Source organism: Nonomuraea sp. NPDC003707 (assembly GCF_053587055.1).
In genome coordinates, this window is sequence record NZ_JBSFNK010000001.1 from 283,551 (window position 1) to 397,375 (window position 113,825).

At 71.4% G+C, this 113,825-nt stretch carries 100 protein-coding genes and 1 pseudogene (1 of these 101 only partly in view); 37 read left to right on the top strand and 64 right to left on the bottom strand.

The annotated features are described in order from the left end of the window. The 5 genes in view from ACWDRB_RS01260 to ACWDRB_RS01280 are tightly spaced (at most 14 nt apart) and all read right to left on the bottom strand, a layout consistent with a single transcriptional unit that may run on beyond the window. A protein-coding gene (locus tag ACWDRB_RS01260) for a winged helix DNA-binding domain-containing protein (RefSeq protein ID WP_449891386.1) crosses the window boundary here: on the bottom strand, positions 1-679 show its 5' portion. 272 nt of this gene lie to the left of the window's left edge; only the first 679 of its 951 coding nucleotides appear in the window; its start codon is at positions 677-679; the stop codon falls past the left edge of the window. An 8-nt stretch (positions 680-687) separates the two neighbouring features. Then, on the bottom strand, positions 688-2,853 hold the full coding sequence (locus ACWDRB_RS01265; protein WP_449891387.1) for a DUF3488 and transglutaminase-like domain-containing protein: 2,166 nt from the start codon (positions 2,851-2,853) through the stop codon (positions 688-690). Further along, on the bottom strand, positions 2,850-3,968 hold the full coding sequence (locus tag ACWDRB_RS01270; RefSeq protein WP_449891388.1) for a DUF58 domain-containing protein: 1,119 nt from the start codon (positions 3,966-3,968) through the stop codon (positions 2,850-2,852). The genes ACWDRB_RS01265 and ACWDRB_RS01270 overlap by 4 nt, the downstream gene beginning before the upstream one ends. After that, a complete protein-coding gene (locus ACWDRB_RS01275; RefSeq protein ID WP_350722330.1) occupies positions 3,969-5,018 on the bottom strand; it encodes an AAA family ATPase in 1,050 nt (349 codons plus the stop codon). Between the two features lie 14 nt (positions 5,019-5,032). Beyond that, positions 5,033-7,174 carry a hypothetical protein gene (locus ACWDRB_RS01280; protein ID WP_449891389.1) on the bottom strand — a complete coding sequence of 714 codons (2,142 nt, stop codon included), beginning with the start codon at positions 7,172-7,174 and terminating at the stop codon, positions 5,033-5,035. Between the two features lie 163 nt (positions 7,175-7,337). On the opposite strand from ACWDRB_RS01280, the gene ACWDRB_RS01285 reads away from it, so the two are divergent. Genes ACWDRB_RS01285 through ACWDRB_RS01295 form a run of 3 tightly spaced genes read left to right on the top strand, consistent with a single transcriptional unit; the run spans position 7,338 to position 13,753 of the window. Beyond that, positions 7,338-8,534: a hypothetical protein gene (locus ACWDRB_RS01285; protein ID WP_449891390.1), complete on the top strand. Its 1,197-nt coding sequence runs from the start codon at positions 7,338-7,340 to the stop codon at positions 8,532-8,534. Further along, a complete protein-coding gene (locus ACWDRB_RS01290) occupies positions 8,534-10,312 on the top strand; it encodes a hypothetical protein (RefSeq protein WP_449891391.1) in 1,779 nt (592 codons plus the stop codon). Before ACWDRB_RS01285 ends, ACWDRB_RS01290 begins: the two co-directional genes overlap by 1 nt. A 57-nt stretch (positions 10,313-10,369) precedes the next feature. After that, on the top strand, positions 10,370-13,753 hold the full coding sequence (locus ACWDRB_RS01295) for a chromosome partitioning protein ParA (protein WP_449891392.1): 3,384 nt from the start codon (positions 10,370-10,372) through the stop codon (positions 13,751-13,753). 126 nt (positions 13,754-13,879) lie between these two features. Here ACWDRB_RS01295 and ACWDRB_RS01300 read toward each other — a convergent pair whose 3' ends face one another. Continuing rightward, a complete protein-coding gene (locus tag ACWDRB_RS01300) occupies positions 13,880-15,175 on the bottom strand; it encodes a citrate synthase (protein ID WP_449891393.1) in 1,296 nt (431 codons plus the stop codon). Between the two features lie 85 nt (positions 15,176-15,260). Between ACWDRB_RS01300 and ACWDRB_RS01305 the strand changes: the two genes are divergently transcribed. Together ACWDRB_RS01305 and ACWDRB_RS01310 are read left to right on the top strand one after the other, a co-directional pair. Beyond that, positions 15,261-16,481, top strand: a complete 1,221-nt coding sequence (locus tag ACWDRB_RS01305) for a LeuA family protein (RefSeq protein WP_449891394.1) — start codon at positions 15,261-15,263, stop codon at positions 16,479-16,481. 155 nt (positions 16,482-16,636) lie between these two features. Further along, entirely contained in the window at positions 16,637-17,923 is a 1,287-nt protein-coding gene (locus ACWDRB_RS01310; protein ID WP_449891395.1) for a sialidase family protein, read from the top strand. Between the two features lie 57 nt (positions 17,924-17,980). On the opposite strand, the gene ACWDRB_RS01315 is transcribed toward ACWDRB_RS01310, so the two are convergent. Next, positions 17,981-19,270, bottom strand: a complete 1,290-nt coding sequence (locus ACWDRB_RS01315; protein WP_449891396.1) for an MFS transporter — start codon at positions 19,268-19,270, stop codon at positions 17,981-17,983. An 87-nt stretch (positions 19,271-19,357) separates the two neighbouring features. Between ACWDRB_RS01315 and ACWDRB_RS01320 the strand changes: the two genes are divergently transcribed. Beyond that, positions 19,358-19,993 (top strand): HAD family hydrolase, encoded by a 636-nt coding sequence (locus ACWDRB_RS01320; RefSeq protein WP_397365315.1) that lies wholly within the window; start codon positions 19,358-19,360, stop codon positions 19,991-19,993. Between the two features lie 4 nt (positions 19,994-19,997). Here ACWDRB_RS01320 and ACWDRB_RS01325 read toward each other — a convergent pair whose 3' ends face one another. Genes ACWDRB_RS01325 through ACWDRB_RS01335 form a run of 3 tightly spaced genes read right to left on the bottom strand, consistent with a single transcriptional unit; the run spans position 19,998 to position 25,580 of the window. After that, the gene (locus tag ACWDRB_RS01325) at positions 19,998-20,891 is read right to left on the bottom strand and encodes an NAD-dependent epimerase/dehydratase family protein (protein ID WP_449891397.1); all 894 of its coding nucleotides are present in this window, start codon (positions 20,889-20,891) and stop codon (positions 19,998-20,000) included. Between the two features lie 54 nt (positions 20,892-20,945). Beyond that, the gene (locus ACWDRB_RS01330) at positions 20,946-24,470 is read right to left on the bottom strand and encodes an AAA family ATPase (RefSeq protein ID WP_449891398.1); all 3,525 of its coding nucleotides are present in this window, start codon (positions 24,468-24,470) and stop codon (positions 20,946-20,948) included. After that, the gene (locus ACWDRB_RS01335; protein WP_449891399.1) at positions 24,471-25,580 is read right to left on the bottom strand and encodes an exonuclease SbcCD subunit D; all 1,110 of its coding nucleotides are present in this window, start codon (positions 25,578-25,580) and stop codon (positions 24,471-24,473) included. A 107-nt stretch (positions 25,581-25,687) separates the two neighbouring features. Here ACWDRB_RS01335 and ACWDRB_RS01340 point away from each other — a divergent pair, with 107 nt between their 5' ends. Next, entirely contained in the window at positions 25,688-27,181 is a 1,494-nt protein-coding gene (locus ACWDRB_RS01340; RefSeq protein ID WP_350722352.1) for an alpha/beta hydrolase family protein, read from the top strand. On the opposite strand, the gene ACWDRB_RS01345 is transcribed toward ACWDRB_RS01340, so the two are convergent. Next, positions 27,154-28,077 carry an alpha/beta hydrolase gene (locus tag ACWDRB_RS01345; RefSeq protein WP_449891400.1) on the bottom strand — a complete coding sequence of 308 codons (924 nt, stop codon included), beginning with the start codon at positions 28,075-28,077 and terminating at the stop codon, positions 27,154-27,156. The genes ACWDRB_RS01340 and ACWDRB_RS01345 overlap by 28 nt on opposite strands. Before the next feature lies 1 nt (position 28,078). Next, positions 28,079-28,966, bottom strand: coding sequence for a crotonase/enoyl-CoA hydratase family protein (locus ACWDRB_RS01350; RefSeq protein WP_449891401.1), 888 nt, complete (start codon positions 28,964-28,966; stop codon positions 28,079-28,081). An 89-nt stretch (positions 28,967-29,055) separates the two neighbouring features. Between ACWDRB_RS01350 and ACWDRB_RS01355 the strand changes: the two genes are divergently transcribed. Next, complete coding sequence (locus tag ACWDRB_RS01355; protein ID WP_449891402.1) at positions 29,056-30,492, top strand: LCP family protein; 1,437 nt, start codon at positions 29,056-29,058, stop codon at positions 30,490-30,492. Positions 30,493-30,539: 47 nt separating this feature from the next. Here the strand turns inward: ACWDRB_RS01355 and ACWDRB_RS01360 are convergent, their stop codons facing one another. Genes ACWDRB_RS01360 through ACWDRB_RS01375 form a run of 4 tightly spaced genes read right to left on the bottom strand, consistent with a single transcriptional unit; the run spans position 30,540 to position 33,841 of the window. Next, a complete protein-coding gene (locus ACWDRB_RS01360) occupies positions 30,540-31,484 on the bottom strand; it encodes an asparaginase (RefSeq protein WP_449891403.1) in 945 nt (314 codons plus the stop codon). Then, a complete protein-coding gene (locus ACWDRB_RS01365) occupies positions 31,477-32,292 on the bottom strand; it encodes an amino acid ABC transporter permease (RefSeq protein ID WP_449891404.1) in 816 nt (271 codons plus the stop codon). Before ACWDRB_RS01365 ends, ACWDRB_RS01360 begins: the two co-directional genes overlap by 8 nt. Continuing rightward, positions 32,289-32,933: an amino acid ABC transporter permease gene (locus ACWDRB_RS01370; RefSeq protein WP_355194806.1), complete on the bottom strand. Its 645-nt coding sequence runs from the start codon at positions 32,931-32,933 to the stop codon at positions 32,289-32,291. The genes ACWDRB_RS01365 and ACWDRB_RS01370 overlap by 4 nt, the downstream gene beginning before the upstream one ends. After that, positions 32,933-33,841, bottom strand: coding sequence for a glutamate ABC transporter substrate-binding protein (locus tag ACWDRB_RS01375; protein WP_449891405.1), 909 nt, complete (start codon positions 33,839-33,841; stop codon positions 32,933-32,935). Before ACWDRB_RS01375 ends, ACWDRB_RS01370 begins: the two co-directional genes overlap by 1 nt. Before the next feature lie 106 nt (positions 33,842-33,947). Here ACWDRB_RS01375 and ACWDRB_RS01380 point away from each other — a divergent pair, with 106 nt between their 5' ends. The 3 genes from ACWDRB_RS01380 to ACWDRB_RS01390 are packed head-to-tail and all read left to right on the top strand — an operon-like array spanning position 33,948 to position 37,140. Beyond that, positions 33,948-35,084 (top strand): ROK family transcriptional regulator, encoded by a 1,137-nt coding sequence (locus ACWDRB_RS01380; protein WP_350722365.1) that lies wholly within the window; start codon positions 33,948-33,950, stop codon positions 35,082-35,084. A gap of 23 nt (positions 35,085-35,107) precedes the next feature. Then, on the top strand, positions 35,108-35,440 hold the full coding sequence (locus tag ACWDRB_RS01385; RefSeq protein ID WP_449891406.1) for a hypothetical protein: 333 nt from the start codon (positions 35,108-35,110) through the stop codon (positions 35,438-35,440). Between the two features lie 23 nt (positions 35,441-35,463). After that, the gene (locus tag ACWDRB_RS01390) at positions 35,464-37,140 is read left to right on the top strand and encodes a substrate-binding domain-containing protein (RefSeq protein WP_449891407.1); all 1,677 of its coding nucleotides are present in this window, start codon (positions 35,464-35,466) and stop codon (positions 37,138-37,140) included. A gap of 88 nt (positions 37,141-37,228) precedes the next feature. On the opposite strand, the gene ACWDRB_RS01395 is transcribed toward ACWDRB_RS01390, so the two are convergent. Continuing rightward, positions 37,229-38,221 (bottom strand): serine hydrolase domain-containing protein, encoded by a 993-nt coding sequence (locus tag ACWDRB_RS01395; protein WP_449891408.1) that lies wholly within the window; start codon positions 38,219-38,221, stop codon positions 37,229-37,231. Continuing rightward, entirely contained in the window at positions 38,118-38,582 is a 465-nt protein-coding gene (locus ACWDRB_RS01400) for an Lrp/AsnC family transcriptional regulator (RefSeq protein ID WP_449891409.1), read from the bottom strand. Before ACWDRB_RS01400 ends, ACWDRB_RS01395 begins: the two co-directional genes overlap by 104 nt. A 103-nt stretch (positions 38,583-38,685) precedes the next feature. On the opposite strand from ACWDRB_RS01400, the gene ACWDRB_RS01405 reads away from it, so the two are divergent. Then, positions 38,686-39,213, top strand: a complete 528-nt coding sequence (locus ACWDRB_RS01405; RefSeq protein ID WP_449891410.1) for an RBBP9/YdeN family alpha/beta hydrolase — start codon at positions 38,686-38,688, stop codon at positions 39,211-39,213. Between the two features lie 28 nt (positions 39,214-39,241). Here the strand turns inward: ACWDRB_RS01405 and ACWDRB_RS01410 are convergent, their stop codons facing one another. The 3 genes from ACWDRB_RS01410 to ACWDRB_RS01420 form a co-directional block, all read right to left on the bottom strand. Beyond that, positions 39,242-39,961 carry a hypothetical protein gene (locus tag ACWDRB_RS01410; RefSeq protein ID WP_449891411.1) on the bottom strand — a complete coding sequence of 240 codons (720 nt, stop codon included), beginning with the start codon at positions 39,959-39,961 and terminating at the stop codon, positions 39,242-39,244. Further along, entirely contained in the window at positions 39,958-41,325 is a 1,368-nt protein-coding gene (locus ACWDRB_RS01415; protein ID WP_449891412.1) for an alpha/beta fold hydrolase, read from the bottom strand. The genes ACWDRB_RS01410 and ACWDRB_RS01415 overlap by 4 nt, the downstream gene beginning before the upstream one ends. Before the next feature lie 322 nt (positions 41,326-41,647). Continuing rightward, entirely contained in the window at positions 41,648-42,073 is a 426-nt protein-coding gene (locus tag ACWDRB_RS01420; RefSeq protein WP_449891413.1) for a hypothetical protein, read from the bottom strand. A gap of 119 nt (positions 42,074-42,192) precedes the next feature. Between ACWDRB_RS01420 and ACWDRB_RS01425 the strand changes: the two genes are divergently transcribed. After that, positions 42,193-42,837 (top strand): dienelactone hydrolase family protein, encoded by a 645-nt coding sequence (locus ACWDRB_RS01425; RefSeq protein WP_449891414.1) that lies wholly within the window; start codon positions 42,193-42,195, stop codon positions 42,835-42,837. 265 nt (positions 42,838-43,102) lie between these two features. Here ACWDRB_RS01425 and ACWDRB_RS01430 read toward each other — a convergent pair whose 3' ends face one another. Then, entirely contained in the window at positions 43,103-45,532 is a 2,430-nt protein-coding gene (locus ACWDRB_RS01430; protein ID WP_449891415.1) for a molybdopterin cofactor-binding domain-containing protein, read from the bottom strand. A 59-nt stretch (positions 45,533-45,591) separates the two neighbouring features. On the opposite strand from ACWDRB_RS01430, the gene ACWDRB_RS01435 reads away from it, so the two are divergent. After that, the gene (locus ACWDRB_RS01435) at positions 45,592-46,461 is read left to right on the top strand and encodes an FAD binding domain-containing protein (RefSeq protein WP_449891416.1); all 870 of its coding nucleotides are present in this window, start codon (positions 45,592-45,594) and stop codon (positions 46,459-46,461) included. After that, positions 46,458-46,937 (top strand): (2Fe-2S)-binding protein, encoded by a 480-nt coding sequence (locus ACWDRB_RS01440; protein ID WP_449891417.1) that lies wholly within the window; start codon positions 46,458-46,460, stop codon positions 46,935-46,937. Before ACWDRB_RS01435 ends, ACWDRB_RS01440 begins: the two co-directional genes overlap by 4 nt. A gap of 29 nt (positions 46,938-46,966) precedes the next feature. On the opposite strand, the gene ACWDRB_RS01445 is transcribed toward ACWDRB_RS01440, so the two are convergent. Continuing rightward, a complete protein-coding gene (locus ACWDRB_RS01445; protein ID WP_449891418.1) occupies positions 46,967-47,632 on the bottom strand; it encodes a GntR family transcriptional regulator in 666 nt (221 codons plus the stop codon). A 129-nt stretch (positions 47,633-47,761) separates the two neighbouring features. Between ACWDRB_RS01445 and ACWDRB_RS01450 the strand changes: the two genes are divergently transcribed. Together ACWDRB_RS01450 and ACWDRB_RS01455 are read left to right on the top strand one after the other, a co-directional pair. Further along, complete coding sequence (locus tag ACWDRB_RS01450; RefSeq protein ID WP_449891419.1) at positions 47,762-49,069, top strand: MFS transporter; 1,308 nt, start codon at positions 47,762-47,764, stop codon at positions 49,067-49,069. A gap of 91 nt (positions 49,070-49,160) precedes the next feature. After that, the gene (locus ACWDRB_RS01455; RefSeq protein WP_355194782.1) at positions 49,161-49,364 is read left to right on the top strand and encodes a hypothetical protein; all 204 of its coding nucleotides are present in this window, start codon (positions 49,161-49,163) and stop codon (positions 49,362-49,364) included. Here the strand turns inward: ACWDRB_RS01455 and ACWDRB_RS01460 are convergent, their stop codons facing one another. From ACWDRB_RS01460 to ACWDRB_RS01480, 5 genes are all read right to left on the bottom strand, one after another. Continuing rightward, positions 49,365-50,012 carry a class I SAM-dependent methyltransferase gene (locus ACWDRB_RS01460; RefSeq protein ID WP_449891766.1) on the bottom strand — a complete coding sequence of 216 codons (648 nt, stop codon included), beginning with the start codon at positions 50,010-50,012 and terminating at the stop codon, positions 49,365-49,367. Beyond that, positions 50,012-51,352, bottom strand: a complete 1,341-nt coding sequence (locus tag ACWDRB_RS01465; RefSeq protein WP_449891420.1) for a hypothetical protein — start codon at positions 51,350-51,352, stop codon at positions 50,012-50,014. The genes ACWDRB_RS01460 and ACWDRB_RS01465 overlap by 1 nt, the downstream gene beginning before the upstream one ends. A 23-nt stretch (positions 51,353-51,375) precedes the next feature. Beyond that, entirely contained in the window at positions 51,376-52,380 is a 1,005-nt protein-coding gene (locus ACWDRB_RS01470; protein ID WP_449891421.1) for an enolase C-terminal domain-like protein, read from the bottom strand. An 11-nt stretch (positions 52,381-52,391) separates the two neighbouring features. Further along, complete coding sequence (locus ACWDRB_RS01475; protein WP_449891422.1) at positions 52,392-53,765, bottom strand: MFS transporter; 1,374 nt, start codon at positions 53,763-53,765, stop codon at positions 52,392-52,394. 73 nt (positions 53,766-53,838) lie between these two features. Next, on the bottom strand, positions 53,839-54,570 hold the full coding sequence (locus tag ACWDRB_RS01480) for a TetR/AcrR family transcriptional regulator (protein WP_449891423.1): 732 nt from the start codon (positions 54,568-54,570) through the stop codon (positions 53,839-53,841). A gap of 97 nt (positions 54,571-54,667) precedes the next feature. On the opposite strand from ACWDRB_RS01480, the gene ACWDRB_RS01485 reads away from it, so the two are divergent. Beyond that, positions 54,668-56,113, top strand: a complete 1,446-nt coding sequence (locus tag ACWDRB_RS01485) for an MFS transporter (RefSeq protein WP_449891424.1) — start codon at positions 54,668-54,670, stop codon at positions 56,111-56,113. A 30-nt stretch (positions 56,114-56,143) separates the two neighbouring features. Here the strand turns inward: ACWDRB_RS01485 and ACWDRB_RS01490 are convergent, their stop codons facing one another. From ACWDRB_RS01490 to ACWDRB_RS01510, 5 genes are read right to left on the bottom strand one after another with little or no spacing between them, the layout of a single operon-like run. Continuing rightward, entirely contained in the window at positions 56,144-57,283 is a 1,140-nt protein-coding gene (locus ACWDRB_RS01490; RefSeq protein ID WP_449891425.1) for a VWA domain-containing protein, read from the bottom strand. Further along, positions 57,280-59,547, bottom strand: a complete 2,268-nt coding sequence (locus ACWDRB_RS01495; RefSeq protein ID WP_449891426.1) for a DUF5682 family protein — start codon at positions 59,545-59,547, stop codon at positions 57,280-57,282. Before ACWDRB_RS01495 ends, ACWDRB_RS01490 begins: the two co-directional genes overlap by 4 nt. Positions 59,548-59,591: 44 nt before the next feature. Then, positions 59,592-60,656 carry an ATP-binding protein gene (locus ACWDRB_RS01500; RefSeq protein WP_192786357.1) on the bottom strand — a complete coding sequence of 355 codons (1,065 nt, stop codon included), beginning with the start codon at positions 60,654-60,656 and terminating at the stop codon, positions 59,592-59,594. Next, on the bottom strand, positions 60,653-62,137 hold the full coding sequence (locus tag ACWDRB_RS01505; protein ID WP_449891427.1) for a DUF5691 domain-containing protein: 1,485 nt from the start codon (positions 62,135-62,137) through the stop codon (positions 60,653-60,655). Before ACWDRB_RS01505 ends, ACWDRB_RS01500 begins: the two co-directional genes overlap by 4 nt. Next, positions 62,134-63,537 (bottom strand): SWIM zinc finger family protein, encoded by a 1,404-nt coding sequence (locus tag ACWDRB_RS01510; RefSeq protein WP_449891428.1) that lies wholly within the window; start codon positions 63,535-63,537, stop codon positions 62,134-62,136. Before ACWDRB_RS01510 ends, ACWDRB_RS01505 begins: the two co-directional genes overlap by 4 nt. A 112-nt stretch (positions 63,538-63,649) precedes the next feature. Here ACWDRB_RS01510 and ACWDRB_RS01515 point away from each other — a divergent pair, with 112 nt between their 5' ends. The 5 genes and pseudogenes from ACWDRB_RS01515 to ACWDRB_RS01535 all read left to right on the top strand — a co-directional run bounded on the left by ACWDRB_RS01515 (position 63,650) and on the right by ACWDRB_RS01535 (position 68,350). After that, positions 63,650-64,195 carry a cupin domain-containing protein gene (locus ACWDRB_RS01515; RefSeq protein ID WP_355194760.1) on the top strand — a complete coding sequence of 182 codons (546 nt, stop codon included), beginning with the start codon at positions 63,650-63,652 and terminating at the stop codon, positions 64,193-64,195. Positions 64,196-64,323: 128 nt separating this feature from the next. Further along, positions 64,324-64,535: pseudogene (gene tnpA, locus ACWDRB_RS01520) on the top strand (IS200/IS605 family transposase); the annotation flags it as partial. Further along, on the top strand, positions 64,535-65,830 hold the full coding sequence (locus ACWDRB_RS01525; RefSeq protein WP_449891429.1) for an RNA-guided endonuclease InsQ/TnpB family protein: 1,296 nt from the start codon (positions 64,535-64,537) through the stop codon (positions 65,828-65,830). The pseudogene tnpA and the gene ACWDRB_RS01525, both read left to right, overlap by 1 nt. 31 nt (positions 65,831-65,861) lie before the next feature. Beyond that, complete coding sequence (locus tag ACWDRB_RS01530; RefSeq protein WP_449891430.1) at positions 65,862-66,734, top strand: UTP--glucose-1-phosphate uridylyltransferase; 873 nt, start codon at positions 65,862-65,864, stop codon at positions 66,732-66,734. Positions 66,735-66,811: 77 nt separating this feature from the next. Further along, on the top strand, positions 66,812-68,350 hold the full coding sequence (locus ACWDRB_RS01535; RefSeq protein WP_449891431.1) for an aldehyde dehydrogenase family protein: 1,539 nt from the start codon (positions 66,812-66,814) through the stop codon (positions 68,348-68,350). A 61-nt stretch (positions 68,351-68,411) separates the two neighbouring features. On the opposite strand, the gene glnII is transcribed toward ACWDRB_RS01535, so the two are convergent. From glnII to ACWDRB_RS01550, 3 genes are all read right to left on the bottom strand, one after another. After that, complete coding sequence (gene glnII / locus ACWDRB_RS01540) at positions 68,412-69,431, bottom strand: glutamine synthetase (RefSeq protein WP_350722416.1); 1,020 nt, start codon at positions 69,429-69,431, stop codon at positions 68,412-68,414. Between the two features lie 160 nt (positions 69,432-69,591). Further along, positions 69,592-72,564, bottom strand: a complete 2,973-nt coding sequence (locus ACWDRB_RS01545) for an AAA family ATPase (protein ID WP_449891432.1) — start codon at positions 72,562-72,564, stop codon at positions 69,592-69,594. A 10-nt stretch (positions 72,565-72,574) separates the two neighbouring features. Beyond that, positions 72,575-73,255, bottom strand: a complete 681-nt coding sequence (locus ACWDRB_RS01550) for a hypothetical protein (RefSeq protein ID WP_449891433.1) — start codon at positions 73,253-73,255, stop codon at positions 72,575-72,577. Positions 73,256-73,534: 279 nt separating this feature from the next. Here ACWDRB_RS01550 and ACWDRB_RS01555 point away from each other — a divergent pair, with 279 nt between their 5' ends. Then, positions 73,535-73,870, top strand: coding sequence for a carboxymuconolactone decarboxylase family protein (locus ACWDRB_RS01555; protein WP_449891434.1), 336 nt, complete (start codon positions 73,535-73,537; stop codon positions 73,868-73,870). Here the strand turns inward: ACWDRB_RS01555 and ACWDRB_RS01560 are convergent. After that, positions 73,830-74,984 carry a PQQ-dependent sugar dehydrogenase gene (locus ACWDRB_RS01560; RefSeq protein ID WP_449891435.1) on the bottom strand — a complete coding sequence of 385 codons (1,155 nt, stop codon included), beginning with the start codon at positions 74,982-74,984 and terminating at the stop codon, positions 73,830-73,832. The genes ACWDRB_RS01555 and ACWDRB_RS01560 overlap by 41 nt on opposite strands. Before the next feature lie 25 nt (positions 74,985-75,009). Here ACWDRB_RS01560 and ACWDRB_RS01565 point away from each other — a divergent pair, with 25 nt between their 5' ends. Then, the gene (locus ACWDRB_RS01565) at positions 75,010-75,759 is read left to right on the top strand and encodes an SDR family NAD(P)-dependent oxidoreductase (protein ID WP_449891436.1); all 750 of its coding nucleotides are present in this window, start codon (positions 75,010-75,012) and stop codon (positions 75,757-75,759) included. Positions 75,760-75,877: 118 nt separating this feature from the next. Here the strand turns inward: ACWDRB_RS01565 and ACWDRB_RS01570 are convergent, their stop codons facing one another. Beyond that, entirely contained in the window at positions 75,878-77,092 is a 1,215-nt protein-coding gene (locus ACWDRB_RS01570) for an ABC transporter ATP-binding protein (RefSeq protein ID WP_355194744.1), read from the bottom strand. Positions 77,093-77,270: 178 nt separating this feature from the next. On the opposite strand from ACWDRB_RS01570, the gene ACWDRB_RS01575 reads away from it, so the two are divergent. After that, complete coding sequence (locus ACWDRB_RS01575; RefSeq protein WP_449891437.1) at positions 77,271-78,329, top strand: LacI family DNA-binding transcriptional regulator; 1,059 nt, start codon at positions 77,271-77,273, stop codon at positions 78,327-78,329. Here the strand turns inward: ACWDRB_RS01575 and ACWDRB_RS01580 are convergent. From ACWDRB_RS01580 to ACWDRB_RS01590, 3 genes are all read right to left on the bottom strand, one after another. After that, the gene (locus ACWDRB_RS01580; protein ID WP_350722431.1) at positions 78,326-79,459 is read right to left on the bottom strand and encodes a M29 family metallopeptidase; all 1,134 of its coding nucleotides are present in this window, start codon (positions 79,457-79,459) and stop codon (positions 78,326-78,328) included. The genes ACWDRB_RS01575 and ACWDRB_RS01580 overlap by 4 nt on opposite strands. Before the next feature lie 68 nt (positions 79,460-79,527). Next, complete coding sequence (locus ACWDRB_RS01585; protein ID WP_449891438.1) at positions 79,528-80,310, bottom strand: SDR family oxidoreductase; 783 nt, start codon at positions 80,308-80,310, stop codon at positions 79,528-79,530. A gap of 47 nt (positions 80,311-80,357) precedes the next feature. Further along, entirely contained in the window at positions 80,358-80,843 is a 486-nt protein-coding gene (locus ACWDRB_RS01590; protein ID WP_363965584.1) for a glutathione peroxidase, read from the bottom strand. A 213-nt stretch (positions 80,844-81,056) separates the two neighbouring features. On the opposite strand from ACWDRB_RS01590, the gene ACWDRB_RS01595 reads away from it, so the two are divergent. Then, complete coding sequence (locus tag ACWDRB_RS01595) at positions 81,057-81,572, top strand: GNAT family N-acetyltransferase (protein WP_449891439.1); 516 nt, start codon at positions 81,057-81,059, stop codon at positions 81,570-81,572. A 416-nt stretch (positions 81,573-81,988) separates the two neighbouring features. Next, positions 81,989-82,438, top strand: coding sequence for an aggregation-promoting factor C-terminal-like domain-containing protein (locus tag ACWDRB_RS01600; RefSeq protein WP_350722438.1), 450 nt, complete (start codon positions 81,989-81,991; stop codon positions 82,436-82,438). 27 nt (positions 82,439-82,465) lie between these two features. Here the strand turns inward: ACWDRB_RS01600 and ACWDRB_RS01605 are convergent, their stop codons facing one another. Further along, positions 82,466-83,113, bottom strand: coding sequence for a TetR/AcrR family transcriptional regulator (locus ACWDRB_RS01605; RefSeq protein WP_350722440.1), 648 nt, complete (start codon positions 83,111-83,113; stop codon positions 82,466-82,468). 89 nt (positions 83,114-83,202) lie between these two features. Between ACWDRB_RS01605 and ACWDRB_RS01610 the strand changes: the two genes are divergently transcribed. Continuing rightward, on the top strand, positions 83,203-84,315 hold the full coding sequence (locus ACWDRB_RS01610) for a ferritin-like domain-containing protein (RefSeq protein ID WP_449891440.1): 1,113 nt from the start codon (positions 83,203-83,205) through the stop codon (positions 84,313-84,315). Here the strand turns inward: ACWDRB_RS01610 and ACWDRB_RS01615 are convergent. Further along, positions 84,312-85,649 carry a sensor histidine kinase gene (locus tag ACWDRB_RS01615; RefSeq protein ID WP_449891441.1) on the bottom strand — a complete coding sequence of 446 codons (1,338 nt, stop codon included), beginning with the start codon at positions 85,647-85,649 and terminating at the stop codon, positions 84,312-84,314. The genes ACWDRB_RS01610 and ACWDRB_RS01615 overlap by 4 nt on opposite strands. Positions 85,650-85,701: 52 nt before the next feature. After that, entirely contained in the window at positions 85,702-86,175 is a 474-nt protein-coding gene (locus tag ACWDRB_RS01620; RefSeq protein ID WP_449891442.1) for a nucleoside deaminase, read from the bottom strand. Positions 86,176-86,353: 178 nt separating this feature from the next. Here ACWDRB_RS01620 and ACWDRB_RS01625 point away from each other — a divergent pair, with 178 nt between their 5' ends. Both ACWDRB_RS01625 and ACWDRB_RS01630 read left to right on the top strand, forming a co-directional pair. Next, on the top strand, positions 86,354-88,138 hold the full coding sequence (locus ACWDRB_RS01625; protein ID WP_449891443.1) for an ABC transporter ATP-binding protein: 1,785 nt from the start codon (positions 86,354-86,356) through the stop codon (positions 88,136-88,138). Further along, positions 88,135-89,967 carry an ABC transporter ATP-binding protein gene (locus ACWDRB_RS01630; RefSeq protein ID WP_449891444.1) on the top strand — a complete coding sequence of 611 codons (1,833 nt, stop codon included), beginning with the start codon at positions 88,135-88,137 and terminating at the stop codon, positions 89,965-89,967. Before ACWDRB_RS01625 ends, ACWDRB_RS01630 begins: the two co-directional genes overlap by 4 nt. A gap of 4 nt (positions 89,968-89,971) precedes the next feature. Here the strand turns inward: ACWDRB_RS01630 and ACWDRB_RS01635 are convergent, their stop codons facing one another. The 4 genes from ACWDRB_RS01635 to ACWDRB_RS01650 all read right to left on the bottom strand — a co-directional run bounded on the left by ACWDRB_RS01635 (position 89,972) and on the right by ACWDRB_RS01650 (position 91,994). Beyond that, the gene (locus ACWDRB_RS01635) at positions 89,972-90,292 is read right to left on the bottom strand and encodes a hypothetical protein (RefSeq protein WP_355194725.1); all 321 of its coding nucleotides are present in this window, start codon (positions 90,290-90,292) and stop codon (positions 89,972-89,974) included. Between the two features lie 586 nt (positions 90,293-90,878). Beyond that, positions 90,879-91,214 (bottom strand): YidH family protein, encoded by a 336-nt coding sequence (locus tag ACWDRB_RS01640; protein WP_350722453.1) that lies wholly within the window; start codon positions 91,212-91,214, stop codon positions 90,879-90,881. Between the two features lie 17 nt (positions 91,215-91,231). Then, positions 91,232-91,558, bottom strand: coding sequence for a YidH family protein (locus ACWDRB_RS01645; RefSeq protein WP_185077672.1), 327 nt, complete (start codon positions 91,556-91,558; stop codon positions 91,232-91,234). Between the two features lie 46 nt (positions 91,559-91,604). After that, positions 91,605-91,994 carry a hypothetical protein gene (locus ACWDRB_RS01650; RefSeq protein WP_350722455.1) on the bottom strand — a complete coding sequence of 130 codons (390 nt, stop codon included), beginning with the start codon at positions 91,992-91,994 and terminating at the stop codon, positions 91,605-91,607. Positions 91,995-92,066: 72 nt separating this feature from the next. On the opposite strand from ACWDRB_RS01650, the gene ACWDRB_RS01655 reads away from it, so the two are divergent. The 4 genes from ACWDRB_RS01655 (at position 92,067) to ACWDRB_RS01670 (ending at position 95,537) form a co-directional block, all read left to right on the top strand. Further along, positions 92,067-92,654: a winged helix-turn-helix domain-containing protein gene (locus ACWDRB_RS01655; protein WP_449891445.1), complete on the top strand. Its 588-nt coding sequence runs from the start codon at positions 92,067-92,069 to the stop codon at positions 92,652-92,654. Then, complete coding sequence (locus tag ACWDRB_RS01660) at positions 92,647-93,900, top strand: MFS transporter (protein WP_449891446.1); 1,254 nt, start codon at positions 92,647-92,649, stop codon at positions 93,898-93,900. Before ACWDRB_RS01655 ends, ACWDRB_RS01660 begins: the two co-directional genes overlap by 8 nt. Positions 93,901-93,996: 96 nt before the next feature. Then, positions 93,997-94,914 (top strand): class A beta-lactamase, encoded by a 918-nt coding sequence (gene bla / locus ACWDRB_RS01665; RefSeq protein ID WP_449891447.1) that lies wholly within the window; start codon positions 93,997-93,999, stop codon positions 94,912-94,914. A gap of 239 nt (positions 94,915-95,153) precedes the next feature. After that, positions 95,154-95,537, top strand: coding sequence for a hypothetical protein (locus ACWDRB_RS01670; protein WP_449891448.1), 384 nt, complete (start codon positions 95,154-95,156; stop codon positions 95,535-95,537). A gap of 60 nt (positions 95,538-95,597) precedes the next feature. On the opposite strand, the gene ACWDRB_RS01675 is transcribed toward ACWDRB_RS01670, so the two are convergent. The 6 genes from ACWDRB_RS01675 to ACWDRB_RS01700 all read right to left on the bottom strand — a co-directional run bounded on the left by ACWDRB_RS01675 (position 95,598) and on the right by ACWDRB_RS01700 (position 102,278). Continuing rightward, positions 95,598-96,887, bottom strand: coding sequence for an ABC transporter substrate-binding protein (locus ACWDRB_RS01675; protein WP_397365266.1), 1,290 nt, complete (start codon positions 96,885-96,887; stop codon positions 95,598-95,600). 13 nt (positions 96,888-96,900) lie between these two features. Further along, positions 96,901-98,001 carry a branched-chain amino acid ABC transporter permease gene (locus ACWDRB_RS01680; protein ID WP_449891449.1) on the bottom strand — a complete coding sequence of 367 codons (1,101 nt, stop codon included), beginning with the start codon at positions 97,999-98,001 and terminating at the stop codon, positions 96,901-96,903. Between the two features lie 62 nt (positions 98,002-98,063). Beyond that, complete coding sequence (locus ACWDRB_RS01685) at positions 98,064-98,951, bottom strand: branched-chain amino acid ABC transporter permease (RefSeq protein WP_350722469.1); 888 nt, start codon at positions 98,949-98,951, stop codon at positions 98,064-98,066. After that, the gene (locus ACWDRB_RS01690; protein ID WP_449891450.1) at positions 98,948-100,768 is read right to left on the bottom strand and encodes an AMP-dependent synthetase/ligase; all 1,821 of its coding nucleotides are present in this window, start codon (positions 100,766-100,768) and stop codon (positions 98,948-98,950) included. Before ACWDRB_RS01690 ends, ACWDRB_RS01685 begins: the two co-directional genes overlap by 4 nt. Further along, positions 100,765-101,529, bottom strand: coding sequence for an ABC transporter ATP-binding protein (locus tag ACWDRB_RS01695; RefSeq protein ID WP_397365262.1), 765 nt, complete (start codon positions 101,527-101,529; stop codon positions 100,765-100,767). Before ACWDRB_RS01695 ends, ACWDRB_RS01690 begins: the two co-directional genes overlap by 4 nt. Further along, positions 101,517-102,278 carry an ABC transporter ATP-binding protein gene (locus ACWDRB_RS01700; protein ID WP_355194710.1) on the bottom strand — a complete coding sequence of 254 codons (762 nt, stop codon included), beginning with the start codon at positions 102,276-102,278 and terminating at the stop codon, positions 101,517-101,519. Before ACWDRB_RS01700 ends, ACWDRB_RS01695 begins: the two co-directional genes overlap by 13 nt. A 125-nt stretch (positions 102,279-102,403) precedes the next feature. Here ACWDRB_RS01700 and ACWDRB_RS01705 point away from each other — a divergent pair, with 125 nt between their 5' ends. Further along, positions 102,404-102,661, top strand: coding sequence for a UBP-type zinc finger domain-containing protein (locus ACWDRB_RS01705; protein WP_350722476.1), 258 nt, complete (start codon positions 102,404-102,406; stop codon positions 102,659-102,661). 19 nt (positions 102,662-102,680) lie between these two features. On the opposite strand, the gene ACWDRB_RS01710 is transcribed toward ACWDRB_RS01705, so the two are convergent. Together ACWDRB_RS01710 and ACWDRB_RS01715 are read right to left on the bottom strand one after the other, a co-directional pair. Then, entirely contained in the window at positions 102,681-104,255 is a 1,575-nt protein-coding gene (locus ACWDRB_RS01710) for a Na+/H+ antiporter (RefSeq protein WP_449891451.1), read from the bottom strand. Positions 104,256-104,289: 34 nt separating this feature from the next. Continuing rightward, positions 104,290-105,588 carry a hypothetical protein gene (locus tag ACWDRB_RS01715; protein ID WP_449891452.1) on the bottom strand — a complete coding sequence of 433 codons (1,299 nt, stop codon included), beginning with the start codon at positions 105,586-105,588 and terminating at the stop codon, positions 104,290-104,292. A 230-nt stretch (positions 105,589-105,818) separates the two neighbouring features. Here ACWDRB_RS01715 and ACWDRB_RS01720 point away from each other — a divergent pair, with 230 nt between their 5' ends. Beyond that, positions 105,819-107,819 (top strand): ATP-dependent DNA helicase, encoded by a 2,001-nt coding sequence (locus tag ACWDRB_RS01720; RefSeq protein WP_449891453.1) that lies wholly within the window; start codon positions 105,819-105,821, stop codon positions 107,817-107,819. Between the two features lie 247 nt (positions 107,820-108,066). On the opposite strand, the gene ACWDRB_RS01725 is transcribed toward ACWDRB_RS01720, so the two are convergent. The 8 genes from ACWDRB_RS01725 to ACWDRB_RS01760 form a co-directional block, all read right to left on the bottom strand. Further along, positions 108,067-108,819: an SGNH/GDSL hydrolase family protein gene (locus tag ACWDRB_RS01725; RefSeq protein ID WP_397365257.1), complete on the bottom strand. Its 753-nt coding sequence runs from the start codon at positions 108,817-108,819 to the stop codon at positions 108,067-108,069. Beyond that, positions 108,816-109,250: a type II 3-dehydroquinate dehydratase gene (gene aroQ, locus ACWDRB_RS01730; RefSeq protein WP_357731248.1), complete on the bottom strand. Its 435-nt coding sequence runs from the start codon at positions 109,248-109,250 to the stop codon at positions 108,816-108,818. The genes ACWDRB_RS01725 and aroQ overlap by 4 nt, the downstream gene beginning before the upstream one ends. Then, positions 109,247-110,317 (bottom strand): 3-dehydroquinate synthase, encoded by a 1,071-nt coding sequence (gene aroB, locus ACWDRB_RS01735; protein WP_449891454.1) that lies wholly within the window; start codon positions 110,315-110,317, stop codon positions 109,247-109,249. The genes aroQ and aroB overlap by 4 nt, the downstream gene beginning before the upstream one ends. Continuing rightward, positions 110,314-110,814: a shikimate kinase gene (locus ACWDRB_RS01740; protein ID WP_350722490.1), complete on the bottom strand. Its 501-nt coding sequence runs from the start codon at positions 110,812-110,814 to the stop codon at positions 110,314-110,316. Before ACWDRB_RS01740 ends, aroB begins: the two co-directional genes overlap by 4 nt. Continuing rightward, the gene (aroC, locus tag ACWDRB_RS01745; RefSeq protein WP_350722492.1) at positions 110,811-111,992 is read right to left on the bottom strand and encodes a chorismate synthase; all 1,182 of its coding nucleotides are present in this window, start codon (positions 111,990-111,992) and stop codon (positions 110,811-110,813) included. The genes ACWDRB_RS01740 and aroC overlap by 4 nt, the downstream gene beginning before the upstream one ends. 43 nt (positions 111,993-112,035) lie before the next feature. Further along, a complete protein-coding gene (locus ACWDRB_RS01750; RefSeq protein WP_355194698.1) occupies positions 112,036-112,638 on the bottom strand; it encodes an A24 family peptidase in 603 nt (200 codons plus the stop codon). A gap of 221 nt (positions 112,639-112,859) precedes the next feature. Beyond that, a complete protein-coding gene (locus tag ACWDRB_RS01755; protein ID WP_449891455.1) occupies positions 112,860-113,390 on the bottom strand; it encodes an SseB family protein in 531 nt (176 codons plus the stop codon). Positions 113,391-113,466: 76 nt separating this feature from the next. Beyond that, positions 113,467-113,817, bottom strand: coding sequence for a PadR family transcriptional regulator (locus tag ACWDRB_RS01760; protein WP_449891456.1), 351 nt, complete (start codon positions 113,815-113,817; stop codon positions 113,467-113,469). Positions 113,818-113,825 lie beyond the last annotated feature (8 nt).

A 113,825-nucleotide genomic window follows, 5' to 3' on the forward strand; every position in this document is an offset into this window, starting at 1 on the left:
CGGGCGGCGGAGGGGCGGCGCTCAGGCGCCAGGCCGTGCGGGCCTCGCCGAGCGGCAGGCCCGACCAGGCGGCCAGGTCCTCGGGCTCGGCGGGCCGGTGGGCTCGGCGGTAGCGGGTGCCCAGCTCCGTGAGCGCGCGGTCCCGGTCGGGTTCGGGGGTGATGGGGGCGCCCAGCCAGTCGGCTGCGTGCACGTACGTGGGCTTGCCCGCGCGGAGCGGGCCCAGCACGGCCAGGCCGTGGTGCGCGGCCAGCCCCACCAGGTGCACGACGCCCTGGCCGGTGGCCCGGCCCGCCAGGCGCTCCTCCAGGTCGGCCTTGGTGAGCGGGCCCTGGCCTTCGAGGGCGCCGGCGATGAGCCCGAGCAGGTCGTCGCCGGTGACGCCTTCCTCGTGGAGGCGGCGCAGGGTGTTCGTGGCGCGGGCGGTGAGGGCGTGCAGCCAGGGCAGGTCGTCGGCGTGCGCGAAATGGAGGGTGCCGCGCGGGCCCCAGGTTCTGACGATCTCGCGGGAGGTCACCGCGGCCTCGACGTCCTGCCTGGTGAGGGTGGCGGAGCGGGCGCGGAAGGCGAGCAGGGCGGAGGGGACGTCCTGGGCCTGCATCGCCGCCAGATGTCTGACGATCTCGCCGGCCGCCAGGCCCGGGGGGCGGTGCAGGAGCTGGGACTCCACGCTTCTCATGTTCACCGTCATCTCAGCAGGAGGCGATTGCGCAGGCGGGTGGTCAAGGGGGTTCTGGCGCGTACGGCTCTGCGGATGGCGTCGCTGCGCTGCCAGGCCGCGGTGGCGGCGTCCTCGGTGACGGCGTCGGGGGCGTACCGGACGAAGTTCGAAATTTCAGCCAATGGCTGGATGTGCGTGGAAATATCACCCGAGCCTGCCTGCCCGGCGACGACGTCCGCCGCCGTCAGAGCGTACCGGCCCCTCAGCCCCAGGTCGTCGCAGGTCTGCCGCCACGCGCCGAGCACCCGCTGCTCGGGCCCCTCGGCCCGGCGGCGCTTGCGCCTGCGCCACCACGGCAGGGCCACCACCACCCCGGCGTACGCCACCAGCAGCGCCCCGCCCGCCACCGACGCGATCAGCCAGACCGCCGGGCCGTTCGACGGCTCCTCGCCGTTCCCCGTGGCCTGCGGCCGGGAGGTCTTCGGCCGGTCGCTCCCGCCCTGGGTGAACTCGCCCTCCAGCTCCTCGCTCTCCTCGATGGCCGAGGACACGACGTCATGGTCGTCCTTGGCGCCGCTGCGGCCCGGCGTGGGGTAGAACGGCCGCCAGCCCAGCCGGTCGAACTTGATCTCCGCCCACACCATCACATGGCCAGATTTAACGTGATAAATCCCGCCGGACGTCTGGCCCGGCCTGAACCCCACCACCACCCGCGACGGCAGCCCGAGCGTCCTGGCCATGAGCGCGAACGTGGTCGCGAACTGCTCCGACGTCCCCCGGTGCGTGGTCTGCAGGAAGAACTCCAGCCCCTTGAGCGAGTGCCCCGGCGGCGCGGTGACGTCGTAACTGGCGTTGGTGCGCAGGTACTTCTGCAGCCGGTACGCCCGCGTGATCGGCGCGGTCGCGCCCTTGGTGGCCTCCTGGGCGAGCTTGCGGAACAGCCGCTGCTGCGGCCCGGCCGGGAACGCGGTCAGCCCCGGGTCGTCGGCGGGCGTGGCGTCGAGCAGTTCCTGCTTGGACGGCCGGGGCACCTTCGAGGTCACCTCGTAGCTGAACCCCTTGGCGGGCTTGGCACCGGCCAGCAGCGCGCCGCTCTCGGGGTCCACCACCAGCCCCCGCACGCCCTCGACCCGCTCCGGCCGTTCGGCGGCGGGCAGCCAGGTGCCCGGGAGCCCGTCGAACGTCACCTTCTGATGGACGACGTCCGCCTTGCCCGTCCAGTCCGCCTCGGGCACCCGGCCGCCGGTGGGCTGGAACCGGGCTCCGGTGGTCCATCGGACGCCGTCGTACCGGTCGAGCACGGCCAGCCGCCAGTTGAGCGGTTTGTCGGCCTTGACGGTGAACAGCTCCCTGTCGGGGATCTGCAGCCACGCCGAGACCCGGTCCAGCGGGCTGACGCTGTCGACGCGCCGCGGCGGAGGGAGGTCGGCGTCCTGCCGGGGGTTGTACGGGTGCGCGGCGATGGGCAGCAGCGGGCCCACGACCAGCGCCAGCGCGGCCAGCGCGGCGGCGGCCGGCAACCCGGCCAGGAGCCAGAGCGGGGAACGGTCGTCGCGCAGCAGGGCCAGCGCGGCGATCAGCACGAACAGCGCGCCCGCCACGGGGACGTTCGAGCCCTCGCCGTCCACGCCCAGCACGAGCGCCGTGCCGTAGACGACCAGCGCCGGGACGGCGGCGGCGATCCTGGTGCGGGTGCGGGCCAGCGTCTCGGCGCCGATGACGGCGGCCGCCCAGACGAGGGTGTGGACGAGGACGAGGAGGTGCGGCTCGGGCTGGGCGGGGAGGAGGGTGGTGAGCAGGGCGTGCCAGGAGTTCGCCACGTCGGCGAACACACCCGGGTTCGGGGCCTGGTAGAGCAGGACGGTGCCGGCGAACCAGAGGACGACGTCCAGGAGCAGGGCCAGCCAGAGGGGACGCCGGCCGAGGGTCGCGGCGACGACGGCGGGGGCGGTGGCCGCGGGGATCACGGCGGTCAGCAGCTCGGTGCCGGGGAACACCCGATGGAACCCCCACCCGGCCACCCCGGCGACGGCCGCGACCAGCGCCGCCCCCGCCATCCGCCGCCACAACGCCCCACCCGCCACGCCCCCGGACGGCGCACTGCCCGTCCGGCCTCCGGCCGCCTCGCCAGGCGTGACCGCGTCCGGCGCGCGCCCGTGCCGGCGGCCGCGCCTGGGGGTCTGGGTGGTCATCGGGATCCCCACGCGAGCGGGAGCGCGTCCAGGGAGCCGATCGGCAGGACCGCCACCCCGGGGACCGCGACCGCCCCGGGGCCCACGTAGACGCAGATGACGCGGTCGAAGCGGCGGCGCACCCCCGCGACGCGCCCCGCCTCCGCCGGGTCCGAGGTGACCAGGACCAGGGAGCCGCCGCCCCGGGCCAGGCGCGTCGGCTCCGTGACGCCGCCCGTGCCCGTCGACACCAGGGCCAGGCGGTCCAGCACCGTCTCGGGGTCCTTGGCGTCCGGCACGGGCCCGTCGCCGGTGACGAGGCGTACCGGGAAGCCCGCCGTGGCGGCGGCGAGCGCGACCGAGGCGGCGGCGTCCACGGCCAGCTCCGTGAGGTCGCGGGTGTCCAGGACGACGGTGGTGGTCGGGAGGCTGGCGTCGATGAGCTGGCGGACCATGAGCGTCCCGGTGCGGGCGCTCGACCGCCAGTGGACGTGGCGCAGGTCGTCGCCGACGACGTACTCGCGCAGGGTGTGGAAGGTGACCGTGCCGCTGGGGGCGTTGTCGCTGGTGGGGCCCTCCAGGTGGTGGGCCCGGCCGGACGGGGGGACGGGGAGGGCGACCGTGCGGGGCCGTACCAGGAGGGTGACGGGCGAGCCGTACGCTCTGACGCGGCGCGTGAGCCCGAACGGGTCGGCCCGGACGAGCAGCAGCGGCCCCACCGGGATCTCGCCGCGGGCGTCCGTCGGCAGCGGGTACGACACCGTGCGGACGGCCCCCTTCGGCAGCCTGGGCAGGTCGACGGTGTGCTCCGCCGCGCCGATCCGGTCCTGGGCGCGCAGGCCGGACAGGCCCCGGCGGCCGAGGTTGGTCACGTTCAGGACGGCGACGGCGGCCTCCCCGCGCGGCACCTTCAGGGGCGTGACCTCGCGCCGCACCTCCAGCCTGGGCCTGGGGGCGGTCCACGCGAGCGCGGCGGCCAGCGCGAGCAGGCCGCCGGTGGCGAGCACGACGGGCTCGGGGTAACCGAGCGCGAACCCCGCCGCGTACAGCGCGAGGGACCCGGCGAGGGTCCCCCAGCCCAGCGGGGTCAGCACCGCGGTGAGCCGCTGCCAGGGAGCCGGTGGCGGGGTGGGCACCTACGCCGCCTGCGGCACCGGCATCCCGGCGAGGATCTCGCCGAGCGCGGCCGCGGCGGTGACCTCGCGCAGCTCGGCCTCGGGCGTGAGGATCAGCCGGTGCGCCAGCACGGGCGCGGCCAGCGCCTTCACGTCCTCCGGCACGACGTAGTGCCGACCGGCCGCGGCGGCCTTGACCCGGGACGCGCGCAGCAACGCCAGGCTGCCCCGAGGGCTGGCCCCGAGCCGCAGGTGAGGGCTGGTACGGGTGGCCGAGCACAGCGCGACGATGTAGTCGTACACGGCATCGGCCACGTGGATCCGGGAGGCGAAGTCGATCATCCCGGCCACGTCCGACGACCGCGCCACCACCGGCAGCCGCTCGACCTGCGGCCCCGTCGGCATGCCCTTGAGCACCTCCACCTCGGAGACGTGGTCGGGGTAGCCGACGGAGATCTTCATCAGGAAGCGGTCGAGCTGGGCCTCGGGCAGCGGGTACGTACCGTCCATGTCGACCGGGTTCTGCGTGGCCACCACCATGAACGGCCTGGGCACCGGATGCGGCTCGGCGTCCACCGTGACCCGGCGCTCCTCCATGACCTCCAGCAGCGCGGCCTGGGTCTTCGGCGAGGCGCGGTTGATCTCGTCGGCGAGCACGATGTTCGCGAAGACGGGCCCGTGGTGGAACTCGAACTTCTGGTGCGCCTGGTTGAAGATCGACACGCCGGTGATGTCGCTGGGCAGCAGGTCAGGCGTGAACTGGATGCGCCGCCACTCGGCGTCCACGCTGGCCGCGAGCGACCTGGCCAGCGTGGTCTTGCCGGTGCCGGGCACGTCCTCGACGAGCAGGTGCCCCTCCGAGAACAGGCTGATCAGCGCCAGCTCGATCGCCTCGTGCTTGCCCCGGATGATGCGCTCGATGTTGCCGGCGAGCAGCTGGAAGCGCTGCGCGAACTGCCCGGCCAGCTGCGCGCTCTGCTGCGGCTGCTGCTGGTAGGACTGCTCCAGCCCCTGCTGCTGGTACGGCTGCACGGTCTGCTCGAACTGGTCCTGATAGTTGTACTGGGTCAACTGAGCCCCCCTCCTCAGTCGGTGCACTCGAAGAGCGGCCCCTCGGGGAAGCCGCCGTCCGGAGTCGCCACCAGAGTGTCGCTGAGCCACCCGTTCCCGTACTGCGTTTCAACTTTGTTCCAAATGTCACTGGTGCTGCCGTCTTGCGACTCGGTGACAGACTGGCCCTTGACCTGGCAGATCACGGTCACCGTGATGTACTGGTCCTTCGGGATCTTTCCGACGTTGTCGTCGCCGTTCTTGGCGGGAGTGGGCCGGATCAGGGTGTTGGTCTGGGCGTTGTTCTTGTTCTTGTACTGCTGCCTCGGGTAGGCCAGGTCCACCTCGGTCGTGGCCACGTCCGGGCTCTCCCCCGCCGCGTTCCTGGCCTTGAGCTTGAACGCGTGCTTCTGGTTGTTCTTCAGCCCGTCCACCGTGAACGACGTGCCCTTGATGCCGTTGTTGGTCGCCGCGCCGGTCAGCTCGTACGTGACGCCGTCGTCGGCGTTCGCGGGGGCGCTCCAGCTCAGCTCGGCGCCCCGGTTCTTGGCCTTGGCGGCGAAGCCGGTCGGCGAGCCGGGCGCCACGCAGGGCTTGGCCCCGGCGCTGGGCTGGGACTCGACCTCGCCGCCCGCCCAGTGCGCGACCACCACGAACGTGTACTCGTTCGCGCAGTCCCCGCCCGTGAACTCGAACTGGAACGGCCCGTTCGCGTCCACCGACTGCGGCACGGACCGGCCGGCGCCGGACGAGGTCTTCAGGGTGTACCGCTCGACCTTGCCGCCGGTGGCCGGGCTGAAGGTCACCGTCACCTTGCCGGGCCCGGACCTGGCGCTGACCGCGCCGGGCGCGGACGGCGCGCTGGGCGACGGGGTCGGCGTGGGCGACCTGGTGGGCTCGCGGCTCGGGGTCGGCGTGGGCTCGGCCTCGCGGGTCGGCTCGGCCTCACGGGTCTCCGTGGGGCGCGGCTCCGTCCTCGTGGGCACGGGGTCGGGCCGGGCGTCCGTCTTGGACGGGTCCGGGCGCGGCGTCTGCTTGGGCTTGGGCGTGCTGGTCGGTCCCGGTACGTCGGAGTCGTCCTTGTCGACGTCGTGCTTGCGGCCCTCGGGGTCGATGACGACCGCCTTGTCGCCGTTCTCGTCGTTGGCCCAGAGCAGGCCGTCCTTGACGAACACGTCCACCGGGCCGGGCGCCTGGGTCACCTGGAGCGTGGTGGGCCGGCCGCCGGCCGCGCTGTCCCAGACGATGAGGGAGCCCTTGCCCTGGTCGGGCACGTACACCTTGCTGCCGAGCACCTGCGGCACCCCGAGTTTGGCGGGGTCCTGCGACTCGAACTTGGTGCTCAGCACCGAGTTGGACGAGGTGTCGATCACGACGAGCAGCCCCGAGCCGCCGGGTGTGAGGATCGGGACCAGCGGGCCTTCGGTCGTGGCCGGGGTGAGCGCGCCGCCCTTGGCGGCCTGGGCCACGCCCTTGGGCAGGGTGATCTCGCCGACCCCGCCGTCCGCGCCGATGACCGTGGCGGTGGCGGCCCGGCTGTTGACCACGACGGGCAGGCCGCCGGCGATCGTGATCGCCAGCTCCTCGCCCGCCTCGCCGACCTTGAGCGGGCTCGCCGCGGCGCCGTTCGACACCGGTACGACCTGGCCCTTCGCGGTCACGGGAACCCACAGGCGGCCGCCGCCGTCGATGCGGGCCGCGCCGAGCGGTCCGGGGAGGGTGATCGGGGCGCCGACGGAGTTGAGCGTGGCCGGGTCGATCCGCTGGACCTTGCCGGACGCCGGGTCCACCGCGTACGCGGTGTCGCCGGACACCGCGATCTGCAGGCCGGCCGCGCCGAGGTCGCGGGTCTGGGAGACCGTGAGCTGGCTGGGCTCGACGCGGCTGACGTAACCGGTGGCGTCGTCGACGAGCAGCACGTTGCCGCCGTCCTGCACGACGCGCAGCTGCCGGCCGGCCTTGTCGCCGAGGTAGCCGTCGACCTCGCCGGACAGGCCGTTGACGTGCACGATCTTGCCCTTGGCCCGGGTCCAGAGCCAGGCGCCGACATCGGCCAGCTTCGGGTTGGCGCTGGACACGCCCACGCCGAACCACGCCGCCGCGGCCACCAGGACCACGGCGGCCACCCCGGCGATCACGGCCGTGCTTCGGTCACCTCGGAGCATGCGCAACTGCACGCGTAACTCACCCCGTATGTACGATTACAGAGCGTTTGCCCCCGTATTATCGGGCATCACACTAGCGCTCACCGGTCGCTTGTGCGTATGTACCGGCTGGTAGGGCTCGTGAGGTGGTTGTGGTGTGCCGAGACTGTCGGCGCGAAGCCGTACCTTAGTGCCCGTGTCCGAACAGCCCCTGACCCTCGACGCCGTCCTCACCGACGAGGCGGTCCTGTCGACCTACCGCCGGATGTTCGCCGCGCTGGCGCGCGACAGCGGCGCGGTCGTCGACGACCCCGCCCTGGTCGACATCGCCGAGACGCTGTTCTCGGCGTTCGCGGAGGCGGGCGAGGAGTGGATGACGCACGAGCAGATGCGCTTCGTGTGCCGGGCCTATCCGGGCGACCAGTTCGACAACCGGCTGCGGGTGCTCAAGGGGCTCGGGGCCATCCGCGAGGTGTTCCCCAAGCCCAACCAGCTGCGTTACCGGGCCTCGTTCACGAGCGTGGTCGGGCTGATGTTCATCCGGCGGATGATGTCCGACGGCGGGCAGTCGGAGATGCACCGGCTGCTGGCGCTCGAAGACCTCAATGTCGCCGACCCCCGCACGACGATGGAGGAGGCCAGGCAGAGCGCGGTCAACCTGGCGCGGGCGTTCCGGCTGTGGGCGCTGGAGCTGATCACGCTCACCACGGGCACCATCGAGGAGCTGCGCGAGCAGGCGCCCAAGCTGTGGGGCACCGAGGAGATCGCCCGGCGCGCGCAGGGGCTGCACGGCACCATCCTGACCCGATGGCCGGAGCTCGACCGGGTCTGCACCGACCTGCGGGCGGCCATCTACGCCTACAGCGACGCCTCCCGCCGCGCCGCCGGACGCCTGGCCGACTCGGCGGGCACCACCCGCAACCTGACGTTGCTGCCCACCGAGACGTGGCGCACGTTCTCGCAGACCGCGTCGCGGGAGCAGCTGGCGGCGGTGCTCGACGGGTTCGTGTTCGACGTGCCCGCGCCGTGGCACGATCCGGCCGCCATCGCCCGCGCCGTGGACGAGGCCCCGCGCCCCGCTCCCGCCCAGCCCACTCCCCCGCGCTCCAACCTGCCCGACCCCGGTCCCGGCGACTCGCTCGACACCTCGCTCAGCGCGGCCATGGAGCGGCTGCGGGAGGTGGCGGAGTCGCTGCTGGGCGACGCCCCTCGGGTGGCGCTGGCCGACGTGCTGGGCTCCGACTGGCCCTCGGCGCGTCGCGTGCTGGCCGACCTGACGACCGTGGACCTGCGGCCTGAGCTGCCTTACCGGCTGGCGTGGTCCGACGGGATCTCGATCGATCCGGACCGCGAGCCGGCCTGGCTCTCCAAGGGCTACTTGGAGCGCACCTGATGCCCACCCCGAACCCCACCCACCCGGAGGCCGGCCGTCCGGATGCGGCCGCGCCGGACGCTCCTGCGCTCTCGGCGGGCGACGCCCCGGCCGCACGGGACGAGCCCCGGCCCGCTGACCAACCGGCCCCGCACACCCCGGAGACGCCGCACCCCCCGGAGGCGAGCACGTCGGCGCGCGGGCACGACGGCGCCCGTGCGGGGGGTCGTCCGAAGGGCGCCGCGAGGACGCGGGCTCGGGCGGGTGCCCTTGACGGGCCCACCGCGCATGTGCGGGTGCGCTCGGGTGGGCCGCTGTGGCTGGCGGCCGGGGAGCCCGCGCCGCCGGGCATGGCGCGGCTGACGCGGCCCGACTCCACCGGGCAGGCTCTGCCGGTGTGGCCCGACGGGGTGACGCCGTCGCTGCTGGAGGAGTACCAGGTGTCGCCCGTTCCGGTGGAGCGGTCCGGCGAGACCAGGCGAGTGCTGGCGGCGGTGCTCAAGTGCTGCTGGACCGACCTGTCCGTGGACCCGTGGCCGGGCGAGCCCGCGCCCGTGGAGCTGGTGCTCGACACGTACCGGGCGCTGATCGGCCGCACCGACGACCTGATGCGCAACTGGGCGATCGGCGCGATGCGGCGCCTGCACGACTCGGCGTGGGTCGTCGTGGACGACGGCGTGGTCACCCTCGGCCCGCGCTGTGCGCTGTGGCCGGTCGAGTCGCACGCGCAGTTGCAGGAGCTGGTCCGCCGCCTGCCCGAGCCCGAACGCCCCGAGCTCACCGTGGTCGGCGACGCCGACATCGTGGCCGCCGCCCACCCGGCCGAACCCGTCCCCGACCCGGAGGCAGGGCTCGGGGGGCGGGTCGAGGGCGGGTCCGCGGAGTTCGACGACCTGCTGGGGGCTTATGACGAGCGGCGGCGGGCGGAGCTGGTGGCGGCGTTCATGGTGGTGGAGCACGCCGCCGAGCCGGTGCAGGAGGTCCGCTTCGCCGCCCTGCGCGACCCTGCGCTGCGCCATACGGTGAGCGAGATGCTGGCCAGGCGCGGCCGTACGCTGATCCAGCACCGCGACCGCTGGACCTCCGGCTACGACGACACCCGAGCCGCCACCCTCACGGCATCCGCAACCGAGGCCCCGCATAAGGACACGCACAAGGACACGCACGAGATTCCACGCGGGGCCCGGCGCGAGGTCGCGCACGAGGTCCCGGGCGGAGCCGCGCACGGTGCTTCTGCCGGTGCCGGCTCGGCTCCGGTGGAGAGTCCCGCAGGCACGGTCATCCCCAGAGAAGCGGGCGCGGCTGCCGTCGGGGAGGCGGGCGGGGCCATCTCCGGAGAGGCGGGCGAGGGTGGCGTTCGGGCGGGCGGTGGCGATCCGGGGGCCGTGCGGGCGGTGGCTCCCGGCGTCCGGGCCGCTGTTCCGGCGGGCCCGCGGCTGGGGGTGAGCGAGCGGGCCGTGCTGACGCTCGTCCTGGTGCACTCCGTCGCCATCCCGAGGGCCGAGGGGCTGTTGCCCGAGGACTCGTGGTTGTCGCCGCACCCCACGCCGGTGGACGAGCTGCGCCGCCACACCCAGCTGCCGATCGGCGAGCTGGAGGCGGCGCTGCGGACGTTGCGGCACGCGGGGCTGATAGGGCAGGTCAAGGCCGGGGAGGAGGCGGGCGGTTACGTGCCGGGGCCGCAGTTCCACCGGCTCACTCCGGCGGCCCGGCGGCGGTTGCAGGAGGAGCTGATCCTGGCGGCCGGGCCCAACACGCCGCTGGCGGCCGCCGTACGAGCCCGAAGATCGGCGAAGTGACCGCGACGGCACACAGATTCAGCGTCATGACTGATGGAAGGACTACGGGGGTAACAGGTGTCGCAGGTGGAGAACGTCGTCGGAGACCGGGTGCTGATCGCTGTGCAGGCGGTCAACATTTCGCGGCTCTCGACCCATCCGGTGCCCACCGTCCCCGGCACGCTCATCGTCGTGGCGGGCGCCGGGCCCAAGGACTCCAACGGCGCGGGCAAGTCATCGTTCATCGCCTCGATCACGGCGTTGCTCGGGGACGAGCAGTGGCGCTTCGCCTCGGGCGCCAAGGCGGTGTCGGAGCTGCTCTTCAACGCCGAGCTGGCCAGCGGCGCCGGATCCCGCCAGTGGGCGAGCGCCGACCACGGCTACATCGTGGGCGTCTTCGGCCCGCCCGGCATGGACGGCTTCGCCCCGTACGACTCGGCGGAGGCGACGGGCGCCGTTCCGGCTGGTGCGGAGCACGGTGACTCGTCGGACCGCGCCCGAGCCGGCACCACACTCCAGGGTGGCGCGACGCCGACCGGTGCGGCAGGCGACGGAGCGGCCACGGGTGGCGCAGCCGTTTCAGGGGGTGGCGAGTTCGCGCTCGAGAGTCAGGTGGCCGGGGATGAGCTGAGCGGTGAGCTGTTCGAGGTGCCCGACACCTCGGGCGGGGCGCTCACCGTGTGGCTCAAGGTCAACCAGGAGGCGCCGCACCTGGAGATCCGGTGGCGGGAAGGGGTGCATCTGGCGGCTTCCCCGTCCGAGGCCGAGCGGGTGGCACGCGCCGACGAGATCTGGGCGACGCTGCCGAAGTCCGCAGGGCGGCGCGACGTGGTGGCGCGCGACCTCACCAAGGTGCTCTACGGCGACCGGGTCCGGTGTGTGTCGTTCCTGTCCACCTCCGTACGCAGCAAGGTGGCCACGAACCTGCTCTCCCAGCCGCTCAACGAGATCTCGCCCGAACGCGTCTTCGAGGCCATCGCGGCCCTCACCGGCCTCGACGCCGAGTTGGAGCAGGAGCGGGAGGCCCGCCGCGACGAGCACGCCAAGCGGGTGCGCGCCGCGCAGGCGGCCGAACGGCTGGCGGAGTTCGAGACGGAGTCGAAGGCGCTGGTGACCACGTTCGACCGGCGTGATCAGGCGAGGATCCGGCTGGCGGACGCGCTGCGGTGCTGGCGCGGCAGGCAGGCGCGCAAGCTGGCCGATGCGGCGGGCAAGGACGAGGCGCTGGCCGCCGACCTGGAACGGCACCACGCGGCCGGTGAGGCGGCGGCCGAGGCGATCGCCATGGTCAAGGCGGAGATCGGCACGCTGCGGGAGGACACCCTCGACAGGCAGGTCTCGCAGGCCCGTAAGGAGCTGGCGGCGCAGCAGGCGCGGGCGGCCAAGCTGGACGCCGACCGCGCGGTGGCCGAGAACTCCGCCGACGAGCTGCGCGGTCTGATCCCGGCGTTGGAGGAGACGCGCAGGTTCGCGGACGGGCGTGACGTGCCCACGGCCGAGCGGGAGCTGCGGGAGGTCCGGCTGCGGCTGAACGAGGCGCTCAAGTCGCTCGGGGTGGCCGACCAGGAGGTGTCCTCGGCGCAGGCGGCGCTGGACGACGCCGAGGGCGGTCCGGCGGCGGCCCAGCTCAACACGCTGGCGGCGGCGGGCATCGGCGCGACCGGCCTGCTGGACGCGCTCGACGTGGCCGAGCAGGCCCGCGACGCCGCCCACGCACCCCCGGCACAGTCCGCCGGCGGAGGCCGGGCACTACGCGGGACGACCGGAGCGACCTCGGCCGCCCCCGGAACGACCTCGGCCGCCGCTGGGGCGACCGGGGCTGCTGCTGGGTCGGGCGATGCCGACGCGCTCGGCGCCACCCTCAAAGCACGCTACGGGAAGGCGCCCGGCAGCGACGCGGTGAGTGGTACCGGTGGACGGTTGGCCGGGGTCGCGTTGGGGGATTTGCGGGGGTGGCCGAACGAGCATGCGGTGATCGTGGATGCCGCGCAGCTCGACGCCGCCGCTGCCGCCCTGGCCGAGTTGCCCGGGTCCGTGCTGGTCAGCTCGGCCGGGGTGAGCGTCGTGGGGGCGTTCGACGGGGTGGCGACCGGGCGTGAGGCTCGGATCAAGGCCGCCGAGCTGCGGCTCAACCGGGCCAAGGACGTCCAGGAGACGGCGGCGCAGGCCGTACGTGACGGAGAAGAGGACGTCGCGGAGGCGCAGCGTCGGCTGGAAGGGGCCAGGGCCGGGGTGCGCCTGGCCGAGCTGGAGGAGAAGCTGGGCGAGCGGCGGGCCAGGCTGACCGAGCTGAACGCGGCGATCGGGGAGCTGGCGCCGAAGGTGGCCGAGGCCGAGCGGCACGCCGGTGCGCTGGACTTCCGGGCCAGGACCAGGGACATGGAGATCGAACGCCTGGAGGGGCGGCGGCACCGGCACGAGGCCGAGCGAACGCAGGCACGCGACCAGGAGACCAAGGTCGGCGCCGAGCGCGAGGCGCTCAAGCTCGACGCGCTGGCCGCCGACTGGGGCGGCACGGTCGAGACGGCCCGCGAATGGCTGCACGCGCTGCCCGAGGAGGAGCGGCCACGTGCGGCCGAGGAGTGGTGGCGGGTCGCCGAACGCCACTTCGACCAGGCCTTGCGCGACACGTTCCCGGAGGAGGACGCGGAGATTCCCGAGGAGCTGCGGTTCCTGCTGAGCGAGCGGGGCGGGAGCACGGCGCGGGAGCAGGCGACGTTCGCGGCGGTGTGCGGGGCGCTGGCCTCCTACCTGCGGGGCCAGGAGGAGTACGAACGGCACCAGCGCCGCCAGATCGAGGCGCAGGTCGTCACCCGGCAGCGCGACCTGTCGGCGGCGGCCAGGGGAGCCGAGGAGGCGGCGCAGTCGACGGCCGTGCACCGGGCGGCGCTGACGGCGGCGATCAAGGCGCGGCTCACGCGGGTGGCCGAGGAGTTCGAGAAGCTCGACACGTCGTACGGGGGTTACGGGGCGACGCTGGAGTTCCCGGTGCCGCCCGCGCCGGCCGATCCCGAGCAGCGCTGGCAGTGGCGGGTGACGCCGAAGTGGCGGCGCGGCGAGGGACAGGGGTTCGTGCCGTACAACCGGCGGGCCAACACCGCGCTCATGGACGAGAAGGCCGTCAAGCTGGTGTGCGCGGCGGCCATCGCCTCGTCCGGGGGCGGTCACCTGTGCCTGGTGCTCGACGAACTGGGCCGCAACCTGGGCAAGGAGCACCGCAGGGAGGCGGTCGCGCTCTTCAGGCGGATCGGGGAGACGTACGGGATCACGGTGATCGGGGCGCTGCAGGACGACATGGAGCCGTACGCGATCGACGCCTGCGGGCAGTACATCAAGCTGCGGCGGTCGTCGGACGCGATGCCGTACAACGAGCCGCCGGTGATCGTCGGGCACGACCAGCACGCCGACCGGGTGCGCGCCCTGGCCGCCTACGTCGACAGGACGACGGCGGCGCTCACTTGACGGCCGGCCCTGAGGGTGGCCACTTGACGGGGCGCCCTGTGGGCATTCACCTGACGAGAGGCGTGAGGGCGCCCATCTGACGGGCGGCCCTGAGGGTGCCCACCTTCCGGGCGGGCCCGAGGGCGGTCACTTGACGGGCGGGCCCGTGTAGGAGGCGCGCAGGCGGAGCAGGGCGCCTCGGTCGTACTCCTCCATCGCGTGCGCCAGCCACCCCGCCGCCCTGGCCACCGCGAAGATGGCCTCGCCCGCGCCGCTCACCATGCCGCTGACGGCGGTGAGGATGGCGAGGGCGAAGTCTACGTTGCGCTCCGGGAGGCGGCGCCTGCGCATCTCCTCCAGGACGGCCGTCCCGGCGGCGATCCGGTCGTGCCCTGGCGCCGCCTCCTTGACCAGGTCGAGCAGGAGGGCGCCGCGCGCGTCGCCGTTCTTGTAGACGCTGTGGCCGAAGCCGGGGATGCGCTCGCCTCGGCGTACCCGTTCGGCGATCGCCCGGGCGGCCTGGTGCGGCTCGGCGACCTCGGCGAGCAGGCGTTCGGCGCCGTACGACGCGCCGCCGTGCAGCGGGCCGCCCAGCACGCCGAGCCCGGTCAGCACGACGGCGTACGGGTCGGCCTTGGCGGAGGCGGCGACCCTGGCGGCCAGGGTGGAGGCGGCGAGCTCGTGGTCGGCGAGCAGGACCAGGGCGGCCTGGACGGCGTTCAGGAGGCCGGGGGTGGCGGGGTGGGGGCACAGGCGGGACCAGAGCCGCTCGGCGATCGAGTCGCCTTGGGGCTCGCTGAGCTGCGGGAGCGCGTCGACCAGGCCCGCGATCATGCGGCGGCCGGTCGCGGCTACGGAGGCGGGGTCGAGCTGGTAGCGCAGGGAGTCGGAGGCGCCCAGGACCGTGGTGATCACCTGCAGCCGGTCGAGGGGCAGGAGGTCGTCGGGGAGGCCGCGCTGGGCGGTCACGGCCGCCCGCAGCGCATCGTCCTCGCACCGCCACGGCTCCGGCCAAAGGTCCCCTTGGCGGGCGGGGGTGGCAGACGGGCGTGGGTCCGCCGGGGTGGTGGGTGGGTGTGGGGGTGCTGGGGTGGTGGGGGTGGGAAGGGGTGGGGGAAGCCAGAGGGAGGGGTCGGCGGTCCAGAGCCAGGCGGCGACCGTTTCGAAGTCGCTGGTGAGCGCCAGCCCCAGCGCGTCGAGGCCCCGGTAGTGGGGCCGGTCCACGCCCAGGGCCGTGATGGCCGACTCGATGACGAGCTCCGGCGGCTGGCTCCGGGGACGGCCGCGGCGGGCGAGGCGCTCGATCTCCTCCGCCGAGAAGAGGCTGCGCCGCCCGTCCTCGCTGTGCCGCCGCTGCAGCACCCCCCGGCTCACGTACGCGTACAAAGTGGCCGGTTTGACGCCGAGACGCTCGGACGCCGTGGCCGCGTCGATCCACTCCACGTCGGCGAATTCCTCCGAACCCCAACAGGATGGTTGATGAAAATCAATATTGATACACGTTGAAAGAGCATGTCAACGTGAAGGCATGCCAAAAGTTCACTTCCTCGATGTGACCAACCGGGACGGCGTGCAGACCGCGCGCACCGGCCTGTCGAAGTTCGGCAAGACCATGGTCAACTTCTATCTGGCCAAGCTCGGCGTGGCGCAGTCCGAGATCGGGTTCCCCTTCCTGTTCCACGAGGTCCCGTACGTCAAGGCGCAGGTGGCGCTGGCCGAGGCGGGGGCGTTCGGCGGGTTGCGGCTGTCGGGCTGGTGCCGGGGTGTGCCGCAGGACGTCGAGAAGGCGGCCCCGCTCGGGCTCAGGCACTACAACCTGTCCATCTCGACGTCCGACTACATGATCCAGAACAAGTTCCGGGGACGGCTGGACAGGGGCGCGATCGTCAGGGAGATGACGGCCGCGGTGCGCACGGCCAAGGCCGCGGGCGCCGAGACCGTGGGGGTCAACGCCGAGGACGGTTCGAGGACGGACGACGGGTTCCTGCTGGAGTTCGCGCTGGCGGCCAAGGAGGCGGGCGCCGACCGGGTGCGTTACTGCGACACGATCGGCGGCGACACGCCCGACAGGATCCGCGAGCGCCTCGCCAAGCTGGCCGCCGCCACCGCGATGCCGGTCGAGACCCACTGCCACAACGACCTGGGCATGGCCGTGGCCAACTCCGTCTCGGGCGCCCTCGGCGACCTCGACGCCGGGCAGGACGCGTGGATCAACACGTGCGTGAACGGCATCGGCGAGCGCTCCGGCAACGCCGACCTGCTCTCGACCGTCCTGGCCTTCCGGCACGGCTTCGGGCTCGACGCGGAGATCGGCGACACCCTCGACCTGTCATGGGCGCGCAGGTTCGGTCTGTGGGCCGGTTACGCGTTCGGGCAGCCGCTGCCGTACAACCAGGTCGGGGTGGGACGCAACGCGTTCGCGCACGAGAGCGGCATCCACGCCGACGGCGCGCTCAAGGACCACGGCAACTACGAGCTGTACGACGAGGCCACGCTGGGCCCGTTCCCGCAGGACTGGCACGCGCGGGACGGCCGGGTGGTGCTGACCGGCGAGTACGGCGGCAAGGCCGGCTTCCGGCACGTCATGGACGGGCTGGGCGTGGAGGTCCGCGAGGAGGACCTGGCGTTCCGGCTGGTGCAGCTCTGCAACGCCATGACCGGTCGCCCGCTCACGGACGACGAGCTGCGCCTGATCGCCGCGTACCCGCGGGAACTGTCCCTGCTGTTCCCCGGCCACGACAACCCCTAGCACGCGCAGGAAGACAAACGGCGAGCTCACACCCCGACCCGGCAGTTCGGCCATCTTTCCGAGCGTGCGGAAGTACTGCCGCGCCGCACACCTAGTTGTTGGCCCCTTCTGTCCCGGACTTCCCACGATCAACAGGTAGTTGTACTTTTCGCACGGTGAGCCCTTCATGTGTCCGATCGCTCGCGGCCATCGCGCTGGTCGCCGCGAGCCTTCTCGTAGCGACTCCGGCCGACGCGGCGTCCACGCCCTCCGCGGAAGTGCTCTTCGACGGAGGCAACGAGGCCTACGTCAACGGCGCCTACCGGGTCGACTACCACTCCTTCCGCGCGCCGGCCGTGATCCGTACCAAGGGGAACACGGTCATCGCCTTCGCCGAAGGCCGGGTCGGCGACAACGACGACTACGGCAACATCGACCTCATCTACAAGACCTCCAGGGACTCCGGCAAACCCGGCACCTGGTCCGGGATCAAGGCGGTGGCCACCGGGTGGCCGGACGCCGTCGGCAACCCCACCGCGGTCTTCGACGGGCAGACCGTCTACCTGTTCTTCAACCGGATGGCGGCCAGTTGGACGAGCGTCGGCGACTTCGACAGCTGGGACGACCGCGCGGTGTGGGTGGCCTCGTCAGCCACCGACGCCAACGGCCTGCCCACCGGCGGCTGGACCCTCACCGACAAGACCGACACGCTCAAACCGCACAAGGACCCGAGCGATCCGTTGAACAGGAAATGGTTCAACGACTCGATCGGCCCCGGCGCCGGCATCAGGATGACCGACGGAACGCTGGTCATCCCGGCCAAGTGGCGCAACATCTACAAGCGGCCAGGGGATACTGACTGGCACTACCAGGAGTTGACGAACACCGACGTCACCAAGACCGACGAGGCCACGATCCTGCAGCGGTTCAGCGGCGACCTGTATCGCAACGATCGTGCCAGGTTCGCCAACGCCAGCGATCCGCCGCTGCTCAAGCGGCTGGTCGCCACCGGCACCCTCGACGGCGGCTTCTCCGGCTACACCGATCACCTCGAGCCGGACGGCCGTGTCCTGCCCGATCCCGACTGCCAGGCCTCGACGCTGCGCTTCGCCGGGTCGCCGAACCGGATCCTGTTCCTCGGCCCCCACCCGGGCAGCGGCTCCCGAAGCCGGACCCCCATGCGCGTCTGGATGAGCTACGACGACGGCGTCGGCTGGCCGTACACCCGCCTGCTCGGCGACTTTCCCGCGCCCCAGCCGAAGGGACGGGACGGCAGGCCGAACGTGAACGGGGTCGAAGGGGGCTACTCCAGCATGCTGCAGACCGCCGACAATCAGGTCGGCGCGGCCATCGAGTGGGGCGAGCAGAACAGTTCGGGCAGCGACAAGAACATGAGCATCATCTTCCGCCGCTTCCACCCCACCTGGGTCGCCAACGGCCGCCCGGAACCGCCGCCGGCATAGTCGTCGCCTTGGCTGCCGCAGCGCTCACCGCCCACGACGCGCCGACCTGACAAAGCGCTACTGGAGGCTGTCCTCGCCCGTCTCGGGGAGGGCGAGCAGGCAGAGCAGGCTCAGCAGGGCCATCGCCGAGACGTACGCGCCGACGCCCATCACGCCCACCCCGCCGGCCTGCAGGCTCGTGGCGACCAGCGGGGGCACCGCGCCGCCGAGCACGCCGCCCAGGCTGTAGGCCACCGAGGCGCCGCTGTAGCGGTACTGGGTCTTGAAGAGCTCCGGCAGGTACGCGCCCATCGGCCCGAAGACCAGCCCCATCAGGCCGAGCGCCCCCGCCAGCGCCACGCCCACCAGGAACACGGACCTGGTCTCCATCAGCGGGAACATCACCAGCCCCCACACGACGGCCACGCCCGTCCCGGTGAGCAGGGTGCGGCGACGGCCCAGCCGGTCGGAGACCATCGCGGAGACCACCGTGCCCGCGGCCATGAACACGACCCCGACCATGGTCAGGCCGAGCATGGTGGTCTTCGGGATCTTGAGCGCGGTGGTGCCGTACGCCAGGCAGTAGGTGGTGGCGGTGTAGAAGAGCGTGTAGGCGACGGTCATGGCGCCGGCGCCGAGGAGCACGCGCCGCCACTGCTGCCGCAGGAGGGCCACGATCGGCACCTTGGCGATCCGGTGCTGGTCCATTGCCGCCTGGAAGACCGGCGTCTCGGAGATCTTGAGCCGTACGTACAGGCCGACGATCACCAGCAGCAGGCTCGCCACGAACGGCAGCCGCCACCCCCAGGCCCCGAACTGCTCATCGCTGAGCGTCTCCCCCAGCACGAGGAACAGCCCGTTCGCGACGATGAACCCGGCCGACGGGCCGAGCTGCGGGAACATCGCGTACAGCCCGCGCCTGCCGGGCGGCGCGTGCTCGGTGGCCAGCAGCGCCGCGCCGCCCCATTCGCCCCCGAGCCCGATGCCCTGCGTGAACCTCAGCAGCACCAGCAGCACGGGCGCGATCACGCCGATGGCCGCGTAGCCGGGCAGCAGCCCGATGGCGACCGTGGAGAGCCCCATCACCAGCAGCGACACCACAAGCATGGACTTGCGGCCGACCCGGTCGCCCCAGTGCCCGAACAGGGCCGAGCCGAGCGGGCGCGACAGGAACGCCACCGCGAACGTCGAGAACGCCGCCAGGTTGCCCGCCACCGGGTCCATGCCGGGGAAGAACGCGGTGTTGAGCACCAGGGCCGCCGCGGTGCCATAAATGTAGAAATCATAGAATTCGATCGCCGTGCCGATGAGGCTGGCGGCCGCGATCCTTGACCGGCTGGGTGCGGCGACTTGGGGGGACGTTGTCACATTTGTCTCACTATGCGGAATAGCGTCTTGTGAAGCGATACGAAGAAGCTATCACCAGCGAAAAGAGACCTCCGAAAGGAACGGGTTTTGGCTGTCGATCTTGTCATCTTCGACTGCGACGGAACGCTTGTGGACAGCGAGCCGATCTCCGTACGCGTGGGCACGGCGGCGCTGCGCCGCCTGGGCTGGTCGATTGACGAGACGGAGTACATCGAGCGGTTCGTGGGCTGCACGAACGACTACTGGGAAGAGCAGGTGGGCGAGACGCCGCCGGGCTGGCGCGATCAGCTCAGAGCCGAGTACATGGCGGCGGTCAAGGCTGAGCTGCGCACGGTCCGAGGCATCGAGGAGGCGCTCGACCGGCTCACCGTGCCGAGCTGCGTGGCCTCGAACGGCCGGCACAGCGTGATCCGCCACAGCCTCGAGCTCGTGGGGCTGGCCGGGCGGTTCGACGGGCGGGTGTTCAGCGCCGAGGACGTCGCCAGGGGCAAGCCGGAGCCGGACCTGTTCCTGCACGCGGCGGCCACGCTGGGGGCCGAGCCAGAGCGGTGCGTGGTGGTGGAGGACAGCCCGTTCGGGGTGACCGCGGCGATGCGCGCGGGCATGCGCTGCCTGGCCTTCGCCGGCGGCCTCATCCCCGGCGACCGCCTCGCCGGTCTGGGCGCCACCCTGTTCCACGACCCGGCCACGCTGCCGGAGCTGATCACCTCCCTCGAACGCTGAGTCGTCACCCCTGGCGGGTACGGCCGTTCTCGTCCAGGTAGTCGCGCCACGACCGCTTCGGGGTCCAGCCCAGCAGGCGGTGGGCTTTGTCGCACGAGATGCCCGAGGAGTCCGGACGGGAGATCGGCCGCAGCTCGATCCGGTCGCCGTAGTGCTCCCGCAGCTTGACGGCGAAGTCGTGCCCGCCCGCGTTGTCGGGCGCGGCGATGTAGAACACCTCGTGCCCGGGCAGGCCGGACTCGACGGCCAGGACGATCGCGTCCGCGAGGTCGTACACGTCGGTGTAGCTCCACAGCCCCGCGCCGATCAAGGAGGCGTCGCGGACCTGCGGTCCGATGTTGCGCTCGTAGTTGCCCTCGTGCTGCACCCAGCTCGGCCGCAGCGAGATGCACCTGATGTCGGAGCGGCGCACCGCGGCGTCCATGAGCTGCTCGCCGAAGTGCTTGGACAGCGCGTACGGGTCCTGCGGCCGAGCCGGGTGCTCCTCGTCCACCGGCGCGTAGTCGGGCAGGAAGGGCCGGTCGGCGAAGAAGTAGCCGGGGACGGTCTCGCTGGAGATGTTCACGAAGCGGGGGACGCCCAGGCGGATCGCCGCCTCGATCATGTTGAACGTGGCCATCAGGTTGTTCTGGAAGACCACGTGCGGCGCGTTGGCGGTGGGGTCGGGGATGGCGGCGGCGTGCACGACCGCGTCGGCCCCGTGGACCACGGCGTACGCCTGCCCGGCGTCGGTCAGCTCGGCCTGCTTGTAGGCCGGTTCGCCGGGCTCGTGCCGCTCCCAGATCGGGCGCGTGAGATCCACGCCGGTCACCTCGTGACCGGCCTCGGCCAGCGCCTTGACGGCCGCCCGGCCGACCTTGCCATGGGCTCCGGTGACGACGACGCGCATGGGTTCCACTCCTTCATGGGGTTCGTGCGAGCAATCTACGCGAGATCGCTCCGCCGTCGCCGCTCAGCCCACCCCTGTCAGCGACAGGGTGGATCCGGCGCGGGTCTTGGTGACCTTGAGCTGCGCCGTGATCCTCGACCGCAGCTCGGCGACGTGGCTGACGATGCCCACGGCCCGCCCGCCGTCGCGCAGCCCGTCGAGGATGTCCAGCACGCCGTCGAGGGTGTCCTCGTCGAGGGTGCCGAAGCCCTCGTCCACGAAGAGCGTGCCCAGCTCGGTGCCCCCGGCCTCGGCCGTGACGACGTCCGCCAGCCCCAGCGCCAGCGCCAGTGACGTGATGAAGCTTTCACCGCCGGACAGCGTGGCCGGGTCGCGGTCGACGCCGGTCCACCCGTCGGCCACCCGCAGCCCCAGCCCGCCCCCGGAGCGCCCCCGGGACCCCGCCGTCTTGCGCAGGTCGTGGCGCAGCAGGTAGCGGCCTGCCGACATGTGGTCGAGCCGTTCGTTCGCGGCGTCCACCACCTGCCGCAGCCGCTCCCCCAGCACGTATGACGACAGGCTCATGCTCCACTGGTTGTCGCCGGACGTGCCGCTGGCCAGCGCCGCCATGCGCTCGGCCAGCCGGTGCCGCTCGGCCGCCGGGCGCCAGCGCTCGATGCGATCGGACAGCTCGCCGTGCAGCTGGGCCAGCCGCTCCGCCCTGGCCACGGCCCGGTCGCGCGCGCTCGACAGCCTCGTGTGCGCCTCCTCCAGCCGGTCGCGCTCGCTGCCGATCGAGCCCAGGTCGGGCGCGGGCGCGGCGGCGGCCGCGACCAGCTCGGGGTCGGCCAGGACGCTCGTGACGGCGGCGTGCTCGTCGTCCAGCCGCCGCAGCGCCTCCGCCCGCCGCTCCCGCTCCACGGGACTCCGGAACGCCGCCTCCGCCTCCGGCACATCCGCGAACCCGGCCTCGGCAGCCGCCTCCTCCGCGGCCCGCCGGGCCCTGCCCAGCTCGTCGATGGACGCCACCGCCGCCTGCGTGGCCTCCAGGGCCTCCCGCAGCAGCCCGGCCTCGTCGTGCAGCCTCGACAGGCGCGCGGTCAGGGTGGGATCGTCGCCCCGCGCCGCGTCCAGCCGGGCGCCGAGCCGTCCGGCGTCGCCGCTCAGCTCCTCATGACGGGTGCGGTACGAGGCCAGCCGCGCCTCGACCCGGCGCCTCTCCTCCTCCAGCTCCAGGCGCTCCCGGCCGAGCGCCGCCGCCTCCCGCGCCAGCACCGGCTCCCCGTCCGCCGACGCCCGCAGCCTGCGCAACTCCCGCTCGGCCCGCGCCAGCACAGCCGGCCCGTCCAGACGTGCGGACTCCGGGTCCAGGTCTGCGGTGGGCAGGGTCGTCTGGAGGAGGCGGGTGCGTTCGGACTCCAGGTGGGTGTGGTGGGCGCGGTGGCCGGCGAGGGTCTCGGCGATCTCCCTGGCCTGGTCCCTGACCCGTTCCCGCTCGATCTCGACGCGTTCGAGCGCCGCGGCCAGGGCGGGCTCGCGGTCGGCCACCGCCTCGAGGCGGGCCAGCTCCTGCTCCGCCCCCAGCACCTGCGCCTCGGCCGTATCGACGTCCAGACCCCCGGTGGCCTCGACCGCGTCGGCATGCCGGGACTCGAGGGAGGCCAGGGCGCGTTCGGCGGCCTCGCGCTGGGCCAGGGCGGCTTCGTGGGCGCTCTCGGCCTCGTGCTCGTCGTCGGCCGACGGCGCGCTGGGGACCGGGGAGGCGGGATCGGGGTGGTGGTCGGAGCCGCAGACCGCGCAGGGCCGGCCGTCGGACAGGTCACGGGCCAGCTCCGCCGCCATGCCGTCGATGCGCGCCTGGCGCAGGTCGAGCCAGCGTTCGCGGAGCGCCTGGGCGTGGTCCACGAGCGCCTGGTGGGCGGCGGCGGCCGCCTCCAGCTCAGCGGCGAGGGCTTCGCGGCGGTGGGTGGCCTCCAGCGCGGCCCTGGCGGCGTCGAGGCCCGCGGACGCCGCGGGGATGGCCGCCGCCTGCGTCTGCACGTCGGCGAGGGCCGCGGCGGCGTCGGCGATCCGCTCGGGCAGCTCGGCCTCGGCGGCGGACACCTCGGCCTCGCGCTGGGCCAGCGCGTCGAGCTCGGCCGCCAGCCTGGCCAGCTCGTCGTCGATCTCGATCAGGTGGGCGGCGGCGTCGCGTACGGCCTGCGCGGCCGGGATCCTGGCGGCGTCCATGCGCGCCTCGGCCAGCCTGCCCTCGGCCCGCTCGATGAGGGCGGGCAGGGCGGCCAGCCGCGCGCTGACGGCCTCGTCGGCGCCGACCAGCTCGGCCAGCTCCTCCTCCACGCGCAGCAGGTCACGCCGGACCACCGACAGCCGGGCCTCCTCGGTGAGCAGCTCCGACAGCCGCGCGATCTCGGCCTGCCGCTCCCGCTCCAGCGCGGCCAGCTCGGCCGCCGACGGCTCACCTGCCGACCGCCCGCCCGGCACGGGCCCGACGACAGCTGAGCCCTCCGAAGCCGAGCCGCCCGGTGAGTGGCCGGTGGCGTCGGCCGCCTGCCGGGCGAGGAGGGGGTGGGCCCGGGCGAGGGCGTCGGCGGCGAGGGCGCGTGCCTTGGCGGCGGCCTCCGAACGCTGCCTGACCGCCGTGATCAGAGGCAGCACCCGATCGGCCCTGGCCGCGTCGTCGAGGATGGCCTGCAGGTCGGCCCGTTCGTCCGCCCGCTCGTCAAGGGTGCGGCGCATGGTGAGCGCCTCGGCGTGCCGGCGCTGCCGGTCGGCCAGCGCGGCGGCCTGCTCGAACCGCAGCCGCACCGAACGCGCGGCCTGCCCGGCCGTCTCGTGCTCCTCGCCCGCCCGGCCCACGACGGCCCGCGCGGCGTCGAGCAGCGCCCCCGCCCACCGCAGGGGATCGTCCTCGGGCTCGGAGGCCTCGTCCAGGTCGTCGCCCGCCGCCTCCTCGACCCGCTGGACGGCGAAGTCGACCTCCTGCCGGAGCTCCTGCGCCTCCCGGAAGGCCAGCTTGCGGTGCTCGGCCAGCCACGACTCCGCCTGGGTGAAGACCTTGACCGAGAACAGCCGCTCCAGCAGCCTGCGGCGCTCCTCCCCCTCGGCCCGCAGGAACTTGGCGAAATTGCCCTGAGGCAACATCGCCACCTGGCAGAACTGGGCGGCGTTCATGCCCAGCAGCCCGCCGATCAGGTCGCCCGCCTCGTCCAGCCGGGTGGTCAGGCCCTGCCACTCCGACCCGCGCCACTCCGAGACGACGACCTTGGGCTTCTCCTCGGTGAACCCCGTCCCGCGCAGCTTGGGCCGCTGCCAGGACGGCGAGCGCTGGATGCGGAGTAACCGCCCGCGGATGGTGACCTCCAGCGTGACCGAGGGCCCGGCCGAGGGCGGGGCGTGGTCGCAGCGGAGACTGCGGGCGTCGTTGCGCTGCGGGTCGGGCACCTGACCGTAGAGGCCGAAGCAGAGCGCGTCGAGGATGGTGGTCTTGCCCGCCCCCGTGGGCCCCTGGATCAGGAACAGGCCGGCCTCGGCCAGCGCGTCGAAGTCGACCGTCTCGGTGCCCGGGAACGACCCGAACGCCGTCAGCGAGAGCCGGTGCGGCCGCATCTACGCCATCGTCTCCTTCACCCTCGACGCCTCGATGGCCTGTCTTAGCAGGTCTTCCTCGTCACGTGCGGCAGGCTCGCCGCGTACTTCCCTGACGAAATCGAGGGCCACCTCCGCCTCCGGCCGCCCGCTCACCTGAACGGGCTGGGCGGCGGGCGCGGCGCCGACCGGGTCGAAGGAGAGGGCGAGGGTGTGGGGGAAGCGGGCGCGGAGCCGGTCCATGGCCGATTTGGGGCGGACGGCGTCGGTGAGGGTGACGTGCAGCCAGTGGTCCTCGTACGGGGTGTGCCGGGCAGAGGTCAGCAGCTCCTCCAGATCGCCCCGCAGCCGCCCCACGGGCCGCGGCACCGGCGCCGGCACGAAGTCGGCCCCCGAGCCGAGCGTGACCAGCCACGAGCCCTTGACATGGCCGACCTCCGAGAACGAGTACGCCAGCGGCGACCCCGAGTAACGCACCGTCTCCGACATGCGCTGCCGCCCGTGGAGGTGGCCCAGCGCGACATAGGACACCCCGTCGAAGGCCGACAGCGGCACGTGGGCCACCCCGCCCACGCTGATGTCGCGCTCGCTGTCGCTGGCCTGGCCCCCGACGACGAAGCAGTGCGACAGCACCACCGAGGCGCGGCGTCGGGCGGCGTCGGCCCTGACGCGGTCCATCGCGTACGTGAGGGCGGCCGTGTGGCTCCGGTCGGGCAGCTCCCAGGCGTGGCGGACCAGCTCGGGCTCCAGGTAGGGGATGCCGTAGAAGGCCACGTCGTCGATCAGCACCGGCTCCCAGGAAAGGTCGGGCGAGGTGCGTACGTGCACCCCGGCGGCCTCGAAGAGGCCCGAGCCGAAGCGCAGCCGCAGCGCCGAGTCGTGGTTGCCGCTGATCAGCACCACCCGCGCCCCCGCCGCGCGCAGCCGCCCGAGCGCCGAGTCCAGGAGCGCGACCGCGTCGACCGGCGGCAGCGCGCGGTCGTAGACGTCGCCCGCGACCGCCACCACGTCGACCCGCTCCGCCCGGACCGTCTCCACCAGGTGGTCGACGAACGCCTCCTGCGCCGAGAGCAGGCTCTCGCGATGGAACGAGCGCCCCAGATGCCAGTCTGAGGTGTGCAGGATCCGCATGTCGCAGGAAGCTAACAGCTCTCACCGACAAATGCGGCCTCATCTGTCCCGCAGGCCGGGAGTAGGCTAGAAGATCGGCGGGCAAACCAACGCACATGGGGAGGCCGATGCGCACTGGCCGTGGCACCTTGAGCGTCGCCGCCGGTCTGGTGCTGGTGGCTCTCGCGACGGTCGGATACGTGCTGCCGCCCGCGTTCGATCCGCCGCCGCTCAAGGTGGATCCAGCCTTCCAGACGATCCCGGCGCAGCCCACGAGTGAGCTGCGGCCGGTGGTGGCGGTCGATCCCGTCCGCAGGGAGGAGATCTCCGTCTCGGCGGAGGGTCAACGCCTGGACGGGACGCTCCGGCTGCCGGTGACGCCCGGGCGGCACCCGGCGATGGTGTTCGTGTCGGGGTCGGGCAACGGGTCGCGGACGGAGTTCACGCCGCAGGCGGAGTTCCTGGCCAAGGCGGGCGTGGTGACGATCGCGTTCGACAAGCGCACGGTCGGCTACAACTTCCGCCAGCGGGACTTCTCGCTGCTCGCCGACGACGCCCTGCGCATGGTGGAGCTCCTGCGCACGCGCCCCGAGGTCGACCCGGCCCGCATCGGCCTGTGGGGGGTCAGCGAGGGCGGCTGGGTGGTGCCGATCGCCGCGGCGAAGAGCACGGCGGTGGGGTTCGTGATCCTGGTGTCGTCCCCGAACGTCTCCCCGCTGCGCCAGGTCGCCTGGGCGCTGAACGAGCAGCTGCTCCGGCTGCGGGCCCCGATCGGCGCCCGCGACCTGCTGACCCGGGCCATGGGCGGGGTCGGCTTCAACTTCCTCAGATATGACGCGCTGCCGGCATTAAGCGGGATCAAACAGCCGGTCCTGGCCTTCTACGGCACCACCGACCCCTCGATCCCGTTCGTCGAGTCCACCCAGGCGCTCGTCAAGGGCATGAACAGAGCAGGCAACGACGACTACACGATCCGCTTCATGGCCAAGGGCGACCACGCCATGCGGGTGAACGGCGGCCCCTTCACCAAGGGCTACCTGGAAACGTTGGCCAACTGGATCACCGGCCTGCCCGGCACCGCGCGGCCCGCCCTGCACATGGCGGGCGCCACGCCGGTGCAGCGGTTCGAGGCCAGCGACGTGCCGGCCGCCCCCTGGTACGCGGGCGGCACGATGCTCGGGCTGACGATCTGCCTGGCCGCCGTCGGCTACGTGGCGGGCCCCGTCGCGGCCATGGTCGTACGCCTGCGCGGCCGTCCCCAGGTCCCCGCCGAGACGAACGCCAGGCTGTGGCCCCCGATCAGACGCCGGCTCAGCCGGATGGTCTGGACGGGCCTGGGCCTGCTGGCCTCGGTGATCGCGTTCATCACCTTGCTGGTGCTGTTCTCGGTCAACCAGGCGGGCGCCTGGCCGGCCGTGCTGGCCGGCTGGCTGATCGTGCGGCTGCTCGCGGCGCTCATGCTGATCCAGGAGGTGACGGCGGTGGCGGCGTTCGTGTCGGCGCTGCGCGAGGGCATGCGGCCCGGCCGCTGGCAGCACGTGGCGGTCGCCGGCGTGCTGGGCGGCACGGGGCTGCTGCTGGTGGCGGCGGCCTACTACGGGCTGTTCTCCTTCCCCTGGTAGACGTACGCGTCCATCCAGCGGTCCAGTTCGGCGAAGACCTGCTTGCGCGCCGGCTCTGCCGACAGCACCAGGTCGTGCAGGCCGTCCGGGATGCGCACGCACGTGACGTGCGGGCCGAGCGAGGTGGCCCAGCGGGCGATGTGCTGGGGATCGAGCACGATGTCCGCCGAGCGGGCCTCCGGGACGAGGTCGCGTACCCGCAGCCCGTTGGTGGAGGCCAGCACGAGGACCGGCACGTCCACCGCCAGCCCCGCCTGCAGCCGCCGCTGCGCCCGGCGGATGGCGGCCAGCCACATGGCGTGCACGGAGAAGCCGCCCAGCGGCTTGAGCTCCAGGTCGTAGTCCCACTCGCCGCCCTCGCTGCGGTGCAGCGTCTGCCCGTAGACGGTGCTGACCCCCAGCGGGAGCGCCCACCGCGTGTACGAGAGGGGCGTCTTGAACAGGTCGGCGGCCATGCGCAGCGGGGCGGGCACGTTCAGGTCGAAGAACGGGCTGTTGAGCGCCATCCCCTGCACCAGCCCCCGCCCGCGGACCCGGTCGGCCCACAGGGAGGCGACCAGGCCGCCGGTCGAGTGGGCGTTGATCGTCAGCTCGTCGTGGTCCTGCCTGACGATGCGGACGGCCTCGTCGATCTCGGGGAAGTAGTCGGTGACGCTCCTGATCAGGCCCCTGGTCTGGTGCGGCAGCAGCGAACGCCCGTATTTGCGCAGGTCGAGAGCGTAGAAGTCGATGCCGCGCTGGATGTAGTGGTCGGCGAGGTGGTCCTGGAAGAAGTAGTCGGTGAACCCGTGCAGGTAGAGCACCGCCCTGCGGGATCCCGCCTTCCTGGAGACCAGCGTCGCGACGACCTCCCCCTCGAAGTCGTCCGGCAGCTGCAGCACGGTGATCTCGTACATGCTAGACACCATAAGGATTGTCCGGCCATGACGGGACACCGGGCGGCAGATCCTCGCTCACCCGCATCGGGAAGTCCGCCGGGCGCTTCTCCAGGAACGCCGTCACCCCCTCGACAGTGTCGGGCGCGCCGCCCAGCTCGGCCATGACGCGCGAGTCGGCCGCGTGCGCCTCCCACGGCGAGGACGCCGACAGGCCCGACCACATCAGCCTGCGGATGGCGGCCACGGAGACGGCCGAGGTGTTGTCGGCGATCTCGCGGGCCAGCGCGTACGCCGCCGGCAGCAGCTCCTCGGGCGGATACACCCGCGAGACCAGCCGCCCTTCGAGCGCCTCGGAGGCGGGGAAGACCCGGCCGGTCGCGGCCCATTCCATGGCCTGGGCGATGCCGGCGATCCTGGGCAGGAACCAGCTCGACGCGGCCTCGGTGACGATGCCGCGCCGCGCGAACACGAACCCGAACCGCGCCTGCGCCGAGGCCAGCCGGACGTCCATGGGCAGCGTCATCGTCAGCCCGACGCCCACGGCGGGGCCGTTGATCGCGGCGATGACCGGCTTGAGCGAGCGGGCGATCCTGAGCGCGACCGTGCCGCCGCCGTCGCGCGGCACCCCGTCCACCAGCTCGCCGCGGGCGCCGTCCGCGCCGTGCGCGAAGGTGTCCCCGCCGCCGCTCAGGTCCGCCCCGGCGCAGAACGCGCGGCCCGCCCCGGTGACCACCACCGCCCGCACCCCGTCGTCGGCGTCCGCGCGGTCGAACGCCTCGATCAACTCTCCGCGCATCGCAAAGGTGAAGGCGTTCAGCCGCTCCGGGCGGTTCAATGTGACGGTGGCGATCCGGTCGGCGACTTCGTACGCGATTTCGGTGAAGTCTGTTCGGCTACTGATGTTCATCCTCCGATAAAGACATATTTCGTATTAGGTGCGTAGGCTGCCGCCTCTGTAAGAGGCCTATTGTTGTAATTCGGGGAAACGGGGAAGGCGTGCGGCAGGCAAAGGAACCCTCGAGCGCCGGAGCGGTTCTCGGGTGGCTGGCGCTGGCGGCGCTGGCGCCCGGGGCGGCCCATCTGCGCGCCGGTTGGCGCAAAACCGGCCTCGCCCTGATCTCCTGCTACGTCGTCGGCCTCCTGGCGCTGGTCGCGTTCGCGCTGACGACCGACAACCTGGTGGGCACGCTCATCGAGCGGATGACGACGATCATCGTGAGCGCCGCCGTGCTGGGCGTGACCTGGTTCGCCGTGATCGTGCACTCGTTCATCGTGCTGCGGCCGGGTCGGCTGCCACAAGGCGGGCAGATCGTCACCGGGACGCTGGCGGGGCTCCTCGCCGTCGCCGTGGTGCTCCCCTTCGGCGTGGTCACGCAGTACGTGTGGACCTTGCAGAGCACGGTCAACGACATCTTCCAGGAGACCCCGTCCGACGCCCCGCCGTCCGACGCCGCCGCCGCGGAGCGGCCGGAGGACCCGTGGGCGGGGCGGCAGCGGGTCAACATCCTGCTCCTGGGCGGCGACGCCGACGACAACCGGATCGGCGTACGCACCGACAGCATGAACCTGGCCAGCGTCGACGTGAAGACCGGCAACACCGTGCTGTTCAGCCTGCCGCGCAACCTGGAGAACGTGCGTTTCCGCCCTGGCACGCCGATGGCCCAGCACTTCCCCAACGGCTTCCGCCTCCCGCCCGACCCCGGCGGCGGGCGCAGCGACCTGCTCAACAGCGTCTGGGAGTACGCCGACGCGCACCCGGAGATCTTCGGCGGCAAGCAGCACCAGGGCCCCAGGGTGCTGATGGACACGATCGGCTACACCCTCGGGGTCAAGGTCGACTGGTACGCCCTGGTCAACATGTGGGGCTTCGCCCGGCTCATCGACGCCATCGGCGGCATCACGATCACCGTCGAGCAGGACGTGGTGTTCGGCAAGTACAACGAGGGCCTGGTCAAGGCCGGCACGCGCAAGCTCAAGGGCGCCGACGCCATGTGGTACGCCCGCTCGCGCACGTTCAGCGACGACTACACCCGCATGCGCCGCCAGCGCTGCGTGCTCGGCGCGCTGCTCACCCAGGCGGACCCGGCGACCGTGCTGGCCCGCTTCAACCGGATCGCGCTGGCCACCAAGGAGCTGATCAGGACCGACATCCCGCGGGGGATGCTCAAGAACCTGGTGCCACTGGCGCTGAAGGTCAAGAACGCCAAGGTGACGAGCGTGCAGTTCGTGCCGCCGCTGATCAACACCGGCTATCCCGACTGGGAGAGGATCCGCACCATCGCGGCGAAGGCGATGCGGGACTCGGGCGAGACCAAGCCGCCCGTCGCCGCCACCGCCTCCGCCGGCCCTTCTCCCAAGAAGACGGCGGCCGCCAAGAAGGCCGGCCAGAGCCCGGCGAAGGGCATCACGGACGGCTGCGACGGCTCGCTCTGACCTCCCGCGATGCTCTGACCTCCCGCGATGCTCTGACCTCCCTCGACTTACCCGCGGGCGACGATCCGGCCCACAGAGGCCCCGCCGCCCAGCACGTCCACCTGCTCGAACGCCGCCGCCGTCGAGACGTCGCAGCCCATGCGCCGCAGGGCCGCCAGGGCGACGGCCGTGGTGGCGCGCGGGCTGCCGTCGATGACCTTGACCGCCACCGAGTGGCCCGACTCCAGGGCCACCACCAGCACGCCCTCCGCGCCGCCCTTGGCCACGGCGCCGGGCAGCGCCCGCATCAGCTCGGTGTTCTGGTGCCCGGTCCCGCCCACGTACTCGGGGTGCGCACGCATGGCGTCGGCGACCTGGTGGGGCGCGCTGCCCGGCGCGGCCAGCACCAGGCCCTGCACGGCCCGCGCCAGCCCGGTCAGCGACAGGCCGAACAGCGGCGCGCCGCAACCGTCCACCGCCACGTGCGCGGTCTTCTCCCCCGCCAGCTCCTCGGTGACCGAACGGACCTGGAGTTGCAGGGGATGGCCGGCCGACAGGTAGCCGGGCACGTCCCAGTCGTTGGCCACGGCGGCGGCGAGCATGGCGGCGTGCTTGCCGGAGCAGTTCATGCGCTCGCGGGACTGGTCGGCGCCCTGCCTGATGAGCCCGTACATGGTGGGGGCGTCCTCCGGCCACGACGGCGGGCACGCCAGCGCGCCGAAGTCCAGGCCGTAGTCGTCGAGGATCTCGCGGACCAGCTCCACGTGGAAGTCCTCGCCCGTGTGGCTGCCCGCCGCGATGGCCAGCCGCGGCCCCGCCAGCGCCGCGCCGGCGGTGAGGCAGGCCAGTGCCTGGAACGGCTTGGCGGACGAGCGCGGCAGCACCGGCGCGTCCACCTTCCCGAGGGCCACCTCGGCACGCCCGGACGGATCCAGGCCGACGGCGCTGCCGTAATGGACGCTCTCCACGAATCCGGAACGGATCACCTCGGCGAGCACGGCGTAGTCAGGCACGAGCGGCTCTCCTCCTGAAAGTGACGGGCTGGCGCGCTTCCAGCGTGCGGGCCAGCTTGGACAGGGACACGTTGACCGCAAGATAGACCAATGCGACGACCAGATACGTCTGGATGAGCAGGCCGTTATAGGCCGCCAGCACCTTGCCGCTGTAGAGCAGCTCGCCGTAGCTGACGACGAAGCCCAGCGAGGTGTCCTTGAGCAGGCCGACGGACTGGCTGACGATCGACGGCAGCACGCGGCGGGCCGCCTGGGGCAGCACGACGAGGCGCATGGTCTGGAGCGGCGTGAGGCCGACGGCCAGGCCCGCCTCGGTCTGGCCGCGTTCGACGGAGTTGATGCCGGCGCGGAAGATCTCGGCGAAGGCGGCCGCGTTCGAGGCCGTCAGGGGCACGACCAGCTTCCAGAACAGCGGCAGGTCCAGGCCGTAGCGTGGCAGCGCGAACAGCACCACGTACACCAGCAGCAGCGCCGGCACGACCCTGACGACCTCGACGTAGGCGGCGGCCGGGACTCGGATCCACCGGCGGTGCGAGAGCCGCCCCAGGGCCAGGACCAGGCCGAACGCCATGGACAGCGCCGCCGACACGACAGCCGCCAGGAACGTGGACCACAGTCCCGTCAGGAGGTAGCGCCACATCGGCCAGGTCGCGTACGGCTGCCAGCGGGCGGCGTCGAGCTGCCCGTTCGCCGCGAACTGCCGCACGGCCAGGACGGCGAGCGCGACGGCGGCCAGGACGCCGAGCACGGTCGCGACGCGGATGCGCCTGCGCGCCTTGGGGCCGGGCTCGTCGAAGAGGACGCTCACCGCAGGATCACCAGCTTGCGTTCGAGCCGGCCGGTGGCGAAGCCCACCGCCGCGGCGATCAGCGCGTACGCCAGGCCCGCGCCGACGAAGATCGGGATGGGCTGCGCCTCGACGAGGTTCACCCGGTTGGCGGCGGCCGTCAGGTCCACGACGCCGACGGCTGCGGCCAGGGCGGTGTTCATCGTGGTGGCGATGAAGATGTTGCCGAGCGGCTGGACGACCGTGCGCAGCGCCTGCGGCAGGACCACGTGCCTGAGCGACTGGCCGAACGTCAGCCCGATCGCCCGCGCCGCCTCGCCCTGCCCCCTGCCCACCGAGTTCACGCCGGAGCGCAGGGCCTCGCCGACGTACGCGGCCTCGTACACGGCGATGACCACGATGGCGGTGACCAGCGGCTCGGCCTTGACGCCGATCTCCGGCAGGCCGAAGAAGGCCAGGACGAGCAGGACGAGGAGCGGCAGGTTCTGGAAGGACTCCACGTACGCGGTGCCGATGGCGCGCAGCACCCGCACCGGGCTGACGCGCAGCGCGCACACCAGTGCCCCCAGCACCGCCGCGCCCGCGAAGGACGCGGCGGTGAGCTGGAACGTCACGATCAGCCCCTGCCACAGCTCGGGCAGGTGATCGAGGAGAACGGACATCAGGACCCCGGCACGGAGCCGATCTGCGGCGGCTGGGGAGCGTCGCCGGTCACCACGGTGCCGATGGACTTCTTCCAGATGTCCTGCCAGACCCCGGTGTCCTGGGTCTTCTTCAACCAGTCGTTGACGAACTTCTTGAACTGGTCGTCACCGTGCTTGAGCCCGATCCCGTACGGGTCCACGGTGAAAGGCTTGGTCACGATCTCGATCGACGGGTCCTTCTTGGCGTCCGCGATGAGGATCGTCTCATCCTGCACGTAGGCCACGCCCCGGTCCTGCTTGAGCGCCTGGACGCACTCCGGGTCGCTGCCGAAGGTGATGATCTCCGCCTGCGGCGCCAGCTTCTTGATCGCGGGGATGGCCGGGGTGTTCGCGCCCGCCAGGACCTTCTTGCCGTTCAGGTCCTCCGGCTTGGCGATGCCCGTCGCGCCCTTCTTCACCGCGATCGTCAGCCCCGAGGTGTAGTACGGGCCCGCGAACGCCACCTGCTTCGCCCGCTCCTCGGTGATCGTGTACGTCTGGAAGACGACGTCCACGGTCCCGTTGGCCAGCAGCGCCTCCCGGGTCTCCGACGCCGAGTTGACGATCTTCACCTTGGGCTCGCCCAGGATGTACTTGGCCAGCGCCTTGCCCATGTCCGCGTCGAACCCCTCGACCTCGCCGGTGGCGGGGTTCTGCTGGGAGAGCAGGGGCGCGTCCAGCGAGCCGCCCACGAGGAGCTCGCCGCGCTGTTTGATCTTCTCCATGGTGGAGCCGGGCAGGATGTCGGCCGCCGCCGCGACGGGCGCCTTGGCCAGGACGTCGCTGCCCTTCTCGGACGGCGCTCCGGGCACGGCGGGACTACTCGACTCACCACAGGCCGCCAGCCCTAACAGCGAGACGGCGATGAGGGCGACAAACCTCTTCATGAATGGTCACTTCCTTCGATTTCGAAGATAGGCCGGACCGTAGTGGGAGATTTCGTAGCAAGTCAATACGTTGTCGGCCTAAGTCTGGACATGGTAGGTATCTCACATGAAGCAGCGGCTGCCCGTGCAGGGGGCACAGGGCGACCTGCTGAGACTCGTCGCCACCGGCAAGGCCGAGTCACGCGCCGACCTCGCGCGCTTATCGGGCCTGGCGGCGTCCAGCGTGTCGCTGCGTGTGGAGGAGCTCATCGACGCGGGCCTGCTGGCCGAGGAGGGCTCGGGCACCTCGCGCGGCGGCCGCCGTCCGCGCCGGCTGCGGCTCTCCCCCGGCGCCGGCGTGCTGGCCGTCGCCGACCTGGGCGCCCACCACGTACGCCTCGGCCTGCTGGACCTCAGCGGCACGCCGCTCGTGATCGAGGAACGCGGCTGCGAGATCGCCGACGGCCCGCAGGTCACCCTGGACCACATCGCGGACGCGTTCGACGAGCTGCTGGCCGCCCACGTGCCCCCGTCGGTCCCCCTGCGGGGGGTGGGCACCGGCATCCCGGGCCCGGTGGACCCGTCGAGCCTGCGCGTGGTGACGCCCTCGCGCATGCCCGGCTGGAACGAGTTCCCGGTGGCCGACCACCTGGCCGCCCGCTACGACCTGCCGATCCTCGTCGAGAACGACGCCAACCTGATGGCCGCGGGCGAGGCGCGCTGGTGGCCCGGCAGCCAGAACCTCATGATCGTCAAGGCCGGCACCGGCATCGGCTGCGGCGTCATCGTCAACGGCCACCTGCACCGGGGCAGGGGCGCGGCCGGCGACATCAGCCACGTGCGGGTGCGCTCGGACTCCTCCGTCGTGTGCGCCTGCGGGCATCCGGACTGCCTGGAGGCGTACGCGAGCGGCGCCGCCCTCATGGCGGCCCTGCGCGAGTCCGGCATCGAGGTGACCCGCACGGCGGACATCGTCACCCTGGTCAACGACGCCATCCCGGAGGCCACGAGCCTGGCCCGCACCGCGGGCCGCCGCATCGGCGAGGTCCTGACGGTGCTGGTGAACTTCTTCAACCCGGACGTGGTGGCGGTGGGCGGCAGCCTGTCGGCGGCGGAGCCGCTGATCACCTCGATCAGGGCGGCGGTGTGGGAACGCTGCCTGCCGCTGGCGACGCGCGACCTGGAGATAGCCCCGGCCCGGGGCGGCCGGGACGCGGCCCTGCTGGGCGCCGGCACCCTCCTGCTGGAGGCCGCCCTGGCCTGAAGGAGAACCCTCCCCCGTCCGCGGTGGCCGACCTCCAGACGTACGTCGCCCGGCTGCGCAGGGCGCTGCCGCCCGGCGCGCGCATCCTCACCAGGGGATCCGGCCATCTCCTGCAGACCGCCGCCGAAGAGGTCGATCTGCTCGCGTTCGACGAGGAGGTGCGGCAGGCCCGGCTGAAGGCCGAGCGGGGCGAGGCCCGGGCCGCGATCGAGAACCGCCGGGTGTTACGGGCGGGATCCGATGCCGCCGGCGGCCTGACAGCCCTCTTTGCCCGGCCACCTCCGTGTCCAGCGATCGAATTCCTGGTGAACGGTTCGCACCGCCCGGCTCGCGTGTCTCGGCAAAGCGAGAATTGAACCAGTTTGCGAAGGGGGCGTCAGTGGCGCTGCTGCGGCTGCTGGAGCAGCTGGTCGACTTCCTCGGAGGCGTGGGGCCGGTCCTGTTCGGGATCGCGCTGCTGCTGGTGGCGCCCTATGTCGACCGGCTCGTCGTACGCCGCAAGCGGATCAGCTTCCGCGTCCTCTACAACTCCAAGATCGGCGTCGGGCCCGAGACGCTGAGCGACGGCGAGGGCCCGCCCCAGCTGCACCAGGTGGCGCGGCTGCTGGAGCGGATGAGCATCGTCGTCATCCGCCTGCGCAACAGCGGCAGCTACGACATCGACCCGGACGACTTCGACCGGCCGCTGTCGTTCACGTTCGGCGGCCGGGTGGTGTGGAACGCCCGCGTGTCGGACGCCAGCACCGCCGACCTGCGCAAGCTGCTGCGCGAAGGGCTGCGGTTCTTCCCCGAAGAGGACAAGCCCGCCCGCGACAACCTGGTCACGGTACGCCGGCGGCTCACCGACCGGCTGGCCCGCTGGATCGGCGGATCCGCGACCAACGGCACGGAGGCCGCCGAGCCGACCTGGCACGGCGTACAGCTGACCAAGCTCGAACTCAAGCGGGGCGAGAAGGCCAAGCTCGTCGTGGTCCTGCGCGAGCCGGTCCCGACCGAGCAGGACCAGGGCGAGCAGGACCAAGGCGAGCCGGACCAGCGCGAGATCACCAAGCTCGTCAAGCACACCGGCAAGCTCAAGGACGCCGGCGTGATCAGGGACGAGGGCAAGGTCCGCAGGGTCACGCTCCCGCGCGTCAGCGGCGCGCTGGTGATCGTGCTGAGCGCCCTGCTCGTGCTCAGCCGGCTCGCCCAGCCGGAGGACCGGTCCATCGCGTGCGGGTCGGGCCAACTGCGGATCGAGGGCTCCAGCGTGTTCATGTCGACGATGCGGACGATCGCCGACGAGTACGTCAAGGCCTGCGGCGACGCCCGGATCGAGACCACGCCGAACGGCTCGCTGGGCGGCGTGCGTACCGTGCTCGAGTCGGGCTCGCCCGACGTGATCGCGCTGTCGGACGGCAAGAGCAACTATCACGACCAGCTGTACGGCGAGAAGCTGGCCATCGTCGTCTACTTCGTCGTGGTCAACAAGGAGGTCGGGCTGAGCACCATAGGCATCGACGACCTCCGCAAGATCAACGACGGCACGTGGGTCGACTGGAAGCAGGTCCGGGGCGGGGCGTCCCTGCCGATCCGCATCATCAGCCGGAACCAGAACTCCGGCACCCGCCAGCTCTTCGAGCACCAGGTGCTGGGCACCGGCGAGAACATGCTCTCCTCCGACGAATGCCGCGAGAAGGACCGCAACCCCGCTGCCCCGGTCATCCGCTGCGAACGCGACGACAACGCCGAGGTCATCGGGCAGGTGGCGGCCGTACCCGGGGCGATCGGCTACGCGGACGCGCTGTCGATCGTCGAGGAGCGCAAGTCGGGCGGCATCGTGGCGCTGACGCTGGACGGCAAGGCGTTCGACGTCTCGACCGCGGCGACGTCGGGCTACCCGTTCTGGACAGTGGAGTACCTCTACACCAAGACCCGGCCGAAGCCGGGCTCTCTCGCGGCCGATTTCCTCCAGTTCGCCCGCACACACGAACGAGCCCAGCTACGACTGACCGAGTCGGGCTTCCGACCGTGCGCGACGAAGCAGGGCATGCTGGAGCCCTGCGTACTGCGCTGACCTCTTGGACCCGCGGTGCCGACGAGGTCCCGCGGCTCGGGCCCCGGCGTAGTGCACGTTGCCCTCGACCAAGCTCACGGCGGCTGACTCAGCGCGGCTGCGCCGCCCCGCCCGGCAGCTTGTACGGCTCACCGCAGAAGTAGCGGTTGAGCGCGTCCACGGCGGCCAGCAGCATCCGCGCGACCGCCCGGTCGTTGCGCTGCACGTTGACCGACAGCGTCATCCGGCGTTCGCCCGTGGCGTCGGCGAAGCTGAAGGTCTGGTAGCCGGGGATGGCGAAGGACGGGTTCAGCCGCGTGATGGGCCGCAGCGAGCCCGGCAGGCCGGGGTCGGCGCCCGTGGGCAGGTGGTAGCCGGTGGCGTGCGGGCCGCGGATGCCGTCCCAGGTCGTGGGCAGGTAGGAGCGCGTCATGCCGGCCGGGCGGAAGATCCTCCGGTCCAGCTCGGCGCTCAGCTTGTGGCCCGTCACCTGCTCCACGAGCAGACCGAGCAGGATGTAGCCGGTGTTGGAGTAGGAGAAGCGGCCCCGCTCGGGCCGGGGCAGCCGCTCGGCCTCGTCGATGAGCTGCCGCGGGGTGTAGGTCCGCTTGCCGTACTGCTCGGGGTCGGCGAACTCGGCGGCGTGGTCGTAGGTGGCCAGGCCGCCGGTGTGGTTCAGCAACTCCCGCACGGTGATCCGGTCGCCGCCGTCGATCTGACCGGGCAGCCGCTTGCCGATCGGCTCGTCCAGGCTCAGCCTGCCCTCCTGGACCAGTTGCAGGACGACCGCGGCGACCATGCTCTTGGTCACGCTGGCGACCCGGAACCGCGCCTCTCTCGGCATCGGCTCGCGGGTGTCCAGGTCGGCGGTGCCGCCGGTGCCGATCCAGGTGCCGCGGTCGTCGTCGATGCGGGCCAGCACGCCGGGGGCGCCGGCGGCCACGGTCGCGTCGAGCGCCTCCCGCAGCCCGGCGGGCTCTTCGCGCCGCGCCGGCCGCTCAGGCCGGGCGGGGCGGTGTGATCGCCTTCGTTTCGTAGGTCCGCAGCACCAGCGACGTCGTGACGGGCCCGAAGCGGGCGATGCCGTCGACGATCGTCTCAAGGCGCCCGGCGCTGGAGGCGTGCACGTCGATCAGGAAGCAATCCTCACCGGTGAGCCGATGGACGTCCGTGACCTCGGGCAACCGCGCGAAGTGGTCGAGGCACGCGGAGATGCGGGCATGGGTGGTGCGCAGCCGGATCACCGCGTGGATGCTCAGGCCGAGGCGGGCGGGGTCGACCACGGCGCGGTAGCCGGTGATGACACCTGACTGTTCCAGGCGCTTGATGCGCGCCGACACGGCCGGCTGCGAGAGGTTGACCCGCCGGCCGATCTCGGTGACACCGAGCCGCCCCTCGGACTGCAGGATGTCCAGGATCGCATGGTCGACCGAATCCAATGAAACCGTCGTCTCGCCCGTCATCGACCTTCCATCCATCAGCGGTAGGCGACTCTACTCGACCGTTCGCACATACTGACGCCCTGGACGCGGACGAACGCCGCGAACGACGAAGGAATGACAGGCCATGCGCTACGTGATCGTCCCTGGGATCAACGGCTCCGACGCGGACCACTGGCAGACCGTCTGGCAGGCGGAGTGGGGACCCGCCGCTGCACGGATCTCCCCGTCCTCCTGGGAGGAACCGGATCTGGACGACTGGTGTCACGCGATTGATCGGGCCGTTGACGAGCACCCATCGGCCGACGTGGTGCTCGTCGCGCACAGCCTGGGTTGCCTCGCCGCCGCTCGCTGGGTCGCCTGGCGTCAGCCGGACATCCGCGGAGTGTTCCTCGCGGCCCCGCCGGACAACACCGGCCCGAACTTCCCTGCCGAGGCCCCCACCTTCACCGCGGTGGACGCGACCCCTCTTCACGTGCCCGGCCTGGTCGTCTCCAGCGACGACGACCCCTACTGCTCCCCAGAGGTCGCGTCGCGGCTGGCCGCCGACTGGCGACTCCACCATGTCAGCGTCGGCTCGGCGGGCCACATCAACTCCGCGAGCGGGCTGGGCCGATGGGATTCCGGGCGCGAACTGCTCGCTCGCCTTCCCTGATCTTCGACGGTGAAGGGCCAGGCGCTCGTCAGGCCGGTATCTGGAGGTCGGGGAAGGCCTGTCCGGCTGACAGCCGTTCGACGAGAGTTCGTACGGCCTCCTTCCCGCCGTTCGTCCCCGCCCAGCGACTCACCTGGCAGGCGGCCTTGGCGTACATCTGGGGATCCGCCGATGCCGCCCGCAGCCACTCGTCCAGCGTGACCGGGAGGGGCTGACGGGAGCCGGCCAGGCACCGGTCGCCGGTCGGCGCGAGGTAGCGGGGGTCGTCGCTGACCACGACGGCGAGACCCTCGTCGAACCACTGCGGAACGTCGGCGCCGTTGAGACGGGCGTGCAGCTCCACGTGGGTCATCTCGTGCGAGGCGATCACGGGATCGACGCCGCGCGGGGACAGCATCACCGACCGGTTGAGCACGGCGATGCCGCGTTCGCGGCCGCCGCCGATCCTGCGGTAGCAGTCGTCGGACAGGCACACGAGGAGGTCCGGAGCGCTCTTCCGTCCGCCGAAGTAGTCACGCACCCGCTGGTTCGCCTGCTCGACGACCTCGCTCACGTGCCGGCGCCGGTCCGGCGGCAGGCCGGGTTCGGCGTACACGCCGGGCTGGAGCCGTTCCAGGCCGTAACAGCCGGGGCAGGTGGTGGCCGCGACGGACGGGAAGGCGATCGCCGTCACCACCACGGCGGCGGTGAGGAGGGCTGCGACGGCGGCGCCCGCGATCCACCAGCGTCTCCCTTTGCGTCGCTTCACGGGCACGTGGTCCCCCGGGGTGGCAGCCGACGTTCGGTGACGTACTTGCTGACGAGGTCGATGACGCAGGGGTTGGCCATCGCGCCGAAGAGGTTGTGGCCGGGGCCGTCGTGTTCGATCGTGCGGCTGCCGGGGATCTGCTCGACCACTCGGCGGGTGGACCCGTAGTCCTGCCAGGTGCCCGCGCCCAGGAGCGGCGGCAATGTACGGGGCATCGGCGTGGGCGGGTTGGTCACCCGGGTCGGCCAGCCGGCGCAGGTGAGCGGCAGGTGCCAGGCCAAGGGGAAAGCGGCGCCGGTATTGGGCGCGATGGCGCGCAGCCGCTTCACCGTGCGCGCGACGTCCCGCTGGGAGGCCGGACGCGGGAAGTCCAGGCACTCCTTGACCCCGCCGCCGGGCAGGCCCGGATACGGCTGGCGGCTCGACAGCGCGAAGCCCGACGCGTCGCCGGCCTCGGCCGCCGTGATGGCCGCCACGACGTCGCCCCATCGGGTGGGGCCGGGCCGGAGCTTGAGGAACGCGAGCGAGCGCAACTGCGTGCCGTCGTAGCGGGCGTCGGCTTTCGGGGCGGGGATCGGCTCGCGGTCCGCCTTGGCGATCAGCGCCCGCCAGCGCTTCTCCGTCCCGGCGGGCGCCCAGGCGAAGAACCGGTCCATGAAGCGCTCGTTGTCGCGGGCGATCGAGTCGAGTTCCCGGTCCCAGTCACGCAGGCTGTGGTTGCCGGCGCCGTCGAGGTAGATCGTGCGTACGCGCTGCGGGAACAGCCGGGCGTAGGACTGCGCGATCATGCTGCCGTACGACAGCCCGAGGAAGTTCATCTCGTCCTCGCCGAGCGCCTTGCGGATGGCGTCGGCGTCGCGGGCGTCGGAGGCCGCGTCCATGTGGTCGAAGAGCTCGGGGTCGGTGGTACGGCACTTGTCGCCCCTGGCCTTGTTCGCCGCGACGAGCTGGTCGAACCCGGCCTGGTCGGCGGGGAACGCCGGGGTGCGCACGAAGCCCCAGTCGCACTGGAGCACCGCGCCGCTCAGCCCGGGATAGCCGCGCGGGTCCCAGGTCACGACGTCCATCGACGTACGGATCTTGTCGAAGATCTGGGTACGCGAGCCCAGCAAGGCGATCTGGTACCCCTGGGGGCCGCCGAAGTTGATCAGCACGGACCCCTTCTTCGCGCCGGTGGCGGGCAGGCGGGCCACCTTCAGGGTGATCGTGCGGTCGCTCTTGGGCGACAGGGCGACGGACAGGTCCGCGCACTGGAGCTCGGGCGCGTTCGCGACCGGGCAGGAGCTCCACGGCAGGGACGGCTGCGGCGTCGCGACGCTGACCGGCGTCGTGAGGACGGCAAGCGCCATGAGTGTGTTGAGCATGCGCAGAACGTTAGGAGCCGCCGGTGGCCGGGGTCTGCCCGCGAAAGTCATCGATGGCTGTTCACCAAAGTTGACTATGAGCGCTGCGGCTCGTCACCGCAAGGCTCCTTGACCGGTTGCCGACGTGGTTCGGGATCCCGGAAGCCAACGCGGAATACGTGGAGTCGGCGACCCACCTTCCCGGCCTCCCTGCTCACGCCGGCGCAGAGGCCATCGGCGTCCTGCTGTACCGGCGGCATTTCGCGGAGGCGGCCGAAATCCACTTGATGGCGGTCTCCCCGGGCCGGCATCGGCGAGGTGTGGCCGGGCAACCCTTGCCTCATCATGGTGAAGTGGTGTCGCTGACCGTCGACATGGGCTCGATCGCCGTGATGCTCATCTCCTCTTCTTGGCAGGCGGCTCGGCGCAGGGCGTAGGCGGCGGCCATGAGCGCGAAGCCGAGCCAGATGGACGGCAGCTCCAGGCCACCCGAGGGCATCTTCTCGAAAACGAAAAGAAAGAAACTCTCGCTGCTCAGCACCCTGCCCAGAGCGTTCGCCAGTACGTTCACGATCCCACCGATGATCAGCAGCGCGATCACGGTCTGGGTGAACCGGCGTCCAGGCCACCTGCCCGTCAGCGCCACGAGCAGCGCGGGAAATGCGAATACCATCAGCGTGGACTCGATAACCGTCAGCCAGACCAGCGCATTCCCACTGAACGCCACCGAGGCGAGAGTGGCGAACCCTAAACCGGCGTCCGAGCTCATGATCTCGCAGGAGCCGGGGTTTGCCCTGGCCCAGCCGCACGGGGAATACATCGTCGGAAGCAACGCGAACACACCGCTGATCAGCCGCCATAAACCCTGTCGCATATCCCACCCGCAAGATGTTGATCAAAGCGAATGAGGAGTATGCCACAGCGGGCGAGGACATCCGAATATGCTGCATTGATATGGCAACCGTTGTTCTGTTCCATCACATTTTGGGGCTCACTCCGGGCATCACCGCGTTCGCCGATGAACTCCGCCAGGCCGGGCACATCGTCCACACGCCCGACCTCTTCGAGGGCCACACGTTCGGCAGCATCGAGGAGGGGATGGGTTACGTCCAGCAGTTCGGCTTCGGTGCGGTGATCGAGCGTGGTACCCAAGCGGTCGAGAACCTGCCCTCCGACCTGGTCTATGCCGGCTTCTCGGTCGGTGTGCTCTCTGCGCAGAAGCTGGCGCAGACACGATCGGGCGCGCGTGGCGCGCTGCTGTACTACGCCTGCGCACCGCTCTCGGAGTTCGGCGACGCCTGGCCGGACGGCGTGCCGGTCCAGGTGCATGGCATGGATGCCGATCCCGTCTTCGTCGGCGAGGGCGACATCGGTTTCGCTCGGGAGGTGGTCGAGTCGGCCGGGCAGGGTCGGCTGTTCCTCTATCCCGGCGACCAGCACTACTTCGCCGACCGCACGCTGCCCTCCTACGACCCGGACGCCGCCGCGCTGCTGCTTTCCCGCACGCTGGCCTTCTTGCGGTCCGTCGCGTGACGAGCAGACGCACTTCCGGACGGGTGGTGTTCGGTCCGCGCGAATCTTGTGACCTGCGGACTCCGACAGTGGTGAGCGATGCCGAGCGCATCGACGCAGAGGTGATCGAGTGCCTGCTGTCCCAACACGTGACGGGGTATGAGCCGCTGTCCGGGTTCGCGGCCAACACGGTCGCCGCGGTGACGCTGGGGTCCGGTGCACGCGCCGTCTTCAAGGCCGCCGCCGCGCGCGAGGTCGAGGTGAAGCTGTGGGCTTTCCGGCTCGCCTACCGGGTTTCGGTGGTTGCCGCCCATACCGCGGCGGGGGTCAGGGGCATGTCGATGTGGTCGATGTCGAGGGCGTCGCAGACGGCGTTGACGATGGCCGGGGGGATGCCGATGCAGCCGGCCTCCCCCGCGCCCTTGGCGCCCAAGGGGGTGTTGGGGTTGGGGGTGACGGTCTCCAGGAGGGTGACCGGGGGCATGTCGGCGGCGGTGGGCAGGAGGTAGTCCAGGAGGGTCGAGGCGTAGGGCAGGCCGTCCTCGCCGATGACCGCCTGCTCGTAGAGGGCCTGGCCGAGGCCCTGGGCGATGGAGCCGTGGCCCTGGCCGGTGACGATCATGGGGTTGACGACCACCCCGTAGTCGTCCACGGCCACCAACTGGCGTACGTGGACGGTGCCCAGGTCAGGGTCCACCTCGACCACGGCGATGTGGGCGCCGTACGGGAAGGCCTGGGGTGGGGCGACGATCTCGTCGGCGCGCAGGGGGCCGGTGCGGGCGACCAGCTCGCCGATGGGCAGCCCGGGAAGGGGGCCGACCTCGACGTTGGGCAGCCCCGCCGTCTCGCCGGTGGGTAGGCGCGGGAGAGGGCCGGGCTCGGCGACGGGCCGCCCCGGGAGAGGGCTGGGCTCGGCGACGGGCGGGCCCGGGAGGGGGCCGGTCTCGGCGAGGGGCGCTGGGCCTTCCTCGGTGTCGCTCTGGAGGCCGGTGTGGGGGTCGCCGCCCACCATCAGGCGGCCCGCGGCGTACGAGACGTCCTCCTCCCCCACCCCCAGGAGTTCCGCGCAGCGGCGGCGGGCGGCGGCCACGAGGGCTTCGGCGGCGCGCCACAGGGCCGCACCGCCCACCTGCATGGACCGGCTGCCGAAGGTGGCGAAGCCGTAGGGGACCTCGCCGGTGTCGCCCTCGACGACGCGGACCCGGTCCACCTCCACGTCCAGAACCGAGGCCACCACCTGGGCGAACGCGGTGAAATGGCCCTGACCGGTGGACGTCGATCCGACACGGGCGATGAACGTCCCGTCCGGGCACGCCTCCACGCTCCCGAACTCGTCGCTGTCCGGCGGTCCTCCCGAGCGTTCGACGTACGTGGCGATCCCCACCCCGAGCGGCCGTCCGCCGTCCTCGCGGCGGCGGGCCTGCTCGGCGCGGACCTCGTCGTAGCCGACGACGGCCAGGGCCCGGTCGAGGGCGGCGGTGTGGTCGCCCGAGTCGTAGGTGCGGCCGGTCGGCGTCAGGTAGGGGTACTGGTCGGGGCGGATGAAGTTGCGGCGGCGCAGCTCGGCCGGGTCCAGGCCGAGCCGGCGGGCGAGCCGGTCCACGGTGCGTTCGAGGGCGTAGGCGGCCTCGGGGCGGCCGGCGCCGCGGTAGGAGGTCGTCGGGGCGGTGTTGGTGAGCACGCACCTGACGCGCGTGTGCACCCTGGGCGTGCGATAGGCGCCGGTGCTCATCGCTCCGGTCATCATGGGGACGAAGGCGCCGATGTGCGGGTACGCGCCGATGTCGGCGTCGACGAGCAGTTCGTACGCGAGGAAGGTGCCGTCCTCGTCGGCCGCCAGCCGTACCCGCTGGTGCTGGCCGCGGCCGCGCGGGCCCGCCAGCATGGCCTCGGCGCGGTCCTCGCACCAGCGGACCGGGCGGCCGAGGTGGACGGCGAGCAGGGCGGCGACCAGATACTCCGGGTAGGTCTGGCTCTTGGCGCCGAACGCCCCGCCGGTGGCCGGGACGATCACCCGGATCCGCTCCCGGTCGAGCCCGAGCGCCGCGGCGAGCGCGTCGCGCAGCCGGTGCTGTGCCTGGTGGGAGACCCACACGGTGAGGCTGTGCGCGTGTCCCGGGTCCACCAGGATCGCCCGTGGCTCCAGGGACGTGGGGAGGATGAGCTGCTCGCGGTAGGCGGCCTCGACGACGACCGGGGCGGTGGCGAACACGTCGTCGGCCGGGCGGCCGAAGGTGCGTTCGGCGGCCAGGTTGTCGCGGTCGTCGAACAGCCGAGGCGCTTCCGCCGTCAACGAGCCGCCGGACGTACGAGGGGTGTCGGTGCGGGTGAAGGGCAGGAGCTCGAGGTTCAGCCGGACGGCTTCGGCACCGTCCTCAGCCTGGGCGCGCGTACCGGCCGCGACCACCGCGAGCGCCTCCCCCGGATAGCGGACGCGACCCGTGGCGAGCAGCGGCCACGGCGGCATGCCCTCCTCGCCGGGCACCGACCGGGCGGCGAGGTACGGCAGGTCGGCGGCCGACCACGCGCCCGCCACCCCCTCCTCCTTGAGCGCGGCGGCGACGTCGACCCCGCGGATCACCGCGTGCGGCACCGGGCTGCGGGCGAACGCGAGCTCCAGCGTGCCCGGGATCTCCAGATCGGCGACCCGGCGCGCCCGTCCGGTGACCAGGTCGCGATCCTCCCGCCGCGCGAGCGGCATCCCGATGTACCGCAATGTTTGGACACCCCCGCTTTCGGTACCAACGTCGATATCGGATGCCCGGGATGGGGGACATGAAACCGGCACAATTCGACTACGTCGCGCCTGCCTCCGTACCGGAGGCGGTGGCCGTGCTGGCCGAGCACGGGCCGGAGAGCCGCGTGCTGGCCGGTGGCCAGAGCCTGCTCATCGAGCTGCGCTACCGGACCACGCGCCCGGCCCTGGTGGTGGACGTCAACCGCATCCCCGGGCTCTCGCAGGTCACGGTCGAGAACGGCTCCGTGCACCTCGGCGCGTTGGTCCGGCACGCCCAGCTGGAGCGCGCCCGGTTCGACGACCCGCTGGCCGAGCTGTTCCGCCAGGTGGCGCCGTACGTCGGCCACCCGCCCATCCGCGCCCGGGGCACCTTCGCGGGCAGCCTGGCCTGGGCGCATCCGGCGTCGGAGTGGTGCGCGCTGGCCATGGCCCTGGACGCCGGGATCGAGGTGAACGGCCCCGCGGGACCGCGTACGGTGCCCGCCGGCTCATGGTTCCGCGGCGCGTTCGTGACCGCCTGCCTGCCGGAGGAGCTGGTCACCGGCGTCCTGCTGCCGCGCCCGCCGGCCGGGGCCGTCGCGGCCTTCGCCGAGCACCGCCGCACCCACAGCGGCTTCGCCCTGGCCGCCGCCCTGGTGATGCTGCGGCTGGCCGAGGGCCGCGTCGCGTGGGTCCGCATCGGGCTCGCGAACGCGGCGGACGTCCCCCTCCGCGCCGTCGGGGCCGAGCGGCTGATGACGGGCGAGCGGCCGGAGCAGGAGCTGTTCGCGGAGGCCGGCGCGCTGGCCGCCGCCGAGGCGGACCCGCCCGGAGCGCCGCACGCGCCGGCCGCCTACCTCAGGCACACGCTGTCCACGCTCGTACGGCGCTGCCTCGCCCGAGCCGTCCACCACGCGGGGACCCCATGAACGTCCGCCTCACGGTCAACGGCCGGACCCACCAGATCGACGTGGAGCCGCGGACCAGCCTGGCCGACGCGCTGCGCGACCGGCTGGGCCTCACCGGGACCACGCTGGGGTGCGAGCACGGGGTGTGCGGCTCGTGCACCGTGCTGGTGGACGGCACGGCCATCCGCTCCTGCCTGACCTTGGCCGTACAGGTGGAGGGCGCCGACATCCGCACCGTCGAGGGGCTGGCCGACGGCGACGAGCTGCACCCGCTGCAGGAGGCGTTCGCGGCCGAGCACGCGCTGCAGTGCGGCTTCTGCACCCCCGGCTTCCTCATGCTGCTCGCGGGCGCGCTGGCCGAGGAGCCGGAGCTGGACCGGGACGAGCGGCGGCTCGACGCGGTGCTGGCCTCCAACCTGTGCCGCTGCACGGGGTACGCGGGCATCCGCCGCGCCGCCGCCCGCGCGGCGAAGAGCATGCGCGCGAACGGCGGCTGAAGCTGCGTCGGGGCGCACGATCTTCGTGGTCAGGGTCCCAGCTGGAGGAAACGGTCGCGGGCGGCGGCGAGGTGGGCCCGCATGGCCTCGGAGGCGGCCTCCGCCCTGCCCGCCACGACGGCCTCGGCGATGCGGGCGTGCTCGGCCAGCGTGGGGTCGCCGTCGCGCCGACCCGCGTACTCGATGCGGAACAGGTGCAGGTGGCCGTGAGTACGCCGGAGGGACTCCCGCAACGCGCCACTGCCCGAGAGCTCGGCGATCAGGTCGTGGAAGCGGGCGTCGTGGTCGGCCAGGCCGTGGTAGTCCTCGTACCTGGTGCCCTGGGGCGCCTTCGGGACGCTGGCCAGCTCGGCCCGCACGCGCCCCCCCGCCTCGGCCGTCACCAGCTCGGCCGCGCGCCCGGCCGCCCACGGCTCCAGGAGCAGCCTGAGCTGGTAGAGGTCGGCGATCTGGCCGGGCGTGAGCAGGGGCGCCACGGAGTAGCCGCGCAGCGCCTCCTTGGTCAGCAGGCCCTCGGACTCCAGCGCGGACAGCACCTCGCGCACCGGCGTCTGGGAGACCTCGAGCAGCCTGGCGAGGGCGTAGATGTTGACGCGGACGCCGGGCTCCAGGTCGCCGTTCATGATCAGGCCCTTGACGCGCTCGTGGACGTCCTCGGTGAGAACGCTCCGCCGAGCCGCCGGCACGCGGCCCATCAGGCGCTTTTCGAGCTCACTGGCCAACCTTCACGCTCCGGTCCGAGTTCTTGACGGGTCTTGACGGGCATCGTGCGATGTATGCAACATAGCGGAAATATCCAATAGGAAATATTACTGAGGATCGCGATGGCCACAACCCTCCGAACCACTGTCCACGGCCGGTTGCGCTGGTACATGATCAGCTACGTCTTCGCCGGGCTCGTCATCAACTACCTGGACCGCGCGAGCCTGGGTGTGGCCCTGCCGTTCATGGGCGAGACGTTCAAGCTCTCCAAGACCGAGGAGGGCATGATCCTGGCGGCCTTCTTCTGGTCGTACGACTTCTTCCAGCTCGCCGCCGGCTGGTTCGTGGACCGGTACGGCCCGCGCAGGACGTTCACGTTCGCCTCCGTGTGGTGGTCGCTGTTCACCTCGCTGACCGCGCTGGCCAGTAGCTTCGCGGCGCTGTTCGGCGTACGGCTGCTGCTCGGCATCGGCGAGAGCCCGGCCGCCACGACCAGCGCCAAGGTCGTGGCCCGGTGGTTCCCCCGGCACGAGCGGGCGCTGGCCACCGGGATCTGGGACTCCGGCTCGCGCGTCGGAGGTGTCATCGCGCTGCCGGTGGTCACGGGGCTGATCGCGTGGCTGGGGTGGCGGTGGACGTTCGCGATCATCGGGGTGATCGGGCTGGCGTGGGCCGTCGGATGGTGGCGGACCTACCGGGATCCGCAGGACCACCCGAAGATCACGGAGGAGGAGCTGGCGTACCTGCGCGAGGGCGGGGCCCGCTTCGAGGGCGACGACGACGGGGACGCGGCCAGGATGCGCTGGCGCGACCTGTTCCGCTACCGCACGATCTGGGCGATGATGCTGGGCTTCTTCTGCCTCAACATGGTCGTCTACTTCTTCCTCACGTTCTTCCCGACCTATCTGGTGGAGGAGCGCGACTTCAGCCTGCTGAAGCTCGGCCTGTTCGGCGCGCTGCCCGGCCTGGTGGCGATCGGCGCCGAGTGGCTGGGCGGCTGGCTGTCCGACCGCCGCATCGCCAGGGGCGACTCGCTCACGCGGGTCAGGAAGACGTTCATCGCGGGCGGGTTCCTGGTCTCGACGGTGATCGGCGTCGCGGTCTGGGTGCCGGAGGCGTGGATGGCGCTGGCCCTGCTCTCGGTCGCCTACGCCGGCTCGACGTTCGCCGCCTCCAACATCTGGGCGCTGCCCGCCGACGTGGCCCCGGCCGACCGGTACGTGGCCTCGATCGGCGGCATCCAGAACTTCGCCTCGAACTTCGCCGGCATCATCAGCCCCATCATGATCGGCTTCCTGGCGGACAGGACGTCGTCCTTCGCCGTCCCCCTGATGGTGATCTCGTGCGTGGCCCTGCTGGGCGCCTTCACGTACGCGGTGATCCTGAAGCGGGTCGAGCCCATCGGTCTTCCGCCGCGGCCCGAACCGTAAAGATCCGCTCTTGCCCCTGTGGCGGCGCGGCCCTCCCCCGACCTGCCGTGATCTCCTGAGCGGTGTTCGAACCATCACTCAGGAGGTCCGCATGCGCCGACGCGCTCACCTGCTCGCCACCGCCGCCCTGTTCACCGCTCTCGGCTCGGCCGTCACCCTGGGCTCGGCCAGCCTCATCCCGAGCGGCGGGTACCCCACCGTCAGCCAGCGCATCGTCAACTCCCTCGCCCTGGCGAACGGCTACGTCTCGACGCTGAACGCTATCCTGAGCGACCCCCTGGGCAACCTCGTCTGATCACGCGGGCCGGTGGAAGGCCGCCCGCCAGCGGTGACGCTCGCCGTCACGCAGGTCCTCGACCTTCCCGCTCTCCAGCCCGCCGGTCGCGAAGCCCCCGATCTCGGACGGGGTCAGCGGCCACGGCGGCGCGAACACCGGCCCGCCCTCCTCCCGGCCCGACGCGATCACCAGCAGCGTGCCGCCGGGCCGGACGAACTCCGCGATCGCGGCGATGGCCCTGCCGTGCAGAGGCTCCGGCAGGGCCTGCACGGTCATGATCTCGACCACCAGGTCGAACGCGTGCCGCCACTCCGGGGGCGGCGCCAGCAGGTCGGCGACCTGGTAACGCACCTCGCTCCCGGGGAAGCGCTCCTGGGCGAGCCGGACGGCCGACTCGCTCACGTCGAACGCCACCGTCTCGTAGCCGAGGCCCGCCAGATGCTCGGCGTCGTCACCCAGCCCCGCGCCCACGACCAGCGCCCGCCCGTGGCCGGGGTGGGCCCACTCCGTCAGCAGGAAGTGCGGGGACCGCGAGTCCCACGGCACGATCGCGTCGCCACTGGCCGACTCGGCGTAGAGCCGCTCGAACCAGCCGGTCGGGTCGCCGTGCGCGAGCGACTCGGCGGCCAGCCTGTTGGCGTCGGCGTCCGCGTCCCGTCCCGTCATCAGTCCTCCCAGCAAGATCCCGTACGGCTCGCCACGCTCCGCCTTGGCGGCCAGCTCCACCAGGCCGACCCGGTCCCCGAGGGGGCCGACCAGCTCGCGCTGGGCGAAGGTGTGCTCGTGCACATATCCCTTGCGCCGCAGCGCCACGTCGAACAGCGGGAGCAGCACGCAGACGCCCGGTGTGGGATGCGGGCAGGGCTGCTCCTTATGCCACCATTCAAGCTCATTTGCGCGCCCGGCGACCACGAGCTCGACGACGTCCAGGTTGGTGGCCTCCCGGCCGAGCAGCTTGGCCGGGAGGCCAGCACGACCTCACGCTGGTACTCGCCGACCCGCGCCCAGGCCTCCACGGGGAGGTCCGCCATGCGGAACGGCCTCATGCCCAGCGCGAACCCGCCCCGGCCGATCAGCTTGTGCGAGACGACCTTCCCGAGCCTGGTGGCCAGCTTGGGGGGCACCGTCGCCATCACGCCCGAAGGCACCGGCATGAGCGCCACCCCGTCGCCGATCGGCTGAGCGGTGTCCCAGTCGATCACCTCGGCCATGCCGGGAAGAGCGGGCGCAGGCCGGACGCGGGTCAGCAGCCCGTCCCTCTGGATCTTCCACAGGAAGCTCTCGTAAACGTCCGCGGCGCCGCCGCTGCCCGAGAACGGCGCGACGTAACGGGTCGTGTGCCAGCCGAAGGCGCCTGACAGCAGCCGCTCGGCCCGCATACCGGCGGCGAAGCGCTCGCTCCCGACGATGGAGCGCGTCTCGGCCCAGTGCGTCTCTCGCAGCGACGCGGTCTCCTCACCCAGCCAGGACCAGTCCGAATGGTGTGCCACGAACAGGTGGACGGCCCAGCGCTCGTGCCAGCTCCACCGCCTGGCGGCGAGCAGCTCCCCGACCATGAGCGTGTGCAGCTCCGCCTCATCCGCCGCCAGCAACAACGGCAGCCCCACCAGCAGGATCGGCTCGCCCCGCCTGGTCCGACTCGCCCGCACCTCGGCCCAGGCGGACACGTGCACCTCGGGCACGGCGTCGAAGCCCGCGAGCCGCGCCGCGTCCGCGACCAGCTCGCGCAGCCGCGGCTGGTCGTCCAGCGGCAGCGCGGGACAGCGCCACCGGAACCGGCGCCGCCATCGGTCCGTGGCGAAGGCGACCGCGCAGGCCCCGAGCCCGAGGCTCACGAGGAGCACTCCCACGATGCTTCCGTCCTCCAGGCTGAGGAGCGTGCCCGCGACGCCGGCGCCGAGGATCGCCGCCAGGCCGATGAGGAGCTTCGCCCATTCAGGAAGGAAGCACGACAGGAAATTCTTTGTCAGCAGGATCCATAACATCCGCCACCGCGTCAGTCGCACGGCCTAATGATCGGGTAGGACCCTTACGCGTGGAAAGTGTCCTTCGCCAGCCTTCGCACCCGCGTCTCGTCGATGTCGTGCCCCAGCCCCGACTGGGTGAGCGGGACCGCGATGACGCCGGCGTTGGCGTCCACGATCGGCGTGACGATCTGGTTCTGGCGCGGCGGCTGCGTCACGTCGCACGGCAGCGTGCAGCCCGGCAGGCTCGCGACCGCCACCGTCGCCGCCCTGGCCAGCCCCGCGCCCTGGCCGCCCGCGCACTGGATGTCCAGGCCCGCCGCCGCGGCCCGGTCGTGCGCCCGGCGCGCCTCCGTCAGCGAGGGGAACGCGTTCGGCCGCAGCAGCAGCACCCTGGCGGCCCGCACGGTCAGGTAGTCGTCCAGTTGGGCGGTGGAGACGACCTCGACCGCGACCGAGGCGGAGATCTGGTCCTGGAGCGAGGCGTGTGCGTAGACGTCGCCGACGGCGAAGGGCCGCTCGATGACCTCCAGCCCGTAGGAGTCGAGGGCGACGAGCTGGCCGAGGTCGGTGTAGGCGTTGCCGCAGTCGACGGCCAGGGTCAGCGCGGGGTACGTCTGGCGCACCGCCCGCACGGGCTCGACGTCCCAGCCGGGCCTGATGTCCAGCGTGACGTGGCCGTACCCGGCGCAGATCTGCTGGTTGACCCGGGCCACGAGGCTCTCCACGGACGGGTCGGGGGCCAGCCGGACGGTGGCCATGAGCGAGGTGCGGGTGCCGCCGATCGCCTCGGCGAGCGGCACCCCGCGCATCCTGGTCCACAGGTCCCAGCAGGCCATGTCGACCGCCGGGTCGCCGCTCGACACCGTGTCGGGGTGCTCCCAGTCGACGCCGATCAGCAGGGCGGCCAGCGTCTCCTCCAGCCTGGACCACGTCTTCGGCTGGGGGGCGATCGACTCGCCCCAGCCGGTCATGCCGCCGTGGTCGGTGAGTTTCACGAGCAGGGTCTCCGACTTCCTGCCGAACGGCAGGACAAGCCGGAAGACCTCAAGCTCCCGCACTCGCGGCATGTATCCCCCTTTTATGACGCGGCTCCCTCCATAGTGCCTGCTGTACGGGACTGGGCAAAACGGGGGGCCAGCAGAAAGGCCACGGCCGCGAGCACGGCGGTGAAGGACAGGCCGATCGCGTAGTTCCCGGCGGTGGCGGTGAACAGGGCGCCGCTGATCGCGACGGCCACCACGGTGAAGACCGACTCGCCCACGCCGACCGCCGCGCTGTTCTGGCCTTCCTCGCCCTCCTTGGACATCTCCAGCACCAGTACGGACACCGTCGGGTGCAGCGCGCCGATGCCGAGCCCGGCGATCGCCATGGCCACGAACGCGAGCGCGAGCGGCAGGGAGTCGATGAGCACGAGCGTCATCAGCGCGATGCCGACGGTGATCATGGCGGCGCCGCCGCGGATGGCGGCCAGGTGGCTGATCGTGCCGCGGCCCTTGATCCAGGAGCCGGTGGACCAGCCGAGGGCGCCGACGGTGAGCACGAGGCCCGCGCCGGTGGGGGTCAGGCCGCGCTCGTTGATCAGCATGAGCGGGATCAGCACCTCGGCGGCCGTCAGCGAGCCGAAGGCCAGGCCACGCAGCACGGGCGCGGTCGGCAGGCCGGGGGCGGCCCTGAGCGAGCCGGGCAGCAGCAGCCTGGGCAGGGCCACGGCCAGCAGGACGATCCCGGCGAGGAGCAGGGGCAGGCCGGCGAGCCCGAGCGCGCTGCCGTACTGGATCAGGGCGGCGGCCACGGCGGTCAGCGTGGCCCAGACGAGCTTGCGGCCGAGGCCGGGGGCGGGCGCGGCGATGCCGTCGCTCACCTCACGCCCCGCGGTGCCGCGCCAGAGCAGCAGCGCCGACGGGATGACGATCAAGGAGACGCCGATGAAGATCCACCGCCAGTCGATGTTCTGCGCCACGAACCCGGCGATGGCCGGGCCGACCATGGACGGCACCACCCAGGCCGCCGAGAACAGGGCGAACACCTTGGGATGCATGCTTCCCGGATAGACCCGGGCGACCAGCACGTACAGCGATACCTGGATCAATCCCGCCCCGAGGCCCTGCACGAACCGGCCCGCGACGAACACCTCCATGTTCGGCGCGAACCCGGCCAGCAGCAGCCCGGCCACGAAGCCCGCCACGCCGACCGCGATCGGCTGCAGAGGGCCGCGCACGTCGCTCCACCGCCCGCCCAGGACCGTCGCGATCACGCTGGCCGCCAGGGTGGCGCTGAAGGCCAGGTTGTACAGGTGCATCCCGCCCAGCTCGCGGGCCACCACGGGCATCGCCGTGGCCACCGCCATCGCCTCGAAGGCCACCAGCATGACCAGCGCGACCAGCCCGATGCTGATCGCCCGGTACTGCGGCGACACCACGCCCGCCGCGGATCTCTCAACCGTCATCGTCATACCGGGCAAGGTATGGCTAACCCCCACGTCAGCACCTCCGGCGGGGGTCCTAGGCCGCCCTCGGCAATTGGGCCTAGGGCGTGCGGGGCATGCGGGCCTCGATGCCGTCGAGGAGCAGCTCGAGACCGTAGCGGAAGCGCTGCTCGCCGTCGTCGGCGACCAGGTCGTCCACGAACTTGGTGATGTGCGGGAACCGCGCCGCCGGCAGCGCCCGGTAGTAGCCGGCGATCTGCCCGATGAAGGACTCGAAGTACTCCTGCGGGTCGGTCATACCGGCCGCGCGCATCCTGGCGAAGTGGACGGAGCCCTCGTACGCGTCGCCGACGATGTACAGGGAGATGCGGTCCATCGACAGGGACGCGTCCCTCGGCGACATGCCGGCCTCGATCAGCAGCCCGAAGACGAACTCGCCCATGCGGATCGAGTTCTCCCCCGTGGGGATGTTGGCCAGCGCCACCCGGGCCAGGTCGCTGTGCTTCGCCAGCACCCGGTGCACCTCCAGCATGTACTCCCGCAGTTGCTCCTTCCAGCGGCCCGGATCGCGCTCGGGCAGCCGGATCTCGCCGAGCACCCGGTTGTAGATCAGCTCCAGCAGCTCGTCCTTGTTCGCCACGTGCGCGTAGAGGGAGGCGGGGCCCGTGTCGAACTCCTGGGCCACACGTCTCATGCTCAGCGCGTCGAACCCTTCGGCGTCGACGATCCGCAGCCCGGCCTCGACGATCAGGTCCTGGCTGAGCTGCCGCCTGAGCTGGGCCGGCTTGCGCGACTTACGCCACGGGGGGAGCGGGACGTCCTCGGTTGCCATACGAACACTGTACTTGACACGAACGCTGTTCGCCACTAAAACGGTGTTCGTAGCGAACAGCGTTCGTTAATAGAACACCGTTTTTAAGGAGCCCCCCATGACAGTCACCGCCTCAGCGGCGACGACCGAGACCCAGCCCTACCGCTGGCGCTGGGTCGCACTGTTCGTGATCCTGGCCGCCGAGGTCATGGATCTGCTCGACGCGCTCGTCACCACGATCGCCGCCCCCACGATCCAGAAGGAGCTGGGCGGCAGCGACAGCATCGTGCAGTGGCTCGGCGCCGGATACACCCTGGCCATGGCCGTCGGCCTGATCACCGGCGGGCGCCTCGGCGACCTGTTCGGCAGGAAGCGCATGTTCGTGATCGGCGCGTTGGGCTTCACCGCCGCCTCGCTGCTGTGCGGGGTCGCGATGAGCCCGGAGATGCTGATCGGGAGCCGGGTGCTGCAGGGCCTGTTCGGGGCCGTCATGCTCCCGCAGGGCCTGGGGCTGATCAAGGAGATGTTCCCGCCGCAGGACCTGGGCAAGGCTTTCGGCATGTTCGGCCCGGTCATGACGATCTCGTCCGTGGGCGGTCCCGTGCTGGCCGGCTGGCTGGTCGACGCCGACTTCTTCGGCACGGGCTGGCGCATGATCTTCCTGATCAACCTGCCGCTCGGCCTGGCCGCCGCGCTGGCCGGCATGCGTTTCCTGCCCGAGTACCGTCTCTCGAACGCCACCAGGCTCGACCTCGTCGGCGTCTTCCTCGTCTCCCTGGCCTCGTTCCTGCTGATCTACCCGCTCATCCAGGGCCGCGAGCTGGGCTGGCCCGTGTGGACGTTCGTGTCCATGGCGGCCTCGATCGTGATGTTCGCGATCTTCGCCCGGTACGAGTCCCGCCGCGCCAGGTCCGGCAAGGACCCGCTGGTCACGCCCGGGCTCTTCCGCAAGCGCGCCTTCACCGGCGGTCTGGTCGCCGGCCTGGCCTTCTTCTCCGGCATGATGGGCCTCGGCCTCGTCTTCAACCTCTACACCCAGCTCGGCCTCGGCTTCACGCCGCTCGAGGCCGGTCTCACCGGGTTGCCGCAGGCGCTCGGCGGCGTCGTCGGCTTCGGGCTGGCGATGTCCGGCCTGCAGGAGAGGCTGGGCCGCGGCCTGCTGCAGATCGGCACCGCCGTCATGGCCGCGGGCGCGGCCGCGCTCGCCCTGACCATCCACCTGGCCGGGGTCGACGTCAGCGGCTGGCAGCTCGCTCCCAGCCTCGCCTTCGTCGGCATCGGGATGGGCCTGACCATGGCGCCGTTCTTCGACATCGTGCTCGCCGGCGTCGAGCCGCACGAGTCGGGGTCGGCCTCCGGCACCCTGACCGCGATCCAGCAGCTCGGCGGCGCGCTCGGCACCGCCGTGCTGGGGACGCTGTTCTTCAACCTGCTGGCGCGCCAGTGGAGCTTCGGCTCGTCGATGCAGGTCACCGTGTGGGTCGAGGTCGGGCTGCTGGTCCTGACGTTCGCCCTGTCCTACCTACTGCCGCGCAAGGCCAGGCCGGGCGAGTCCGGCCACTGACGCCCCGTGGCGGGGCGCACGGTGAACCGCTCACATCGCAAGGTGACGCTCGGCCCACTGCGCGATGTCGCGCCGCTCGATCGCGGCCGCCATCAGGTCGGGGAAGGCGTCGGGCGTGCACGCGAAGGCGGGCACGCCCATCGCGGCCAGCGCGGCGGCGTTCTCGTGGTCGTAGAACGGCGCGCCCTCGTCGGAGAGCGCCAGCAGCACGATCACCTGGACGCCGGCCTGCGTCATCGCGGCCACCCGGCGCAGCATCTCCTCCCTGACGCCGCCCTCGTAGAGATCGCTGATCAGGATGAAGATCGAATCGGTGGGGCGCGTGATGAGGCCCTGGCAGTAGGCGATGGCCCGGTTGATGTCGGTGCCGCCCCCGAGCTGGGTGCCGAACAGCAGCTCCACCGGGTCGTGCAGCTGGTCGGTGAGGTCCACCACCGCCGTGTCGAACACCACCAAAGACGTCTTGAGCGACCGCGTCGAGGCCAGCACCGCCCCGAACACGCTCGAATAGACCACCGAGGCCGCCATCGACCCGCTCTGGTCGATGCAGAGCACCACCTCGCGCTGCACCGACCGCTGCCTGCGGGCGTAGCCGACGAGCCGCGAGGGGACGACGGTGTTCTTCTCCGGCAGGTAGTTCTTGAGATTGGCCCTGATCGTCCGGTCCCAGTCGATGTCGGCCACTCGTTTGGGGCGGTGCGTCCTGGCCGAACGGTCGAGCGCGCCGGTCACGGCGGCCCTGGTCTTCTGGGCCAGCCTGCGTTCGAGCTCGTCCACCACCTTGCGCACCACGGCCCTGGCCGACTCGCGGGCCTGGTCGGGCATGACGCGGTTGAGCGCGAGCAGCGTGCCGACGAGGTGCACGTCCGGCTCGACCGCCTCCAGCATCTCCGGCTCCAGGAGGAGCCTGGTGAGGTTGAGCTTCTCGATGGCGTCCTTCTGCATGACCTGGACGACCGTGGAGGGGAAGTACGAGCGGATGTCGCCGAGCCAGCGGGCCACCCGGGGCGCGGACGCGCCGAGCCCGCCCTCCCTGCCGCCCTGGTCGTAGACGGCCGACAGCGCGGCGTCCATCCGCGCGTCCAGGCCCTCCAGCCCGAGCCCGGTGCCGTCGGCGTCGCCGCCGCCCAGCACCAGCCGCCACCTGCGCAGGCGCTCGTCGTCGGTCATCCGTCGTCCTTTCCGAGGATCGCGAGCACGGTCGCCACGGCCGCCGCCGCACGCCGCTCGTCCACGTCCTGCCGCTGCCCTTCCCGCGCGCCGCTCCCGGCCGAGCGGACGCGCTCCCCGATCGCCCTGCGCTCGGGCGCGGCGAACCCGCCGAACGTACGGCGCAGCAGCGGCAGCACGTCGGTGAACTGATCGCCGGACAGCCCCGTGAGCCACCCGTCCACCAGACTCAGCAGCCGCGGATCGTGCACCAGCAGCAGCCCGCCGCCCGCCAGGAACCCCTCGACCCACGCCGCCGCCCTGACCGGGACCTGCCCCCTGGACATCGCCCTGGCCATGCGGTCGCCCGCGTCGTCGAGCTCCCCCGCGTCCAGCAGGATCCTGGTGAGCCGCCCCTCGATGAGCCCGTGCAGGTCCTGCCGATCGCTGACGCCCCGCAGGGTGACCAGCCACCGGCTCCGCGGCGACACCTCATCGCCGGTGTCGTCCGTCTCGAGGAGCGCGACGGCCGCGTGCACGGCGTCCACGTGTTTGAGCAGGCCGGCCGCCGCGTCCTCGTCCAGCCCCGTCACCGCGACCGGCAGCCCGACGCAGATCCGCTCCAGCATCGAACGGACGATCACCGCCAGCCCTTCGGCCGAGGTGCCGCGCACGTCGCCGTAGCGGCGGGCGCGCACCATCGCGGGCAGCGCCGCCATCAGGTGCGTCACGTCGGTGTCCAGCGCCGCCCTGGCCGACAGCGCCGCCAGCACCTCGGGCAGCGCCTGCGGCAGGTCGGCCAGCAGGCACTGCTCGACCAGCGAGGTCAGGTCCGCCAGAGCCGTCCGGTCCGTCGCGGCCAGGTCCCTGGCCCGCTGCGCCGCCGCCCCGGCCACGGTGGTGCCCAGCGCGGCCTGCTCGATGAGCGCCAGGTCGTGCTCGGGCCGCCACCGCAGCGTCCACGTCTCCCTGAACGTGCCCTTCCCGCGCGACTCGCCCAGCGCGCCCCAGTCGACGCCGAGCAGCCCGAGCCGGTGGAGCAGGTGGCTGCGGTCGAGGTCGAGCGGCTTGCGCAGGTCGAGGTCGATCTCGCGGTCGAGCGCCTCCGGCCTGAGCCGCAGCCGCCGCTGCTGATCGCGCAGGTCCCGCTGGAGCGGCACCATCGGGGTGCCGTCGGTGACCTGGCCGAGCCGGTCGCCGACGACCATGCGCCGCTGGATCAGCTCGACGGCCAGGTCGTCGCCCTCGCACAGCACGGCCCTGGCCGCCTCGGTGACCTCGCCGAGCCCGGCCAGGGGCCGGCCGCGCAGCGTGGCCAGGGTATGCGCGAGGCGTACAGACTCGATGACGTGCGCGGACGACACGGCCAGCCCTTCGTCGCGCAGCACCGCGGCGGCCTGGGCCAGCCACCGCTCCACGGGCCGGTCGGGCGCGCCGAACAGGTGGTGGTACCAGCCGGGCGAGATGATCCCCGCGCCGTAGCCGCTCCACGAGGCCAGCCGCCCGTACGTCCACGGCACCCACGTCAGCTCGGCCTTCACCTTGGGCAGCCCGCGCAGGACGGCGTTGTCCCTGGCGGCGGGCGGGAGCGGGCCGGTCAGCGCCGGGACGTGCCAGGCCCCGCAGATCACCGCGATCCGCCCGTAGCCCTCCTTGCGGGCCGCGCGGAGGGTCTTACGCATGTACGCCTCGCGCCTGGCCTCCCGCTCGTCCGGCTCGTAGCCCTCGCGTACGGCGGCCATGGCCTCGGCGATCACCTCGAAGGGCGTGTCGCCGCGGTGCTCGACGACGTCCTCCCACCAGCGTTCGGGGTCGTCGTATCCGGCGGCCGCGGCGAGCGAGCCGATGGGATCGGCCCGCAGGCCGGGCGTTGCGCCCCGGTCGTCGTCCCCGGTCTCGCCCCGGTCCTCATCCTCGGTCTGGCCCCGATCTTCGTCCTCGGCCAGCGAATGGGCCGCAGGGAGGTCGCAGAAGCGCACCGGGACGCCGGCCGCGGTGCCGTACAGGATGGCCTGCCATTCGGGCGAGAACGCGGCGAACGGCCAGAACGCGGCGCGCGCCGGCGCCCCCGGCACGTGGGCCAGCAGCGCGACGGGCGGCTCCAGCTCGGGCGCGAGCGTGACGAGCGGGTCGGCCTCAGGCGGGCCCTCGATGAGGATGGCGTCGGGGCGCAGGCGTTCGAGCTCCTGCCGCACGGCCCGCGCGGAGCCCGGCCCGTGGTGCCGCACGCCGAGCACCGAGACGATCGGCCCGCCCGCGCCGCCGGGAGCCGGGAGGGCGCTCATGCGCGCTTCGCGACGGTGTCCAATGGGTCGCTCGCTGCGCTCGCTCATGACACCTCGCGGCAGGCGCGGTAGAAGTCGCGCCAGTCGGAACGCTCGCGCACCACCGTCTCGAGGTATTCGCGCCACACCACCCGGTCGGAGACCGGCTCCTGGACCACGGCTCCCACGATCCCGGCCGCCACGTCGGAGGGCCGCAGCACGCCGTCGCCGAAGTGGGCCGCCAGGGCGATGCCGCTGGTGAGCACCGAGATGGCCTCGGCCGTGGACAGGGTGCCGCTGGGCGATTTGACCTTGGTGCGCCCGTCCTCGGTGACGCCCGTGCGCAGCTCGCGGAACACCGTCACCACCCGCCGGATCTCGGCCAGCCCGGTCGTCGTCTCCGGCAGCTCCAGGGCGCGGCCGAGCTGGGTGACGCGGCGCGCGACGATGTCGACCTCCTCCTCGGCGGTGGCCGGGACCGGCAGCACGACCGTGTTGAACCGGCGGCGCAGGGCGCTGGACAGCTCGTTGACGCCCCGGTCGCGGTCGTTGGCCGTGGCGATCACGTTGAAGCCGCGCTCGGCCTGGACCTCGCGGTTGAGCTCGGGGATCGGCAGCGTCTTCTCCGACAGCACGGTGATCAGGGCGTCCTGCACGTCGGACGGCATGCGGGTGAGCTCCTCGACGCGGGCGACCCGGCCCTCGGCCATCGCGCGCATCACGGGCGACGGGGTCAGCGCCTCGATCGAGGGGCCCTCGGCCAGCAGTCTGGCGTAGTTCCAGCCGTAGCGGATGGCCTCCTCGGCGGTGCCCGCGGTGCCCTGCACGAGCAGCGTGGAGTCGCCGCTGATGGCGGCGGCCAGGTGTTCGGACAGCCAGGTCTTCGCCGTGCCGGGCACGCCGAGCAGCAGCAGCGCGCGGTCGGTGGCCAGCGTGGCGACGGCCACCTCGACGATGCGGCGCGCGCCCACGTATTTGGGAGTGATGCGGTCTCCGTCGCCCAGGATGTACGTGGTCACGGCCCACGGGGAGAGCTTCCAGCCGGGCGGCCTGGGCCGGTCGTCGTCCTTGGCCAGGAAGGCCAGCTCCTCGGCGTACTGGTCTTCCGCGTGCGGACGCAGAACAGTCATGGGTGAAGCTCCTTGTACATGTCGGCACGGAAACGCAGCAGGGCGGCCACCTGCTGGACGGACTCCACGGGCGAATAGCTCAGCGCCAGCGGGAACAGGGCCGGGTCGATGCGCTCGCCGGCCAGCTTGACCAGCTCGCCGAGGTTCCACGGCTGCGTGGTGGCCACCTTCACGATCTTGCGGAGGACGGCCGTGGCCAGGCCCTCGCGCCAGTGGGACGACACTCCGCCCAACACCATGATCAACTGACTGTCCAGATCATGCTTTTTCACGAAATCGGCGGCAAGTTCCTGCTGCTCGTCGGGCGGCAGGGACTCCAGGAGGTCGGCGATCGGGTCCCAGCCGAACATCGCCCGCGCCCACTCCGGATCCTTCTGCAGCACGGCGGCGCGCACCCAGGCGGCCTTCACCTCGGCGTCCCAGTCGGGGATCTTCATCGTGAGCAGCGCCGCGGGCGGGTGACCCCAGATCGACAGCGGGGCTCGGGCGAGGATCTGCTGCAGCCACCAGGCCCGCTCGCCGATGCCCCTGGGCGGTTTGGGACGGATGCCGTCGCGTTCCATGGCCTTGTCGCAGTCGTGGGGGGCGTCGACGGCGATGACCTTCCGGGAGATGGTCACGCAGGCCCGCGCCCTTTCGGCCATGCGCTGGGACATGCGCGAGCCGGGCAGGCGGGTGAGGAGGTTGGCGGCGGCCTGACGCACCTCCCGGCGGCGGTCGTCGAGCGCGCTCTCCAGGAACGGCTCGTCCTCCATGCTGAGCCCGTCGGCCAGCACCTCCACGAACTCGGCCCGGTCGTCGGGCGTCTCACGCTCCCACGTGCTCTCCAGCAGCCGCCTGGCCTGCTCGGGATCGGCCGTCCTGAGCGTACGCAGGTGCGCCCGCCGGTCCGCGGCACCGCCCAGCTCCCACGTCTCCCCGGTCGGCTCCTCGAGGAGGTAGTCCCAGGCGGGATTGAGCCCGGCCAGCCACCGGCCCCGCTGCCCGGCCAGGACTCCCAGGTGCACCCGGATCGAGCGATCCCGCCGTCCTTTCTCCAGGAGCTCGGGCAGCACGTACGGCGGCACCCTCCGGCCGGTGGCGGCGGCCGCGGCCAGCCATTCGGGCAGCAGCCGCTCGTGCTCGCCACCCATGATCCGCACCAGCCGCTCCGCCGCCCGCCTCCCCACAGCCACCCGCTCCTCGGCAGGGGCGGCCTGGGCTTCGAGGGACGCTGCGGAAGACCCGTCCCCCTGCCCGACCGCCTGCTCCCGCTGCTCGGCCCTGCCGGGCACCTGTTCCCGCTGCTCAGCCGCGCCGGCCGGCTGCTCCCCTTGCTCGGCCGCGCTGGGTGCCTGCTCCTGCGGCTCGGCCGCGCCGGTCTTGCGGCCGGCCCTTCGCCGCGCCACTTCCACGGCGGCGGCATCGAGCAGATCGCCCTGGTACGGCCTGCGATCGGTCCCCACGAGCGCCGTCGAGGCCAACTCCTCCCAGCCGGTCACAGGATCACCGCCGTTCCTTCGTCGTCCCAGGTGGTCAGGGGCCGCAGCCCGCGCGGCGTCCATTCGACGGCCACGGTGACCGGATGCCCTCCGGAGACGGCGATCAGCCGCCACGGGTCGCGGGCCGCGCGATGCAGCGGCAGGCCGCCGATCGAATCCCGCCCCGGGACCACCCCGGCCAGCACGAGCGGCCACGACTCGGTCCAGGGATCCTCGCCCAGCACCCCGGCCACCTCGTCGAGCGCCTGCTCCGGCGACACCCCGGGCGGCGTCCCCGCGTCCGCGCCACCCCCGCCGGAGCCGTATCGAGCGGCATCGTCCGCGCCGGGGTCGTGCCGGGTGGCGACCAGCGCGCGCAAGGGGGCGGCACCCGGGTAGTACGTGAGATCGGCCTCGATCGTCGTCCCCGTGACCAGGGAGGCGTCCAGCGGCTGCCCCTGCGGCGCGAACGAGAGCACCAGAGCCGCCCGCCCGCTGCGCCGCCCCCGCAGCCAGACGCGCCGGGAGGTCAGCCGGTCCTGCTCCTCGTCCCGCCTGCCCAGCACATCCCACTGATCGCGCACCGCGGCCCCGGCCAGCACCTCCTCCTTGGGGACCGGAAAACCGACCCGGCTCAGCACGGTCTCGGCCAGCGCCCCGGGCAGCTCCGCCCGCCGGCGATAGGCGACGGCGAGCAGGTGGATCAGCGCGTATTCCTCCAGCAGCCGCCCCGGCCAGTCGTCGTCCGCCCGGACCCGGACCAGCCTGGAGACGACCCCCGCCACGCCGGGCGCCTGGGCGTCGATGAGCCGCTTGGCCAGCCCTTCCCATTCGTGCTCGGCGGCCCCCGCCAGCCCCTGCCGCACCTGGTCGTCGAGCCACCGCTCCAGCTCGCTCAGCCCGGCGGCGACGCGCCCGTGGCGGACGGACTCCGCGCCCGACCGCGACGATCCACCGGACCGCCCGGCGCCGTGCGCCCCACCGCCGTGCGCCCCACCGCCGTGCGCCCCACCGTCGGCCTCCCCCGAGGACACCTCGGCGGCCTTCTTCGCCCGCGCCTCCTCGATCTTGGCCGCTTCCTTGGCGGCGCGCTCGGCCCGCGCCTCCACCCACTCGGTCACCCACTGCGGCGCGCCCTGCTCGACGGGCACCCCATCGGCCGCCCACATGAGCAGCAGCCCGAGCGCGTGCTTGCACGGGAACTTCCGGCTCGGGCAACTGCACCGATAGGCGGGCTCGGTCAGATCGACGCAGGCGAGGTAGGGCCTGGCGCCGCTGCCCTCGCACTCGCCGTACACGACCGTGCCCGTCGTCCCGCACGCCGACCATTTCCCGGGCGCCGCCACCTTCTGCGCGGCCGACCGCGACGCCGCGTCCGGGGCCAGGGCGAGCACCTGATCACGGCTCCACCGTTCGATCACCTGCCGCAGACTAGCCACCTCCACCGACATTTCGCGCCCCGTCCGCGAGATGCCCATCGACTGGAAATGAACCACCCATCTTGTCCTGATTTATCGGCATAAACTCTCCTAGGTGGAGCTGCGAACCTACCCCGACGGCCCGTCCATCCAGGTGCCCGACGAGGCGGCGGCCCTGGCCAGCCCGCTCGACGGGCAGCTCGTCCTTGACGGGAACCTCTTCCTGCGCAGGGACGTGACGGGCGCCCCCGTGGCGTTCGTCGAGCGCCCGCCCGTCGCCGCGGCCCTCGACCTGCTCCCCCACCCCGAAGGCGGCTGGTTCAGGGAGACGTGGAGATCGTCCGTGACCTTCCACCCGGACGGCTACCCCGGGCCACGGGCCAGCGCCACGGGCATCTACTTCCTGCTGCAGCCGGGCGAGGAGTCGGTGCCGCACGTGGTCAGGTCGGACGAGGTCTGGCTGTGGCACCGCGGCGGCCCGCTGAGCCTGACGATCGGCGACTCCGTGGTCACGCTGGGGGCCGACGTGGAGAAGGGTCAGGTGCCCCAGGCGATCGTGCCCGGCGGCGTGTGGCAGTCGGCCCGCCCGGCCTCCGACGAGGCGGTACTGGTGAGCTGCGTCGTGTCCCCAGGCTTCGATTTCGCCGACTTCACGGCCTAGCCGCGTTTTCCGCACGTCACTGCGGCCGATCGAAGATCTAGAGCGCTGCCCCCTGATTTGCGCCATGGGGTAGGCCCTTCTTTCGAAACTTCATACGGTCGAGAGTCCAGTGCCGGATACTGATCCGCGTGGCTGTGACGCTGCGGATCAACAGCAAGATCGCCTTTCAGTGCGCGTTCCATGTGGCGTGGCGCCCCAAGTACCGACGCCGCGTACTGGACGGCCGGGTCGAGGAGCGGCTCAAGCAGCTATTCGTGAGGTGATCGAGGAGAAGGGGGCATGGCTGGTGGAATTCGACGTCGTGCCCGACCATGTGCACCTGCTGGTCGAGATAGACCCATGCTGACCGGCCGCAAATACCTCCTGGACCTGACGCCCAAGCAAGCCGCCTTCGCCGAGCGGATCAGCGGGGCCTGCCGGGCGGTGTGGAACACCGCCTTGGAGCAGCGTCGTACCTACCGGCGGCGGGAGGCGTTCATCGGCTACCACGAGCAGGCCCGCCAGCTTGTGGAGGCCAAGCGCGAGCCGGAGCTGGAATGGTTGGCCGAGGTTCCTGGCCACTGCCTGCAACAGACGCTCATCGACCTGGATGCCGCATGTACTCGGCATGGGACTTGGAGGGTGCACTGGAAGTCCAAAACGCGTACCCGCCCGTCGTTCCGGTTCCCTGAGGGCAGAAAGATCACGGTGGAGCGGCTCAACCGGCGCTGGGCACGTGTCAAGCTGCCCAAGCTGGGCTGGGTTCGCTTGCGGTGGACCCGGCCGCTGGGCGGGGCGGTCAAGAACGCTACCGTGCTGTGTGAGGGCCAGCGGTGGTTCGTCAGCTTCCTGGTCGACGACGGTATCCAAGCTCCCGTCCGGCACGCCATACCCGAGACCGCCATCGGGGTGGACCGCGGCGTAGCGAAGATCGTGACCACCAGCCAGGGGCGGTTTCATCACAAGGTGTTCGCGACTGGCCGTGAGATAGAACACGCCGCCAAGCTGCAGCGGGACTGGGCCCGCACCCGCAAGGGGTCCAATCGCCGCCGTCGCGCCGCGCGCCGGGTGGAGGCGTTCGCCGCGAAGATCCGCAGGCGGCGGGCAGACTTCGCCGCCAAGACCGCCCATATGCTGACCCTCGACCACGACCTGATCGTGTTCGAGGCGCTCAAGACCAAGAACATGACCGCGACGGTTGCGCCTAAGCCGGACCCCGAACGGCCCGGGGCGTTCCTGCCCAACAAGGCCGCTGCCAAGTCCGGACTGAATCGGGCCATCTTGGATAAGGGGTGGCATCGGATCGAACTAGCCGTCCGGTCCAAGGCCCGGCACACGGGCACCTCTGTGATTACTGTAAACCCGGTGAACACGTCCATCACGTGCCATGAGTGCAAGCATGTGGAAGCGAAGTCCCGCAAGAGCCAAGCGGTCTTCGTCTGCGCCTCGTGCGGGCACCGTGACCATGCGGACGTGAACGCCGCCAAGAACATACTCACCGCTGGGAGGGCGGAGCTCGCGCAGGCCAGACCGGCAGCGCGGGTTGGGGCGCGCAAACCACGCAGCCGCGTGGGCCGGAAGGCGAACCGTCAAGCAACAGCAGTGCAGGACCTCGCTACGGCAAGTCCCGGACTGGCTGGAATCTCCCGGCATTAGCCGTGGGGAGCGCTTCAACAAGGAGAGACGCATGGTCCACAAAGCCGTCATCCCCGTGGCCGGCCTCGGCTCGCGGCTGCTGCCGCTGACCAGGGCGCTGCCCAAGGAGATGCTGCCGATCGGCGACAAGCCCGTCATCGAGCACACCATCCGGGAGCTCGTGGACTCCGGCATCGACGAGATCACCATCGTCACCTCGTCCCGCAAGGACCTCATCCAGCGGCACTTCGCCCCCGACGCCGACCTCGAGCTCCAGCTCCGCGCCGCGGGCAAGGACGACCTGGCCGACGCGGTGGCGGAGCTGTCGTCGCTGGCCCACATCACGTACCTGTACCAGAACGGCCCCTACGGCAACGGCACGCCCGTGCTCAACGCCGCCCGGGTCATCGGCGACGAGCCGTTCATGGTGCTGTGGGCCGACGACGTGTTCGTGGCCGAGGTGCCCAGGGCCAAGCAGCTCAAGGCCGCGTACGACGCCACCCAAGCCCCCGTGCTGGCCCTGATGCCGATGGCCGTCGAGGACGCCTCGCGGTACGGCGTGCCGATCGTCAAGGAGGACCTCGGCGGCGGCCGCCTGCTGATCTCCGGGCTGGTGGAGAAGCCGTCCCCCGAGCAGGCCCCCTCCCGGTACGCCGCCATCGGCGGATATGTCGTCACCCCGGGCGTCATCGAGGAGCTCCACGAGCAGACGCGCAGGTGGCAGGAGAACCCGCAGGGCGAGATCTACCTCACCGACGCCCTGCACCGGCACGCCGCGGACCACCCGGTGTACGGGCAGGTGATCGACGGCACCTGGTGGGACACGGGCTCGCCGCTCAACTACCTCAAGGCCCAGTTCGCCGCCGCGCTCGCGCACCCGAGGTTCGGGCCGGAGCTGCGCAAACTCGCCCAGGAGAGCGGCTGACCTCTTGGGTTCTTTCCAGGTTGGGTTTTTTCCGGCGAGATGATTGTCTGACCGAAGGAACTACGAGGAGGACACCGGTGAGCCGTCAGATCGTTTCCATCGTGGGTGGCAAGGAGACGGGAAGCGCCACCACGTACCCGTCGACCAACCCGGCGCGCCCCGGCGAGGTCGTGGCCCACGTCGGGCTGGCCGACGCCGGCACGTTCGCGGCCGCCTGCCGCACCGCCAAGGAGGCCCAGCGCGAGTGGGCCAAGGTGCCGGCGCCGGTGCGCGGCCGGGTGATCGCCTCCATCGGCCGGCTGGTCGAGGCCAACGCCGAGCGGCTGGCCCATCTGGTGACGGAGGAGATCGGCAAGCCGTACGCCGAGGCCCTCGGCGAGGTGCGGGAGATCGTCGACACGTGCGACTTCTTCCTGGGCGAGGGCCGCAGGCTGTACGGGCAGACGGTCCCGTCGGAGATGCCGGCCAAGAACCTGTTCACGTTCCGCAACCCGATCGGCGTGGCGGCGGTCGTCACCGCGGGCAACTTCCCGGTCGCCGTCCCCTCGTGGTACCTGGTCCCGGCGCTGCTCTGCGGCAACGCCGTCGTCTGGAAGCCCGCCGAGTACGCCGCCGCCTCCGCGCACGCCATGTACCAGCTCTTCGTGGCCGCCGGGCTGCCCGACGGCGTGCTGAACATCGTGTTCGCCGACGGCGCCGCGACGTACGAGGGCCTGGAGCAGGCGCTCGGCGAGGGGAGCGTGCAGAAGGTCGGGTTCACCGGCTCCAGCGAGGTGGGCCGGAAGATCGGCGAGCTGACCGGGCGGCACCTGCAGTCGGCCTGCCTGGAGCTGGGCGGCAAGAACCCGATGGTGATCATGCCGGACGCCGACCTCGACCTGGCCGTGGAGGGCGCGCTGTTCTCCGGTTTCGGTACGGCCGGTCAGCGCTGCACCAGCCTGGGCACGGTGATCGTGCACGAGAGCGTGCACGACGAGTTCGTGGAGCGGTTCGCGCGGGCCGTGGGCGAGGCCAGGATCGGCGACCCCGAGGAGGACGTGCTGGCGGGCCCGCTGCTCGACCAGAAGTTCGCAGATCGGTACGAGGAGTACCTGACCTGGATCCAGCCCCACCACCAGGTCGTGTCCGGAAATATCGGGAAAATTACGGGGGACAACCCGCGCCGTGACTTCGACGGCGGTAGCGGCCTCTACTATCACCCGGTGGTCGTCGACGGCGTCCGGCCCACCGACCGCCTGTTCCTGGAGGAGACGTTCGGCCCGATCGTCGGCGTCACCACCTTCAGCACCCTCGACGAGGCCATCGAGCTGGCCAACCTGCCCGGCTACGGCCTGTCGAGCTCCATCTACACCACCGACCCGCAGCACGCCTTCCGCTTCCGCGAGGGCATCTCGGCGGGCATGGTCAGCGTCAACAACTCGACCTCGGGCGCCGAGGCCCACCTCCCGTTCGGCGGCAACGGCAAGTCCGGCAACGGCAGCCGCCAGTCCGGCATGTGGGTGCTCGACCAGTTCACCCGCTGGCAGGCGATGAACTGGGACCATTCGGGCCGCCTGCAGAAGGCCCAGATGGACGTCGCCGAGATCGAGCCCGACCTGGCCTTCCGCCTGCCGTGATCAAACGCGAGAACGGGCCCCTCGGAGGCGAGGGGCCCGTTCTTCGTCGCTTGCGGGCAGGTCAGACCTGGCCGGCCTTCGCCAGGGCCGAGCAGCAGGTGTTCACCAGCAGGCGGGTGACCACGTACGGGTCGACGTTGGCGTTCGGGCGACGGTCCTCGATGTAGCCCTTCTTCTCCACCTCGACCTGCCACGGGATGCGCACGGACGCGCCGCGGTTGGACACGCCGTAGCTGTACTTGTTCCACGGGGCGGTCTCGTGGGCGCCGGTCAGGCGGCTCTCGACGCCCGCGCCGTACTGCGTGATGTGCTCCATCGGCTTGTCGCCCTCACCGAGCGCCTCGCAGGCGGTGATGATGGCGTCGTAGCCCTCGCGCATGGCCTTGGTCGAGAAGTTGGTGTGCGCGCCGGCGCCGTTCCAGTCGCCGCGGGCGGGCTTGGCGTCGAGGGTGGCCTCGACGCCGAACTCCTCGGCGGTCCGGTAGAGCAGCCAGCGGGCCACCCACAGGTGGTCGGCGACCTCGAGCGGGCCCGCCGGGCCCACCTGGAACTCCCACTGGCCGGGCATGACCTCGGCGTTGATGCCGGAGATCGCCAGACCGGCGGCGAGGCAGCGGTCGAGGTGGAGCTCGACGATCTCGCGGCCGAAGATGGCGTCGGCGCCGACACCGCAGTAGTACGGGCCCTGCGGGGCGGGGAAGCCGCCCTCGGGGAAGCCGAGCGGGCGGCTGCCCTTGAAGAAGGTGTACTCCTGCTCGATGCCGAACCAGGACTCCTGAGCGGCGTACTTCTCGGCGATCGGGCGGAGCAGAGCGCGGGTGTTGCTGACGTGCGCGTCGCCGTTGATCTCCTCGACCTCGGAGAGGACCAGGACGTTGTCACCGCCGCGAATCGGGTCGGGGCAGACGAACACCGGGCGGAGCACGCGGTCCGACGAGTGGCCCTCGGCCTGGTTTGTGCTGGAGCCGTCGAAGCCCCAGACCGGCGGCTCGGCCCCGTCGGCGAGGATCCTCGTCTTCGAGCGCAGCAGAGCCGTGGGCTCGGTGCCGTCGATCCAGATGTACTCAGCCTTGTAGCTCACGGCGGTCCTTTTCTTCACGGTGTTCACAGCCACGCCGAGTCTTACGGACGGCCGTTTCCCGGTTTTTGCCCGAATGTGAACGCCGTGTTAATCAGGCAACCCAAAGGTAAAAGATGGCGTGGCGCCGGGGGCGCCACGCCATGCCGTCAGAACCGTCGTGTCAGGTACGGCCCTCCGTTCCGTTCCCGTCGTAGCCGAGCAGCCGCATCGCCGTGTCGGGATCCATCGCCGCCGCCAGGAGCTGGGCGCGGGCGTGGGCCTGGTCGCGTTCGCGTTCGGCCTTGGCCTGCGCGGCGCGTACCCCCTTGATCGCGACGAGCGCGAGCCCGGCGCCCACGATCACGGCGACCACCACGACGAACAGCAGGAGCAGCAACCCCGGCGAGGCCACGGTCGAGGTGGCCGCGTTCGTGCCGACGCCCGCCACCGTGCCCGTCACCGCGAGCGCCGCGATGATGGACAGCGCCACGAGCCCGAGCAGGCTGGCGACGACCAGCCAGACCCGGCCCGCGCGCCGCGGCGCCGGAGGCGGAGGCGGGACCGCGGCGGCGGTCGGTGTCCCCACCACGACGGGCACGGGCGTGGGAGGCGGCGAGGCCGCCGCCCACGGCACGAACTCGGGGCGCTCGGCCGCCTCTCCGTTCACCTCGTGCGTGATGAGGGGCGGAGCCTGGATCACCGAGGGCTGCGCCGCCAGGGGTGCCGGCTGGACGGCCGACACGCCGGGACCGCCGTAGGCGACCGGCTGCAGCTCGACCGGCTCCTCCACCGGCCCGGGAAGGTCCCGCTCGATGTGGCTGTGCTCCTTGTGGGCCCTGGCCGCGTCGCGGTGGTAGTCCTCCAGCTCCTGGCAGAGCTCGTCGGAGGCGTAGATCGTGCCGTCGATGAGCGGCCCGGGCTCCCGGCGGATGATGGCCACCACGTCGTCGCCGTTGAGCGTCTTGTGCGTCTCCAGCGCGTGCGCCACGCAGAGCACCTCCCTGCGGTGCTCCTGCAGCAACTCCTCGGTCTTCTCCAGCAGCCGCACCAGGTTGAACTCGATCCGCTCCCCCAGCACGTCGGGGGTCAGGTCGGGCTGGTTCCTGGCGGGCTCCCGCTCGGTGATGCCGATCGCGCCGCCGGGGCCCGGACGGGCCTTGCGCATGGCCTTGCCGCCCATGATCTCCAGCTCCTGGAGAGCCGGCAGCGAGGTGACGCCGGAGCCCATCCCCCAGTACGACTCCATCATGGCGGTCAGGTACGTGGCCGAGTACAGGTCGCCGGAGACCCCGGACGAGTTGTCCTCGCCGAAGAACATCCGCTCGCCGGCCAGCGAGGCCAGGGAGACCATGATGTCGGCCTCGTGCTCGGACTTCCACCGGGTGAACTGGTCCTCGGGCTTGATCGAGGCGACCATGCCCAGGTAGTCGGCGCCCTTCTCGATGGTGGCGATGTCGATCTCGAGGTGGAAGCGGGTCACGTACGCCACGACGGCGTGGCAGGCCTCGTGCACGGCCACAGCGTGCCGCTCACGCTCGATGTACTCGACGTCCTCGGGCGGGCCGAGCTGCTTGAGCCGCTTGGCCCGCAGCACGTCCGACCAGGTGATGACCTCGCGGCTGTCCCTGATGGCGGTGATCAGCGACTCGTTGACCAGGTCCTTGATCGTGGCGCCGGTGGCGTACGGGGTGATCGTGGCCAGCTTGTCGATCTGCTCGGGGGTGAGCTCGTGCCACACCTTGTCGAAATAGCCCTGGTACGTGCGGACCCGCCCGGCCTTGGACGGGTAGCCGACCTTGTAGATGCGGTCGATGCGGCCCGGCCGCAGCAGCGCCTCGTCGAGCGCGTCGGGCCGGTTCGTGGCCATCATGACGAGGATGCGGTACTTGGGCGGCGGCTTGGGCCGCATCCCGAGCAGCCGGCGGACGAGCCGGTTGAAGAACCCGCGCGGTTTCTTGAGCCCGGACAGCTCGGTGAGCAGCGCCTGCAGCGTGCCCGGGTCGCCCGAGCCGTTCATGCCGCCGCCCATGAAGAAGCGGTTGCGCCGCCCCGGCTCGTCGGGCGACTCGCGCCCGGCCCGGAAGGCCAGCACCTGGCGGGTCTCCTCGGACAGGTAGTTGAGCCCGTGGCAGCCGTTGACGCCGGACAGGCCGGAGAAGCCGCCCTGCCCGGGCGGGCCCTGCTGGGCGAGGCGGCCGCGCTTGCCGAGCGAGTCGGCCTCGTCGAAGAAGACGATCACGCCGCCGTACCGGAGCGCCAGCTTGCGCAGCTTCCTGAACAGCCCCTTGACCTTGAGGATGCCGACACCCATGAACATGTTCGTGAACGCGCCCGGATCCACGAACACGTACGGCTTGCCGGTCTCACCCGCGACGGCCTCGGCCATGAGGGTCTTGCCGGTGCCCGGCGGCCCCCACAGCAGCAGGCCGCTGGGGACGTACCCGCCGCGCCGCTCGATCTCGTCGGGGCGCTCGAGGAAGACGATGTTCTCCCGGACGCGCTCGACCACGTGGTCCTGCCCCCACACGTCGTGGAAGCGGGTCTTGATGTCATCGGGGAAGTACGTCTCCACGCCGCCCCTGGACAGGAACCAGAACAGGCCCACGAACTGGATGATGACCACGAAGAACAGGAAGACGATCTGGATCAGGAACGGCATCGCGTTCCAGAGCAGCGCCGGCGCCTGCATCACCGCCACGAACGGGCTGACGTCCAGCACCGCCCCCAGCACCAGGGCCGTCAGCACCACGAAGAAGGTGACCTTGAGCGCCCGCGAGAGCCGGTACCTCGTCCAGTCGTCGAACCGCCGGTGCGTCCAGCGCTCGAAGCCGCCGAACACCCGGTGGCTCCAGAAGCGGTGGTAGGCCGACCAGTGCTCGCTGACCAGGAAGTGGAGTTGCCGCACGACCTCCACGCCGAGCAGCCAGAAGATCCATGGGTATTCGTACGCGATCTTCTGGGCCGCCTCGGGGAACGCGACGACGCCCTGCCAGTCGGCCATCACCTTCCACGTGAGGATGAGGAAGGCCACCACCAGGGCGATGAGGAATTTGCTCCGGTCCCAGAACTGCATCTTCTTTCTGGTCACGGATTCGGGGTCGGAGGGCCCGCTGCCGGGGGCACGCAGCCCTTCATGGTGATTGGTCGTGGTCAATGGTGCTCCCTCATCCAGGCAGCCGGAGCAGCTTGAACGTACTCTCGATCTTGTCGAACTCGGCGGCGCGCTTCCGGAAACAGACGGATTGGCAGCCGATGAGCATGACGGAGACCGTGGCGCCCTTCTCGTCGAGGATGGCGGTCTGGTCGAACGTCTGGACGTCCTCGCCGATCTGGTATTCGAAGCGGACCCGGACTCCCCTCGCGCCGTTGTCCATCGTCATGACCTCGTCGTTGAGGAGGGCGAAGTTCTTGAACATCGACGGCTGGCCTGTCGCCATGGCCTGCTGCGCGTAGAGTTCGCGCACCTGCGAGGTCACCGGCAGCACGAAGTCGCGCAGCCGGTTCAGTGAGATGGCGTCCCGCTGCTCCTCCGTGAGCTGGTGCACGGTGGCGTAGACGAACGGCTCCGTCGAGCCGAGCAGGTGGTTGACGGACGGCTCCGCGGACTGGTCGAAGGCGGTCGACCACACCCGCTGGGCCCGGAGGAGGGCCGCCACCGAGTTCGGCTGGTCTCCGGACAGGTACAGCTCAATGGGGTCGGCGTTGAGCTGCGTGAACGAGGACGGCACCTTGAAGTAGGTCGTGCCCGCCGAGTCGCGTACGTAATGGAATTCGGGCTGTCCGGCGCACGCGGACAGCATCAGGATCGCGACCGTGACCGCGATCAAACCCCGTGCCTTTTTCACCAGGGCTTACCTCCGCTTTACGGACCAACGGAGTTGTTGTGCCCGCTTTCCGACACAATGAGCGCGAAGCGGAGGGAAAAATCTTGACCAAATCTTGGCCGTGCCTTGGCTTTACTTGTTACAGATCAATTAAGGCTTTGTGCACGGTCCGTAGCGCTCCGTGGCGGGTCACCCTGGGGGCGGTTCAGGTGGCTACAACGTTCATGCAACCCCCATTGGTTCATCTGGGGAAGTAGCGAAAGATATGAGGATCCCTTCCGACCGCCCCGGGAGCGCACAATGTCAGAACCCGCAATGGAGACCGTCGACTCCTTCGGCATGACGGCGGAACGGCAGTTCGCCGAGGTCTGGTCGAGGACGGTCCTGTCGGTGCGGGAGCGCCGCCTGCTCCTTCTCGGGCTGCTCGTCGGCCAGGGGCTCCATGAGCAGACGGACGTCCAGCTCGACACCGCGCTGCGCTCGTGCGAGCTCACCGAGACCGAGCTGCGCGAGGTGGTCGTCTTCCTCACCCTCTACGCGGGCTGGGCCCGGGGCAGCAAGCTGAACGACCAGGTCGAGGGGCTGATCGAGCGGGTCAGGCAGGCTCGATCCGGTAGATCGGACCACGCAGGCTGAGCGCGTACAGCTCGCCGTCATGTCCTTCGCCGAACGACGAGAGCTGCTCGACCTTCCCGGCCTCGGCCCCGTCCTTCGGCGCATCGGCCGGTGCGGCCTTGATCCAGCCGGCGCAGAAGTCGCCGTACAGGAACCGGCCCCGCAGCCAGGGGATCTTCTCGCCGCGGTAGACGTATCCGGCGATGACGGAGCAGTTTCCGCCCTCCTCCAGGGGATACGTGATCACCGGGTCGACCATGTCGCGGCCCTTCGCGCCCCGGAAGCGGCTCTTGCCCTCGCGGGCGTTCCAGCCGTAGTTCTCGCCGCCCCGCGAGCCGGCCGGCTGGTGGTCGACCTCCTCCCAGGCGTTCTGCCCGACGTCGCCGATCCACAGGTCTCCCGTGCCGCGGTCGAAGCCGAACCGCCAGGGGTTACGAAGCCCGTAAGCCCATATTTCGGGCTTTGCGCCTTTCTTGTCGGCGAACGGGTTGTCCTCCGGGATCTTGTACGGCCGGCCGCCGCGCGGGTCGATGCGCAGGATCTTGCCGAGCAGGGTCGTCAGGTCCTGGCCGTTGCCCTGGGGGTCGCCGGCGCTGCCGCCGTCGCCGAGCGCGATGTAAAGGTGGCCGTCGGGGCCGAAGGCGAGCTGGCCGCCGTTGTGGTTGGGGTAGGGCTGGTCCTGGGTGAGCACGTCGCGCCTGGCCGTGGCCCTGGAGCCGTCGAAGGCCCATTCGGTGACGTGGGTGTCGCCCCGCGCGTCGGTCCAGTCGAGGTAGACCCAGCGGCCGGAGGGGTGGAACGCGACGCCGAGCAGGCCCTGCTCGTTGCCGCCGCTCACCTCGCGGGACAGGTCGATCACGACGTCTCCGTCGGAGGTGCGCAGCCTGCCGGTCTGCTCGGCGACGTAGAGACGGTCGTCGCCCTTGCGCACGGCGAACGCCACCGGCTGCTCCAGCTTGGCGATCTGCTTGAAGCGTAACTCTCCGTGCTCCAGGGGCTCCGTAACGGTGGGCTCCGGCGTCGGGGCGGCGCTCTCCACAGGGTCGAGCGGGGCCGGCGCGGGCTCCTGCGCGCACGCGGTGAGGGTCACGAGGACGAGGGCCGTCGAGGCCGCCACGAGTCGCACGAGGCCCATCCTCGCACGGCATTAGGGTTCAGGTATGCCTACCGCATTGATCACCGGCGCGACCTCCGGCCTCGGCGCCGCCTTCGCCCGGCGCCTGGCCGCCGACGGCTTCTCGCTCGTCCTGGTGTCCCGCGACGAGCGACGGCTCTCCGAGAGTGCCGACCAGCTCAAGCTCAGGTACGGCGTCGGCGTCGAGGCGCTGTCCGCCGACCTCGCCACCGAGGAAGGGCTGGCCAGGGTGGAGTCCAGGGTCGCCGGCGGCGTCGACCTGCTGGTCAACAACGCCGGGTTCGGCCACCCGGGCCGGTTCCTGGAGGTGCCGGTCGAGGACGAGGTGCGCATGCTCAAGGTGCACTGCGAGGCCGTGCTCAGGCTGACGCTGGCCGCGCTGCCCGGCATGCGGGAGCGCGACCGGGGCGCGATCGTCAACGTGGCCTCGGTGGCGGCGTTCTTCCCGCGGGGCACGTACAGCGCGTCCAAGGCGTGGGTGGTGAACTTCAGCGAGTCCGCCGCGAGCGACGTGCGCAACCCGCGCATCAAGATCATGGCGCTCTGCCCCGGTTTCGTGCGGACCGAGTTCCACCAGCGGGCCTCGATGGACACCTCGGGGATCCCCGGGTTCCTGTGGCTGAAGGCCGACGACGTGGTGCGGGAGACCATGCGCGACCTGGCACTGGGCAAGCGGGTGAGCGTGCCCGACCTGCGTTACAAGGCCATCGTCGCGATCGGCAGACTCGTGCCGCGCGGCCTGCAGGCCCGCGTCTCGTCGAGCATCGGCCGCTGACCCCGTACCGGTGCCCGGGGTCCGGATCCAATGGAACGGGCCCCCGCCGCGGGAGGGGGTCGCGGTGGGGGCCCGAGCGGTCGTGAGCGAGGCTCACGGCCGGGAATGCAGGAGTCGGCTAGCGGTTGGCCTCGTGGCCGATCGACAGGCCGCTCTCGGGGTCGAAGAAGTGCAGGTTGTGCGTGTCGAGGACCAGGTCGATGTTCTGGCCGGGACGGGCGTGGCTGCGGGCGTTGACGCGGGCGGTCCACAGGGACTTGTCGCCCGACAGCGGCAGCGCGGCCTCTTCGTCGTCACCCGCGTCGGCGGCGGCGACGGTGTCCTTGTGCTCGACCGGCGGGGCGTCGATCAGGAACAGCACGTTGATCTCGGAGCCCAGCTCCTCGGTGACCTCCGCCTTGACCGGCAGGGTGGCCCAGCCGTTGGCGTGGTTGCCGGCCGAGGCCGCGTCCTCGAAGTCGGAGGGGCGGATGCCGAGGATGATCTTCTTGCCGATGTACTGGTCGAGGCCCGGCTTGTCGGTGAAGGTCGAGTCGGGGATCGACAGCTTGATGTCGGCGAAGGTGACGGCCGCGTCGCCGCCGTCGCGGACGAGCTCGGCGGTGGCGAAGTTCATCGAGGGCGAGCCCATGAAGCCGGCGACGAACAGGTTGACCGGCTTGTCGAACAGGTTCTGCGGGGTGTCGACCTGCTGGAGCAGGCCGTCGCGCAGGACGCAGACGCGGTCGCCGAGGGTCATGGCCTCGACCTGGTCGTGGGTGACGTACACGGTGGTGACGCCGAGGCGCTCGTGCATCTGGTTGAGCGAGGCGCGCATGGAGACGCGGAGCTTGGCGTCCAGGTTGGACAGCGGCTCGTCCATGAGGAAGGCCTGCGGCTCACGCACGATGGCGCGGCCCATGGCGACACGCTGGCGCTGACCACCGGAGAGGGCGGCCGGCTTGCGCTTGAGGTACGTCTCCAGGCCGAGCATCTTGGCGGCCTCGTTGACCCGCTTCTGGATCTCCGCCTTGGGCATCTTGCGGAGCTTGAGACCGAAGGCGAGGTTCTCCTCGACCGTCATGTGGGGGTAGAGCGCGTAGTTCTGGAAGACCATCGCGATGTCGCGGTCCTTGGGCGGGAGGTGGTTGACCACCTTCTCGCCGATGGCGATCTCGCCGCCGCTGATGTCCTCGAGGCCCGCGATCATCCGGAGTGCGGTCGACTTACCGCAACCGGATGGGCCCACGAGCACCATGAACTCGCCGTCCTTGATCTCAAGGTTGAGCCCGTTCACGGCCTTCACGCCACCGGCGTAGACCTTGTCGACGTTCGTCAGAACGATGGATGCCATGACATTCCTTCGCGCTCCAGGGCGGTGGCCCGGACGTTGTTACCGTGACCCACTCACGTGGATACGTTTTCAAGCATCTCACCCGAAACGGACATCGGTGTCAAGGGTTACAGCGTGACCAGCCCTTGTGGGAACGCGTGTCTTCCCGTTTTCCGGAAACCATGATGGAATCGTTTCCATGGAGAAGCGGGCGACGATCAAGGATGTGGCCGAGGCGGCCGGTGTGGGCGTCGCCACCGTGTCCAGAGTACTGTCGGGCGGCTCGGCCAGTGCGGCGACCAGGGAGCGCGTCCTGGCCGTCGCCGCCCAGCTCGACTACCGCCCGAGCGCCCTGGGCCGCAACCTGCGCCAACGCCGCACGGGCGGCATCGGCCTGCTCGTCCCCGACCTGACCGACACCTTCTACGGCCAGCTTTCCGAGGGCGTGCTCGCCTGCGCCCGCTCGGCCGGCGAGCCCGTCGTGATCGGCTCCACGGGCGGCGACCCCGAGCAGGAGGCCGACCTGGTCGGCATGCTCCTGGAGCAGAGCGTGGACCGCCTGATCGCCGTTCCGTCGGGCGACGCGGACACCTGGTCCCCGGTGCTCCGCGCGGGCATGACGGTGGTCTTCGCCGACCGCCTCCCGCTCCAGTCGTCCCCCGAGGACGTGCGGGCGGCGGCCGTGGCCGACCTCATGGCCCTGGACGGCCTCTCCGCCGCCGCACCGGCCCGCCCGCTGGACATCCCCGCCGTGGTGGCCGACGACCGGGCCGGCATCCGCACGGCCGTGCGCTACCTGCGCGGCCTGGGCCACAAGCGCATCGCCTTCCTCGGCGGCCCCGGCCAGGAGAGCCGGGTGAACGCCTTCAGGGAGGCCGTGGGGGCGCCGGTGGACGAGGAGCTCGTCGTGTTCGGCACCGGCAGCCGCGACTCCGCCTACGCCGCCGCCTCGGGCCTCTTCCAGAGCCGCCCCGACCTGTCGGCCGTCGTCGCCGGGGGCAACGTGCTGGGCGAGGCGGCGGTGCTGGCGGCCAGGGAGCTGGACCTGCGGGTGCCCAGGGACGTGTCGCTGGTGATGTACGACGACGTACCCTGGGCCGAGCTGTGCTCCCCGCCCCTGACGGTGATCGCCCAGCCGGGCCGCGACATGGGCTACCGGGCGGCGGAGCTGGTGCTCCGGGCGGGCGGCAGGAAGCCGCGCAGCGTGGTCCTGCCGACGGAGCTCATCATCCGGGGCAGCTGCGGCCCCCACCGCTAGCGGGCTCCACCTCCCGTGTAGCGGCGCGGCAGGATCATGATCGGGTTGTCGTCGAGGATCACGTCCGGCGGGCCGAACCGCGCCGCGACCTCCCTGATCTCCGGCTCGTCGAGCATCAGCAGGCGCCCGTTCTCGATGAAGAGCTCCCCGTCCACCAGCACGGTCGGCCGGTCGACCTGGCAGTCGCAGTGCGCGAAGCCCGGGCCCGTCGTGACCGGCTCCCCGTCGGTCAGGCCGTCGATGCCGCAGTAGAAGGCCCCGGCGTGCTTCTCCCGCTCGAACTGGTTCCCCCCGGCCACCCGCACCTTCGGGTTGAGCCCGATCAGGCCGTGGCGCATGTAGAAGCCGCCGGGCGCGTAACGCCGCAGCTGCTCGGCCGCGACCCCGCCCTCGATCTTGCGTACGAGGTTGCCCTCCAGGGTGATGCGCAGGGACTCCTCCGGCACGCCGGTGACCGTGCTGTCCTCGATCATGAGGACGCCCTCGGTGTCGGCCGGCCAGAAGTTGGCGCCCCCGTACGGGAAGGGCCGCCAGTCCCCGGGCCGCATCGCGCCGGGGTCCGGGTCGAACGCCAGGCCCGAGAACGTCACGTCCGTCCCCCGCGCGGACGTCACCCGGATCGAGCGGGCGCCCGACATCTGCCCCAGCGTCCGGCGCAGGAGCGCGTAGAAGACCTCGGCGGGCAGCCGCCCGCCGGTGAGCAGCGCCCCCGCGGTGGCCGTCATGTGCAGGGACAGGAAGCGGGAGGAGCGTGACTTGATCTGGTCGAAGAAGAGCGGCGCCGTGTGCACCTCGCCCCACCAGGTGCCGCTGATCACCAGGTCGGCCTCGCGGAAGGCGGCCGTCTCGATGTGCAGCGACGCCTCCCTGTCCCACCCGCCGGGACTGAACGGCGGCACGGACAGGATGCGCACGTCGGCGTCCCGGTAGGCCGCGGCCGCCGCGATGGCCTGGACGACGACGGGGTCGACGGTGTGCTCCATGAGCAGCAGCACGCGCTCGCCCGGCTGGAGCCCGGTGTAGTCCAGCAGGTTCCGGACGCCGGGCATCAGCTCCACGATCGAGTACGGTCCCACGGCCGGCTCGGTGGCATAGCTGAAGGGCGAGCCGGCGTACGGATTGATCGTCATCGCGTGCTCCCTGCGGGACGTCAGGCCAATGCCTGGACCCCTACCCGTCACGGAGTGAAATCACACGATTACGGAACCCAGCGGCGGAATCCTCCCTCGGAGTTGATCACCTGCCCGGTGATCCAGGCGGCCTCGTCCGAGGCGAGCCAGCGCACCACCCGGGCCACCTCCTCCGGCCGCCCCCAGCGCCCGGCCGGGAGCGAGCGGCCGACGTGCCGGGCGAGCTCGGGGTCGGCCCAGCCCGTGTCGACCGGCCCCGGATTGACGGTGTTGACGGTGATGCCCCGGTCCGCGAGCGCGTCGGCCAGGCTGGCCGTCATCTGGTGGATCGCGCCCTTGCTGATCGCGTACGGCAGCTCGTCCGGCATCGGCGCCAGATGCTGGCCCGAGGTGAACATGATCACCCTGCCGCCGGAGCGCCGGTCGTCGTGCTGGGCCGCGAACGCCTGCGTCAGCAGCGCGCTGGCCCGGGCGTTCACCGCCCACGACAGGTCCAGCTCGGCGGCCGTCAGCTCCGCCAGCGACTGCCGGTTGCTGCGGGCGTGGTTGGCCACGAGCACGTCCACGTGCCCGAACCTGCCGACCGCCTGCTCCATCACCCACGCCGGCGCCGCCGGGTCCGCGAAATCGGCCTCCACGTGGTGCAGCCGGTCGCCGACGCCGCCCAGCGACTCCAGCACGCCGTCCATGCCCGCGGGATCGCTGCCCCACGGCTGTTCGGCGTCGTGCGGGGTCCACGACTGCACCAGCACCTTCGCGCCCGTCGCCAGCAGCTCTCGCGCGATGGCGTAGCCGATCCCGATCCGCCTGCTCACGCCGGTCACCACGGCGACCCTCGTCTCGGACATCATCCGATCATCCTCGCCGACCGCTCGCGAGGCGTCGAAGGATTTTCCGCTCAGAGGAGCTTCTCGATGGCGGACGTGACCGCGGGGTCGTCCGGGGTGGTGCGGGGACGGAAGCGGGCCACGACGGCGCCCTCCCGGTCCACCAGGAACTTCTCGAAGTTCCACTGCACGTCGCCCGCCTCGCCCTGCTCGTCGGCGGTCCGCGTCAGCTCCTCGTAGAGCGGGTGCCGGTCGGGGCCGTTGACGTCGGCCTTCTCCAGGAGCGGGAAGTCCACGCCGTACGTCGCCGAGCAGAACGCCTGGATCTCCTCGGCCGTGCCCGGCTCCTGGCCGGCGAACTGGTTGCAGGGCATGCCGACCACCGTGAAGCCGCGCGGGCCGTACTGCTCCTGAAGCTTGACCAGGGCGCCGTACTGCGGGGTGAGGCCGCATCGCGAGGCCACGTTGACGACGAGGACGGCCTTGCCGGCCGCCAGCTCTCCGAAGGTGGTGGGGGCGTCGTCGAGGGTGTGGAGCTGGATGTCAGTGAGGCTCATGAACCGCACCCTACGCCTCCGGAACGTGATTCGGTCTCGCGCCCTCCCCCGTCGCGGGGCTGCTAGGCTCGCGGCGGCGCGAGAGGCGCCTGATCGCTCCGGAGCGAAGGAGGTTGATGAATATGGCTGCCGGCAGTCGTCATCAGCGTGCCCTTCTCCGGCCCGCGCGAGCCTAGAGCGCGGGCCGGTCGTATCAACGACCTGGAGTCACAAGTGTCTTCTTTCTTCTCGGTGGCCGGCGCCGACCTGACCACCGACCGCCTCGTCCTGCGTTCCTGGACCTCCGGCGAAGCCGACGCCGTCCTGCACGGCACCCGGTCCGCGCACTGGGCCGACGACTTCCCCGCCGAGGGTGACCACGTCATCGCCGGCCTGTTCGCCGAGCACCCCGCGTGGCTGGACGAGTACGGCCATCGCCAGATCATCGAGCGCGACGGCGGTCTCGTGGTCGGCTCCATCGGCCTGTTCTGGCCGCCCGCCGACGGCATCCTGGAGATCGGGTACGGCATCGTGGCCTCCCGCCGGGGCCGCGGCTACGCTCCCGAGGCGACGCGCGCGCTGACGGAGTTCGCCCTCACGGCGCCGGGCGTGCACACGGTGTGCGCCGGCGTCGAACTGTCGAACCCGGCCTCGATCAGGGTCCTGGAGAAGGCGGGCTTCCAGCGGTCACACACGGACGCCGAGGCGAACACGGCCCGGTACGTGACCACGTCACCGGCCCAGCGGTAACGACCCGACGGGGATCGGCGGCACCCCACCGCCGATCCCCCCGTCGTGGGAGGCCGTGCTTACCCGCGGCTCCCGCCCGGCCAAACCCCATAGTTGGTCGCGGTTTGCGGCAAGGCCCGTTCAGCCGGACGGCGGGGCGGGCAAGGCCGGGACTGCGAGAGGGACTTTTATCCGCAACGCTCGCGCAAACACCTCTCCACCGCGTGTCGAGATGGACGACCCGCGGTGACCGAACGTAATAGGAATCGTGCTAGAGGACACGTCGCGGCGCCCTTCGGGCCGCCCAGCGGGATCGGGCGGTGCCAGATTCCCGGAGGGCCGCGCGGACCCTCCGCGTCCGAGCCACGGGCGCGGATCGGCAGGGGCGCTCGATGCAAGTGCGCCTGTCCGCACGCGACCCGACAGCAAGGATCGATTTGGACAGCAAACGCGCGCTCGTCAGTGTCACCGCGCTCACCGCGTTCACCGCGATCGGGGCACCCGCGGCCTGGGCCGACCGCCCGCCCGTGGTGCGGATCGGGACCTGGACGACGAAGGCGCAGCCCAAGGTGGCGGTGGCGACGCCCAACAAGAACAAGAGGATCGCACTGGGCCAGGTGGTCCAGCGGTCGTGGAACCTGCAGGAGTTCCGCTGCCTGGACAGTCTCTGGACCAGGGAGAGCAACTGGAACCATCACGCACTCAACCGCTCGTCCGGCGCGTACGGCATCCCGCAGGCACTGCCCGCGGGCAAGATGCGCGGCGCCGGCCGCGACTGGAAGTCCAACCCGGAGACGCAGATCCGGTGGGGGCTGTCCTACATCAAGGGGAGGTACGGCAGGCCGTGCGGCGCCTGGGGACATTGGAGATCGCACAACTGGTACTAGCCGAAGGCGGGAGAGGGCACCCGGGGCTCACCGGGTGCCCTCCCTGCGCGCCACGTGCACCTCGATCGCCTGGATGAGCAGCTCCAGCCCGAACTCGAACTCCGCCTCGTGATCGCACTGATCCAGCAGCGGCGCCAGTGAGTGGACCTCGGGGAACAGCGCGGGATCGACTCCCTCGGCCTTGACGAGCCGGTTGTGGACGGGCGCGAACGTGGGCGTCACTCCCACCTCCCGCAGCAGCGAGCCCACGATGTACGCGATGAACATCCGCAGCATCCTGACCGCGTCCGCCCCGTCGAACCCGGCGCCGCGCAGCGTGGCCAGCGCCCGCTCGACCGGCAGCAGCCCGGCCGTGGAGTGGAGCTGGCGGCTGACGACCACCATGGTCGAGCGCGGGTGGTCGTGAGCGATCTGGCGGAACGCCCGAGCCTGCATGCGCACCCGCTCGGTCCAGTGCGCGCCGGGGTCGTCGGTGAACTCGATCTCGCTCAGCACCGCCTCGGCCACCCCGTTGAGCAGGGCGTCCTTGTTGGGCACGTGGTTGTAGAGGGACATCACACCGACGCCGAGCTCGGCCGCGATGCGCCGCATGGAGACCGCGTCGGCGCCCTCGCGCTCGATGAGGTCGATGGCCGTGGCGACGATGCGGCCTCGCGAGAGGGGCTCCGTAGGCATACCTCATTCTATTGACGTACGTACGGTGTACGTGGAACTCTCGGAAGGCGGACGTACGTACGGTGTACGTAACCCCCTTGGGAGGTTCCATGTCGACCCACGACCTCTACACCATCCCCGCCGAGCTCTCCACGTGGAACGTCGAGATGGCCGGGGCGAGCCGATTCACCTGGGAGTACGACGACGGCCGGGACCGCATGCTGGCCCTGTACCAGAAGGGCAAGGACAAGCAGTGGGACTCGACCAAGCGCATCGACTGGGACCTCGAGGTCGACCCGTACGACGTCCTGGGCGTCCCCGACCAGACCATCGCGATCCACGGCACCCCGCTCTGGGAGCGGATGAGCGAGCAGACCCGTAACGAGGTTCGGCGGCACGGCGCGGCGTGGCAGTTCTCCCAGTTCCTGCACGGCGAGCAGGGCGCGATGATCTGCTCGGCCAAGATCGTGGAGTCGGTCCCCGACCTCGACTCGAAGTTCTACGCCGCCACCCAGACGATGGACGAGGCGCGCCACGCCGAGACGTACGCGCGCTTCCTCCAGGAGAAGGTGGGCCTGGCGTACCCGATCAACGAGCACCTCAAGGCCCTGCTCGACAGCACGCTGAGCGACTCCCGCTGGGACATGCCCTACCTCGGCATGCAGGTGCTCATCGAGGGATTGGCGCTGGCGGCGTTCGGGGTGATGCGCGACATCACGACCAAGCCGCTGCCCAAGCAGATCCTCGCGTACGTGATGCAGGACGAGGCCAGGCACGTGGCCTTCGGCCGGATGGCGCTGCGCGACCACTACCGGAACCTGTCGGAGACCGAGCTGCGCGAGCGCGAGGACTTCGTCATCGAGGGCTGCTACCTCATGCGCGACCGGCTGCGCGGACGGGAGACCTGGGAGAACCTGGGCCTGTCGAAGGCCGAGGTCGACGAGGCCATGGAGGCCACCGACCACTCCGAATACCTGCGGCTGTTCAGGTCGCTGCTGTTCAGCCGGATCGTTCCGTGCGTCAAGGACATCGGGCTGTGGAGCCCGCGGCTGCGGCAGGCGTACGCGGAGATGGGCGTGCTGGAGATGGCGGGCCAGTCCCTGGACGCCCTGATGCGCCAGGACGAGGACATCGCCGACAAGCTCGACGCGGAGCGGTTCACCCAGGAGGAGGCCGAGCGGCACGCCGAGGTGGCCGAGACCGTCGAGCTCGGCAAGTCCTAGAGTCGCGTCGCGTCGGGGGCGGGCAGGCTCTGCGGCAGGCGCAGGATCATCCGGGCCCCGGGGCCGTCCCCGATCTCCAGCGTCCCGCCGTGGGCCTTGGCGATGTCGCGGGCGATCGGCAGCCCCAGCCCGGTGCCCCCGGTGTCCCTCGACCGGGTGTGATCGAGGCGGGTGAACCGCTCGAACACCTGGTCCCGCATCTCCGCCGGGATCCCCGGGCCGTCGTCCAGCACCTCCACCACGGCCTGGTCCGCCCACCCCCGCACGGAGATCCACACCCGGGATTCCCCGTAGCGGTCGGCGTTGGACATCAGGTTCGTCAGCAGCCGGGCGAGCCGGAGCCGGTTGCCGCGGACGAAGAGCCCAGGCTCCACGTCCATGGTCAGCGGCAGCCGGCAGGGGTGTCGCGCGACCTCCTCCTCGACCAGCTTCCCCAGCTCGATCCGCTCCTGCTCGGGCTGCACCCCCGCGTCCAGCCGGGCCATCAGGAGCAGGTCGTGGACGATGTCCGACAACCGCTCGGCGTCCTTGATCGCCGCCCGCCACTCGCCTTCGTGCGGGTCCGCGAGCCCCGCCTCCAGCCGCACCAGGAGCCCGGTGATCGGCGTCCGCAGCTCGTGGGAGGCGTCGGAGACGAAGCGCCGGTGCCGGGCCACGGCGCCCTCCAGCCGCTCCAGGGTCTCGTTGACCGTGGCGGCCAACTCGGCGACCTCGTCCTGCGTGTCGGGCACGTCGACGCGCCGGCTCAGGTCCTGGGCGCTGATGCGTTCCAGCCCCGCCCTGATCCGCTCCACGGGGGCCAGCACCCGGCCGACCCCGTACCAGGCGCCCCATCCCGTCAGCGCCACCAGCACCGCCCCGAAGGCGGCCAGCACCAGGGGCAGGAACGGCGAGCCCAGCAGGAACGGCTCCCGCAGGGCGGCGAAGGCGACGACGGACCCGTACGCGCTGGCGGGGTTGCTCGTCCCCACGACGACCATGCACCTGCCGGGACACACCCGGGTCTGGATTCGCAGATCGCCTCCCGTGGGCCAGGCCCGGGTGACCGGCGGCTGGCCGGCGAGGCCGGTGCTGGCGGCCAGGACCTGGCCGGAGGCGTTCACGACCTGGAAGAGGTAGACGCCCTTCCGCGGTGGGATCGGGCCGCTGAACCGGTGCTCGGTGATGGTCAGGGCCAGGTGCCGGCTGGCGTCGTCAGCCTGCTGGACGAGGTCCGCCCGCGCCCGCACGGGGTAGGTCAGCGAGATCGCCAGGATCCCCAGAAGGACGACGGCCCCGAAGACCACCACCGTCACGATGGTCATCCGGGCCCTGATCGAGCGGCCCAACACCATGGTCGTACTCTGTCACGGAGAGTACAAATCCCAGGTAAAACGGCATATTTGCTCAGCCGTGGAAACGGCGATGCAGCTCGTGGACCTCCTCCGCCAGCTCCGGCACCGGACCCTCGACCGCCACCCCGGGCGCGACCTCGTTGACCGGGAGCGTGCGTACGGGCGGCTGCGGGACGCCGAGCTCCGACAGCCACGCGGCGAGCTGCACCGACGAGGCCACGTACACGATGCGGCCCAGCCCGACCCACGCGTGGGCGGCGGCGCACATCGGGCAGTGCTCGCCGGAGGTGTAGACGGTGGCGGCCGCCCGCTCCTCGGGTGTCAGGTGCGCCGCCGACCAGCGGGCCAGCGCGAACTCCGGATGCTGCGTGTTGTCGCCGGAGGCCACCCGGTTGTGGTCCTCGGCCAGCACGGCCCCGTCGCCGGAGACCAGCACCGACCCGAACGGCTCGTCGCCCACCTCCAGCGCCCGCGCGGCCAGCTCGACGCAGCGGCGCAGGTGCGGCATCTCCGATTCAGCGATCATGAGTCCCCCATCGTAGACGGCCGCCGAGCAGGGCCAAGAACATACCCCAACAGATCACAACAAAAGTAACGGTCAGCCGAATGTGCAAGATCTTTCACTGTTTCCGCACGTCACGTACAAGAACCGCACTCTTCGGGCTACTGAAAATCGGTTGAACCCTCGTATTAGCCTAGAAGGGATGCCTCCCGATACGCACATACCTCAACGTCCCCTGCTCTCCTCCAACTCCCTGTGGCGGATGAAGTCCTACCTCCGCCCCTACGTCGTCAGATTGGTGTTCATCTGGCTGGCGGCGATCGTCGGCATCGCGGCCGGCATCGCGCTCCCGCTCATCAGCGAGAAGGTCATCGACGGTCCCGTGGCCCACGGGGACTCCGGCGCGCTGCTCCCCCTCGGGCTGCTCGCGATCGGCGTCGGCGTCGTCGAGGCCCTGCTGATCCTGCTGCGGCGGTGGGCCCAGGTGAAGCCGGTGCTCGGCCTGGAGACCGCGATCCGCGACGACCTCTACGAGCACCTGCAGCGGCTGCCCATGGGCTTCCACGGCGACTGGCAGTCCGGGCAGCTGTTATCCCGGGCCACGACCGACCTGTCGACCATCCGGCGCTTCCTCGGCTTCGGCATGCTCTTCCTGGTCATGAACATCCTGCAGCTGATCACGGTGACCGTGCTGCTGCTGAACAAGTACTGGCCGCTCGGGCTGCTGGTGCTGGCCTCGGCCGTGCCGATCGTGTGGCTGTCGCTGCGGTTCGAGAAGCGCTACATCAAGACCTCCCGCCAGGTGCAGGACGAGCAGGGCGACCTCGCCACGCTCGTCGAGGAGTCCGCCCTCGGCATCCGCACGATCAAGGCCTTCGGCCGCCGCCACTACGTCTTCGACCGCTACGACGAGGGCGCGCTCAAGGTCTACGGCACCTCGATGGACAAGGCCCGGCTGCTGGCCAAGTTCTTCGCCTTCCTCGAGATCATCCCCAACATCACCCTGGCCCTGGTGCTGCTGCTGGGCGCGCTGGCCGTCGGCACGGGCTCGCTGACGCTGGGCGCGCTGGTCGCGTTCACCACGCTGATGCTCCAGCTCGTCTGGCCGATCGCGAGCCTGGGCTACATCCTCGCCATGGCCCAGGAGGCCATGACCTCCGCCGACCGCCTCATGGAGGTCATGGACACGGTGCCCGCCATCGAGGGCGGCACGCGGACCATCGACGGGCCCCGCGGCCACCTGCGCTTCGAGGGCGTCGGGTTCCGCTTCCACGACTCCGAGGAGCCGGTGCTGCGCGACGTCTGGCTGGACGTGCGCCCCGGTGAGACGGTGGCCGTCGTGGGCGCGACCGGCTCCGGCAAGACCACGCTGACCGCCCTGGTGCCGCGGCTGATCGACCCCACCGAGGGCCGCGTCACGATCGACGGGTACGACGTGCGCGACCTGGAGCTGACCAGCCTCCGCTCGGTGGTGGCCACGGCGTTCGAGGAGCCGACGCTGTTCTCGATGAGCGTGCGGGAGAACCTCACGCTCGGCCGGCTCGACGCCACCGACGAGGAGCTGGCCGAGGCCATCCAGACCGCGCAGGCCATGTTCGTGTACGACCTGCCGTGGGGCCTCGACACCCGCATCGGCGAGCAGGGCCTGTCCCTGTCCGGCGGCCAGCGGCAGCGCCTGGCCCTGGCGCGGGCCGTGCTGAGCCATCCGCGGATCCTCGTGCTCGACGACACCCTCTCCGCGCTCGACGTGGAGACCGAGGCGCTCGTGGAGGAGGCGCTGCGGCACGTGCTGCGTGACGCGACCGGCATCGTGGTCGCCCACCGCGCCTCGACCGTGCTGCTGGCCGACAAGGTGGCGCTGCTGCGGGGCGGCACGATCACGCACGTCGGGCAGCACCAGGAGTTGCTGGCCCAGGTGCCCGAATACCGCGAGCTGCTGGCCCAGGACGCCGACTTCGACGACGCCGCGGAAGGAGCGCTGCGATGACCACGACCACCACGGCGTCCTGGCGGGGCGTGTCCTCCGAGGACCAGGACGAGCTGCCGGAGAAGGTGTCCGTCCTGCTCCGGGAGCGCTCCCGGCGGCTGCTCGGCGCGTTGCTCAGGCCGTACCGGAAGAAGATCGGGCTGCTCGTCGCGATCGTCGTCGTCTCCAACGCGGCCGGGCTCTCGATCCCCTTCCTGGTCTCCATCGGGATCGACGAGGGCATCCCGCCGATCACGAGCGGGGCCGGCCCCGCGGTCCTGCTGACCGTGGTCGGCGTGATCCTGGCCGCGGCGATCACGCAGGCGCTCACGCGCCGGGCGTTCCTGACGCTGTCCGGCCAGATCGGCCAGGGCACCCTGCTCGAACTGCGCAGGAGGGTGTTCGACCACTTCCAGCGCCTGTCGCTGAGCTTCCACGAGCAGTACACCTCCGGGCGGGTCATCTCGCGGCTGACCTCGGACATCGAGGCCATCGCGGAGCTGCTCCAGTCGGGGTTCGACGCGCTGGTCAAGGCCGTGCTGACCATGGCGGGCACGGCCGTGCTGCTGCTGGTGCTGGACGTGCACCTGGGCCTGCTGGCGCTCGTCCCGCTGCCGTTCCTGCTGCTGTTCACCCGGTGGTTCCGGACGCAGTCGGCGATCGTCTACCGCCGTACGCGGGAGACGGTGGCGCTGGTGATCGTGCACTTCGTGGAGTCGATGACCGGCATCCGCGCGGTGCAGGCCTTCCGCAGGGAGCCGCGCAACCAGGAGATCTTCGAGCAGCTCAACGACGACTACCGGGGCGCGAACGCGCGCAGCATGCAGCTCGGCGCGGCGTTCATGACCGGGATCAAGCTGATCGGCAACCTGACGATCGGCGGCGTGCTGCTGTACGGCGGCTGGCTGGCGGTGGAGGGCGAGGTCAAGGTCGGCGTGCTGGCCGCCTTCCTGCTCTACCTGCGCCAGTTCTACGAGCCGATGCAGGAGGTCAGCCAGTTCTACAACACCCTGCAGTCGGCCGGTGCGGCGCTGGAGAAGCTGTCGGGCGTGCTGGAGGAGGAGCCCTCCGTGCCCGAGCCGCGCGAGCCTGCCAGGCTGCCGGACGGCAGGGCGCGCGGCAAGGTGCGCTTCGAGGGCGTCAGGTTCGCCTACGTCGAGGAGATGCCGATCCTGCCCCGGCTCGACCTGACGGTCCCGGCCGGGCAGACGGTGGCGCTGGTCGGGGCGACGGGTGCGGGGAAGACGACGCTGGCCAAGCTGATCTCCCGCTTCTACGACCCCACCGACGGCCGCGTGCTGCTCGACGGCGTCGATCTGCGCACGCTGGACGAGCCGGCGCTGCGCGCGGCCGTGGTCATGGTGACGCAGGAGAACTTCCTGTTCAGCGGTACGGTCGCCGACAACATCAGGTTCGGCCGGCCCGACGCCACCGACCGGGAGGTACGCGAGGCGGCCAAGGCCATCGGGGCGCACGAGTTCGTCTCGAGCCTGCCCGACGGCTACGACACCGAGGTGGGCAAGCGCGGCGGCCGGATGTCCGCCGGGCAGCGCCAGCTCGTCGCGTTCGCCAGGGCGTTCCTCGCCGATCCCGCCGTGCTGATTCTCGACGAGGCCACCTCCAGCCTCGACGTGCCGAGCGAGCGGCTGGTGCAGCGCGCGCTGCGCACGATCCTGGCCGACCGGACGGCGCTGATCATCGCGCACCGCCTCTCGACGGTGGAGATCGCCGACCGGGTGCTGGTGATGGACCGGGGCGAGATCGTCGAGGACGGTCCGCCGGACCGGCTCATCGCGGCCTCGGGCCGGTATGCCGGGCTGCACCAGGCGTGGCTGGAGAGCCTCAGCTAGCTCCCTAGTGGTGCGCCATGGCCACGGCGTTCGCGTACAGCTCGTACCCGACGAACAGCGCCAGGGGCACCCCGAGGGCGATCAGCAGCCTGCCGGGCAGGTGGGTCCGCGGCGCGGACACCCTGCCCGGCTCCGGCGTCGCCGCGGCGAACACCGGCTCGGGCTCCGGATCGGGGGCGGGCACGAGTTCGGGATGCCGCGCCAGATACCCCCTGGGGAACGAGGTCACGTGGTACGCGCCGCAGAGCGGGCAGCAGGTGCCCGACCAGGGCGGCGGCACGGTCACTCCCGCGCTGAGCCAGAGGTCCACCTCGTTGCCGTGCACGTCTGTGAGATGTCTGACGACGAAGTTCTCTTCCCAGACATGTAAGCAACGAAGGCATTCGAAAGGCCACGTCTCGCGGGTGTCGAATCCTTCGGTCACTGGGACCACCCCCCGGCTTCTGATCGCCGTCGATCCCGAGTGTCCGCTTGACTTCGCGCGCCCGCAAGACGGGCTTTATGACACTTTCCGCTATGGAATGCTCACCAAGTGTCAGGTTAGTCGTTCGTAGATGGACTTCCGAACCGGGCTGAGCAGCGGAGTCGCGTCCGGCGCGGGGGGCTCCGCGGGCGGGATCAGCTCCGGATGTCGGGACAGGTAACCGTCCGGGAAGGTCGTGGCCTGCTGACAGCCGCACCTCGGGCACATGACGCCCCCTGGTGACGGCGGCAGCACGGGGAGCCCGCCGTGCAACCAGATCTCCCGCTCGTTTCCGTGACGGTCGTCGATGTGCCTGACGAGGTACTCCTCTTCCCATACGTGCCAGCATCCGCGGCACTCGAAAGGCACGATCCTGTGTTCTTCTTCCAACGAGGTCACCCCCTCATCTCCGAGTGTGTGCCTCCTTCTCCGGATCTGGCAACCGCGCTTACCGAATCGCCAGAACAAAGACGATGGCGCCGGCCACCACGCACATGGTGCCGAGCCAGGCGAACAGCACGTCGAGCCCCGGGTTCAGCGGCTTGCCGCCGTGCAGGGCCTCCTGCACGCGGCGGAACCGCGCCCCGGTCCTGATCAGCAGCACGGCGCCGCAGAGCGCGGCCAGCGCGAACACCACCATCGAGGCCACGGGCAGGCCGTGCCTGAGGGACAGGCCGGCCGCGCCGAGCCCGCCGGTGGCCAGCGCCACGGCCGTGCGCACCCAGGCCAGCCGGGTGCGCTCGCTCTGCAGCCCCTCGTCCCAGATCTCCTTCTCCGGGGTCACCTGATCCGGCCTCGGACTCAGGCGGCCAGGATGATCAGCACGAGGGCGATCACGGCCACGGCCGCCACGCCGTACCCGAAGACCGCCGCGAGCGCGGGGGGCGGCAGCGGCGCCTGCTGCCGCAGGGCGCGCTGGATGTTGCGCCAGCGCGGATACGCCATGCCCGCCGCGAGAGCGGAGAGCGTCACCAGCACCACGGCCAGCGCGGTACGGATCCACGGCACGAACACGTGCTCGGGCACCGCCGCCATCGCCACCCCACCCGCACTGAGCGCCAGCGCCGTGCTCAGCCAGGTGAGGAAGGTTCGTTCATTGGCCAAGGTGAAACGCGGGTCGGGTTCCATGGGAAATACGGTAATTCGTCCCCATTTCCCCTAGAGAAGTTGGGATTCAGCCAGTGCAGGCCTTGGCCACCTTCTCGGCATAGGCCGCGCTCTCGGTGAGGACCTTCTGGGTGGCGTCCACGGCGTCGTTGACGTTGGTGACGTTGATGCCGCTCAGCGTCTTGGCCAGGTCGTCGGAGGCTTCCTTGATCGTGGTGTTGGCGGCCTTGTCGGCCACGTCGTTGAGCTTGGTGGCGGCGTCGTCGAGGGCCTTGTCCATGGCCTTGGGATCGTCGGCGAGCGTCTTGAGCTGGGCACCCAGGTCGGCGACGATCTTCGGGGCTTCGAGGCACGCTTGGGCCTTGTCGATGGTGCTGTTGACCTCACCGCATCCGGCGGCGAAGACACAGACGGCGAAGGCGGCCAGGGGCACGAATCGGCTCTTGAGGAGTCGCATACCTCGACCCTACCCAACGCATTCCAAAGGCTCCCTTGACATCTCCGGCGACGGGCGCCCAAGATTCCAAGCATGTCTTTGGAATCCTCGCGGCGACGGCTCAGCGACCCGGCCGCGATGCGGGCGTTCGCGCACCCGGTGCGGCTGGCGCTGCACGAGCTGCTGCTGAGGGCGGGCGCGATGACCGCCGCCGACGCCGCGCGGGAGATGGGCATCAGCCAGGCGCTGGCCTCGTACCATCTGCGGCAGCTGGCCAAGTACGGCTTCGTGGAGCAGGCGGCGGCGCGCGACGAGCGCGAGCGGCCGTGGAAGGCGACCGAGACCCTCCAGGAGTGGGACGACGACGCGGCCGGGCCGGAGCAGGCGGCCGCCCGGAGCCTGCTGGAGCAGGTGATCGCCGAGCGCGCGCTGTCACGCCTGGCCGAGTGGCAGCAGCATCGCGAGGACGAGCCCGAACCGTGGCGGGGGGTGGGCGGTCTGGGGAACCTGTACCTCTACGCCACGGCGGAGGAGGTGACGGCGCTGGGCGCGGCGGTGGCGAAGCTGCTCGGGCCGCTGATGGCCCGCGTCGACGACCCCTCGGCCCGTCCCGCCGGCGCCCGGCCAGTGCTGGTTACGCAACTGGTCGTCCCCTTGCCACCCACGGGCTCCGGTGACTGAGCCCCGCCCCGCTGGCGGGGTCCGCGCATCGGACGGCACCCGCGACGAGGGGGGCGGGGTTCGCGCGCTGTTGGCCGGTAACCGGGACTACCGGCGCCTGCTCCTCGCCGGGCTGATCTCGCAGACCGGCGACTGGGTGATCAGCACCGGGCTGGCGTTCCACGTCTACCGCCTCACGGGCTCCACCCTGTCCACCGCGATCATGCTGCTGGTCTCGCGGTTGCCCGACGTCGTGCTCGGGTCACTGGCCGGGGTGCTGGCCGACCGGTGGGATCGCCGCCGGGTGCTGGTCGTCACCGACCTGCTGCTCGCGCTCGGCCTGCTGCCGCTGCTGGCCGTACGCGGGCCGGGCCAGGTGTGGATCGTGTACGCCGTCGCGCTGTGGACCGGCGTCCTGAGCACCGTGCTCGCTCCCGCGCAGAAGGCCCTGGTGCCGCAGATCGTGGCGGAGTCGCAGCTCGTACGGGCCAACGCCCTGCACGGCCAGACCGGCCAGGCCGCCCGCCTGCTGGGCGCGATGCTGGGCGGGCTCGCCGTCAGCGCCGGAGGGCTCGCCGCGGTCGTGCTGATCGACGTGGCCAGTTTCCTGGCCTCCGCGGCCCTGCAGGCCACCCTCCGGCCGCCCGGACGCCCGGCGAGGACGGCGACGATGGGCGGGCAGTGGGTCGCCGGGCTCCGCCTGGCCATGGGGGACGCGGGCGTCCGCCTGCTGGTGGCGTACATGATGATCACGGGGCTGGGCGAGGGGATCTTCGCCACACTCGCCGCGCCCTTCGTGAGTGACGTGCTCGGTGGCGCGGGTGACGCCTACGGGCTGTTCCTGTCGGTGCAGGCGGTCGGCGGGATCCTGGGCGGGCTCATCGTGGCGCTCCGTCCGGGGCGCGCCGACCCGCGGGTGCTGCTGGGCGGGGCGACGGTCGTCTTCGGGCTGGTGGACCTGGCCCTGTTCACCTACCCGCTGGCCGTGCCCGCGCTGTGGCCGGCGCTGGTGCTGATCGGGCTGGCCGGGGTGCCCGCGGCGGCCGCGACGGCGGGGTTCGCCACGCTGGCCCAGAACGTCGCCGGCGACGACCGGCGGGGAGGCGTGTTCGGCGTCCTGGGCAGCGCCCACGCGGCCACGGCGCTGGGCGGCATGGGGCTGGCGGGGGTGCTCGGTGGGGTGGCAGGGGTCGTGCCCGCGTTGTGCGTGCACGCGGCCGGGCTGATCGTCGCCGGAATCATGGTTCTGACCTGCGCTCATGCGTGAATCGATATCGACTTCTTCGCGATATCGCTATTAGACACGTGGTGATCGCATCTGCTTTGCTCCTTGCCCATTGACGGACGACCGCAAGGACAAAGCATGCGAAACCGCCGCTTCACGGCAGCAGCCACCCTGACCATCTCCTTCCTGACGGGCGGGGCCCTCCCGGCGGGCGCGGCCTCGGCCACGAGCTCCGTGCAGGCGCTCTCGGGCGAGGCCCAGGCCCGTAAGGAGCTGCGCGCGCTGGAGGCGTCGTTCAAGGGGCGCATCGGCGCGTACGCCATCGACACCGCCACCGGCAGGACGATCGGCTACCGGTCGAACGAGCGGTTCCCGCTGCTGTCCACGTTCAAGGCGATGGCCTGCGCGGCCGTGCTGCACAAGGCGCGCACCTCCGACCCCGGGCTGATGGAGAAGGTCGTGCGCTGGACGGCCGACGACCTCAAGCCGAACTCCCCCACCACCGAGAAGCACGTGGAGGACGGCCTGACCGTCAACCAGCTGTGCGAGGCGACCATCACCCTGAGCGACAACACCGCGGGCAACATGGTGCTCAAGCAGATCGGCGGGCCGGCGGGCCTGACGCAGTACTTCCGCACGCTGAAGGACCCGATCTCCCGCCTGGACCGCTGGGAGACCGAGCTGAACGACTGGACGCCCAAGGAGAAGCGCGACACCACGACGCCCGCGTCCATCGCCCGCGACCTGCGCGCGGTCACGACCGGGAACGCGCTCACCGCCAAGGACCGGGAGCAGCTCAACGCCTGGATGATCGCGACCAAGACCGGTGACGCCCGCATCCGCGCCGGCCTGCCGAAGACCTGGACGATCGGCGACAAGACCGGCACCAACTCGGCTTTCGGCGGAGGGAACGACATCGCGGTCATCTGGCCCAAGAAGGGCGCGTCTCCCATCATCATGGCCATTTACACGAACCGCGCGGCGGGCGAGACCGGCGACGACACGGCCATCGCCCGCACGGCCACCATCCTGGCCCGCGGCCTCGGCAAGCTCTGACGACCAGCGGGGGCGGCGATTTCGATACCCCATTCGCACCCGCGCTTAACCTGAAAATAATTCTTTCCAATGCGGGGGATAATTCCGGACTTAAGGTGCTAGTTGCCCCCTGACCAGGGGAATCTTCATTCGATTCCGCTTGTGATCGCCAATTGAGGGGGTATCCTCTTGGCAAAGAAAGCGGGACCGGAGATCCCTACAATCCCCGGTCCCTTACCTCCAAGGTAAGGGAGATCAACATGAGCTTCAAGGAACTCTGCTGCAACCTCGGCACCGAGTTGGACAACGAGTTCATCCGGCTCCGGGCGGACCAGGCTGAGCTCGGGCAGCAGCTCACCGAGCGGATCAACGGCGTGGCCAACCACGTCAAGATCCTCGACGCGAAGGTGACCGGACTGGACGCCAAGGTCACCATCCTCGACGAGCGGGTCACGGCCCTCGACACCAAGGTCACCGTCCTCGACGAGCGGGTCACCGCACTCGACGCCAAGATCGACACGAAGTTCGAGGAGATCGACAACCGCTTCGAGTCCATGGACGGCAAGATCAACAATCTGCAGGGCAACCAGAACGAGATGATGAACATCCTCATCGACATCCAGCGGAAGGTCAGCGCCAACTAGCGCCTGCCCCGCCGTGAAAGGGCGGACTCGTGAAACACACGAGTCCGCCCTTCGCGTTCGCTAGAGCTTGTTGTAGCAAGGACCGTCGAAGGTGTACCCCTGCGCCGTCGGCCCCGTGAAGAAGTCCTTGACGATCGTCACGCCCGTCGGCGCCTGCTCGTCGACCTTGTTGATCAGCGTCTGCCTGAACACCGCGGCGCTCGACGCGTCCGCGTAGTTGCCCGCCTCCGGCGGGAGCATGCCCTCGTAGTCCACCGTCCTCAGCGTCTTGACGGCCGCCAGCAGCCCCTTGCGGCTCACGTCCCCGCCGGCCACCATCGCGTCCAGGGCCGCCTTCATCGGGTACGCCCAGGCCCATCCCGAGGTGTACCCGTCGTTGGGCGTCACCCCGGGCAGGGCGTCGCGCATCGCCTTGTGCCCCGGGGTGTCGGCGCCCCACGGCTTGCCCGGGGCCGACTGCTCGTACAGGGCCTTGAGGGCGGGGGCGGCGGGGGACTTCAGCAGGGCCGGGTTCCAGGTGGGGCCGGTGCCGATGAAGCGGCCCTTGTAGCCGGCCGCGGCCGCCTGACCGATGATCGTGGCGGCGTCGGCCGGGCCGGTGGTGAGGATGACCAGGTCGGGCTTGTTCTTGGTGATCTCGGTGATGGCCCGGCCCTGCTCGGTGGCGCCCGAGGGGGTCTCGACGTTGGTGAACTTCAGGCCGTTGCGCTCGGCGGCGATCTTGGCGCCGGCGGCGGCGTCCGCGCCGTAGTCGCCGGCCAGGTGGACGGCCATGACCGACTTCGGCTTGTACGTGTCCATCGCGTAGTCCACGGAGTTCATGGCCTCGACGCAGTAGTTGGAGCCGCTCTCGATCATGACGTCCTCGAATTCCCAGGCCGAGGTCCACGAGGCGGGGGCGGCGACGACGCTGTTGGCCTTGAGGTCGCCGAGGATGGCGGCGGTCGTGGGCGAGCCGAGCGTCTGGGCCAGCGCGAGCACGTGGTCCTTGATCTCGTTGTAGACCTGGCGGTGCACCTCCGGGTTGTACTTGTTGTCCCGTACGTACTTGGTGACGTCGACCTCGTACTTGCCGCCGATGCCGCCGGCCTTGTTGACGCGGGCCCAGAACGCCTTCTGGGCGTCGGTGATCGGCACGGCCAGCGCGGCGAAGGGACCGGAGGTCAGGTCGGAGATCGTACCGAGGTAGATGCAGCCCTTCTTGGCGTCCACCGCGGTGGGACAGGGTGCGGTGGTGACACCTGGAGCCTGGGCGCCGCCCTTGCTGCCCTCGTCGTCCCCCCGGAAGACGCCGCACGCGGACAGAAGGGCCACTATCGCGATAAATCCCGCTGCATAGCGACTCTTCATGAAAAATCACCTTCTAGTAGGAGAAAGGCCATGACTTCCAGTAGTTGCGGACCCGGATCCACAGGCCGAACAGGCCCCGTGGCTCGAAGATCAGGAACACCACGATGAGCAGCCCGTACAGCACGGTCTCGACCTGGAACACGTTCGGCGTCAGCGTGGTGTCCGCGCTCACGAACGGCACCAGCGCCGGCAGCGCCCTGGTCAGCGGCTGCAGCAGCGAGATGAACAGCGCCCCCGCGATCGACCCCGACACGGTGGCCACGCCGCCGATCAGCACCATCGCGATGAACTGCACCGACAGCAGCAGGCTGAACGACCCGGGCTCGACGTAGCCGGAGATCGTGTACAGCAGGCCCCCGGCGCAGCCCGCGTAGAACGACGAGATGCCAAAGGCCAGGACCTTGTAGCGGGTGAGCGGCACCCCGATGACCTCGGCCGCGATGTCCCGGTCGCGGATGGCGGCGAAGGCGCGGCCGACGCGCGAGCGGGCCAGGTTGCGGGCCGCCAGGGCGAAGACGACGAGCAGCGCCAGCATGAGCACGTACAGCGACTGCTCCCTGGTGCCGAGCGGCCCGTCCTGGTCGAGGCGCACGCCGAAGAGCTGCGGGACCGCCGCCTCGCGCCCGACCCCCGGCCCGCCGGTGAGGTCCTGCCACTCCTTGAAGACGTGCTCGCCGAGGAACACCAGCCCGAGCGTGACGACGGCCAGGTAGAGGCCGCGCAGGCGGGTGGCCAGCGGCGCGACCAGCACCCCGGCCGCGGCCGCGACGAGACCGGCCGCGGGCAGCCAGATCCAGATCTCCGCGAGGCCGAAGCCGATGCGCTCGCCGTCCACGGGGCCGGACACGGCGGCGGCGGTGTAGGCACCGATGGCGACGAAGAACGCGTGGCCGAGCGAGACCTGCCCCGCGTAGCCGGTGACGATGTTGAGGCCGATGGCGCCGATGGCCAGCGCGTACGCGCCCGCCAGCACCTCCAGCGACCGGTCCTGCAGCAGCACCGCCAGCCCGAACGCCAGCAGCACCAGCAGCCCCGTCCACACCCGCTTCGCCGGGGTGTCGAGCAGCGCCATGTCCTGGGCGTAGGAGGTGTAGAGCAGCGGCCGCCCGCGCACCCGGCGAGACCGTCCGGTCGGTATGTCAGGAACGGCGGATCGCGCCGCGGATCGCGTGCCGGTCATACCCGCTCGACCTCCCGGGTCCCGAACAGGCCATAGGGCCTGACCAGCAGGACGATCAACATCACCACGTACGGCGACACGACCGCGAAGTTCTGCCCCAGCCAGGGCGCGAACTCCCCCTGGTACGACTGGAACAGCGACTCCACGACCCCGACCACCAGCCCGCCCACGACCGCGCCGCCGAGCGAGTCGAGCCCGCCCACGATGATCGCCGGCAGCGCCTTCAACGCGACCACCCAGGTGAGCTGCTCGATCCCCTGCCCGGTCCCGACGAACATCCCGGCCACGGCCGCCAGGAACCCGGCCAGCGCCCACGACAGCGCGAACACGGCCCCCACCGAGACCCCCTGCGCCAGGGCGGTCTCCTGGTCGAACGCCGCCGCCCGCATCGCCAGCCCGTACCTCGTGTAACGGAAGAACGCGAACAGCAGCGCCACCAGCACCGCCGTGACCAGCAGCATGGCCAGCCAGCGCCGCTGCACGACCAGCGACCCGAGCGACACCTGCGTGAACCCCCACGGGTCCCCGACCTGCCGCACGTCCCGGCCGATGAAGCCGTTCACCACCACCCGCACCACCACGTCGATGCCGAGCGTGATGATCGCCACGACGAACACCGGCCGCCCCACCATGGGCCTGATCGCGACCCGCTCGATCCCGAGCGCCACCAGGGCGATGAGCAGCGCCGACAGCAGGACGGCGGCGTAGAAGCCGGTCACCTCGGCCAGGTAGCTCACCGCGACGGCCCCGGCCAGCATCAGCGCGGGCTGCGCGAAGCTGATCACCCGCGTGGCCTTGTAGATGATCACGAACCCGAGCGCGAGCAGCGCGTACACCGAGCCGTTCCCCAGGCCCCTGATCACGGTCTCGAGCAGCCCCTTCACCGGGCGTACATCCCTTCCACCAGGTCCTCGAAGAGCTTGGCGACGGCGGCGCGCTTGACCTTCTGGGTGGCGGTCAGCTCCCCGTCCTCGTGGTCGAGCTCCTTGGGCAGGAACGTGAACCGCCGCACCTGCTCGACCCGGGCGAAACGGGTGTTCACCTCGTCCACGATCCCCCGGACCAGCTCCCGCGTCTCCGGCTTCTCCGACAGATCCCGATAGGTCGTGTACGGCAGCCCGCGCCGCCGCGCCCACTCCCCCACCGTGTCCGGCTCGATCCCGATGAGCGCCACCAGGTACGGCCGCCGGTCCCCGATCACGATGGCTTCCTTCAAGTACGGCGACGCCTTCAGCGCGTTCTCGATCTCGCTGGGCGCGACGTTCTTGCCGCCGGCCGTGATGATGATGTCCTTCATCCTGTCGGTGATCCGCACGTGCGTGCCCTCGACGAACTCGCCCACGTCCCCGGTGTGCAGCCACCCGTCCTCGTCCAGCACGTCGGCCGTGGCCCGCGGGTTGCGCCAGTAGCCGGCGAAGTTCCCCGGATGCCGGGTCATGATCTCGCCGGTGGCCTCGTCGATCCTCAGCTCGACGCCGGGGTGCGGCTCGCCGACCGTGCCCAGGCGCACCCTGCCGGGCCGGTTGGCGGTGGCGATGGCGGTGTTCTCGCTCATCCCGTACACCTCGTGCATGGGGATGCCGATCCCCATGTAGAACTTGAGCACGCCGGGCGCGATCGGCGCGGCCCCCGAGGCCGCGTACCTGACCCGCCGCATCCCGAGCCGCTCGCGCAGCGAGCGGTAGCAGAACACCCAGCCCACCCCGTACGCCAGCCGCGTCCCGAACGTGTGCCGGCCGCCCGTGCGCACCAGCGCGTCGCCGATCCGGTCGGCCACCCGCAGCCAGAACCGGGTCACCGCCCGCTTGACCGGCGAGGCCGACTCCAGCCGGATGTCGACCTGGGCCAGGACCTTCTCCCAGATCCGCGGCACCCCGAACAGGATCGTCGGCTGTACCTCCCGCAGGTTGGCCTGCACGGTGTCGATGGACTCGGCGAAGTTCACCTGCACGCCGGCGGCCGAGTTGAACCACACGGTGAACGCCCGCTCGGCCACGTGGCACAGCGGCAGGTAGGACAGCGCGAGGTCGCGTTCGGAGGGCGGTGGGGAGGTGAAGCCGCCGCCCAGGACGAGCGTGCTGACGGCGAACTCCACGTTCCCGATCGTGAGCATGACGCCCTTGGGCGGGCCCGTGGTTCCCGAGGTGTAGATGAGCGTCACCACGTCGCCGGGCTCGGCCTCGGCCATGCGGCGCTCCACGGCGTCAGGGTGCCCGGCGCGGTGCTCGGCCCCGAGGGCGAGCAGTTCGGGCCAGGACATCAGGACGTCGTCGTCGTAGCGGCCGCGGATGCCGCGCGGCTCCAGGTAGACGATGCGCCGCAGCTCGGGGCACTCGTCGAGGACCTTGAGCGCCTTGTCCACCTGCTCCTGGTCCTCGGCGACGAGGATCTTCGCGCCGGAGTCCGCGAGGAGGTAGGCGACCTCGTCGGGCGGGTTCGTGGGGTAGAGGCCGACGGTGACGCCCCGGACGGCGACCGTGCCGAGATCGCCGTAGAGCCATTCGGGGCGGTTCTCGGAGTGGACGGCGACGCGGTCCCCGGGCTCGACGCCGAGGGCGAGCAGGGCGTGCGCGACGAGCTCCACCTGGGTCCAGTACGCGGCCCAGGTGACCTCCCGCCAGATGCCCAGGTCCTTGTGCCGCATGGCGACCGCGCCGGGGGTGCTGCGGGCACGGTCCCGCACCCTGGTGACGATGCTCATGCGGCTCCTCCCAGGTACGCCTCGATGACCTTGGGGTCCTGCTGGACCTCGGCCGGGGTGCCGAGCGCGACCGGGCGGCCGAAGTCGAGCACGAGCACCCGGTCGGCCAGGTCCATGACCAGCCCCATGTCGTGGTCCACGAGGACGACCGGAATGCCCAGCTCATCCCGGATGTCCAGCACGAACCTGGCCATGTCCTCGGTCTCCTCCAGGTTCATGCCGGCCACCGGCTCGTCCAGCAGGAGCAGCCGGGGCTCCATGGCCAGCGCCCGGCCCAGCTCGACCCGCTTCTGGATCCCGTACGGCAGCAGCCGCACGGGATGGCGCCGCCAGGCCTCGAGTTCGAGGAAGTCGATGATGTCCTCGACCTGGGCGCGGGCGGCCAGCTCCGCGCGCCTGGCCCGCCCGTACCAGAGCAGCGCGGCCAGGGCTCCGTAGCGGAAGTGGTGGTGGCGGCCGAGCATGAGGTTGTCCAGGACGGTCAGGTTGTGGAACAGCTCGACGTTCTGGAACGTCCTGGCCAGGCCCATGGCGGCGATCTCGTGCGGCCGTTTCGGCAGCAGGTCCTCGCCCAGGAACGTGACCCGGCCGCGCTGGGGCCGGTAGACCCCCGAGAGCACGTTGAAGATCGAGGTCTTGCCCGCGCCGTTCGGCCCGATGATCGCCAGCAGCTCGGCCTGCCGGACCTCGAACGAGACGCCGTCGACGGCCTTGACGCCGGCGAAGCTCAGGTGCACGTCCTCGAACGTCAGGAGAGCCATCGTTTCCTCCGCTTGTAGTGCTTGACCTCGCGGAAGGACCTGACGGCCCCCAGGTAGAACTCCTTGATGTCCTCGTCGGCGAGCAGTTCGCCGGACGGCTTGTCCATCACGACCTTGCCGGTCTCCATGACGTAGCCGTGGGAGGCGATGGACAGGGCCATCGTGGCGTTCTGCTCGACCAGCAGGACCGTGGTGCCCTGGCGGTTGATCTCGACGATCAGGTCGCGCACCTGGGCGACCAGCGACGGCGCCAGGCCCAGGCTGGGCTCGTCCAGCAGCAGGTACTTCGGCCCGGCCATGAGGGCGCGGCCGACGGCCAGCATCTGCTGCTCGCCGCCCGACAGGTAGCCGGACACGCTCCTGCGCCGCTCCCGCAGCAGCGGGAACAGGCCGTAGACGCGGTCCAGGTGGGACTCGGCCGCCGTGTGGCCGCCGACCTTGAGGTTCTCCTCGACGGTCAGCTCGGCGAGGATGCGGCGGCCCTCCATCACCTGGCTGACCCCGCGCCGGACGATCTGGGCGGGTCTGAGGTGGTGGATGGGCTCGCCCTCCAGCGTCACGCTGCCCTTGGTGATCTCGCCGTCGTGCACGTCGAGCAGCCCGGACACGGCACGGAGCAAGGTCGTCTTGCCCGCGCCGTTCGCGCCGAGCAGCGCCACGATCGCCCCAGGCGGCACGCTGAGGCTCACGCCGCGCAGCACGAGCATCACGTCGTCGTAGACGACTTCGAGGTTGCGGACCTCCAGCACACCCGACTCCTCGGGATGGTGTGGCGTATGTCACTCCCTGATGAGCACAATGTCCACGCTTGCCCGGCGGCCGACAAGAGGGGCGGGCGAAATTTGATCGTGCTGCTGGTCCTAGGATTTCTCCTATGGCAATTTGCGAGCATCTTTCCCAGGCGGACGATCCGGCCGCGAAGACGCCGGAGGGCTGCGAGGAGTGCCTCGCCGTCGGGGGCCGCTGGGTGCACCTGCGGCGCTGTCTGGAGTGCGGTCACATCGGGTGCTGCGACTCCTCGCCGGCCAAGCACGCCACCCAGCACTACCACGAGACGGCCCACCCGGTGATCCAGTCCTACGAACGCGGCGAGGACTGGCGCTGGTGCTTCGTCGACAGCGCGATGGGCTGAGCGGCGCGGCTCTTCCCGGCTAGCGCTCCAGGATCGCCTCCTCGAAGTCGAGCTGCGCCATCACGTCGCGCATCACCTCGTCGTCGAGGCGGCGTTCGTCGCGCAGCCGGACGAAGACCTGCCGCTCGGCCTGGAGCATGTCACGGCGCAGGCGGCGGTAGAGGGCGCTGGGGGTCTCCGCGCCACCCTGCCCCGTGCCGCCGCCCAGCCGCTCCCAGGCGCTCAGCGAGCGGCGCCAGGACTTCTCCCTGAGCTGGTCGATGACCTGCTTCTGGATCTCGTCGGGCTCGCCCTGCTCGGCGATGAGCCGCGTGAGCTCCTCCAGGCCGGCCTCCAGCGCGGCCTGCTGGGCCGCCGCCTCGGCCAGGCGGTCTTCGTACTGCTCCTGCTCGCTCGACACGCGCAGCCGCCTGATCAGCGCGGGGAACGTGGTGCCCTGGATGAGCAGCGTGCCGATCACGGTCGTGAACGTCAGGAACAGCAGCATCGCGCGGTCCCGCGCGGGGATGTCCGGCGGGATGGCGAAGGCCGCCGCCAGCGACACCACGCCGCGCATGCCGGCCCAGCCGAGGATCACCGTCTGCGGGCCGGTGGGCACGTTGCTCCTGCGCAGGAGCTTCATCAGGCGTGTTACCACGAACAGCCACACGAACCGGCTGACGATCGTCACCGCCAGCACGGCGGCGGCGTAGCCCGCGACCGCCCACGGGTCGTAGCCGGAGATGCCCTGGATGACGGTCGTGAGCTGGAGCCCGATCAGGGCGAACACGACCGCTTCCAGGAAGAAGTCGGTGACCTTCCACACGGCGTCGGACACCAGCCGGGTGCCGAACCCCTGCAGGTGCATGCGGTTGCCCAGATAGAGGCCGACGATCACGACCGCGATCACGCCCGAGGCATGCACGCTCTCCGCCGCGAGGTAGGTGGCGAACGGGATCAGCAGCATCAGCGTGTTCTCGACCAGGGAGTCGCGCGTGTGCCTGAACAGCCAGGCCATCGCGAACGCCACCACCAGCCCGATCGCCACGCCGCCCGCCGCGGCGAGCGCGAAGTCGCCGAGGCCGTGCCACATGTCCAGAGTGCCGCCCAGCGCGGCCCCGACGGCGACCCGGTAGAGCGTGAGCGCCGTGGCGTCGTTGAACAGGCTCTCGCCGACCAGGATCGTCAGCGCCCTGCGCGGCAGGCCCAGCCGTCGGCCGACCGCGACGGCGGCCACGGCGTCGGGCGGCGCGATGATCGCGCCCAGCGCGAACGCCAGCGCGAGCGGAAGCTGCGGCAGCAGCAGGTGGACGACCAGCCCGACGGCGGCGGTGGTGAACAGCACGAGCCCGATCGACAGCAGGGCCACGGCCCGCCTGACGTCACGCAGGCGCAGGTAGGAGCTGTCGAACGCGGCGGAGTAGAGGAGCGGCGGCAGGAACACGTACAGCACGAGCTCGGGCTGCAGCGGCACCGCCGGCACCAGCGGCGACACCAGCAGGCCGGCGGCCACCAGCAGGAGGGGGGCGGGCCAGCCCTTGCGCCGGGCGACGGCCGCGACGCCGATGGCGCCGCCCGCCACCAGCAGCAGTTGCAGGCCCATGGTCGGGTTCACGGGAGGAGCGTACCTGGCCCCCGGACCCGGCGTGTCACCACTCCCGGCGGTCGCTCCGCTCGTGGTAGTCCGGCTGCTCGCCGGGCCGCAGGCGCTCGCCCGTGGAGAACATGGGGTCCACGACGTACGGGCGGGACAGCGCGTCGGGCTGCTGGTGCTCCTGGCGGCCCATGGACATCAGCGGGTCCACCGGGTTCGGTGGGGGACTCTGCTGGTAGGCGGCGTAGTCGTCGCGGACGGGCTGCGGGGCGGGACGGCGCCGGCCCGCGCCCGGGATGCCGTGCATGGGAGTCCCCAGGCCCGCGGCGGCCGGGGCCTGCGGCGGTGGCGGCGGTTGCTGCTGTTGCTGCTGTTGCTGCTGTTGCTGCTGGTAGGCGTAGGGATCGGCCGGGTAGGGGTCGTTCTGGTACGGGTCGTTCTGATAAAGGTCGGGCCGGTGCTGGGGCTGCTGAGGAGGGGCCGGCTGGTGCTGGGGCGGCTGGTGGGGCGCGGCCGCCTGGGAGGGGAAGCCGAGCGGGTCGGTGCTCAGCGGCGCCGGGCGGCGCTGGTCGCCGGGCATCTGGTAGACGGGCTCGTTGTCGAGGTACTGGGGACCCATGAAGGGGTCGGCCTGGGCGGCGGGGCCGCCGTACGGCTGCGGCTCGGCGGCGTACTGCGGGCCGCTGTAGGCGTCACCGGTGTACTGCGGCCCGCTGAGGGGATCGCCGGTGTACTGGGGCCCGCTGAAGGGGTCGCCGGTGTACTGCGGGCCGCTGAGCGGGTCGCCGGTGTAGCGCTGCTGCGGGGCCGTCGTCTCCACGTACTGGGGGCCGGTGAAGGGGGCCCGCTCGCCGTAGGCGTCCCTCGGAGCCTCGCCGTAGGCGTCCCTGGGCGCCTCCCCGTACGCGGGGGGCATGGTGTCCCTGGGGGCCGTGGTCTCGCCGTACGAGGCGACCAGCTTGTCCTGGCGGGCCGGAGGGGCGCCCCTGGCCACGAGGACGTCGTTGGGCGACAGGGCGGCCGTGGGCCGCTCTTCGGGTTGGTGCTGCGGCGGCTGCTGGACGGGCGGGGTCGGCCGCTGGTACTGGCCGGTGCCGGGCATGACCTCGGTGCCCGGGTCGTGCGCGGGCACGGCGGGCTGCTCGCCCGTGGCCTCGGCGAAACCCTCGTCGAGAGTGTCGAGCAGGCGCCCGACGTCCTCCATCGGCATGCGGAAGCTCGCGGTGCACATCTCGCCGCGCCAGAGGCTCAGGACCAGCGTGCCCTCATGCCACGTGACGCGGAGACACCGCTCCTGACCTCGCGCATCGAAGAACACTTCGCCGAACGACGGCAACGGGACAACTTCCGACATGGCAGACATACTGCTTTAACCAGCCTTTTCCCGTCCACTCAACCCCGGAAAACCCTCTTGAACCGGCCTTCCCATCTACACCGGGAACCCCTTTGGTCACTCCGCGTGACGTCCTTCTCTGACCCGTCGGAGTCCCGACCGCCCAGTGTGCCACGGGTGCCGACGCGAGGGTCCGGGAACGCCGGGATGCATCTGGCCGATCACACCGCGTTCGGCACGGCGACCCTGGAATGCGGGTAGCGTTTACTGCCGTGCCGGACTCCCATCTCCCGTCTGCGGACGAACTACTCATGGTCGCGGTAAACGCTCTCGGAGGGAGCGAACGGCAGGGCCAGTTGACCATGGTCCAGGCCGTGCAACAGGCCATCGACGGTGAGGAACACCTGGCGGTCCAGGCCGGCACGGGCACCGGGAAGTCGCTGGCGTACCTGGTGCCGTCGATCCGCCACGCGATGGACAGCGACTCGCCCGTCGTGGTCTCCACGGCCACGATCGCGCTGCAGCGCCAGCTCGTCGACCGCGACCTGCCCCGGCTGGCCGAGACGCTGGGCAAGGAGCTGCCGCACGAGCCGACGTTCGCGATCCTGAAGGGCCGCCGCAACTACCTGTGCCGCTACAAGGCGACGGCGGGCTGGCCCGAGGAGGACGAGCAGGACCAGCTCTTCGACCCCCGCGAGGTGAGCGCGACCGGCCGCATGGTGCAGCGCATCCAGGAGTGGGCCGACGAGACCGAGACCGGCGACCGCGACGAGCTCGTGCCCGGGGTGAGCGAGCAGGCGTGGCGGCAGTTCTCCGTGAGCGCGCAGGAGTGCCTCGGTGCCAGCCGCTGCCCGAGCGGGGCCGAGTGCTTCGCCGAGATGGCCAGGGCGCGGGCGGGCGAGGTGGACGTCGTGGTGACCAACCACGCGCTGCTGGCCATCGACGCCATGGGCGACCTGCCGGTGCTGCCCGAGCACGAGGTCGTGGTCGTGGACGAGGCCCACGAGCTGGTCGACAGGGTGACCTCGGTGGTGACCGGCGAGCTGTCGGAGCTGACCGTGGCGCTGGCGGTGCGCCGGGTGGGCAGGCTGATCGAGCAGGCGATCGCCGACCAGCTCATGGAGGCGGGCGAGGACCTCAAGGCGCTGCTGGCCGCCGCGCCGCCCGGGCGCATCGACGAGCTGCCGCAGGTGCTCGGCCTGACGCTGGCGCTGGTGCGCGACTCGGCCGCGCGATGCGTCACGGCCATGGGGCCGCGCGGCGCCGACAAGGACGACCCCGACAAGGCGGGGCAGCGCAAGGCCGCGTTCTCGATGCTGGACGAGGTGCACGACACGGCGGTGCGCATGCTGGAGGCGTACGGTCACGCCTCGGAGTCCGACCGCGCCGAGGTGGTCTGGCTCGACGGGGGCACCGACCGGCGCCCGCCCACACTGCGGGTCGCGCCGCTGACGGTGAGCGGCATGCTGCGCGACAAGCTGTTCGGCGAGCGCACGGTGATCCTCACCTCCGCCACCCTGGCCCTGGGCGGCACCTTCGACGCGCTGGCCGCGCAGTGGGGGCTCGGCGACGGCAAGGGCTGGCAGGGCATCGACGTCGGCTCGCCGTTCGACCACCCCCGCGCGGGCATCCTGTACGTCGCCAAACACCTCCCCCAGCCCGGCCGCGACGGGCTGCCGCAGCAGTACCTGGACGAGATCGTCGAGCTGATCGAGGCGGCCGGGGGGCGCACGCTGGGCCTGTTCTCCTCGATGCGCGCCGCCAAGGCCGCCACGGAGGCGCTGCGCGAGCGGCTGGACGTGCCGCTGCTGTGCCAGGGGGACGACTCGACGATGCTGCTGGTCAAGCAGTTCGCCGAGGACGAGCCCACCTGCCTGTTCGGCACACTGTCGCTGTGGCAGGGCGTGGACGTGCCGGGGCCCTCGCTGCGGCTGGTCATCATCGACCGGGTGCCGTTCCCGCGCCCCGACGACCCGCTGACGTCGGCCCGGCAGCGCCACGTGGCGGCCAGGGGCGGCAACGGCTTCATGGCGGTCGCGGCCAACCACGCCGCCCTCCTCCTCGCCCAGGGCGCCGGCCGTCTCCTGCGCGCCCAGGACGACAAGGGCGTCATCGCCGTCCTGGACCCCCGGCTGGCCACGGCCCGCTACAGCGGCTTCCTGCTGGGCTCCCTCCCCCCGTTCTGGCGCACCACCGACCCGGCCATCCCCCGCGCGGCCCTGAAGCGCCTCGCCTCCGAATCCTCCGCCTGAACGCGGGCGGCGGGAAAGGGGAAGCACGGAGCCGGTCCGGCTTTTCGGCATCCAGCCGGTCAAGCGTGCGCACCGTAACGGCGCTCAGCCGGTGAAGGGTCAGCGGCCGTTTCCTGGAAGGCCCTGCTCATGGTCGCGCTCGCACGGGGCTCCGCTGGTCACGCAAGCTGCCGCTCTCCGCCCCAGGCTCGCCGCTCCGTCAGCCGAGGTGCGGCGGGTGGCCTGCCCGTGCGCAGCCGTAAAAGACTTAAAAGGGGGTCAGGTCAGGACGCTTCGGGGGGAGCCCGTCGCCGGAGGAGACGCCGCGCAGGCGGCGGGACATCCAGGGGACGAGGTGCTCGCGGATCCATTGGGCGTCCTCGCGCCGCCGCGCCCGGGGGTCGACCGTGCGGGACGGCCAGTCCTTGCGCCAGTCCTCGAACGGCACCCCCAGCACGTCCAGCACCCGCGCCGCCACCAGCCGGTGACCGTCCTCGTTCATGTGCAGCCGGTCCGCGCTCCACGCCCGCCAGTCGCGCAGCCCCTGCATCGACCACTGGTCCACCAGCCGGCACCCGTAGAGGTCGGCGATGGAGCGCACGTGCAGGTAGAAGACCGCGAAGCGGCCGCGCAGCCGCCGCATCAGCGGCGTGTCGCGCGGGTCCACCCCCGTGAACAGCAGCACGTCCGAGCCCCCGGCCCGCAGGTCGCGCACGGCGCGGGCGAGCTTCTTGGCCATCACGTCGGGGTCGGTGCCCGGTCTGAGCAGGTCGTTGCCCCCGGCGCAGAGGCTGACCAGGTCGGGGGCCATCTCGACGGCCACCGGCACCTGCTCGGCGACGATCTGGTCGAGCAGCTTCCCGCGCACGGCCAGGTTGGCGTAGCGGAAGCCGGGTTCGTCGGCGGCGAGCCGTTCGGCCACCCGGTCGGCCCAGCCACGGTAGTGACCGTTATGACCGGGGTCGTTCAGTCCTTCTGTGAAGCTGTCGCCGAGGGCGACGAAGGACTTGTAGTGCCTCATGAGGTGGTGTTCATCTCCGCGATAGCGTGCAGCGCAAGGACGTATGACTGTAGTCCGAAGCCCGCGATGGTGCCCGTCGCCACCCCGGCCACGACGGAGTTGTGGCGAAACTCTTCCCTGGCGGCCGGATTGGAGATGTGAACCTCGACAAGCGGTGCCGTGCGCATGGCGATCGCGTCGCGCAGGGCGTAGGAGTAGTGGGTGAAGGCGGCCGGGTTGAGCACGACCGGGATGCGGCCGTCTGCGGCCTCGTGGATCCAGCCGATCAGCTCGCCCTCGTCGTTGGTCTGGCGCACCTCGACGTGCTCGCCGAGCTTCCTGCCGGTGTCGCGGCAGAGCGTGGCGAGGTCCTCGAACGTCTCGGCGCCGTAGATGTCGGGCTCGCGGGTGCCGAGCCTGCCCAGGTTGGGCCCGTTGAGCACGAGGATCATGCGGAGATCTCCTTGTAGGCGGCTTCGAGCAGCTCTTCCGAGGGGCCTTCGAGCCGGCCCGGCTCGGCCAGGCCGTCGAGCACGACGAACCGCTGCTTGGCGCCGCGGTTCTTCTTGTCCAGCCGCATGTGGTCGCGCAGGGACTTCCAGGCGTCGGCGCGGTAGGCGGTGGGCAGGCCGACGCTCGTGAGGATGGATCTGGTGCGTTCGACCAGGTCGGCGCGGCCGGCGAGCTTCGACAGCTCGGCGGCGTAGACCATGCCGATGGCGACGGCCTCGCCGTGGCGGATGGCGTAGTGCTCCTCGCGTTCGATGGCGTGGGCGAGGGTGTGACCGTAGTTGAGGATCTCGCGCAGGCCCGCCTCGCGCAGGTCGGCGCCCACGACGTCGGCCTTGACCTGGATCTTGCGCTCGATCAGCTCGCGGGTGTGGGGGCCGTCGGGCCGCGTGGCGGCCTCCGGGTCGGCCTCGACCAGCCTGAGGATCTCCGGGTCGGCGATGAACCCGCCCTTGATGATCTCGGCCAGGCCGGCCACGTAGTCGCGCCTCGGCATGCTCGCCAGCGTGGACAGCTCGCACAGCACCCCGGCGGGCGGCAGGAACGTGCCCACGAGGTTCTTGCCCTCGGGCGTGTCGATGCCGTTCTTGCCGCCGACGGCCGCGTCGACCATGGCGAGCAGCGTCGTGGGCACGAGCACGACCTGTACGCCGCGCAGCCACGTGCCCGCCACGAACCCGGCCAGGTCGGTCGTCGCGCCCCCGCCCACGCCCACCACGGCGTCGGAGCGGGTCACGCCGCTGCGGCCGAGCACCGACCAGAGCCCGGCGGCCACCTCGACGGTCTTGGCCGCCTCGCCGTCGGGCACGGGCAGCTCGACGACCTCGTAGCCGGCCTCGCGCAGCACCGCGCCGACCGGGCCGGAGATCTCCGGCAGGGTCTCCGGGTGGATGACGGCGACCGTGCGCACGCCGGGCTTGAGCAGCGTGGTCAGCTCGGCCAGCACCCCGGTGCCGACCACCACGTCGTACGGGCTGTCACCGCGTACGTGGATCCTCGTGGCACTCATGCGGGCAGCCCCTTGATGATCTCGTCGGCGAGCTCCTCCGGCTCCCGCTTGTCCGTGACCACGGTCGCCACCGCCAGCCGCTCGTAGACCGGCCGCCGCTCCTCCATCAGCTTCTTCAGCTGGCTGCGCGGGTTAAGCACGAGCAACGGCCGGGCGGAGGCGAGCCCCACCCGCTGGACCGCGTCCGCCAGCCCCACCTGCAGGTAGACGACGTGGTGGCCCGCCAGCAGCGCCTGCGTCTCCTCATTGAGCACGGCGCCGCCGCCCAGCGACAGGATCCCGTCGTGCTCGGCCAGGGCGCGGCGCACGGCCTCGTGCTCCAACTCGCGGAAGCGGGCCTCGCCGTCCTCGACGAAGATGTCGGAGACGGGCTTGCCGGCTACGGCCTCCACGTCGGCGTCGGTGTCGCGGAACCCGACGCCGAGCCGCTCGGCGAGCAACTGCCCGAGCGTCGTCTTACCGGACCCGGGAGGACCGATCAATACAACCCTGCTCATTTGATCACCATCGAAGACAGGTAGCCGGACAGGTTGCGGGCGACCTCCTCGACGGAGTCGCCACCGAACTTCTCGAGGGCCGCGTCGGCCAGCACCAGCGCGACCATGGCCTCGGCCACGATGCCGGCGGCCGGCACGGCGCACACGTCGGAGCGCTCGTGGTGCGCCTTGGCCGCCTCGCCGGTCTTGACGTCGATCGTGGCCAGCGCCCTGGGGACGGTGGAGATCGGCTTCATGGCGGCGCTGACGCGCAGGATCTCGCCGTTCGTCATGCCGCCCTCGACGCCGCCCGCGCGGTTGGTGATGCGGCGCACGCCGTCTTCGGCGGTGTATTCGATCTCGTCGTGGGCCTGGGAGCCGGGCCTGCGCGCGGTCTCGAAACCGTCGCCGACCGCCACGCCCTTGATCGCCTGGATGCCCATGAGCGCGCCCGCGAGCCTGGAGTCGAGCCTGCGGTCCCAGTGGGTGTAGCTGCCCAGGCCGGGCGGCAGGCCGTACGCGAGGACCTCGACGACGCCGCCGAGCGTGTCGCCGTCCTTGTGGGCCTTGTCGATCACGGCGATCATGGCCGCGCTGCCCTCGGCGTCGGAGCAGCGCACCGGGTCCTCGTCGATCCTGGCCAGCTCGCCGGGGCCGGGCAGGGTTTCCGCCGGGCTCTTCGCGCCGCCGATCTCGGTGACGTGGCTGACGATGTCGACGCCCAGCGCCTGCTTGAGGAAGCGCCTGGCGACCTCGCCGAGCGCGACGCGGGCGGCCGTCTCGCGGGCGCTGGCCCGGTCGAGCACCTGCCTGGCGTCGTCGAACCCGTACTTCTGCATGCCCGCCAGGTCGGCGTGGCCGGGACGCGGACGGGACCGGGGCGCGTTGCGCGCGAGGCCCTCCAGCTCGGCCGGGTCGACCGGGTCGGCCGCCATGACCTTCTCCCACTTGGGCCACTCGGTGTTTCCGATCCGGATCGCGACCGGGCTGCCCATCGTGCGGCCGTGGCGGACGCCGCCCACGATCGTCACCTGGTCCTGCTCGAACTTCATCCGGGCACCCCGGCCATAACCGAGCCTGCGGCGGCGCAGGGCCTCGTCGATGGCGGCCGTGGTCACCTCCACCCCGGCCGGCAGGCCTTCGAGGATGGCGACGAGTTCGGGGCCGTGGGACTCTCCGGCGGTCAACCAGCGCAACATGCGTACAAGTCTTCCATGTGCTGCCTAGTGAGATGTCCCGCGTTCACCAGCCGAGACAGAGTGTCGTGAACGCGCCCAGCAGCATGAACGGCCCGAACGGGAACTGGGTGTGCCTCGTCCCGCGCCTGGACAGCAGCAGTGCCAGGCCGTAGAGGGCGCCGAGCAGCTGGCCGCCGAAGGCCGCGACGATCCACGCCTGCCAGCTCAGCGCCGCGGCGGCCATGCCGATGAGCCCGGCCAGCTTGACGTCCCCCAGACCCATCGCCTCCGGCCTGATGAACCAGAGCAGCCCGTACACGGCCGTCAGCGCCACCCCGCCGGCCAGCGCCCTGGGCAGCTCCCCCGTCGGCGCCAGGGCCAGGGCCATGATCGGATACGCCGGGAGCGTGATCGCGTCGGGCAGCAGGCTGGTACGCCAGTCGACGACCGCCAGCGCGGTGCCGATGAGGGCGAAAGGTACGTACGGCAGCCCGAACCGCCAGGCGACCAGCGCGGCCACGGCGGCGGTCACCAGCTCGACGCCCGGGCCGGGTCGCTGGATCACCGCGCCCAGGTCGTAGTGGACCGGGCCCTCGTCGTAGGAGTCGGCCAGCCCGCGGATGTGGCGTCCGCAGATCAGCCCGGCGAGCGCCATGAGTGCGACCACGAGCCGACCTTAATGCGCCACCCCGCCCACGCGAGGCCGTATCAATCCACCTGCTACGGCTTTGCCCGCGCCCATCAACCCTCCGCGGGCGGCTGTCAACCCTCCCCGGGCGGACGACGCGCGCCCGGCACGGCAAACGCCATCGGCCCGCCTCGGCCGGACTGACCCCACGCCCGGCACAGCTCCGCCGATCGGCACCCGGCCCCGCGGAGCGTACGTCATCAGCCCTTTCTGGAGAACCACCGGCGGCGCCGGACGGGCTCCACCTTGGCGACGGTCACACCTTCGAGCCGATCGACGGTCCCCGACTCGACGGCCGCCAGCGCCTCCAGCACCGCTCCCTCGATCACGAACTGCACCGGCCCCGCCACGTCCACCACGACCGCCGCCGCCTTCTCCTGCACCGCCGCCCGGCACACCTGCAAGGCCGTGGCCTGGATCGGCCGGGCGTCGGGCCGCCATCGGGCCAGCGCCTGGCTGCCGGTGAACGCGAGCACCGCCTCCCTGCCGTCCGCCCCGACGAGCTTGGGCAGCGCCATCTCGCTCTCCTTCTCCTGCCGCAGCCCGTGCGCGCCGACCTCGCTCTCGGTCAGCAGCGCCACGACGGGCACCAGCAGCCTGGCCCCGCTGAGGGCGTTCAGCACGTCGGCGGCGTCGGCGGTGCCGGCCTGATAGGAGGCCAGGGCGGCGGCCACGGCGGGCGCGGCGCCACCGTCGTCGTCGGGATCGAGAGGTCGCGGGATGCTAGGCACAACCCCCGAGATTACCCCCGCCCGCCCCTGCCCCCGCAGCCTGCCCCGGAGCGCAGCGGGAGGTCGAACGAGGCGTTCACGACCCGTCGCCTTCGGCCGGGCCCGGGCGGTTCAGCCAGCCGGGCGCCGGGAGTCTGCGCGACCGGTATGCCCACCTGACGGCCTCGCGCGCCTGCTCCGCACCGCCCGGGGTGATCCGGTAGTAGCGGCGGCGCGGACGTCCCTCCGCGACGTGCGTCTCCGGGTCCTCCCACCGGCTCTCCACCCAGCCGATCTGCTCCAGTCTGGCCAGGATCGGGTAGACCGTGCCGCTCGGCAGCTCCGCCAGCTCGCACACCTCGAGCCCGTAGCGATCGTGCCCGGGATCACGGAGCAGGGCTCGGAGGACAGCCTGGGTCGGCATGGTCATCCGCAGGCTTCTCTTCATATCTCGTA

Coding starts and splice junctions, on each gene's coding strand:
- ACWDRB_RS01470 (WP_449891421.1), bottom strand. CDS start 52,380: ATGCCGCGAGTGCGGGAGCTTGAGGTCTTCCGGCTTGTCCTGCCGTTC.
- ACWDRB_RS01670 (WP_449891448.1), top strand. CDS start 95,154: ATGAGCTTCAAGGAACTCTGCTGCAACCTCGGCACCGAGTTGGACAAC.
- ACWDRB_RS01445 (WP_449891418.1), bottom strand. CDS start 47,632: ATGGGCCGCGTGCCGGCGGCTCGGCGGAGCGTTCTCACCGAGGACGTC.
- ACWDRB_RS01475 (WP_449891422.1), bottom strand. CDS start 53,765: ATGACGATGACGGTTGAGAGATCCGCGGCGGGCGTGGTGTCGCCGCAG.
- ACWDRB_RS01345 (WP_449891400.1), bottom strand. CDS start 28,077: ATGTACGAGATCACCGTGCTGCAGCTGCCGGACGACTTCGAGGGGGAG.
- ACWDRB_RS01495 (WP_449891426.1), bottom strand. CDS start 59,547: ATGAGCGCCCTCCCGGCTCCCGGCGGCGCGGGCGGGCCGATCGTCTCG.
- ACWDRB_RS01425 (WP_449891414.1), top strand. CDS start 42,193: ATGTTGATCAAAGCGAATGAGGAGTATGCCACAGCGGGCGAGGACATC.
- ACWDRB_RS01415 (WP_449891412.1), bottom strand. CDS start 41,325: ATGCTCAACACACTCATGGCGCTTGCCGTCCTCACGACGCCGGTCAGC.
- ACWDRB_RS01585 (WP_449891438.1), bottom strand. CDS start 80,310: ATGATGTCCGAGACGAGGGTCGCCGTGGTGACCGGCGTGAGCAGGCGG.
- ACWDRB_RS01460 (WP_449891766.1), bottom strand. CDS start 50,012: ATGACGGGACGGGACGCGGACGCCGACGCCAACAGGCTGGCCGCCGAG.
- ACWDRB_RS01500 (WP_192786357.1), bottom strand. CDS start 60,656: ATGACTGTTCTGCGTCCGCACGCGGAAGACCAGTACGCCGAGGAGCTG.
- ACWDRB_RS01490 (WP_449891425.1), bottom strand. CDS start 57,283: ATGACCGACGACGAGCGCCTGCGCAGGTGGCGGCTGGTGCTGGGCGGC.
- ACWDRB_RS01455 (WP_355194782.1), top strand. CDS start 49,161: ATGCGCCGACGCGCTCACCTGCTCGCCACCGCCGCCCTGTTCACCGCT.
- aroB (WP_449891454.1), bottom strand. CDS start 110,317: ATGAGTGCCACGAGGATCCACGTACGCGGTGACAGCCCGTACGACGTG.
- bla (WP_449891447.1), top strand. CDS start 93,997: ATGCGAAACCGCCGCTTCACGGCAGCAGCCACCCTGACCATCTCCTTC.
- ACWDRB_RS01570 (WP_355194744.1), bottom strand. CDS start 77,092: ATGGCATCCATCGTTCTGACGAACGTCGACAAGGTCTACGCCGGTGGC.
- ACWDRB_RS01690 (WP_449891450.1), bottom strand. CDS start 100,768: ATGAGCATCGTCACCAGGGTGCGGGACCGTGCCCGCAGCACCCCCGGC.
- ACWDRB_RS01560 (WP_449891435.1), bottom strand. CDS start 74,984: ATGGGCCTCGTGCGACTCGTGGCGGCCTCGACGGCCCTCGTCCTCGTG.
- ACWDRB_RS01760 (WP_449891456.1), bottom strand. CDS start 113,817: ATGAAGAGAAGCCTGCGGATGACCATGCCGACCCAGGCTGTCCTCCGA.
- ACWDRB_RS01695 (WP_397365262.1), bottom strand. CDS start 101,529: ATGGCTCTCCTGACGTTCGAGGACGTGCACCTGAGCTTCGCCGGCGTC.
- ACWDRB_RS01590 (WP_363965584.1), bottom strand. CDS start 80,843: ATGAGCCTCACTGACATCCAGCTCCACACCCTCGACGACGCCCCCACC.
- ACWDRB_RS01645 (WP_185077672.1), bottom strand. CDS start 91,558: ATGGAACCCGACCCGCGTTTCACCTTGGCCAATGAACGAACCTTCCTC.
- ACWDRB_RS01370 (WP_355194806.1), bottom strand. CDS start 32,933: ATGTCCGTTCTCCTCGATCACCTGCCCGAGCTGTGGCAGGGGCTGATC.
- aroQ (WP_357731248.1), bottom strand. CDS start 109,250: ATGATCCTCGTGCTCAACGGGCCCAACCTGGGCAGGCTCGGCACCCGC.
- ACWDRB_RS01610 (WP_449891440.1), top strand. CDS start 83,203: ATGTCGACCCACGACCTCTACACCATCCCCGCCGAGCTCTCCACGTGG.
- ACWDRB_RS01525 (WP_449891429.1), top strand. CDS start 64,535: ATGCTGACCGGCCGCAAATACCTCCTGGACCTGACGCCCAAGCAAGCC.
- ACWDRB_RS01720 (WP_449891453.1), top strand. CDS start 105,819: ATGCGGGTAGCGTTTACTGCCGTGCCGGACTCCCATCTCCCGTCTGCG.
- ACWDRB_RS01420 (WP_449891413.1), bottom strand. CDS start 42,073: ATGAGCTCGGACGCCGGTTTAGGGTTCGCCACTCTCGCCTCGGTGGCG.
- ACWDRB_RS01435 (WP_449891416.1), top strand. CDS start 45,592: ATGAAACCGGCACAATTCGACTACGTCGCGCCTGCCTCCGTACCGGAG.
- ACWDRB_RS01650 (WP_350722455.1), bottom strand. CDS start 91,994: ATGCGACTCCTCAAGAGCCGATTCGTGCCCCTGGCCGCCTTCGCCGTC.
- ACWDRB_RS01565 (WP_449891436.1), top strand. CDS start 75,010: ATGCCTACCGCATTGATCACCGGCGCGACCTCCGGCCTCGGCGCCGCC.
- ACWDRB_RS01340 (WP_350722352.1), top strand. CDS start 25,688: ATGCGCACTGGCCGTGGCACCTTGAGCGTCGCCGCCGGTCTGGTGCTG.
- ACWDRB_RS01615 (WP_449891441.1), bottom strand. CDS start 85,649: ATGGTGTTGGGCCGCTCGATCAGGGCCCGGATGACCATCGTGACGGTG.
- ACWDRB_RS01265 (WP_449891387.1), bottom strand. CDS start 2,853: ATGACCACCCAGACCCCCAGGCGCGGCCGCCGGCACGGGCGCGCGCCG.
- ACWDRB_RS01725 (WP_397365257.1), bottom strand. CDS start 108,819: ATGAGGCACTACAAGTCCTTCGTCGCCCTCGGCGACAGCTTCACAGAA.
- ACWDRB_RS01740 (WP_350722490.1), bottom strand. CDS start 110,814: ATGAGCAGGGTTGTATTGATCGGTCCTCCCGGGTCCGGTAAGACGACG.
- ACWDRB_RS01400 (WP_449891409.1), bottom strand. CDS start 38,582: ATGACGGGCGAGACGACGGTTTCATTGGATTCGGTCGACCATGCGATC.
- ACWDRB_RS01715 (WP_449891452.1), bottom strand. CDS start 105,588: ATGTCGGAAGTTGTCCCGTTGCCGTCGTTCGGCGAAGTGTTCTTCGAT.
- ACWDRB_RS01655 (WP_449891445.1), top strand. CDS start 92,067: ATGTCTTTGGAATCCTCGCGGCGACGGCTCAGCGACCCGGCCGCGATG.
- ACWDRB_RS01350 (WP_449891401.1), bottom strand. CDS start 28,966: ATGAACATCAGTAGCCGAACAGACTTCACCGAAATCGCGTACGAAGTC.
- ACWDRB_RS01405 (WP_449891410.1), top strand. CDS start 38,686: ATGCGCTACGTGATCGTCCCTGGGATCAACGGCTCCGACGCGGACCAC.
- ACWDRB_RS01580 (WP_350722431.1), bottom strand. CDS start 79,459: ATGACGATCAATCCGTACGCCGGCTCGCCCTTCAGCTATGCCACCGAG.
- ACWDRB_RS01440 (WP_449891417.1), top strand. CDS start 46,458: ATGAACGTCCGCCTCACGGTCAACGGCCGGACCCACCAGATCGACGTG.
- ACWDRB_RS01705 (WP_350722476.1), top strand. CDS start 102,404: ATGGCAATTTGCGAGCATCTTTCCCAGGCGGACGATCCGGCCGCGAAG.
- ACWDRB_RS01380 (WP_350722365.1), top strand. CDS start 33,948: ATGAAGCAGCGGCTGCCCGTGCAGGGGGCACAGGGCGACCTGCTGAGA.
- ACWDRB_RS01335 (WP_449891399.1), bottom strand. CDS start 25,580: ATGCGGATCCTGCACACCTCAGACTGGCATCTGGGGCGCTCGTTCCAT.
- ACWDRB_RS01305 (WP_449891394.1), top strand. CDS start 15,261: ATGCCAAAAGTTCACTTCCTCGATGTGACCAACCGGGACGGCGTGCAG.
- ACWDRB_RS01485 (WP_449891424.1), top strand. CDS start 54,668: ATGACAGTCACCGCCTCAGCGGCGACGACCGAGACCCAGCCCTACCGC.
- ACWDRB_RS01530 (WP_449891430.1), top strand. CDS start 65,862: ATGGTCCACAAAGCCGTCATCCCCGTGGCCGGCCTCGGCTCGCGGCTG.
- ACWDRB_RS01330 (WP_449891398.1), bottom strand. CDS start 24,470: ATGCGGCCGCACCGGCTCTCGCTGACGGCGTTCGGGTCGTTCCCGGGC.
- ACWDRB_RS01555 (WP_449891434.1), top strand. CDS start 73,535: ATGTCAGAACCCGCAATGGAGACCGTCGACTCCTTCGGCATGACGGCG.
- ACWDRB_RS01630 (WP_449891444.1), top strand. CDS start 88,135: ATGACCACGACCACCACGGCGTCCTGGCGGGGCGTGTCCTCCGAGGAC.
- ACWDRB_RS01450 (WP_449891419.1), top strand. CDS start 47,762: ATGGCCACAACCCTCCGAACCACTGTCCACGGCCGGTTGCGCTGGTAC.
- ACWDRB_RS01625 (WP_449891443.1), top strand. CDS start 86,354: ATGCCTCCCGATACGCACATACCTCAACGTCCCCTGCTCTCCTCCAAC.
- aroC (WP_350722492.1), bottom strand. CDS start 111,992: ATGTTGCGCTGGTTGACCGCCGGAGAGTCCCACGGCCCCGAACTCGTC.
- ACWDRB_RS01620 (WP_449891442.1), bottom strand. CDS start 86,175: ATGATCGCTGAATCGGAGATGCCGCACCTGCGCCGCTGCGTCGAGCTG.
- ACWDRB_RS01290 (WP_449891391.1), top strand. CDS start 8,534: ATGCCCACCCCGAACCCCACCCACCCGGAGGCCGGCCGTCCGGATGCG.
- ACWDRB_RS01480 (WP_449891423.1), bottom strand. CDS start 54,570: ATGGCAACCGAGGACGTCCCGCTCCCCCCGTGGCGTAAGTCGCGCAAG.
- ACWDRB_RS01575 (WP_449891437.1), top strand. CDS start 77,271: ATGGAGAAGCGGGCGACGATCAAGGATGTGGCCGAGGCGGCCGGTGTG.
- ACWDRB_RS01375 (WP_449891405.1), bottom strand. CDS start 33,841: ATGAAGAGGTTTGTCGCCCTCATCGCCGTCTCGCTGTTAGGGCTGGCG.
- ACWDRB_RS01675 (WP_397365266.1), bottom strand. CDS start 96,887: ATGAAGAGTCGCTATGCAGCGGGATTTATCGCGATAGTGGCCCTTCTG.
- ACWDRB_RS01605 (WP_350722440.1), bottom strand. CDS start 83,113: ATGCCTACGGAGCCCCTCTCGCGAGGCCGCATCGTCGCCACGGCCATC.